The organism is Hymenobacter sp. GOD-10R (assembly GCF_035609205.1).
GTDB lineage: Bacteria > Bacteroidota > Bacteroidia > Cytophagales > Hymenobacteraceae > Hymenobacter.
Window position 1 is genome coordinate 3,143,733 of record NZ_CP141184.1, and the last position, 115,343, is coordinate 3,259,075.

At 57.4% G+C, this 115,343-nt stretch carries 84 protein-coding genes and 1 riboswitch (2 of these 85 cut by a window edge); of the genes, 37 read left to right on the forward strand and 47 right to left on the reverse strand.

What is annotated here, in order from left to right:
- From SD425_RS12600 to SD425_RS12615, 4 genes are all read left to right on the forward strand, one after another.
- Positions 1–1,069, forward strand: the final stretch of a protein-coding gene (locus SD425_RS12600; protein ID WP_324679078.1) for a T9SS type A sorting domain-containing protein. Its footprint begins 1,469 nt before the window's first position; the window shows 1,069 of its 2,538 coding nt (coding positions 1,470–2,538); its start codon lies beyond the left edge, outside the window; the stop codon is at positions 1,067–1,069.
- A gap of 428 nt (positions 1,070–1,497) precedes the next feature.
- Positions 1,498–3,042 carry a sensor histidine kinase gene (locus tag SD425_RS12605; RefSeq protein WP_324679080.1) on the forward strand — a complete coding sequence of 515 codons (1,545 nt, stop codon included), beginning with the start codon at positions 1,498–1,500 and terminating at the stop codon, positions 3,040–3,042.
- 104 nt (positions 3,043–3,146) lie between these two features.
- Positions 3,147–4,697 carry a serine hydrolase gene (locus tag SD425_RS12610; protein WP_324679082.1) on the forward strand — a complete coding sequence of 517 codons (1,551 nt, stop codon included), beginning with the start codon at positions 3,147–3,149 and terminating at the stop codon, positions 4,695–4,697.
- Between the two features lie 23 nt (positions 4,698–4,720).
- Positions 4,721–5,410 carry a LytTR family DNA-binding domain-containing protein gene (locus SD425_RS12615; RefSeq protein ID WP_324679084.1) on the forward strand — a complete coding sequence of 230 codons (690 nt, stop codon included), beginning with the start codon at positions 4,721–4,723 and terminating at the stop codon, positions 5,408–5,410.
- Positions 5,411–5,799: 389 nt separating this feature from the next.
- Here SD425_RS12615 and SD425_RS12620 read toward each other — a convergent pair whose 3' ends face one another.
- The 5 genes from SD425_RS12620 to SD425_RS12640 form a co-directional block, all read right to left on the reverse strand.
- Positions 5,800–6,990, reverse strand: a complete 1,191-nt coding sequence (locus SD425_RS12620) for a glycoside hydrolase family 88 protein (RefSeq protein WP_324679086.1) — start codon at positions 6,988–6,990, stop codon at positions 5,800–5,802.
- Positions 6,991–7,072: 82 nt separating this feature from the next.
- Positions 7,073–8,983: a heparinase II/III domain-containing protein gene (locus SD425_RS12625; protein WP_324679088.1), complete on the reverse strand. Its 1,911-nt coding sequence runs from the start codon at positions 8,981–8,983 to the stop codon at positions 7,073–7,075.
- Between the two features lie 13 nt (positions 8,984–8,996).
- Positions 8,997–10,955, reverse strand: a complete 1,959-nt coding sequence (locus SD425_RS12630) for a heparinase II/III domain-containing protein (protein ID WP_324679090.1) — start codon at positions 10,953–10,955, stop codon at positions 8,997–8,999.
- Positions 10,956–11,032: 77 nt separating this feature from the next.
- The gene (locus SD425_RS12635) at positions 11,033–12,472 is read right to left on the reverse strand and encodes a RagB/SusD family nutrient uptake outer membrane protein (protein ID WP_324679092.1); all 1,440 of its coding nucleotides are present in this window, start codon (positions 12,470–12,472) and stop codon (positions 11,033–11,035) included.
- A gap of 18 nt (positions 12,473–12,490) precedes the next feature.
- Complete coding sequence (locus SD425_RS12640) at positions 12,491–16,000, reverse strand: TonB-dependent receptor (RefSeq protein WP_324679094.1); 3,510 nt, start codon at positions 15,998–16,000, stop codon at positions 12,491–12,493.
- 274 nt (positions 16,001–16,274) lie between these two features.
- Here SD425_RS12640 and SD425_RS12645 point away from each other — a divergent pair, with 274 nt between their 5' ends.
- The 3 genes from SD425_RS12645 to SD425_RS12655 all read left to right on the forward strand — a co-directional run bounded on the left by SD425_RS12645 (position 16,275) and on the right by SD425_RS12655 (position 18,645).
- On the forward strand, positions 16,275–17,294 hold the full coding sequence (locus tag SD425_RS12645) for a FecR family protein (RefSeq protein ID WP_324679096.1): 1,020 nt from the start codon (positions 16,275–16,277) through the stop codon (positions 17,292–17,294).
- Positions 17,295–17,553: 259 nt separating this feature from the next.
- Positions 17,554–18,132: an RNA polymerase sigma factor gene (locus SD425_RS12650; protein ID WP_324679098.1), complete on the forward strand. Its 579-nt coding sequence runs from the start codon at positions 17,554–17,556 to the stop codon at positions 18,130–18,132.
- 312 nt (positions 18,133–18,444) lie between these two features.
- Complete coding sequence (locus SD425_RS12655) at positions 18,445–18,645, forward strand: hypothetical protein (RefSeq protein WP_324679100.1); 201 nt, start codon at positions 18,445–18,447, stop codon at positions 18,643–18,645.
- A 222-nt stretch (positions 18,646–18,867) separates the two neighbouring features.
- Here the strand turns inward: SD425_RS12655 and SD425_RS12660 are convergent, their stop codons facing one another.
- The 7 genes from SD425_RS12660 to SD425_RS12690 form a co-directional block, all read right to left on the reverse strand.
- Positions 18,868–20,637 (reverse strand): T9SS type A sorting domain-containing protein, encoded by a 1,770-nt coding sequence (locus SD425_RS12660; protein ID WP_324679103.1) that lies wholly within the window; start codon positions 20,635–20,637, stop codon positions 18,868–18,870.
- A gap of 827 nt (positions 20,638–21,464) precedes the next feature.
- Positions 21,465–21,782, reverse strand: coding sequence for a hypothetical protein (locus SD425_RS12665; RefSeq protein ID WP_324679105.1), 318 nt, complete (start codon positions 21,780–21,782; stop codon positions 21,465–21,467).
- Between the two features lie 830 nt (positions 21,783–22,612).
- Positions 22,613–23,119, reverse strand: a complete 507-nt coding sequence (locus SD425_RS12670; RefSeq protein WP_324679108.1) for a hypothetical protein — start codon at positions 23,117–23,119, stop codon at positions 22,613–22,615.
- Positions 23,120–23,176: 57 nt separating this feature from the next.
- Entirely contained in the window at positions 23,177–24,043 is an 867-nt protein-coding gene (locus tag SD425_RS12675) for a helix-turn-helix transcriptional regulator (RefSeq protein ID WP_324679110.1), read from the reverse strand.
- Positions 24,044–24,295: 252 nt separating this feature from the next.
- Complete coding sequence (locus tag SD425_RS12680; RefSeq protein ID WP_324679112.1) at positions 24,296–25,669, reverse strand: DUF418 domain-containing protein; 1,374 nt, start codon at positions 25,667–25,669, stop codon at positions 24,296–24,298.
- Between the two features lie 74 nt (positions 25,670–25,743).
- The gene (locus tag SD425_RS12685) at positions 25,744–27,066 is read right to left on the reverse strand and encodes a hypothetical protein (RefSeq protein ID WP_324679114.1); all 1,323 of its coding nucleotides are present in this window, start codon (positions 27,064–27,066) and stop codon (positions 25,744–25,746) included.
- A 755-nt stretch (positions 27,067–27,821) separates the two neighbouring features.
- Positions 27,822–28,181 (reverse strand): hypothetical protein, encoded by a 360-nt coding sequence (locus tag SD425_RS12690; RefSeq protein WP_324679116.1) that lies wholly within the window; start codon positions 28,179–28,181, stop codon positions 27,822–27,824.
- Positions 28,182–28,635: 454 nt separating this feature from the next.
- Between SD425_RS12690 and SD425_RS12695 the strand changes: the two genes are divergently transcribed.
- The 3 genes from SD425_RS12695 (at position 28,636) to SD425_RS12705 (ending at position 31,620) form a co-directional block, all read left to right on the forward strand.
- Positions 28,636–29,145 (forward strand): hypothetical protein, encoded by a 510-nt coding sequence (locus tag SD425_RS12695; RefSeq protein ID WP_324679118.1) that lies wholly within the window; start codon positions 28,636–28,638, stop codon positions 29,143–29,145.
- 192 nt (positions 29,146–29,337) lie between these two features.
- Entirely contained in the window at positions 29,338–31,197 is a 1,860-nt protein-coding gene (locus tag SD425_RS12700; RefSeq protein ID WP_324679120.1) for an ATP-binding protein, read from the forward strand.
- Positions 31,198–31,620 carry a helix-turn-helix transcriptional regulator gene (locus SD425_RS12705; RefSeq protein WP_324679123.1) on the forward strand — a complete coding sequence of 141 codons (423 nt, stop codon included), beginning with the start codon at positions 31,198–31,200 and terminating at the stop codon, positions 31,618–31,620.
- Between the two features lie 580 nt (positions 31,621–32,200).
- Here SD425_RS12705 and SD425_RS12710 read toward each other — a convergent pair.
- Complete coding sequence (locus SD425_RS12710; protein WP_324679125.1) at positions 32,201–39,673, reverse strand: FG-GAP-like repeat-containing protein; 7,473 nt, start codon at positions 39,671–39,673, stop codon at positions 32,201–32,203.
- Between the two features lie 630 nt (positions 39,674–40,303).
- Between SD425_RS12710 and SD425_RS12715 the strand changes: the two genes are divergently transcribed.
- From SD425_RS12715 to SD425_RS12725, 3 genes are all read left to right on the forward strand, one after another.
- A complete protein-coding gene (locus SD425_RS12715) occupies positions 40,304–41,854 on the forward strand; it encodes an IS1182 family transposase (protein WP_324673047.1) in 1,551 nt (516 codons plus the stop codon).
- 377 nt (positions 41,855–42,231) lie between these two features.
- The gene (locus SD425_RS12720) at positions 42,232–44,205 is read left to right on the forward strand and encodes a hypothetical protein (protein WP_324679127.1); all 1,974 of its coding nucleotides are present in this window, start codon (positions 42,232–42,234) and stop codon (positions 44,203–44,205) included.
- A 529-nt stretch (positions 44,206–44,734) separates the two neighbouring features.
- Positions 44,735–46,603 carry a glycoside hydrolase family 97 protein gene (locus SD425_RS12725; RefSeq protein ID WP_324679129.1) on the forward strand — a complete coding sequence of 623 codons (1,869 nt, stop codon included), beginning with the start codon at positions 44,735–44,737 and terminating at the stop codon, positions 46,601–46,603.
- A gap of 249 nt (positions 46,604–46,852) precedes the next feature.
- On the opposite strand, the gene SD425_RS12730 is transcribed toward SD425_RS12725, so the two are convergent.
- A complete protein-coding gene (locus tag SD425_RS12730; RefSeq protein WP_324679131.1) occupies positions 46,853–47,131 on the reverse strand; it encodes a DUF1294 domain-containing protein in 279 nt (92 codons plus the stop codon).
- A gap of 815 nt (positions 47,132–47,946) precedes the next feature.
- A complete protein-coding gene (locus SD425_RS12735) occupies positions 47,947–49,065 on the reverse strand; it encodes an esterase (RefSeq protein ID WP_324679133.1) in 1,119 nt (372 codons plus the stop codon).
- A gap of 926 nt (positions 49,066–49,991) precedes the next feature.
- Between SD425_RS12735 and SD425_RS12740 the strand changes: the two genes are divergently transcribed.
- Positions 49,992–50,711 (forward strand): phage tail protein, encoded by a 720-nt coding sequence (locus SD425_RS12740; protein WP_324679135.1) that lies wholly within the window; start codon positions 49,992–49,994, stop codon positions 50,709–50,711.
- Positions 50,712–50,812: 101 nt separating this feature from the next.
- Positions 50,813–55,954 (forward strand): malectin domain-containing carbohydrate-binding protein, encoded by a 5,142-nt coding sequence (locus tag SD425_RS12745; RefSeq protein ID WP_324679137.1) that lies wholly within the window; start codon positions 50,813–50,815, stop codon positions 55,952–55,954.
- 303 nt (positions 55,955–56,257) lie between these two features.
- Here the strand turns inward: SD425_RS12745 and SD425_RS12750 are convergent, their stop codons facing one another.
- Positions 56,258–57,100, reverse strand: coding sequence for a DUF4349 domain-containing protein (locus SD425_RS12750; protein ID WP_324679139.1), 843 nt, complete (start codon positions 57,098–57,100; stop codon positions 56,258–56,260).
- 225 nt (positions 57,101–57,325) lie between these two features.
- On the opposite strand from SD425_RS12750, the gene SD425_RS12755 reads away from it, so the two are divergent.
- Positions 57,326–57,673: a hypothetical protein gene (locus SD425_RS12755; protein WP_324679141.1), complete on the forward strand. Its 348-nt coding sequence runs from the start codon at positions 57,326–57,328 to the stop codon at positions 57,671–57,673.
- Positions 57,674–57,687: 14 nt separating this feature from the next.
- Here the strand turns inward: SD425_RS12755 and SD425_RS12760 are convergent, their stop codons facing one another.
- A complete protein-coding gene (locus SD425_RS12760) occupies positions 57,688–58,377 on the reverse strand; it encodes a hypothetical protein (RefSeq protein ID WP_324679143.1) in 690 nt (229 codons plus the stop codon).
- 260 nt (positions 58,378–58,637) lie between these two features.
- Here SD425_RS12760 and SD425_RS12765 point away from each other — a divergent pair, with 260 nt between their 5' ends.
- Positions 58,638–59,639 carry an SPFH domain-containing protein gene (locus tag SD425_RS12765; RefSeq protein ID WP_324679145.1) on the forward strand — a complete coding sequence of 334 codons (1,002 nt, stop codon included), beginning with the start codon at positions 58,638–58,640 and terminating at the stop codon, positions 59,637–59,639.
- A gap of 4 nt (positions 59,640–59,643) precedes the next feature.
- Here SD425_RS12765 and SD425_RS12770 read toward each other — a convergent pair whose 3' ends face one another.
- The gene (locus tag SD425_RS12770; RefSeq protein ID WP_324679147.1) at positions 59,644–60,117 is read right to left on the reverse strand and encodes a hypothetical protein; all 474 of its coding nucleotides are present in this window, start codon (positions 60,115–60,117) and stop codon (positions 59,644–59,646) included.
- Between the two features lie 151 nt (positions 60,118–60,268).
- Here SD425_RS12770 and SD425_RS12775 point away from each other — a divergent pair, with 151 nt between their 5' ends.
- A complete protein-coding gene (locus tag SD425_RS12775) occupies positions 60,269–60,838 on the forward strand; it encodes a WG repeat-containing protein (RefSeq protein WP_324679150.1) in 570 nt (189 codons plus the stop codon).
- 24 nt (positions 60,839–60,862) lie between these two features.
- Complete coding sequence (locus SD425_RS12780) at positions 60,863–61,489, forward strand: M949_RS01915 family surface polysaccharide biosynthesis protein (protein ID WP_324679152.1); 627 nt, start codon at positions 60,863–60,865, stop codon at positions 61,487–61,489.
- 21 nt (positions 61,490–61,510) lie between these two features.
- On the opposite strand, the gene SD425_RS12785 is transcribed toward SD425_RS12780, so the two are convergent.
- The 11 genes from SD425_RS12785 to SD425_RS12835 form a co-directional block, all read right to left on the reverse strand.
- Positions 61,511–62,236, reverse strand: coding sequence for a hypothetical protein (locus tag SD425_RS12785; protein WP_324679154.1), 726 nt, complete (start codon positions 62,234–62,236; stop codon positions 61,511–61,513).
- A complete protein-coding gene (locus SD425_RS12790; protein ID WP_324679156.1) occupies positions 62,233–62,370 on the reverse strand; it encodes a hypothetical protein in 138 nt (45 codons plus the stop codon). The genes SD425_RS12785 and SD425_RS12790 overlap by 4 nt, the downstream gene beginning before the upstream one ends.
- 113 nt (positions 62,371–62,483) lie before the next feature.
- Positions 62,484–63,095, reverse strand: coding sequence for a hypothetical protein (locus SD425_RS12795; protein WP_324679158.1), 612 nt, complete (start codon positions 63,093–63,095; stop codon positions 62,484–62,486).
- A gap of 4 nt (positions 63,096–63,099) precedes the next feature.
- Positions 63,100–63,627, reverse strand: a complete 528-nt coding sequence (locus tag SD425_RS12800; RefSeq protein WP_324679160.1) for an SMI1/KNR4 family protein — start codon at positions 63,625–63,627, stop codon at positions 63,100–63,102.
- A 143-nt stretch (positions 63,628–63,770) separates the two neighbouring features.
- The gene (locus SD425_RS12805; RefSeq protein WP_324679162.1) at positions 63,771–64,553 is read right to left on the reverse strand and encodes a hypothetical protein; all 783 of its coding nucleotides are present in this window, start codon (positions 64,551–64,553) and stop codon (positions 63,771–63,773) included.
- A 412-nt stretch (positions 64,554–64,965) separates the two neighbouring features.
- Entirely contained in the window at positions 64,966–65,871 is a 906-nt protein-coding gene (locus SD425_RS12810; RefSeq protein ID WP_324679164.1) for a YwqG family protein, read from the reverse strand.
- A complete protein-coding gene (locus SD425_RS12815; protein WP_324679166.1) occupies positions 65,868–68,357 on the reverse strand; it encodes a DUF4132 domain-containing protein in 2,490 nt (829 codons plus the stop codon). Before SD425_RS12815 ends, SD425_RS12810 begins: the two co-directional genes overlap by 4 nt.
- Positions 68,358–68,455: 98 nt before the next feature.
- Positions 68,456–68,848, reverse strand: a complete 393-nt coding sequence (locus SD425_RS12820; RefSeq protein WP_324679168.1) for a hypothetical protein — start codon at positions 68,846–68,848, stop codon at positions 68,456–68,458.
- Positions 68,849–69,033: 185 nt separating this feature from the next.
- Complete coding sequence (locus SD425_RS12825; RefSeq protein WP_324679171.1) at positions 69,034–72,258, reverse strand: DUF6493 family protein; 3,225 nt, start codon at positions 72,256–72,258, stop codon at positions 69,034–69,036.
- A 102-nt stretch (positions 72,259–72,360) separates the two neighbouring features.
- On the reverse strand, positions 72,361–73,701 hold the full coding sequence (locus SD425_RS12830) for an SWIM zinc finger family protein (protein ID WP_324679173.1): 1,341 nt from the start codon (positions 73,699–73,701) through the stop codon (positions 72,361–72,363).
- A gap of 247 nt (positions 73,702–73,948) precedes the next feature.
- The gene (locus tag SD425_RS12835; protein ID WP_324679175.1) at positions 73,949–74,557 is read right to left on the reverse strand and encodes a hypothetical protein; all 609 of its coding nucleotides are present in this window, start codon (positions 74,555–74,557) and stop codon (positions 73,949–73,951) included.
- 97 nt (positions 74,558–74,654) lie between these two features.
- Between SD425_RS12835 and SD425_RS12840 the strand changes: the two genes are divergently transcribed.
- On the forward strand, positions 74,655–75,863 hold the full coding sequence (locus SD425_RS12840) for a DUF4394 domain-containing protein (protein ID WP_324679177.1): 1,209 nt from the start codon (positions 74,655–74,657) through the stop codon (positions 75,861–75,863).
- Between the two features lie 25 nt (positions 75,864–75,888).
- Here SD425_RS12840 and SD425_RS12845 read toward each other — a convergent pair whose 3' ends face one another.
- From SD425_RS12845 to SD425_RS12865, 5 genes are all read right to left on the reverse strand, one after another.
- Positions 75,889–76,173, reverse strand: a complete 285-nt coding sequence (locus tag SD425_RS12845; RefSeq protein WP_324679179.1) for a hypothetical protein — start codon at positions 76,171–76,173, stop codon at positions 75,889–75,891.
- A gap of 68 nt (positions 76,174–76,241) precedes the next feature.
- Positions 76,242–76,595 (reverse strand): DoxX family protein, encoded by a 354-nt coding sequence (locus SD425_RS12850; RefSeq protein ID WP_324679181.1) that lies wholly within the window; start codon positions 76,593–76,595, stop codon positions 76,242–76,244.
- Positions 76,592–77,113: a hypothetical protein gene (locus SD425_RS12855; protein ID WP_324679183.1), complete on the reverse strand. Its 522-nt coding sequence runs from the start codon at positions 77,111–77,113 to the stop codon at positions 76,592–76,594. The genes SD425_RS12850 and SD425_RS12855 overlap by 4 nt, the downstream gene beginning before the upstream one ends.
- 116 nt (positions 77,114–77,229) lie before the next feature.
- Positions 77,230–77,856, reverse strand: coding sequence for a hypothetical protein (locus tag SD425_RS12860; RefSeq protein WP_324679185.1), 627 nt, complete (start codon positions 77,854–77,856; stop codon positions 77,230–77,232).
- Between the two features lie 5 nt (positions 77,857–77,861).
- On the reverse strand, positions 77,862–78,365 hold the full coding sequence (locus SD425_RS12865) for a sigma-70 family RNA polymerase sigma factor (protein ID WP_324679187.1): 504 nt from the start codon (positions 78,363–78,365) through the stop codon (positions 77,862–77,864).
- A 971-nt stretch (positions 78,366–79,336) separates the two neighbouring features.
- Positions 79,337–79,428: riboswitch (SAM riboswitch) on the forward strand.
- Between the two features lie 921 nt (positions 79,429–80,349).
- Here SD425_RS12865 and SD425_RS12870 point away from each other — a divergent pair.
- The 5 genes from SD425_RS12870 (at position 80,350) to SD425_RS12890 (ending at position 88,110) form a co-directional block, all read left to right on the forward strand.
- Positions 80,350–83,292 (forward strand): TonB-dependent receptor, encoded by a 2,943-nt coding sequence (locus tag SD425_RS12870; protein ID WP_324679189.1) that lies wholly within the window; start codon positions 80,350–80,352, stop codon positions 83,290–83,292.
- Positions 83,293–83,304: 12 nt separating this feature from the next.
- Positions 83,305–84,966, forward strand: a complete 1,662-nt coding sequence (locus SD425_RS12875; protein ID WP_324679191.1) for a RagB/SusD family nutrient uptake outer membrane protein — start codon at positions 83,305–83,307, stop codon at positions 84,964–84,966.
- 75 nt (positions 84,967–85,041) lie between these two features.
- Positions 85,042–86,526: an arylsulfatase gene (locus tag SD425_RS12880; protein ID WP_324679193.1), complete on the forward strand. Its 1,485-nt coding sequence runs from the start codon at positions 85,042–85,044 to the stop codon at positions 86,524–86,526.
- A gap of 320 nt (positions 86,527–86,846) precedes the next feature.
- Positions 86,847–87,545, forward strand: coding sequence for an ankyrin repeat domain-containing protein (locus SD425_RS12885; protein ID WP_324679195.1), 699 nt, complete (start codon positions 86,847–86,849; stop codon positions 87,543–87,545).
- Between the two features lie 163 nt (positions 87,546–87,708).
- Entirely contained in the window at positions 87,709–88,110 is a 402-nt protein-coding gene (locus tag SD425_RS12890; RefSeq protein WP_324679197.1) for a hypothetical protein, read from the forward strand.
- Between the two features lie 90 nt (positions 88,111–88,200).
- On the opposite strand, the gene SD425_RS12895 is transcribed toward SD425_RS12890, so the two are convergent.
- Positions 88,201–88,392, reverse strand: coding sequence for an Arm DNA-binding domain-containing protein (locus SD425_RS12895; RefSeq protein ID WP_324679199.1), 192 nt, complete (start codon positions 88,390–88,392; stop codon positions 88,201–88,203).
- A 317-nt stretch (positions 88,393–88,709) separates the two neighbouring features.
- On the opposite strand from SD425_RS12895, the gene SD425_RS12900 reads away from it, so the two are divergent.
- Together SD425_RS12900 and SD425_RS12905 are read left to right on the forward strand one after the other, a co-directional pair.
- On the forward strand, positions 88,710–89,135 hold the full coding sequence (locus SD425_RS12900) for a hypothetical protein (protein WP_324679201.1): 426 nt from the start codon (positions 88,710–88,712) through the stop codon (positions 89,133–89,135).
- Between the two features lie 513 nt (positions 89,136–89,648).
- Entirely contained in the window at positions 89,649–91,619 is a 1,971-nt protein-coding gene (locus SD425_RS12905; protein WP_324679203.1) for a hypothetical protein, read from the forward strand.
- Positions 91,620–91,651: 32 nt separating this feature from the next.
- On the opposite strand, the gene SD425_RS12910 is transcribed toward SD425_RS12905, so the two are convergent.
- Entirely contained in the window at positions 91,652–92,056 is a 405-nt protein-coding gene (locus SD425_RS12910; RefSeq protein ID WP_324679205.1) for a DUF4260 domain-containing protein, read from the reverse strand.
- 479 nt (positions 92,057–92,535) lie between these two features.
- On the opposite strand from SD425_RS12910, the gene SD425_RS12915 reads away from it, so the two are divergent.
- On the forward strand, positions 92,536–93,330 hold the full coding sequence (locus tag SD425_RS12915) for a DUF1080 domain-containing protein (RefSeq protein ID WP_324679207.1): 795 nt from the start codon (positions 92,536–92,538) through the stop codon (positions 93,328–93,330).
- Between the two features lie 53 nt (positions 93,331–93,383).
- Here SD425_RS12915 and SD425_RS12920 read toward each other — a convergent pair whose 3' ends face one another.
- Positions 93,384–94,373, reverse strand: a complete 990-nt coding sequence (locus SD425_RS12920) for an IS110 family transposase (protein ID WP_324679209.1) — start codon at positions 94,371–94,373, stop codon at positions 93,384–93,386.
- 363 nt (positions 94,374–94,736) lie between these two features.
- On the opposite strand from SD425_RS12920, the gene SD425_RS12925 reads away from it, so the two are divergent.
- The 3 genes from SD425_RS12925 to SD425_RS12935 all read left to right on the forward strand — a co-directional run bounded on the left by SD425_RS12925 (position 94,737) and on the right by SD425_RS12935 (position 97,463).
- Positions 94,737–95,846 carry a glycoside hydrolase family 18 protein gene (locus SD425_RS12925; RefSeq protein ID WP_324679211.1) on the forward strand — a complete coding sequence of 370 codons (1,110 nt, stop codon included), beginning with the start codon at positions 94,737–94,739 and terminating at the stop codon, positions 95,844–95,846.
- Between the two features lie 149 nt (positions 95,847–95,995).
- Entirely contained in the window at positions 95,996–96,211 is a 216-nt protein-coding gene (locus tag SD425_RS12930; RefSeq protein WP_324679213.1) for a DUF2442 domain-containing protein, read from the forward strand.
- 145 nt (positions 96,212–96,356) lie between these two features.
- A complete protein-coding gene (locus SD425_RS12935) occupies positions 96,357–97,463 on the forward strand; it encodes an acyltransferase (RefSeq protein WP_324679215.1) in 1,107 nt (368 codons plus the stop codon).
- Between the two features lie 120 nt (positions 97,464–97,583).
- Here SD425_RS12935 and SD425_RS12940 read toward each other — a convergent pair whose 3' ends face one another.
- The gene (locus SD425_RS12940) at positions 97,584–98,081 is read right to left on the reverse strand and encodes a hypothetical protein (RefSeq protein WP_324679217.1); all 498 of its coding nucleotides are present in this window, start codon (positions 98,079–98,081) and stop codon (positions 97,584–97,586) included.
- A gap of 309 nt (positions 98,082–98,390) precedes the next feature.
- Positions 98,391–99,608, reverse strand: coding sequence for a Bcr/CflA family multidrug efflux MFS transporter (locus SD425_RS12945; RefSeq protein ID WP_324679219.1), 1,218 nt, complete (start codon positions 99,606–99,608; stop codon positions 98,391–98,393).
- Between the two features lie 341 nt (positions 99,609–99,949).
- On the opposite strand from SD425_RS12945, the gene SD425_RS12950 reads away from it, so the two are divergent.
- Both SD425_RS12950 and SD425_RS12955 read left to right on the forward strand, forming a co-directional pair.
- Positions 99,950–101,335 (forward strand): DUF3500 domain-containing protein, encoded by a 1,386-nt coding sequence (locus SD425_RS12950; RefSeq protein ID WP_324679221.1) that lies wholly within the window; start codon positions 99,950–99,952, stop codon positions 101,333–101,335.
- Positions 101,336–101,457: 122 nt separating this feature from the next.
- Positions 101,458–102,681: a HupE/UreJ family protein gene (locus tag SD425_RS12955; RefSeq protein ID WP_324679223.1), complete on the forward strand. Its 1,224-nt coding sequence runs from the start codon at positions 101,458–101,460 to the stop codon at positions 102,679–102,681.
- Positions 102,682–102,711: 30 nt separating this feature from the next.
- On the opposite strand, the gene SD425_RS12960 is transcribed toward SD425_RS12955, so the two are convergent.
- Positions 102,712–103,590, reverse strand: coding sequence for a helix-turn-helix domain-containing protein (locus SD425_RS12960; protein ID WP_324679225.1), 879 nt, complete (start codon positions 103,588–103,590; stop codon positions 102,712–102,714).
- 195 nt (positions 103,591–103,785) lie between these two features.
- Between SD425_RS12960 and SD425_RS12965 the strand changes: the two genes are divergently transcribed.
- Entirely contained in the window at positions 103,786–106,050 is a 2,265-nt protein-coding gene (locus tag SD425_RS12965; RefSeq protein ID WP_324679227.1) for a heavy metal translocating P-type ATPase, read from the forward strand.
- Positions 106,051–106,062: 12 nt separating this feature from the next.
- Positions 106,063–106,440, forward strand: a complete 378-nt coding sequence (locus tag SD425_RS12970; protein WP_324679229.1) for a cupredoxin domain-containing protein — start codon at positions 106,063–106,065, stop codon at positions 106,438–106,440.
- 68 nt (positions 106,441–106,508) lie between these two features.
- Here the strand turns inward: SD425_RS12970 and SD425_RS12975 are convergent, their stop codons facing one another.
- The 4 genes from SD425_RS12975 to SD425_RS12990 all read right to left on the reverse strand — a co-directional run bounded on the left by SD425_RS12975 (position 106,509) and on the right by SD425_RS12990 (position 111,034).
- On the reverse strand, positions 106,509–107,345 hold the full coding sequence (locus tag SD425_RS12975) for a hypothetical protein (protein ID WP_324679231.1): 837 nt from the start codon (positions 107,343–107,345) through the stop codon (positions 106,509–106,511).
- A 284-nt stretch (positions 107,346–107,629) separates the two neighbouring features.
- Positions 107,630–108,265 carry an ABC transporter ATP-binding protein gene (locus SD425_RS12980; RefSeq protein ID WP_324679233.1) on the reverse strand — a complete coding sequence of 212 codons (636 nt, stop codon included), beginning with the start codon at positions 108,263–108,265 and terminating at the stop codon, positions 107,630–107,632.
- Between the two features lie 218 nt (positions 108,266–108,483).
- A complete protein-coding gene (locus SD425_RS12985; RefSeq protein ID WP_324679235.1) occupies positions 108,484–108,930 on the reverse strand; it encodes a hypothetical protein in 447 nt (148 codons plus the stop codon).
- Positions 108,931–109,303: 373 nt separating this feature from the next.
- A complete protein-coding gene (locus tag SD425_RS12990; RefSeq protein ID WP_324679237.1) occupies positions 109,304–111,034 on the reverse strand; it encodes a lysophospholipid acyltransferase family protein in 1,731 nt (576 codons plus the stop codon).
- Positions 111,035–111,142: 108 nt separating this feature from the next.
- Here SD425_RS12990 and SD425_RS12995 point away from each other — a divergent pair, with 108 nt between their 5' ends.
- The gene (locus SD425_RS12995; RefSeq protein WP_324679239.1) at positions 111,143–112,591 is read left to right on the forward strand and encodes an amidohydrolase family protein; all 1,449 of its coding nucleotides are present in this window, start codon (positions 111,143–111,145) and stop codon (positions 112,589–112,591) included.
- Between the two features lie 12 nt (positions 112,592–112,603).
- Here the strand turns inward: SD425_RS12995 and SD425_RS13000 are convergent, their stop codons facing one another.
- Together SD425_RS13000 and SD425_RS13005 are read right to left on the reverse strand one after the other, a co-directional pair.
- Positions 112,604–113,665: a DNA polymerase beta superfamily protein gene (locus SD425_RS13000; protein WP_324679241.1), complete on the reverse strand. Its 1,062-nt coding sequence runs from the start codon at positions 113,663–113,665 to the stop codon at positions 112,604–112,606.
- A 97-nt stretch (positions 113,666–113,762) separates the two neighbouring features.
- A complete protein-coding gene (locus SD425_RS13005; protein ID WP_324679243.1) occupies positions 113,763–114,533 on the reverse strand; it encodes a nucleotidyltransferase domain-containing protein in 771 nt (256 codons plus the stop codon).
- A gap of 104 nt (positions 114,534–114,637) precedes the next feature.
- On the opposite strand from SD425_RS13005, the gene SD425_RS13010 reads away from it, so the two are divergent.
- Positions 114,638–115,219, forward strand: coding sequence for a TMEM175 family protein (locus SD425_RS13010; protein ID WP_324679245.1), 582 nt, complete (start codon positions 114,638–114,640; stop codon positions 115,217–115,219).
- A 94-nt stretch (positions 115,220–115,313) separates the two neighbouring features.
- On the opposite strand, the gene SD425_RS13015 is transcribed toward SD425_RS13010, so the two are convergent.
- Positions 115,314–115,343, reverse strand: the 3' end of a protein-coding gene (locus tag SD425_RS13015; RefSeq protein WP_324679247.1) for a hypothetical protein. Its footprint extends 195 nt past the window's final position; 30 of the gene's 225 nt are visible here — the last part of the coding sequence; its start codon lies off the right edge, out of view; the stop codon is at positions 115,314–115,316.

Below are 115,343 nucleotides of genomic sequence, written 5' to 3' on the forward strand. Positions count from 1 at the left end.
CAGTGCCACTGGCAAATACGGCGCGTATTCCACGGATGCGGGCGCGACGTTTACCCCTTTTGCCACCTTCCCAACGGGGGCTGGCTCGGGCGGCGCCGTGGCCGTGTCGGCTGATGGCAGCCGCATCGTGTGGGAGCCCAGTCCCGCCGGAGGACAGAAAACCGGCGTGTACTACTCCACCGACCGGGGTACTACTTGGACGGCCTCTACTGGCATCACGGCGAGCAGCGTCGGCAGCAGCCTGCGCCCGGTCGCCGATCGGGTTAACCCGCTGAAATTCTACGTATATGACTCCATGAATGGGCGGGTGCTAGTCAGTACCGATGGCGCCGCTACATTCACCCTTGCTGCTACCGGCTTCATCAATACGCCCGATTACATTGTGGGCGACGCATCGATCGGTGCAGTGTTCGGCAAAGAAGGCGAGCTGTGGTTAACGTGCCCCGGCGCGTACCGCAACGACCCCAATGCTGGCTTCTACCACTCAACCAATTCCGGGGCTTCCTTCCAGCGGGTAGCTAGCGCCACGGCCGCCGTGGCCGTTGGCTTTGGTAAGCCTGCTACCACGGCCGGTTATCCTGCCGTTTACATAGTGGGGTCCGTGAACAGGACGTATGGCTTCTACCGCTCCGATGATGCTGGTGCCACCTGGAAGCGCATCAACGACCAGCAGCACCAATACGGCTTCGTGGGCATCATCGCCGGCGACCGGCAGACCTACGGCCGCGTGTATCTTGCCACAGGCGGCCGCGGCATTGTGTATGGCAGCGACCCGAGCGTGACTCTTGCCACTCAAAGCCAGGCAGTAGCTTCGGGCCACCAGATTAACGTGTACCCAAATCCGACTAGCGGTGAGTTTATCCAAGTAGCGCTTAGTAGTTTCAAAACTAACACGATGCTAGCATTGAAGGTGCTGACGCTGACAGGGAAAACCGTTTACAAAGGGTCGGTGGCTGCTCCGGCGGCCACTGGTAGCTTGCGCATTCCGCAGCGCTTGAAGGCCGGCGTGTACCTGTTGCAAGCCGCCGACCAAACGTCTACCATCACGACCCGGTTTGTGGTGCAGTAAGTTGCCGCTGCCTGGTATGTCTTGGCTGAGAATAGGTTAACTGTTTTTAGTAGAAAAAATGGTCAACCTATTCTCAGATCAGACAAACGGTCACTTTTTAAGATGGCACAAACCCTCGTGTGCCTGAATACCTGCAAGCTTATCCCGCTCGTAAATGAAAGTTGTCTTGGGCTAGGTTGTGAAGCAATACCATCTCCGTAACGGTCCCACGGCGGGGCGTTGCTGGTATATGCGCGGCGTGTCGTTGACGCTATCTTTTGCAGCCAACCCTGGTGCGTACCGCTTACCCCAGATGCGATGCCCGGTCATTCGTCCTAAGTAACTACGTGCCATGGGGTGTTCACCCCTTTTTTCGGCTGGCTCACCCCATTTTTGCCCAGGGCGTTACCTGCCTACCTAGCTTTAGCTCTCCCTTCAACGAGCAAGCTATGTCCCCTTCCCGTACCACTACTTGGTTAGAAGCCGGGGTTGCCCTCGCTGCTATCACCCTCTACGTGACCGCCTATTTGCTGCGCGAAGCTGCCGCCACCCACGCGTTGTGGCGGCAGGCTGCGAGCGTGGCACCAGCCGCCGCGCTCGAGCGGAGCATGGCCGTGTACCAGCAACCCACCCACACGCTGCTACCGGTGTTGGCCGGCGCCGGGTTGCTCTTGCTGGCTTGGGTAACCAGCCACTACCTCGCCTTGCCGCGCCTCACCAAGTCAGTGGGGGCTACTGGCACCCTGTACATGATGCTGAGCTTGCTGCTGCTGTTCGGCAGCGTGTGGGTGGCGCACTACTTCAAACTGTATTTGCGTTTGCAGTACAATCAGCTCGGAGCGATTACGGGCTTGAAAGTTTATTCACTCTACCGCTCCAAAACTCTATTCGCGGACTGGGTAGCAGCCGGTATTGGTTTAGGAGTCTACGAGTTGCTTGGCCAGCTTTTGCAGTACGTACGCCAGCGGCTGCCCCTGGCGACAGAAGCCGGGGTGCGCTATGCTTACCGGGGGTTAGTCATCGGCTTGGTGGTACTGGGCTTAACCCTGGCCTGGACGGTGCCGCTGCCGCCCACGCTCTGGGACCCCCAAACGGGGCCTTGGTTGCTGCTGGCTGGGCTAGGTTTACTGGTCATGGTGTTGCAGGCACTCGCGTATCCACTGCTCACGGCGTTGCGGATAGCAGGACTTTCTAGGCGCTGGGTATGGAGAATCGCCTGGTGGGGGAGCCTAGCCCTACTCGGCTCAACCGTGCTGTGGGTCGCCTATAGTTCGCGCTACCCGGTGGCGCTGCGGCCGCTGGCGGGCTTGTGGGGGCTGGTAATGCTGGTCTCGAGCCTAGTGGTGGTCGTACGCCAGGGGATAGCGCAGGAAACGACCTCGTTGCAGGCGCAAGCCTCGCACAGCCTCGCTGAGCTAGCCGGGCTGCGGGCCCAAATTAACCCGCATTTTCTCTTCAATGCGCTTAATAGTCTGTACGCTACTGCTTTGCAGGAAAGCAGCGATAAAACTGCTGAAGGGATCCAGCAGTTGGGCGAGATGATGCGCTTCTTACTCGAAGAAAATAACCGGGACCGTATTCTGCTCCAGCAGGAAGTACACTACCTGCGCCGCTACATCGGGCTCCAGCGGCTCCGACTAGACGAGACCCAGGGCCTCGACATCCGCATCAACCTGCAGGAACCTGAGCAGGAAGTATATCTAGCTCCGATGCTGCTGAGCCCATTCTTGGAAAATGCCTTTAACCATGGCATTAGCTTTCAGGCTCCTTCCTGGATTCATATTACGCTGACGCTGGATGCCACGCACCTGTATTTCAAGGTGCACAACTCGCTGCATCCGCGTGCCCCGCAGGCCGCGGCCGCCCCGACGCCGCAAGTGGGCCTGGAAAACGTGCGCAAGCGCTTAGCGCTCCTCTATCCCGGCCGCCATCAACTGGAAATCCAACAATCCCCGCAAGACTATTTCGTAGCTCTCACCCTGCTACTCTGGTAGCCTAGCTTGCCTGAAAACGAACCGCCTCTCGGACCTAGAAAATTCTGAGGCCTAGGTCGCAGTTGCCTAACCTCTTCATCTCCTCAACGTCAACTCACTGCACCATGCCCAAATACTATCTGCTTATTCTCATTCTGTTCGGTGGGCTGCTGGGCCCGCCGACCCAGGCCCAGCGCCGGGAAGTTCAGCTGGATTCCCTGTTTCAGCAGCTCGCCCGCGCAGGGCGTTTCAACGGGGGCGTGCTAGTGGCCGAGAAGGGGCGCATCCTCTACCAGCGCGCCTTTGGCTACGCCAATTTGCCCACGCGCACTCCGAATACGGTGACCTCTCGTTTTCAAGTGGCGTCCATCGCCAAGATTTTTACGTCCACGGCCGTATTGCAGCTGTGGGAGCAAGGCAAAATCAAGCTCGGCGACCCACTGGTGCATTATCTACCTAGCTTTCCGTACCCCTCCGTCACGCTGCGGCACTTGCTCACGCACACCTCCGGGCTGCCCGACTTGGAGCTGTATGACCCGCTGGTACGCCAGCATCCCGAGCATCTTGTCACCAACTCCGACATTATTCCGGCCCTGCGGGCCTGGCAGCCAGGGCTCTACTTTGCACCTGGCAAGAAGTGGCAGTATTGCAACACCAATTATATCCTGCTAGCGCTGCTCGTCGAAAAGGTGAGTCAGCAGCCGTTTGCGGCCTACCTGCGACGTCACATCTTCCGGCCCGCCCGCATGGCAGACACTTACCTACGTTCCCCCGCTAGCCCCGCCGATGCTCGCCTCGTGACCAACCACCTGCTGCCGACCATGTACAGCACCGTGCCGGAGCCGGTCGAAAACGTTCAGCTCAAGGATAGTGTCCGGCGCTGGCATCTGCGTTTCGAGAGCAGTGGTCTAACCGGGCTTTACGGGCCGGGTCAGGTCGTGAGCACCCTGCCAGACTTGCTCCGCTTCGACCAGGCCTTGTCCGGCGGCAAGCTCCTGCGCCCCCGCACCGTGGCGCTCGCCGCCACCCCGGCCAAGCTCAACGACAGCACCACGGTCATTGGCGGGAATACCGTCGATTTTGGCGGTCCTACCTCGTACGGCCTCGGTTGGGTAGTGCGCCCAGATCCGACAGGGGGCGACATTGTCGGCCACGATGGCTACAACCGGGGCATTGCCACGATGCTCTACCGCAACGTGCAGACGGGGCAGACCGTTATCCTGTACGATAACACTGAAGGCGAGCAGTTCCGCGAGAAGGTGGCGGCCATCATCGACGTGCTCCATCAACAGCCTGTGCGGCCGCTGCCTTACAGGAAATCCGCCGCTCGCTGGTACGGGGCAGCGCTGCTGCAAGAAGGCCCGAGCCCGGCTTTGATTGCGTTGAACACCATGCGGGCCGACACGGCGCACTACTATGTGGTCGAAGAAGAACTAAACAGCCTAGGGTATGCTCTATTGGCAAACGGCTACCTTTCCCAGTCGCTGGAAGCTTTTCGCCTAAATACCGTACTTTTCCCGACCAGCTTCAACGTGTACGATAGCTACGGGGATGCTTTTCGCCAGGCCAACCGCCGAAGCGAAGCCATTCTGATGTACCAGCGGGCGCTGGTGCTGAACCCCAACAGCGAAGGCAGCAAACGTTCGCTGCACCTGCTGCAAGCTCCTGCCCACTAAGTAAGTAGCCCCTTCTTGCCCCGATGCTCACCGCCCTAGCTATCGACGACGAACCGCAGGCCCTGCGCGTGGTGCAGCTGCTAGCCGCCAAGGTCCCCTTCCTGGAGTTGCGGGGCAGCTTCACAAATGCCTTCACGGCCCTCGCTTTCCTGCAAGCCCACCCCGTGGATGTGCTCTTCGTGGACATTCATATGCCCGACCTGACAGGCGTGGAGTTGGTGCAGGGGCTTTCCCGGGCACCCCTCATCATCTTCACCACGGCCTACTCCGACTACGCCGTACAGGGCTTTGAACTTGACGCCGTTGATTACCTGCTCAAGCCCTTTTCCCTGGCGCGGTTCACCAAAGCCTGTGCTCGGGCGCTGGAACGACAAACCGCGCGGGGTAGCGCCAGTAGCCCCAGCATTTTGGTAAAAACCGGCTACGAAGAGGAGCGATTACGGCTCCACGATATCCTGTACCTGGAAGCCGACGGCAACTACCTGACGTATGTGCTACCAACCCGGCGGGTACTCATGCGTCAAACCCCGGCTGACGCGTTGCGGCAGCTACCCGCGCCGTACTTCGTGCGGGTGCACCGCTCCTATATTGTGGCCGTGGAGAAGGTAGAAAAAATAGCGCGCCAAGAAGTGACTGTCGCGGGTACGGCTATCCCGATTGGGGCTTCTTACGAAAGCGCCGTACAGCTCCTGCGTGCCCGCTTCAGTCGATAATGGCGGCTTGTCTTGTATGGAAATAGGTTGGCAGTTTTCTAGCAAAAACTGTTGTTTCAGTGAACAGGATTCCCGAGAAATTGCTCTTGTTTCACATAAACACAGATTTTTGATACTCCTAAGATGAGGTGGGTTGTTCAGAAAAAGGAGGGTAAGACATGATTAATTGTGTATGATAAGAGCACGTCTTACTGATATAGAAGGTGTGACATTTCTCTCTCAAAGAGGGGATACTTCAAATAGTATCTGTGTCAGTGCCGTAATGATGAGCTAGGACGTGTGTAGCCCTTTTGGCAGCGCTTTGATTCAACGGTACTCGGCAACCCGCAACGCCCGTAGGTTTGTGCACATCTCGCAGGGCATATCTGATGTGAGCGGACCGGCTACGGCTACTTTTTGGCCAGCGCCTGATAGCGTAGTAAGCCTTCTAAGAAATAATAATCAGCATATACTAGTGGCACATCCACTTCCGATTTGGCCGGTTTGGAACCCACACTATGTTTGAGCAGGAAGTTGTTGTTTTCGCCCAACTTCGCTTTGTAAGCGGGTGAGGCTAGGCTCACGAGCATAGTTTCGGCGGCTTGGAAATATCGTTTCTGATCGGGCTTGCTGTACTGACTTAATTCGAGCAAGGCCGATGCCGCTACGGCTGCAGCGGAGGCATCGCGCTCCTCCTTGGGGATACCTGGCGCGTTGAAGTCCCAATACGGAATCTTATCAGCAGGTAGGTTGGGGTGATTAAGGTAAAAATCGGCGATATGGCGGGCTTGCGCTAGGTATTTGGGGTCTTTGGTTTCCCGGTACATCACAGTATAGCCATAAAGCCCCCAGGCTTGGCCGCGCGCCCAAGCCGAAGCGTCGGCTGCCCCCTGAGCCGTTTTCTTGGCAGCCACGCTGCCGTCGGGGTTGTAGCAAACTACGTGGAAGGAGCTGAAATCGGGGCGGAAATGGTTTTTGAGCGTGTTATCAGCGTGGGTGATAGCCAAGCGACGGAACGAAGGGTCGCCGGTGATTTTGCTGGCCCAGAACAATAACTCCAGGTTCATCATGTTGTCGATGATGACTGGGTAGTTGTACGTCTGGCCCGTGCCCCAGGCCTTGAATGTATCCCAGGACTTAATCACGCCCACCTTCGGATCAAACCTGGTTGACAGCGACTTGGCGCCTTGTACGAGTACGGCGGGGTAAGCAGAATTCTTGGTGAGCCGATAGCCATTGCCAAAGGGGCAGTACAGCATGAACCCTAGGTCGTGGGTGCGGGTGTTGTATTGCTCCTTGGCTACCGCTTGGGTCCAGCGCTCGGCGGCAGTTTTCCACTCGGGCGCTTTGGTGTGCTCGTAAAGGTACCAGAGCGAGCCCCCAAAAAAGCCGCTGCACCACCACGAAGAAGGCATGTCGCGGGGCGACCCATCGGGGTTGGTGGATTGCGGGAACTTGGTAGTGTCGGGGTGGGAGGCGAGCAGCCGCTGGTACTGCTGCGCGGCAAACGCCAGTTCCTGGTCTACGTTGATGGGTTTCTGCGCTGAGGCTTGCACAGCCAGCAGCAGACATGCAGCGGCCAGAAAGAGGTTTTTAAGCATATAGATGCAGGAGAATAGGTTCGGTGATCGGGCCTAGGCCGCAAAACGTTTCACTAGGATTAGCGTGCTCTGCCGCTGCCGGTTACTTGCCGGATGAGCTAACATCACGCTGCGGCCACTGGGCCAAAGATGTACTTTTTTGCTTAGCCTGCTTCTGGGCTTTTTCCGGAACGAGCAGCACGTTGAGGGCCGTTTTGGCGTTGGCGGGCAATTGCACCTCAAATCCCACCAACGTGGTTCCCGGATTAGGCACGTCATAGGCATGGGGCGGAGTTGTGGGCCACGTTTTCATGGTCACCTGGGCGGGTTCCTGCACCTGAAGAAAGAGCTTCTTGCCATCCTGGGTTAACTCGGCGGTGTTCTTGCCCGTGATTCGTACCGTGGCGGGCGTCACCATGGTCCAACGCACAGTTGTATTGGCCGGTAGCGTTTCTATTTCGTCCCGCACGACTACATAGCTCTTGTCCACGATGGCCACGCCCCTGACAGCTTTTGCTACGGCGCTTTTGTAAACGCCCGTTAGGTCGGTGGTGGCATTCATGAACATGGGCGTGTTGGAAGAGCCCGTGAGCGTGGCCGTACCGTTCACCCGTTGCAGACTGTCGTTGAAAGCTAGCGTGCTGTGGGCTAGATTGTTGTAGCGAAATACCTGCCAGCGCTGCGAATTTTGCTTCATATTCCACAGATCTACGCCTTTAGATTCCAGCGACTCGTACTCTTGCATGCCGAGGTCCATGGCCCAACGCACGCCGGCGGCTTCCATCACGAAGGAGCCGGCGTCCATGTGGGCGTGGCTCAGGCCCGGGCTGCCGCCTTTCAGGCCCACGTAAATGGCCGCCGGATCAGTCCAGGACGTGCGCATTAGCGCCACGGGGTTTTTACCTTGGCCTACCCACATGGTGGCCTTCGGCGGCGTGATGGTGTTCAGGCTCGTGGTGCCGCCCCAAACCATCGTGGCCGGCAGCAGCCGATTTTTGACGTACTCTTCGGCTGTGCCTTTCTCTAGCGTCTGGCGCTCCATCCACAGCAAAGAAGGGTCGCGCAGTGCACCAGCATACCAAAACATGGCAGAGGCAGGCTGCATTTCACTGATGACGCGCGAGTCGGAGTAGTTGAATCCCATGCCCGAAGGACCCGCCATATTTTCCAGGTATCCAGCCGTCTTTAAGAAGCCCGGCTGCGCGCTCAGGCCAAAGTCGCTGCCCAAGGACTTTTGCAATGCACTTATCAACAGCACATTAAATGTGGTGCCGTAGCCCCAGTAATTGTAGCCCTCGGGGTAGGCTCCATCGGGGCGGTAGTCGCCCATCGGCAGCTTAATGGTTTCAATGGCGCGGTTGACAATCTGCCGCGACAATTCCGGGTGGTCTTCGTAGGTGGCTAGCGCTCCGAAGCTGATGCCAGCATTGCAGACCTGATTCCAGTTGTTGGTGTTCCTGAGCCAACTGTTGTTCTGGGCGTCCAGCGAAGGCTCAATACCTTTCTTCAGAATGGCTTCCTTGATGGTAGCGCGCGCCGCTTGCGATAGGTCGTCGTAGAGCCAATCGTACCCAATGGCCATGCCCATGGTCATTTCGGCTACGTCCAGGAAGTGCGAGGAATTCCAGTCGCTGAAGGCGGCCACGGCTAGCAACTCCTGCTCGGCCCGTTTGCGGTATTTCTCCTGGTGGGTCAGGCGCCACGCGTAAGCTAGGTAGAACACCCGGCGCAGGCACTCGCGCGACTTGCCCAGCAGCCGCTTGCCCTCCTTGATGCGTTCTACAGGCGGCAGATTCAGCATAGCATCCGATTCGGTCAGGATAACCTGGTGCAGCTTGGCCCAGGTTTTATCCCCCGCGATGGTGCGCTTAATGCCTTCTTCTTCCCCTTTGAGCAGCAGCAAGCGCGGGTGAGCAGGCAACTTCACGTCGGCGCCCACGGGGGTGGTCTGGGCAGCGGCACTGAAGCTGGTAGCCCAGGAAATAGCCACGATGAGCAACGATTTGATTTTCATGGTAGATGGCGCGCTATTGCTTGGAAACTGTAAAAACCGACCGGCTGCTGGCTAAGGGCTTGGTCTGGGTGAGGAGCACGCGGCGGATCGGGCGGTTATCCCACTTCGCACCTAGGGTCGCGTCTTCGGGAGCAGTGAGCGGCACTACTTCGCTGCTGGCTTGCCACAGAGCGGGGTCGTAGTGTAAGGTTACCTTTTGGTTGTTAGTACTTTGGAAAACAACCTTGCCCGGCTCGGCCGTATTTACCGGGCACACCGTCATAAACACCTGTTGCAAAGAAGTGGGGGCAGCGCTCAGTACATAGTCGTCTTCAATGCGAACTGTTTCATCCTTGCGGTTCAGGGCTACGGTGCGGTGCCAGCGCTGAATGCCAGCCGAAGCGGGGTAGGCCTTGGCAATATCTAGGTCTAAGGTGCTGGCTTGCTTGGTGGCTGTTTCGCGTACGGCCCGCGCCTCGAATTCCCGGCCGTTCAGCTGACCTAGCCCATTGATGATGGGTAAGTTGTGGAACTGCGACGTATTAAACCAAATGTCGTAGCGCTTAGGAGAGAACGTCTTTGCGGTGTAGGTGCCGCGGCCCACGTCGATGATAACCGGCTGACCATCCACGTACACAATGAAGTCGCCTACGTCGTTGTGGTTGTGGCTTTCGGCGTTGTGACCACCGTGAGTGGCCACAAACAGGCCCTTCTGCGACCGGGCGTTCATTACCTGCACATCCGGAAACCACACCGTAGGGGCGCCCGCAAAGGAGCTAACCTTGCTGCTAGGTATCTGCTTAATGGTTAACAGGTCGTCTAATCTGCGCTGCCGGTTAAATTCCTGCCGGTATTGGCCGGTCGGGCTAGGCAGTGCGTCGGTGCCGAAGGTGCTGTAGGCCCAACGGCCAAACTGCATGAGCGTCGGATCTTGGAGGCGCTGCCCGAAGCGGTACAGCATCAAGCCATCGGGGCGCATGGTGGGGTCGGCGTCAGAGAAATCCACGAAGTACTGACCGGCGATGTGCATTTTGTACACGTAGGAAGCCATGTTACGAATCAGCGGCTCGCGGTACACATCGATTTTGCCGGCCGAAGCGCTGTGCAGTATCTCCAGCGCATCAAACACGCTGCCGCCGGCCACAAACCAATAGCTAGGTCCTTCATCGCAGCCGCCATCCTCGCCCAGACCGTTGAGGTACAGATCTAAGCCTTCTAGGGCTGCGCGCGTCATCTGGCTGCGGCGGGCTTCGTCTGGTTCGAGCAGCAGCGTCGCCACCAGCCAGTTCGACATGATCCAAGGATTCCAGTTGTTGACCTTCGTGCCTTTTTTCAGGTACTCGTAGCGGTCAGGCTGTGCCAGCAGCGGCTGGAAAAGGCGCAAGTTGGTTTCGTAGTAAATGCGTGGCCGCACCAACGGCGACACCTTCGCTAGCTGCTCGCCCACGAAGTAGTCGGTAAGAGCTAGGTCCGCTGCGGTTTCGGCGTCGAACAAGTCCACAATTCGGTCTTCCACATTGGGCAGGCCGCTGCCTCCTTTTTGCCCACCTAGGTGGGCAGATACGCCCCAAAAGCTCTCCTCACAGATCGACCACACGCCGTTCGCGATGGCATCGAGAAAGCGGCCTTGTCCTTCGACCGATTCTGCTAACACTAACGTCATGAGTTGGCTGCGCTTGCCAAACGATGCTTGTTCGTAGCGGCTTCGGTTGCCATTGCGCACAAAATCGAGCATGGTAGTGGCCGGAATGGCGGCAAAAGCTAGGCTCTGCGCTGCTTCGCCCGCCTGCACCACGCGGCGGCGCACCGAGTCGGGGAGGGCCTGCTGCCAAGCGGCGGGCGTGCGCGGGTACGGCACCCATTGCCCACGGGGCAGCAGCGCCGCCCGCACTGCCTCCACGGAGTAACGGCGGCTGAGGATATCACGCGGCGTCACCTGTGCATGAGCTAGGGTGGTGCTAACCAGTAAAACGAGCAGCAGTAACTTTTTCAAGTAGCTGATTTGTAGGTTGGTGGTAGGTTGACCTAGCACAAAGCCGCAGCATAGTGCGGCCCCGTAGCTCCTCTTTATCAATAACCAGGGTTTTGGGTCAGCTTGGGGTTGAGCTGAATCTCACGGGTTGGAATTGGAAACAAACGCCGTTCGGGCGCGGGGCTCAAGTTGGCGTTGACTGGGTCGAGGGCCGTGTACTTGGCTTTGAAGGCCTGCATTGTGGACACGTCCTTGCCCCAACGGATGAGGTCGTGCCAGCGATGCCCTTCGAAGCACAGCTCCACGCGGCGTTCTTGCTCGATGGCTAGTTGCGTATCGGCTTGCGAAAGGGCCGGTTTGGCAGCTAGCTTGGCCCGCGTCCGAATGCGGTTTACTTGCACCAGAGCGTCGGCGGTTTTGCCGTTGTTGTTAAGCGCTTCGGCGTACATGAGCAGCACATCGGCGTAGCGCAGCACGGGCCAGTCGTTTTCGCCTTCGTTTTGCTGGGTCACGGGGTAGATGAATTTGCGGGCCCAGTAGTAGGTTTCGGCTCCTACAAAAACGCCCAAGAAGGCATCTCGCCGCACGTCGCCGGGTTCGAAGGCATTGTATAGATCTAGGGTTCCAACGCTCGTGCTGTTGCCCGTGACGAACGTGATGCTCGTGCCCGACGGCTGCGGCACGAAGGTGTGCACGAAGGAGTTACCTTCCCCGAACCCAGAAGCTACGTACTGGACGGCAAACACAATTTCAGCATTGATGTCTTTGCCTAGCCCAAACACGTTGGTGACGTCGGGTAAAATCTGGTAGGTGCCTGCGTTAACCACTTGAGCTAGCTTGGCTTCGGCTTGCGGCCATTTCTTTTGCTGCAAATAGGCTTTGCCTAGCAGGGCTTGGGCGGCGCCTTTCGTAGCCCGCCCAATGTTGGCGCCGGTATACGTAGCCGGCAGCACCGCTTCGGCCTCGAGCAAATCTTTCTCTATCTGAGCGTACACCTCGGCCGCTGGCGTCCGGCCATATTGGTACGACTCCTGTTCGGTGGTGATTTCAGTGAGCACCAAAGGCACGTCGCCAAAGAAGCGCACCAGATTGAAGTACATCAGAGCCCGCAAAAACTTAGCTTCTCCGATGTACTGGTTTTTGGTCGCCTCGCTGGCAAAGGGAATCGGGTCAATGCGCCCTAGCACCGAGTTGGCGTTAGCCACGGTGCGGTAGCTATCGTTCCAAATACCCGAAATAGCCGTAGTAACGGGCGTCCACGTGAGCCTGTCGAAGGGACCTTGAGCTACTTCGCTTTCCCCGAAGGTGCGCGTATTATCCGAGGGCAGCTCGGTATACTGATAGTAGCCGTTATAGATGCCCCGCAAATTGCCGTAGGTGCCCGTGAGCGCCGTGCGAATGTCCCCTTCGGTTTTGTAGAAGCCAGAAACCGGTATGTTGTTGTCGGGCGTGAGGTCGACGAACTTCTTACAGCCGCTGACGACAAGCACCAGCATGAGTAGCAGACCAATAGGCAGAGAGGGAATATATCGTTTCATACAAGGTCAGTCGAAAGGTTAAAACCCAATGTTCACGCCCACCGTGTAGGTGCGGGAGGCCGGATAAGCGCCCTGATCAAGGCCGGGCCGGATCAGCGAGCTGTTCGTGCCGTTGTTGAATGTGCCGGCGTTGATGCTCGTCTCGGGGTTGGTGCCCGGGTAGCTGGTGAACGTGAGCAGGTTTTGCCCCGTCACGTAGAGGCGCACCGATTGCAGTTTAGCCCGCTGCAGCAAGGCCGCTTGAATGGTATAGCCTAGCGTCAGGTTGCGCACGCGCAGGTAGGAGGCGTTGAACATCGTCCTGTCGGTGAGCTGATTGCCGGGCGTAATGCCACCGGCGCCGGGCTGCGGGTACTTGGCCTCGTGTGGGTTCGTTGGGTCGAACATGTTGAAAGCCACGTCGCGGATGGTGTTGAACTGCGCGTTGCCCCAAAACTGCCGCAGGTTGCCCTGAATGACGTCGATGCCCTGCACCCCTTGTAAAATCAGGCTCAGGTCGAAGTTCTTGTATTGTAGATTCTGGGTTAGGCCGTACACGAAGTCGGGCACGCCCTTGCCGAGCTTGGTACGGTCGCTCTCATTAACGACGCCGTCGCCGTTCGTGTCCTGAATTATCCAGTTTCCGATTTTATCGCCTGCTATGTTTTTGGGGTAATTAGCTAGGTCTTCAGCGTTCTTGAATATGCCTAATACCTTGAAGCCATACATATTGCCTAGCGGCTCGCCTACCTTCACCTGGTAGACGTTGTTCCACCCGAAGTTGGCTGGCTCAGCTGGAAAGGCTGTTGGTCCTCCTAGGTCCAGCACTTTTGAGCGGTTGCCCGAAATGTTGCCGTTGATGGTCCACTTCACCGCTCCCACTTTCAAGTTTGCCACAGCTCCAAGCTCCAGGCCGCGGTTTTGTAGTTTTCCGGCGTTGGTCCGGAAGTTATTTGCATAACCTACAATGCCAGGCAAATCCCGTTGCAGCAGCATGCCAGTAGTAATGCGGCTGTAGTAGTCCAGAGTTAGCACAAACTTATCGTCCAAGAAGCCCGTCTCCAGACCTAGGTCCGTCTGTTTGTTCTTTTCCCAGGTAAGGCTAGGGTTGGCAAAGCCGTTTTGCACGTAGCCAAAGGTGCGCACGCCGCCGTAGCTGTAGTTGCGCCCCACAATGTTGTTGAGGTAATTGAAGCTGCCGATGTTGGCGTTGCCCGTCTCGCCGTAGCTAGCCCGCAGCTTAAGCTCGCTGACTTTAGACTTAAGCCCCTGCCAAAAAGGCTCCTCACTGACGCGCCAGGCCAGCGACGCCGACGGAAACGTGGCAAAGCGGTTATTGGGCCCAAAACGCGAAGAGGCGTCGCTACGCAGCGCAGCCGAGGCAATGTACTTTTTCTTGTAATCGTAGGTGACGCGCCCAGCATACGATAAAAAGGCATTCTGGTCATAATCCAGTTCGCCTACCCGGTCCGGAGAGGCTAATGGATTATCTAATAAAGCATTGGCAAAGGTGCCGGCGCGACCGGACGTGGCCGTGGAGCGCGCCTGAAACTTTTGCAGCGAATACAGCCCTAGCACGGTAAAGCTATGATTACCTAGGGTCTTCGCATACGTCGCGGTGTTCTCCCACAGGTAATCTACCGACACAAACTGCGACTCGCGTCCGAATATTGAGGACAGCACGGGGGTGGACAGGTTGGCCTGCGGTGCCACTTCCGTGGCTAGGGTGCCGGGTATATAAGCGTGCTGCTCGTCGACGTTGAGGGTAAGGCCGCCGGACGTTTTCAGCAGCAATCCTTCGAGCGGTTCCCATTCCAGGTAGCTGTTGCCAAACAGACGGTAGTTTTTGAGCTGGTTTTGGTTGAGGTCCAGCACAGCCACGGGGTTGAATAGGTTGGCTTGGTAAAAAGCCGTGCCGTTGGGGTTGCGCTCGGCGCCGTTGTAGCCCTGGCCATAGTCGCCGTTCGGCCGAAAAACCGGAATAGTGGGCGGCATCACGATGGCTACCTGCGTAACGGGCGGCAGCCCACGGGTGCCGTTATTCTCGCTGCCATTCGAGCCGTTGAACTGCCCGGCGGCGGCCTGCCGATCTTGCACAGCGTAAGCCGGAGCTACCGAAACACCAATTTTTAGCTTGGGAACTAGGTTAGCATCAAGGTTAAAACGTACGTTGAAGCGCTCATAGTCAGTGCCCTTCAGAATGCCATCCTGCTGAAAATACCCACCCGAAACCGAAAACCTAGCCCGGTCGGAGCCGCCCGAGGCCGAAAGCTGGTAGTTGCTGATTTTCGCCACGCGGTAGATTTCATCTTGCCAGTCCGTGTCCGAGAGGGTGCTCGGATCAAGGTTGGTGAAGGGCGTAGCCGCTGGCGCAGCAGGATAGGCTCGGGCGGTGGCATGAAACTGCACGTACTTTATATACTCGTCCCGGTTCAACACTTTCAGCTGTTTGCTGATTTGCTGCCAGCCCGTGTAGGCAGAGATGCTGAACACCGTTTTGCCGGCCTTGCCCCGTTTAGTGGTCACAATGACTACCCCGTTAGCCGCCCGCGAGCCGTAAATGGCCGCCGAAGCAGCGTCTTTCAAGATAGAAATCGACTCTATATCAGTAGGGTTGATCAGGTTGAACTGCGACGGATCTTGCAAAGGGTAGCCATCCACCACGTACAGCGGGTCGCTGTTTGTGCCCAGCGAGCCTCCACCCCGAATGCGAATGGAAGGAGGCGCCCCCGGCGTGCCGCCACGGTCTGATTGTACTTCCACGCCGGGCGCCTGTGCGGCCAGCGCCTCGCCTGGTGTGCCAACGGGTTGCAGGGCAATGTTTTCGCCCGAAACTTGAGTGATGGCCGTAGACACCGTCTTGCTCGACTGCTGTCCGTAACCAATCACGACTACTTCATTGAGTTTCTGCGTGTCGTTGCGCAACGTCACGTCAATGGTGGTGCGGGTGCCGACGCTCACCTCTTGCCGCAGCAAGCCAACCGCGCTAAACACCAACGTAGCTCCTTCAGGTACCGTGAGTTGGTAGTGGCCCGTTGCGTCGGTAGCGCCGCCGCGTGAGGTACCCCTCACCACGATGGTCACCCCCGGAATAGGATCACCTTTTTCATCGGTCACACGCCCCGATACTGTTCTATCCGCAGCTGCAAGGGCAAGCCTAAGGCGGGGAAGCGAGGTTATTCCGCCAGCCTCGTTGGCCTCTAGCAACCCTGCATCGGGCGGCAACTTCGACTTACTTTGCTTACTCGTGATGATGAAAAAATCGTCCTTGATTTTCTTATACGCCAGCTGATTTTTGCTGAGTGAATAGGCCAATTCGGCCTCCACGTTGGCAAACTCCCGCGTGCTCACCACGACGACAGCCACGTCTTCCAAGCTAGCATTGTAGGCAATTTTGACGTGGTATTTCTGCTGCCAAGTAGCCACGGCATTTTTCAGAGTGGTGCTCTGCCCCCGAGTTTTCGGGTTGTGCTTAACGGCGGACCTAGGTGCCGCGAGTGTGAGCAAAGAGAGGGGTAGGCAGAGCGTTAAGATTAGTAGTTTTTTCATACCGAATGCGGGAACGGTTCGGCTGAAGTACACCCGGCGAGAGGGAAAGTATTACTGGTACTTAAAAAAGTTTTTGTTGACTCTTGAACGCAGCTACAAACCCGAGTTACCAGGTGAAACAGTAGTTGAAATTCAAAAACTGGAGCTTGCTCTAATCCTTTTCAGGCTGTGAAGTGTACGGCTCATTGGGCTTCAACAAGCCGCTCTATGGACAATTAAGATCAATTGGAATTGCCACGCTATCCGACGCATATTGCCTCTTTATTGCTTTTTAATGAAGACTATCCACATTCTTTACGGCAAGTTTCTGCGGAACGAATGCACTCCGCAGGAAGCGGAAGAAGTGCTTCGTTGGCTTGATACGCCCGAGGGCGCTCAGCATGTGGAAGGGTCCGTACGCCAAGCCTTACAAGTCGATGAACTAAAAGTTTTGCCGCTCGATGAAGGAGAAAGCATCGCCCTTTGGGAAAGTATCCAAAAACAGATAGCAGAAGATAAGCAGGGTTCTGCTTCACAGGCTTCTCAATCTCAAGTTCATCCTGTAGTCGTAAAACGCGTGCAGTACTGGCCGTATTTGGCGGCAGCTGCCGTTGTTTTGCTGCTCGTAGTAACAGGCAACGTGTACTGGTGGAAGCAAGCAAATTCAACAATTCGTGTAGTCAACGACACCACGCATAATAGGACTATTGAGCTGCCGGATGGCTCACACGTTATTTTATACAAAGGTTCTGATCTGACCTACGCTCAGCGGTGGTCACCTGATGCTCCTCGCATCGTGCAATTGCGAGGGGAAGCTTATTTCACGGTGGTGCACACCAGAGAAAGCACACCCTTCTCCGTTGTGGCCTACGACTCATCAACCGTTCAGGTATTAGGAACGCAGTTCGAGTTTTCGGCCCGCGATGGAAACGTGCGCGTTATCTTAGAGCGTGGCAAAGTGAACCTAGCTTTTCCTAAAAGCAGAGCCCTAGCAAAGCAGCGCTTAGTGCCCGGCGACATGGTCTCTTTTGATAAAGCGACAAGCGTTATCAGCAAAGTAAAGATTGATGCTAGCTTATATGCTTTTCGTGCAAAGAATGCGATTGAGCTACATCAAACCTCTCTCCGCGATATTATCAGTGCACTGAGTGAGGTGTATGGCTATTCGATTGTCGTTCAAGACCGCAAGGCATTACAGCAGCGGTTTTCGGGCGCGCTACCTAACGATTCGGTCGAGTCCATACTAACAGGTATCGCCGACCTTACCGGACTGCAATATCGCTTGGTAGGGAAGCATGTTGTATTCTACCCGTGATGAGCGTTCAACTGAGCAGTATAGTTCACTCATACACTTTAGAAATAGGTAGTTACGGACCAATTTTTTTTCTAGTTTACCCCAATAAGGTAATGTTGTACAACGACTACTCATTGTTACGGCTGTCATACCTAGCTTTCCTTACTTATTGCGAATTACTGACAGTTGTGACGTTCACAGAGTTTGTTTCATTGTCAACGCAAACGTTTGCGCTTGGCAGTTCCTTTGGTTATGCTCTCACTCATCAACCTGTGACCTCATGTCTTCTCACTCAGCCCCTCTGTATGATCAAGCATCTGCAAGCGGAAAGCATGCAGTTCAAGCTAGTACTGGCATGACCGCGTGCGAATTTGAAGCTGCCTATGCAAAGTATCATCAACTGATCTTTTCAATTGCTATGCGCTTCTTGAAAGATAAAGAACTGGCTAAGGATGCGGTGCAGGATGTATTTATAAAGCTCTGGGGTGTGAAGGAAAAGGTTGACAGTGAAAAAAATATTCAGGGATTTTTGACAGCTCTGACCAAAAACCATTTGTTGAATTGCTGCCGGAAAAATAAGCTTTATACAAGCAAGCTGGCTGCGAGTGCACGTTTTGGCTTAGGTCTCAATGCGCTTGATACAGCGTATATAGTGCACTGGCAGACCTTGCTTGACCTCCTCGGAAAAATCATCGTGCGTATGCCCCCTCGCAAGCAGCTTATATTTTCCTTAAAAATCTTGCGCGGCTTATCTAACGAAGAGATTGCAAGCGAATTAGGCTTATCAATCAATACAGTAAAGGTCCAGTATTCGGGTGCAAAGGCGATAGTGGAGCATTCCCTCGCCGACGGAACATAACGGCAGATCATGGCATTGAACTTTATTTGGTTGCCAAGTTATTCGCGCTGAGTTCACTGATGGATAAGTCGTGTTGGTGCCGAGATGCTGCTTGGCCTGAATGAAGCACTCATTATGCCGGACGCATGAACATAATCGTCAACCAAGGGTTGGTAACACCCTGAACAACTTGGATTAGGCTTGTTAATCATTCAATTGCGAACTAGGTCATTCCAGCCTACTTCGTAATCACCTGTTGTCCTCGTAGAGCAATAAGCACCTGGTTGGAGTACGTACCCCCGTTTCGTTGAACCTGTTTATTCTGCGCCAGTTATGCGTTTCCTCTCTGCGGCCGCTCGCCCCCGGCCGACCCACTCTTACCACGCCATCTTGTTTGGCGTGAATGAAACCCTGCTGGACCTGCGCCCGCTGAAGCAAGCCGTTGTTAAGGCACATAACTTTGACACTATTGGGGGAGCAGCCCTAGATATGTTGCAGGAGAAATGCCTGAAGCCGGCTGAAAAGCATGATTAAAATCTAGAAACCGACTTGTTATCAAATAGAGCGATACCGAACCATTCAATCAGTGGTGTGAGCCCTCCCTGTCAAAAAGGAAACGCTTTCCAATAGGGAGAGCTCACACGACTAGCAACATGCCTTGAAAGTAGCGAGCCGAGAGTGTTGCCTATGAATTCAGGCGTTTACAAGAAATCTCCTCTTACAGCTTCACGGCAGGGGTTTGACGGCCTCGGCGCGTTATTCAAGGACAATCTTCTGATTGAGCACTCGGTCCCCTTGCAGGCGCAGCAGGTACACGCCCGCCTTCAAATTATCGCGGGAAATCACCAGGCTCGAAACGGCACCAACAGCTTGCTGCCTCACCAAGCGTCCCGTTGCGTCCGTCATTTGGATGGTTTTGATGTGCGCCGTATTCGAACCTAGGTTCACGGTGAACTGGCTTTGCGAGGGATTCGGATACACTTGGATGTTGTTCTCGGCCAGCGAGTTCTTCGTGCTGAGCACCACCGAGCCGAAGTACTTACGCCCAAACTGCACGAAAGCGGGCCAGTCAGGCGCGTCGGTATGGCCCCCTGTGTGGAAGCGGTAGCCAATGTCGCCCGTAATGTAGCCTTTATCAATAATGGGCTTAGGATCTTGCATTACTAAACCAGCACCACCCAGCAGCGTGTACACCGGTGAAGCGCCTACACCCGTCAGGTAGATACCGTATGGATCGGGCCACGTATCCTGGGTGCCACCATTCATGAACACCGGGCGCGGAGCGCAAAGCGCCAGTAGCGAGTGCGCATCCACCGGGCAGTCTTCAATCTTGCGGGGCAAATAGGTACCGGGCGTTTTAGGTCCGTGCCATTTGAAGAACGCACCGGCCATCCAGTGATATTCCTGGTCCCAGCCAGAGTTTTCGACATCTTGCCCCCAGTGGCGCCGGTTCATCTTGGTACCTAGGCTACCGCCGCAGCTGGGAAAAGCAAGCGCTACGCGCGGCTCATAGGCCGTCGCCACAATCGTAGCTTTGCCATAGCGCGAGTGCCCGGTCAGACCAATCTTGGTGGCATCAACTGCTGGGTCCTTCTCAAAGTAATCGATCAGACGGCTCACGCCCCAACTCCAGGCCACCAGTGCGCCCCAGTCGGTAGGCTTGCGCCAGTTACCCTTATTTACCAGCCCAATCAGGTAGCTCGTCAGGCCGGTTCCGTTGTCGGGTTGCAGCTGCCCATTATTATACAGGCAGATGCCCCAGCCAACAGAGCTTACGTAGTTCCAGTACGTGTCAAGAATGGTATTCTGCGCGCCAAAACCAGGGTTAAAAACGATAATAACCGGTACGGGCCCGTTGGCATTGGCCGGCAGGCGAAGGGTGGCGCTGAGCACTGGCTTGTTGCGTACCTGCGGATAGCGGGAAACATCAATGGTTCCTGTGATGGCTTTTTGCATGTAGGGTCGGCTGCTGGTGCCTCCCGTCGTAGTCACGGCGGAGTATGTCACGCTAGGTAGCACACTATCTGACGGCATAACGCCCCACAGCTGCTGTTGTACATCTTTCACTACCTCCGGTCGGCGCTGTGCCCACCATTGCGCGGCTGTGGTAATCCGGCGGCCATTCTTCAGCGTTAGCAGATCCAGGGGGGCGTAGTTGCCCACGCGCCACGCCTCTGGGCCGGGCCACAAGCCTTCGGGCTTATCATCGTAGTTGTTCCAAAGCCCAAAGCCAGAACGGGTGATGGTATTCCCTAGGGAATCGCGCCAGTTGCCCTCTGGATCGGTGGGATTGGAGGGGTAGGCTCGCCGCGGCTTGTTCGGATCTTGCAGCTTGGGCGGTAGCGTCGGGAAGGTGATGCCAAGCTGCCAAACCATTTGGTCCCGGTCCTGCACAGCCGTGACGTTGCTAGGCGGAAAGGAAGGAAAAGGCGTCTGCGCGTGAACGACGGTCGCTAGCAAGACCGCAATAGCAATGGCAATCAGCGTAAAGATTCTACCAAGAAGAGGGGAAAGGTTCGTTTTCATAAGGGTAAATTGAAGTGGGTTGTGTTCAGGTGGCGAAGTAGGGCAACGGTCTCATAGTCAGTGGATCTCAAGGGACAAAGGAAAGTCGTGTGCGAGGGTCTGCTCTCAAGGAGCGTACAAAGGCGCTTTGTAGGAAGGGTGCCGCAAACGTTTTAGATGAAAAATTCAATTTTCATTTCTTTACGCTTAACTCTCCTGTATAATCCCTGCTAGTCGTTCAGGAACCTACAGCAGCTATCTGTTTCTGAAGATAGTCGCCACAAGGAGTGATGCTAGAAGCAAGTTGGCTAACGCCTAAATGAAAGTACCACAATCGTTTCCGGAAACGATTGTGTAAAATGAATTAGCAGCCGATAAGGGTAGGTGCGTTAGTTACTACTTTGCTCAACTGTTACTGCTGCTCCTTGCCTTATTAAGTACTGCAAGTAGAATAATACAACTATGCCCCACTTAGGCGTTAAGTGGGTATTTAGTAAGCAGCCTTGCGCTAAATAGGAACGAGCCAGCGTACCTAGGTAAGTTTCGTTTATCCGTGGGCTTGCACTTAGCTGGTGTCTAGCACGTGAATGGGTGCCAACAGTACTGCTCCGTTAACGCGTTCTTTTCACGAACGATTACTAGTAAACGACTGCTTTGCCAACTGTATTCCTCGACTAGTTTCTGCGCAGCTTGGTACAAGCATTTTGGCTACCGATATGTTGGTTGTATCGTAGAGAAAGGCTTGGAAAAGTGCGTTTATAGCGGGTTTGCCGCTTTGACTTCGGTCAGGAGCTTGGGTACAAAGCCGGCAATAGGTAGTTGCTGCAGAGACTCCAGGACGAGCAAGTTCAGAGAGGTAGTGAGCAGCACCACGACTGCGTGCTGCTGGGCATGGGGAGTTGCCAGTAGGCCAGTTGCCAGTAGGCCGCCAAGAACTCGAAGTCTTGGAGCCCGGGTTCCTTCGCGTCCAAGAACACTAGCCATGGATCTGCCGCGACGGCGGTGACCGGGGGCACTATTTGGTGGAGCAGGTGCAGCCCCGCGGTGAAGTTTTGCACAGCCAGCAGTGGTGGGATAACTGGCGCCAAGCGGCGCAGCAGCCGTTCCGACAGGAAGTTGCTCGTGCGGTCCTCATCCACTAAAAGAACCCCGGCTACGTTATGCATAAAAGGAGGGGTACTAGCTTCCATAGGGCCTATACAAAGGAAAAGATCTGTAACCATTGCGCAAGGACCTGCCCGACGCGGCTGGAACGCGTTGCCCACGGCAAATTCCTTCTGGCGCCGGTATAGTAGTTGTGCCGTCGTGAGCTTCGCTTGTTCGCGCCAATAGGTAAGGAAGCTGCCTTTACTCGGCGGCGGCAATATAGCCGACGTGCTCGCCCTTGCGGGTGTAGACGAGTAAGACCGTGCTCAGTTCCTCGCCGACAAAAGTGTAGGAGCAGAGCCTATTCAACACAAAAAAGACTTATACGACTGCTTACGCTCTCTCCTGCGATCTACCTACGTGTCATTAAGTCATTGTGACGCTTGTACTCGTTTCCTCTTCCGGTTCTTCGCTATACTTGGAACCATGCGATGAGGAGCCATAGGCTAGTGATGGTCACCCATCGCGTAAGTCCCCCAGGAGTGTCTTTTCCCATAGCGCGGGCAAAGAACCAGTCGCCTACTCCATGACTTACGGCAACTAGGCTCAAAAGCCTCCACGCTTCTACTTGATGCCCCGACGTCGAGGCATAGCCCAACTGAAAATCGACGAAAAGAAACAAGGTAAAGAAGAGTCCCGCTGTGAGGAGTAGCAAGACCAGAAAGTTGAAATAGGTAGTCAAGGCTGTTTGGAGCAGAAAGAGCGATAGGGTAATTGAAGTGGCTGTTGCAGAAGTGCTAGTCGGTTACTAGGTAGCACTTCTGCAACAGCCACAGACCGTAGCTTTGCTTTATTATAATCTTTGTACGCCGTACCATAGGCTCCTAACTAGATGCGTGGCCCTTCCGGGCTAGTTCTCCTCGAACCTAGGTGACGCGCTGGGAACAACCTCTGCCTCGAAGAATCGCACGGCCATGTAGCTGACCACGGGAATTTCTATTAGAAACGCCAGCTTGCGCAGCCAGTCGGTGCGCCAGAGCTCAGCTAGCAGCGCGGGCGAATAATTCCCTTGGTCGAGTTGCATTTCCAGCGGTACCTGAAAGCGCAGGGTGGCTATCCATGCCAGCGCGTGGCAGGCCAGGGCTACCCACAAGCACCAGCGGGGCACACGGGCGGGCAGGTACCGCAACAGGCTGAGGGCTGCTAGCGTGGCAGCCACCATAGGCAGCACCAGCACGGGCAAAGCCCGTGGCCCCGCTCCGGCGTGCCATTGAGCAAACTCGGCCGGGCTGAGGTAAGCACCTAGGTCCCGCCAGCCGAGGTATTCAACAATTTCGCTCATCATGGCCGCGCCGAAACAATAGAACGTGAGCAGCAGGTAGAGTAGGAAAACACGGTAAGTAGGTGTCGAGCGCATGATCGTGGGGCATAACGATAGTCGGCAGAGAACCGACGCCCCCAAAAATAGCCGCACTTATTGCCGACCCATAGTAAAAATGGAACCCTCAGCGGTGCCGGCGTAAAAATCAGCGGCCTCCGTCCAGGCTTGCTGATAGGCTAGGGGGGAGCAGCCGGTGAACGTCCGAAACTCCTTGATCAGGTGCGTTTGGTCGTAGTATCCGTACTGGCACACCAAGTCAAGCCAATCGGGCTGGGGCTGCTGCACGAGCTGCTGGTGCACGGCATTGAAACGCACGACGCGGCCTACCTGCTTGGGGCTGCGCCCGACGTGCTCGGCAAATTGACGGGCCAGGAACTGTCGGCTGACACGCAGCTGACCAGCTAGCGCCTCAACGGAAATATTGCCCCGGTGTTGGACCAGAAGCCGCAAGGCGTAGTCGGTGGCGGTGGGCAGGTGCGTAAGCACGGGCAGGCGCCGGGCGACGAAAGCCTCTAGCAGCGCCACTCGGGCTAGGGTAGCGGGCACCTCCGCCAGTTGGGCTAGCAGCTGCTGCACGGCGGGTCCAGCTAGCGTTTCCAAGTCCAGCGGCCCTTGGGTGAGCTCCGGCATGGGGTAGCGTAGCCAGCGGTGCACCACGCCCGGGCGGAAAAATACCCCAGCAATGCAACAGGCCGCGGGCAGCTGCAGGCGCCAAGGCGACACGGGTTGCAGCAAAGCGTAAGCGGCTGGCAGTACCTGCGCCCGCCCAGCCTGCCAAAACAGGTGCGGCCCCTGCGTGTGATATTGGAATACAAAGCCATCCAATGCGTTAGGCGTCAGCGCGTGCTCCATGGGGTATGCCTCGCCAGGAAACGTTTCTACCAGCCAGTAGCGGTCCACATAAGGGCGCAAAGCGGGCGAGGGCACGAATTCCTGGAAAGTCATAGTCGGGGGGCGCATACGCCCCAAGGTGAGAAACCTAGGGCTGCTTCAAAGGTTACCCAAGGTACGTAAACAACAGCAGGGTACCTAGCGCCCAGGCAAGCATGTGGTGACGGGAAGCGCTAGTTTTCAGCGGTTTGCTTCTCCGGCCGCTTTTTGCTGTCAATCACGACCGCCTGCCAGCGCCCGTCACGCTGCACCCACACGGCCAGCATTTCCAGCGTCGAGGTGACGGCGTGACTGGTCTTGTCCTTCTCCGCAAATTTCTTTTCATGGCTTTAAGTAGGTGTAGCCCTTAGTTGTTGATAAATTTTCCAACCGCCGTAGCGGCTGCCGCTGCCAATACGTGAGGCTGCGCCACACCCATTCCAGCGGCCCGATCTGGTAGTAACGCAGCCACAGGGAGCTTCCCAGCAGTTGCACCACCCAGATGGCACCCACCACGTAAAAGAGCTGGTGGTAGGCCAGGCGGCCGAAGTAACCTAGGCCGTATCCAAAGAAGATTAGCGTGCACAGCACCGTTTGCAGAATGTAGTTGGTGAGGGCCAGGCGCCCTACTGCCGCCAGCGAGCGCTGCACGCCGACTAGCACACCTGACCGCACGAGCAGAATCAATCCGCTGGCGTGGCCCAGCAGCAGCAGTAGCCGCTGCACGGGATAAGAATACAGGCTCACATTAACCGGGTGCGCTTCCATATACGCCACCGAGAAAGGGAAACCGTGGTGCCAAGTATAAAGTGCCGCCGGTAGCCCCAGACCGTAGCCTACCACCAAGAGTCCCCAATAGATGCGGACTGACCACTCGCCCGTGAGGAAGCCCCACTTTAGCAGAGCCATCCCCAACAGCATCAAACTCAGGGCATCCCAGATGAACACTAGTACCAGCTGGGTTTGCCCCTGCACCATGTGCGGGCGCAGCCAGGCGGCCACCGTCCAGTAGCTTCCGCGCATGGTGCGCACATAGGCGGCGGTTTGTTGCGGACCGGGGGCCGACTCGCTTTCGGTTTCAAGCCAGGCCTGGCGGGCGGTGTGCTGGGCAGGCGTCAGGGGCCGGTGCTGCTGCTCAGCTTTGACAACGGCTAAGTATTCTAGCCGCTGGGTTCGTAAGTGCTCATAATACAGTGAGAAAGCGGCCATGTTCAGCCCGCTGCACAGCAGAGCGGCTACCAGCAGGTAGGCAGGCTTGAGCTTGCGAAACCAGAACAGTACCAGCCCGCAGATACCATACATGTACAGAATGTCGCCTTCCCAGAGCAGCACATGGGCGTGCAGCAGACCCAAGACAATCAGCCAGCCCATGCGCCGGTAGTAGAGGCCCGTGACTGGCCGGCCGGTGCGTGCTTTTTGCGTGACAAACAGCACCACACCCGCCCCAAAAAGAAGCGAGAATAAGGCCCGCATCTTGCCCTCAAACAGCACGGCCACCACGTGCAGCACCTTATAGTCAAGGCTGTCTGAGCTAGGTAGGGTGTGCAAGGGAGCCGAGATATTGTCGGGTAGGGCAAACAGTGGAATGTTCATGAGCAGAATGCCCAGCAGTGCCACGCCACGCAGCACATCGAGCGTGGGGATGCGCTCGGGAGCCTGCACCGGGGTCGGCGCGGTAAGCGGTAGTTGGTCGGGAGCGTAGGTAGAAGTAGTCATGGAGAGCCTCGAAAGAAGTTAGATTAGAATAGAAATCACCGGCGCTTTTCAAGGGGCAGCCTATGGGTATTCGTTTACTTCGTTAGCCTTTGCAACACGGCTTTTGCGTTGGCATTATGCGGGTTCAGTTCGAGCGACTTCGCGTAGTATCGCCGGGCTAGGGCTGGCTGATTATCTATTAGATAAGCTTCAGCCCAGCTGTCGTAGGCATTCGCTGACGACGGGTAGAATTCGACATTTAGTCCGAAAACAAGGATGGCCTCCTTCACCCGATTCGCATCCAACAAGTCGTAGCCTATCTCATTTAAATCGGTTTCCGAAAACTTGTAGCGCGGGTCACCCTTCTTTTTAAGATCCGCAAATTTCCGGGCGGCTGTAGCTATCCCTTGCCGGTTGATGGTCTGGCGGAACCAGGTAGCGGCTGACAGCTTGCTGGCGGTTAGATTGACCGTTTTCAGCAACGCAGTCACAGAGTCCTGTGGCAAAAACGTTCTGTCACCATTGCCAGCGGCGGCGTTGATGCCGGTTAGCCAACGTGTGCGCAGTACCTGCGGCGAAACCTGAGTAAGGGTGGCTAGCTTCTGCTGCTCAGCTGGATATGCTCCTATCACGTTCAGCAAAGTGGCAATGCCGTAACGGGCCACCAGAAACTTGTTGAAGGAGCAGGAACACGTGTAGAAGGTAGGGGCGTAAAGAGCGCGCTGATTGCCTGATGGGGCTAGCTCCGGGATTTCACCCGGCGAACCGATGTAGGACAGGATGTAGGCTGCTTTGTCGGAGCGCAACAGGCGCAAGCACGCTTTATCGACCTGCTCGATAGTACCTGCCCGGAACAAATCAAACTTAGGAAGCTGGTTAGCCGCCGCTACCTGAAGCGCAATAAACTCGGCCGCGCCTTCATTCAGCCATAGCGGGGACTCATCCTCACTGAGTAGCGACTTGGGCTTCTGTTTTCTAACCGGCGCCAGCAACTCGTGGTTGGCTTCATGCAGCCAAGGTGCCATACCTCGCCGGATTCGCCAGTATGGAATAAACGTTACGGCTTCCCCGCTAGCGTGTGACACAAATAATTCGGGAACGAAATAGAAGGTCACTTGCTGCCGCTGCTGCAATTTTTGCCACGGCATGGGAGCCTTAATGTAGTCTTTGACCGCCTGTATTCCCAGCGCTAGAGTATCGGTAAGGCCCTGCATACGCACACTGCTGAGCGAGTCTTTCGGAAACCACGCGGTCACCCCACCGGCTGTGCGCTGCACCCCGTGCCGGTGTAGGTAGCCCATCCGGGCCGTATCGGCGGGAGCAATAGCGGGGTTGGATTGCAGCGTCCCTTGGGCTTGCGCAACGGCTTTTACCCCGAACAGCAAGGCCAATACGAAAAGCAAGCAGCTGTTTTTCATGATTTAGAGCCGAATACAGGTAACCTTGAATAGCTTTTAGAAGGAGTGCTTCAGGGCTGATAGTGGCTAGGTTACTCAGCCCGTTTCATGCGACGCGTAGGCAGGTGCCCTAGGGCCAGGCTAATAGCTAGATGCGCGGTGGTTTACACCGCGTTCAGGTTGAGCTGACCCGTTAGGCCCAGGCCCAGCGTGTGGAAGGCTACGACAAAGCCTTGCACTTGCAGCGGCACGTCCACGGTGGTCTGGTACTTATGCTCCTGGCTACTAGGTGTAAAAAACTTCCCGCTTGGTAGGTGTGCACCCGCACTAGTCCCAGGCCCGCCGAAACCGTGACCAACGTGGTCTGGCCTGCGAAAACCTTTCCGCCTAAGACGTAATATGAACTCAAGCTGACTTTCTCGCCGCTGCTGAAATCCAGCAAGCCACTGTTGCTGTCGTAGCTGTAGCCGGCTGACGCTAACCACTGCCGCCGGAACTCCACATGTCCAGTTAGAGTACCACCCATTGCATTGCCTAGGCTACTGAGACCTGCGCCTCCATCCAACCAAAAATGACGGTACTTCGCCGGCTTGCTGGACGTTTGCCTTCAGCACGCGCCGCACACGCTGAAGAGTAATAAGGTGCCACTGGCGAAAGCCCAGAATGGTAAGCAGTTTGTTCGCATCATCCCAGTAGTTCAAAAAGAAGTGGGTGACCGAGTGTAGCGCCTTACGCAAACTAAGGCGGAGCCGCACCTGCGACCACAGTTAGCTTCGTTAAAGCGCTTTCTTCCGGGCAGGTTCCGCTGAAGGTGCAGCACTCTCGAGGGTAGCAAGCCGCCGGCTGAGCAGCTCCACCTGGGTTTGCAGAAGACCGAGGCTGAATTCTAAAGCTAGGTTTTCTTGGCTCAGCTGCTCTAGTTGCTGTTGCGGCGAGAGCGGAGCCGCCGCGGCCATAACGTCGCTCGCTCGGGCGGAGGGACTATCGAGGCACTGGTAGTCAAAAGCGGGTGCCATCGGGGTAGCTAGATCAAGGTCGAAGCAGCCAGTGGCACTGGTTGGAACTTGCGCGTGCATTGGCAAGACCGTAGCCAGCAGCAGCGCACTAGTCAGCAAAAGGGTTGATGAGTATTTCATAGCGTTTGCAAGTGGTTGATCGAACTGTTGCAAAGGAAGATTACCCCGGGCCTGAAGGCATTTGAGAACGTTGCAAAGACGTGTTAGCCTTTTGCAGGAGTCTCTGCTGGTGTTGCAAAATCCTCTGCGCATGTTGCAGTAGGAACTTTTGCTGGTGGTAGCAGCCTATTTTCACTCCTTCGGACTCGTAACGCTGCCAGCTTTGCAGCGGGCGCAATCTTAAAATGTCGGCGCCCGCAGTGTTCCGTCTTCGTTACAGTGTTCCACCTTCTGCCAGTTTTTAATCCTATCTGTCCGGCGCGGGTAAATAGCACAGGTAATAGATGATTAAACTCATTATATTGGCTCATTAACAGGGTGTTATCATTGATATTCAACGCACGGTAGGTGTCCGCTGACGAAAAAAAAGCCGGCTATCGAAGCCCGTAGGTGACGTATTCTTCCCGCTATGCTCATGAAAATACGTCGCATTATTTGCTTGCTAGGCGGGCTGCTAAGCTGGGCGCTGACGAGCAGGAGTCAGGACTTGAACGTCGTCCCTCTCCAGGTGACGCAAGTCGAATCCGACACGATGCAGCGCCTAGGCCGAGGAAACAGCTGGCGCTACCAACCCGGCCAGCCACCGGGTTGGGCCAGTCTCACCACCGACGACCATACTTGGCCGCTGGAGAGTGCAGCTTTTTCCTTTGGGGAAGGCCCGCCGGGGTGGCGCGGTACGGGCTGCTTCCGCATCCGCTTTACCCTAGATTCGGCGCTGTTGAACCGCCCATTAGGATTGCGCATCCTACAAGATGGAGGTTCGGAGGTGTACTTGGATGGGCACTGGTTGGGCGGCTACGGAAAGGTAGGGGCGTCGGCGGCTACCACGCAGCATGAGCGGGTCCGCTTCCAGCCCCTCGTGTTTATGTGCACGACGGCGGGCCCTCATTTGCTGGCCATCCGTTACGCTAAATTCGATCCGTGACCACCGCCCTACGGAGGCTTTTCACTACGAGTTGCAACCGCCGAGCGGCTCATTGCCGCAAGCGTAGCGCAGGTACGGCTTGGCGATATCAATTTCATTGCCGTTACGGGTACGGCGGTGCTAGCGCTGCTACACTTTTTTCTTTATCTATTCTATCCACTGCGACGGGCTAATCTGTATTTCAGCCTTTACATGGCCTCGGCTTCGGCTACGAGCCTGCTGGTATACCTGCGGTGGGTGGCGACCGGTATGCAGGCGCATTGGCGGGCTGAACTCGGCTTTACAATCGGCTCGTTGTTGGGTGGCATGCTGCTGCTGACCTTTGTGTATTCGGTCTGTCGAATTACCCTCTCAAGACGCTGGCTGACCGGAGTAGGACTAGCTCAGGCCTGCTTACTAGCCGCATGGTTAATGCGGCCAGATTGGACCCTGACGTCGGTAGCACTCGGCCTGAGCTTGGTGCTATGGCTGGATATGTTCCGGGTGATAGCCCAGGCGATGCGGCAGCACCAACCCGGTATCTGGCTGGTAGCACTCGGCACATTTGGCGCATTGCTGGTACCCTTTATTGCCAACGGCGTATGGAGGAGTGGCCCGTTTGATGTGGCCCAACAGCTTATGCTGCAATCGTGCTTGTTGCTGCTGCCCATTTGCATGTCGGTGTATCTGGCACGTGAGTTTGCCGCCACCCGCCGCGACCTGGAAGCGCAGTTGCGGCAGGTGGCCCAACTCTCGGCCCAGACCCTAGCTCAACAAGCCGAGAAGCATCAACTCATCAGCGCCCAGAATGATCGCCTAGAAGCTACCGTGCAGGAGCGTACGGAAGAAATCAGCCAGCAAAACCACATCTTAGCGGCCCAGCGCGACGAGATAACGGCCCAAGCTGACCGCCTGCGGGCGCTCGACCAAGAGAAGACCCGCTTTTTTACCAACATCACCCACGAGTTTCGCACGCCGCTTACGCTCATGCTAGGGCCAGCTGCCCAGATTGCTGCCGACACCCAGGAGCCCACCACCCGCCAGCAGGCCACGCTGGTGGAGGGCAACGCCCGGCGCCTGTTGCATCTGGTCAACCAGCTGCTCGACCTGAGCCGCCTCGAAGCGGGCCAGCAGGCCTTGCACGCCACTCCCGGCGACTTGGTCGGTTTTGTGCGGGGCTTGGTGGGCTCGTTCGAGTCCCTGGCCCAGCAGCGCGGTATTGCCTATTCGTTTACGGCCGAGCCGGCCGAATTATGGGGGCGTTTCGACGCCGACAAGCTAGAAAAAGTAGTGGTGAACCTGCTCTCGAATGCCTTTAAGTTCACACCTAGCGTCGGCGAAGTTATGGTCCGGCTGCACGCGGCGCCTCCGGTTCCGGGTACACCGACGTGGGTGGAGTTGACGGTGCGCGACACCGGCCGCGGTATTGCGGCGGCCCACTTGCCCCACGTTTTTGACCGATTCTATCAGGCCGACGCTTCCAGTACCCGCGAGTACGAAGGCACCGGCATTGGCTTGGCATTGACCAAGGAGCTAGTCGAGTTGCACGGCGGCACCATCGCCCTTACCAGTGAGCCCGGCTGCGGCACCACCGCCGTTGTGCGCCTTCTGCTGCCGCACGCGGAAGAAACCGTAGCGGCTGTATCCAACGAACCCGCCGGCGCTTATGCTGCGACGGCCATATCGGAATTAACCACCCAGCAGGCTTCTCTTCCGACCGAAGCCGCACTGGAAGCGCCCTTAATTCTGTTGATCGAAGACAATGCCGACATGCGGGCCTACGTCAGCACAGTACTCGAACAGGACTATCAACTGCTCACAGCCAAAGATGGCGAAGAAGGCGTCGTCCTAGCGTGCGAACACCTGCCTGACCTCGTACTCACCGATGCTATGATGCCTCGCCTCGACGGTTACGGCGTATGCCGAGAACTCAAGCACGACGAGCGTACCAGCCATATTCCCATTGTTTTACTCACGGCTAAAGCCGACCTACCCAGCAAGCTCCACGGCCTGGACACCGGCGTCGATGCGTACCTGACCAAACCTTTCCAGCGTGCCGAACTGCTGGCCTAGGTGCGCAACTTGCTGCACGGCCGTCAGCGGCTGCAAGAGGCGTACCGCCACAGCCTTGCAAACCCACCCCCACCCGGCCCGCCTACCATAGAGCAAGTATTTCTAGAGCGGGTGCGGCAAGCCGTGGAAGGAGCACTAGATAACGAAAACTTCGATGTGGAAGCCCTCGCCCGCGAGCTGGCCCTGAGCCGCACCCAGTTGCACCGCAAGCTCAAGGCCCTTATCGGCCAAGCGCCCGGCGACTTCATCCGGTTGGTACGGCTTCAACGCGCCTATGACCTGCTGGTAAGTGGAGCCGTCACCGTGGCCGAAGTGGCTTACCAAGTTGGGTACAGCAATCCGAATAATTTCTCTACCAGCTTCGCACGCCAGTTTGGCTGTGCACCAAGCGAGGTTCGGCGCCGCCACGTAGGAGCCAAGTGATACTATTGCAGCAGCAAATGGATACTACTCAGTACTTAAGCGAATAGAAGTATGCCGCTGAGCAGTAAAGCCAGTAGGTTCCTGCGGTGGCTGCTTCCTGGCGAAAGATCGTGGGTCATAGGCCCAAGATACAGGGCAGGGCCCAAAGAAACCGTCGGATACCGGATGCTGCGGGCCGCTGTGCATGGGTCTATTCTGCTGGCCACCAATAAGGCGTTAAACGTTGCTCGCAAGATGTTAGGGTCGCCACAATTGAGCTATAATGTTCTGTAAAGGCTCCTTTGCAGTGGGTCATCAGTTACCATCAGTAGCCCTCATTAACCGTGATAAGCTTCTACTCAGGTGCTCTAGTGAGCCGGTATAATTAAGCTATGGGCGAAGCCCCCTCTTTTGTTTTCGCCCGGTGCGTAGCCAATTGCTTCTCTTAGAACATGCGAGATGGCTCCCTATTGTCTTTTGTAGTAACTACTAGCTAGCACAGGGATAGGAGTCATATCCCTGTGCCAGCTAGTAGCTTTCTCTACCACTGCCACCCGGCAGTACAATGTAGCGGCTCTTAGCGCCTACTCAACAAAAGCGACTAGTTGATCACTAACCTTTTGGTGATAAGCCCCTGTTTGATGATAATACGTAGGTTATACACGCCCACGGGTAGGGAGTCCACTTGTACTTCCAGTTCTTGTTGGGTTGACAATGGCTGTTGTAGTACCACCTGTCCGAGTGAGTTAAGTATTTGTACCTGGTAATGTTGCTGGGTTAGCTCAATGGGCAGTTGCACGTGTACGCTCGCATGCGCTGGGTTTGGGTAGAGGCTTACCTGCTCACTCAGGCGGGCGGGAGCCGCCGCCAGCACCTTGACCTGCGCCGTTGCTGCTACGCTGCTCAGGCGTACGCTGGCCGAATTGGTGCTGCTATTCGCTGTGAGCAGGTCTAGCGTGCCGTTACCATCCAGATCCGCTAAAGCTAGGCTGAAGGGCCCCGTGCCCACGCTTACTTCCTGTGTGCCCTGAAAATTACCATTGCCTAGATTCAGGCGCACGCTCACCGTGTTGCTGCCGGTGTTGGCCGTAGCCAAGTCTAGGTCGCCGTCGCCGTCTATGTCGCCTACGGCAATACCGTGCGGCTCAGCACCTACAGCCAGTAGCTGCGTGCTGGTGAAGGTGCCGCTGCCATTGTTCAGGCATACGCTGGCCTTGCTGGAGACGCGGTTCGCTACGGCTAGGTCTAGGTCGCCATCGCCGTCTACATCGCCAAATACGATAGACTCGGGGTTGAATTCCACCTGTACTTCGGTGCCGCCCGAGAAGTTACCAAACCCATTGTTCAGGCGCACGCTGGCCGTGCTGGTGTTGGAGTTGGCCGTCACAAAGTCCAGGTCGCCGTCATTGTCCACGTCGCCCACGGCGATGCTCAGCGGGCGCGTGCCCACGCTCACGTCTGGGGCAGCGATGTTAAAGGAACCTAGGCCGTCGTTCAGGCGCACGCTCACGGTGCTGCTGGTAGTGCTACTGCTGGTGGTGTAGTTAGCGGCAAGTAAGTCTAGGTCGCCGTCGCCATCCACGTCGCCCAAAGCTACAGCGTGCGGCGTGTCGCCAACGGGTACCTCGATGCTGCCGGAGAAGCTGCCTGAACCGTTGTTTAGGCGCACGCTCAGCGTACCAGGGAAAATGGTGCGGCTATTGGCCGTAATCAGATCTAGGTCGCCATCGGCGTCCACGTCGCCGAGCACCACTTGCGAGGGGCCACGCCCGACGCTAACTTCCTGCGTGCCGTTGAAGGTGCCGGAGCCGTTGTTCAGGCGTACGCTCACCGTGTTGCTGTTGAGGTTGGCCGTGAGCAGATCCTGGTCGCCGTCGCCATCAATGTCGCCGGCCGCTACGCCATAGGGGTTCGCGCTAACGGTCGGGTTAGAGCCGCCGCTGAAGCCACCGTTGCTGGGCGCAGTAGCCGCCGTAAACTGGAACACATGCGGCTGGGCCAAGGTAGCGCCGCTGCTGCTGCGCACAGTCTGTGTGACAGTGGCAAACGCCGTTTCGCCCGGCTTGAAGCTGATGGCTGGCGCCAGGCGCAGGATATTGCCGCTCACGCTGTTCGACCCAAACTTACGACCGCTCTGCGTGCCAAAGACTCGGATAGACTGCTCCGTTACTGGGTCAGAACTGAGGGGCAGGTTGAAGGTGAAGGTAACGGGCGTGGTGCGCGGGGCTACCACCGCGTTGCGGGCCGGCAAAACACCCGTTACCACAAACTGGGCTTGGTTTAGGCGCACGCTCACGGAGTTGCCATAATAATTAGCAGCGAGTAAATCCAAGTCGCCGTCGCCGTCCACGTCACCCACGGTCAAGCGCTGCGGATAGTTACCCACGCCTACTTCCTGGCTACCCGAGAAGGAGCCGTTGCCATTATTGAGGCGCACGCTCACGCTGGTGTTCGGGGTAGCGGCTAGCAAGTCCAAGTCGCCGTCGCCATCCACGTCGCCCAGGACCACGTCGAGTGGCTTGGCACTCACGGCTATTGGCTGGCCGCTTGAGAAGGTGCCGCTACCGTTGTTGAGCCCTAGGCTTACGCGACTATTCTCGAAATCGGCCGTCACAAAATCCAGGTCACCATCCTTGTCCACGTCGCCCAGTACGATACTACCTAGGGCCGCATCCACGGGTAGCGTCTGCCCAGTGTTGCTGAAGGTGCCGTTGCCCGTGTTAAGGCGCACGCTCACCGTACTTAGATTGTTGGATAAGTTGGCCGTGAGCAGGTCCAGGTCGCCGTCATTGTCCACGTCGCCTACGGTCAAGTTGCCCGGACCGGCGCCTACGGTTACTTCCTGCGTGCCACTGAAGGTGCCCACGCCGTTGTTCAGACGCACACTCACCGTGCTTCTATCCGCATTAGCTGTGAGCAAGTCCAGGTCACCGTCGGCATCCACATCGCCGAGTACTAGGCCGAGGGGGTTCGTGCTGTTAACAACTATTTCGTCGGAGCCGCTGAACACGCCTCTCCCGTTGTTGAAGCGCACGCTCACGGAGCCGTAGTTAGCATTTACGGTGAGCAAATCTAGGTCACCGTCGCTGTCTACGTCACCTAGTACGACGGCAGTGGGGCCAAATCCGACACTTACCTGCTGGCCGCTAGTGTAGGTCCCATTACCATTATTGAGGCGCACGCTCACAGCATTGCCACTCACGGTGGCGAGCAAATCCAGGTCGCCGTCACCGTCCACGTCGCCTGTCGTCACTCCACTGACGTAAGATCCCACTGGGACGTCGGTGCCGCTGCCGAAGGTGCCCGGCGCGGCGCTGGTAGCCGTCGTAAACCGGAATACCTGACCGGTCATCAGGCTAGCGCCGCCACTGCTCTGCACTGCCGTGGTAAGGGTGGCAAACACAGTTTCGCCTGGTTTGAAACTAGCCGTAGGAGCAAAGCTGAGCGTATTGCTGCTCACCGTGGCCGTGCCAGTTTTCTGGCCGCCAGCCTGGGCGCTGAACACCTTGAGCGCACCTAGGGTAGGCTCATTAGGAATAAGATTTTGGTTAAACGTAACGGCCACCGGCGTAGCACGGGGCGCGGCCACCGCATTGCGGGCTGGGGCTGCGGCCGTCACGAGCAATGGAATCGCCGCGGCTTGGTTCAGGCGCACACTCAGAGTGTTGCCGAGAAAGTTGGCTGTCGCCAGGTCCAAGTCGCCGTCGCCGTCGAGGTCGGCTAAAGCTAGGTTGTTGGGGCTGTTGCCCACGGCTACTTGCTGATTGCCGGAGAAGATACCGCTGCCGTTGTTCAGGCGCACGCTGGCCGTATTCGTGAGTTCGTTGGTAGCCAATAGGTCCAGGTCGCCGTCGCCGTCCACGTCGCCCAGCACGGCTTGGCGGGCGCCCCGGCCGATAGCTACGTTTTGGGTGCCGTTAAAGAAGCCATTGCCGTTGTTCAGACGCACGCTGGCGGTGCTGTTGGTGTAGTTGTTGGCGGGGTTGGTGTAGTCGTAATAATTAGCCGTCACCAGATCGAGGTCGCCATCTTTGTCTACGTCGCCGAGCACTACACTCATGGGGTTGAAGCCCACAGCCACTTCCTGCGAGCCGCTGAAAGAACCTAGGCCATTGTTGAAGCGCACACTGGCGGTGGCCCCGTTGGAGCTAGACGTCACAAAGTCTAGGTCGCCATCATTGTCCACGTCGCCTAGGGCAATGTTCAGGGGCCGCGAGCCAACTGAGACACGCCGCGCATTAGCAAAGTTGAACAAAGGGAACATGCCCGTGCCGTTGTTCAACCCCACCGTCACGGTGCTGGGCTCATTGTAGTCCGCAATCAGTAGGTCCTGGTCGCCGTCGCCATCCACGTCGCCTACGGCAATACCGTGAATATTGCCGCTGCCTACCAGAAAGCCCGTATCGAAGTTGCCGCTGCCGTTGTTAAAGCGCACGCTCACATCGGCGCTGCTGCTGTTGGCCGTGAGCAGATCCAAGTCGCCGTCGTTGTCTACGTCAGCCAGCACGGCCTGAGCGGGGCCGCGACCTACGGTAAGCTGCTGGGCATTGGTAAACGTGCCGTTGCCGTTGTTTAGACGCACGGTGGCGGTGGTACCATTGCCAAGGCCAGCAGGACCGCTGGGATTACCTAGGTTTGTGGTTATCAGGTCGAGGTCGCCGTCGCCGTCTACGTCGCCACTGGCTACGTTCACGGGGCCGTTGCCCACGCTGGGGTCGGAACCTCCGTTGAAAGTGCCGGGACTAGGAGCCGTGGCAGTGGTAAACTGAAATACCTGCGGCACCAGTAGATTCTGGGTGGTGCCGCTATTCTGCACGGCTGTTGTAGTAGTCGCAAACACCGTCTCGCCCGCTTTGAAGTCGGCACTAGGATCGAAGGTGAGCGTGTTGCCGCTCACGGTCGCCGTGCCCGGTTTCTTACCCTGGGCTTGCTGGCTGAACACCGTCAGGGCACCTAGGGTCGCGGCGCCGTTGTTTAGCGGCTGGCTGAGCGTAACGGCCACCGACGTGTTCCGTGGTGCGGTCACCGCATTGCGGTTAGGTACCAAGTTCGTAACCGTTAGCAGCGGCCCCACCGTGAACTGGAAGCCATTGCTGACGCCCGTTGCTGTCGCCACGACTACCGGGCCGCTGGTAGCGCCGGCCGGGACGGTCACTGTAATCTGGGTACCTAGGCCATTCACGACAAAGCTCGGCGCCGTTACACCATTGAAGGTAATGCCGGTCGTATTCAAGAAGTTAGTGCCGTTAATCACCACGGTGCTGCCCACCGGGCTGATAGATGGCGCTATGCTGGTAATGCTAGGTCCGGCTAGAATCTGGTTGAGGCGGATGCTCACCGACTGACTGAAGCCGTTAGCAACTGCCAGGTCTAGGTCGCCGTCGCCATCCACGTCGCCTAAGGCTAGGTCGCGGGGGTTCAGACCCACGGCCACGTTCTGGTTACCCGAAAAGACGCCGCTGCCGTTGTTCAGGCGCACCGCTACAAAGCCGTTGCTGATGCTGGCCGTGAGCAGATCCAGGTCGCCGTCGCCATCTACGTCGCTCAGCTTCACCCGATACAGGCCGTCGGTCAGGGATACTTCCTCCGTGCCGGAGAAGTTGCCCAGGCCATTGTTGCGGCGCACGCTCGCGGTGATTCCGTTGGTGTTAGCGGCCACAAAATCCAGGTCGCCGTCGCCATCAATGTCGCCTAGGGCAAGGCTGCCGACTAAGAGGCCACTAGGTACATTCTGGGTGCCGGAGAAGACGCCGCTGCCATTGTTCAGGCGCACCGATACCGTGCCGTCGAGGCTGGTCGTAGCCAGTACATCCAGGTCGCCGTCGTTGTCTACGTCGCCCAGGGCTACGTCGCCCGGCTGCGAGCCAACTGTTACCTCCGAGCCGCTGCTGAAGATGCCGCTGCCATTGTTCAGGAACACGTTGAGCTTGTTGGTAGTACCGCTCGTTTGCGACACTACCATGTCGAGGTCGCCGTCGCCGTCCACGTCGCCGAACGCCAGGGTAAACGCGTTAGTTGGAGTTTGTACTTCCTGAATACCGCTGAAGGCACCGCTGCCATTATTAAAGCGAATGCTCACGGTGTTGGCTCTGCCATTGCCGGTGGCAAAATCCAGGTCGCCGTCGCCGTCCAGGTCGCCCAGCACAATGCTCTCTGTTTCGGGAGGGGCTATTGCACCGGGGCCGTTGCCCACGGGCACCGTGGAACCGGCGCTGTAGGTGCCGGTGCCATTGTTTAGGCGCACGCTCACGTTGTTGCCGTCGGGGTTACCAAACTCGCCGTTGGCCGTGAGCAGGTCCAGGTCGCCGTCGCCGTCCACGTCGCCTAGGGCCACGCCCATGGGGTTGCCGTTTATGGCTAGGTCGGTGCCGCCCGTGAAGGTGCCGGGGGCCGGTGGCGTGGCAGTAGTAAACTGGAAAACCTCCGCCTTAGGCAGGGTGCCATTGCTGCTTTGCACGGCCGTAGTCAGGGTGGCAAACACCGTTTCGCCGGGCTTGAAGTCGGCGGTGGGGTTAGCCGTCAGGGTGTGGCCACTCACGGTTACGGAGCTGGCTTTCAGTCCGCCGGCCTGCTGGCTGAATAGCTTCAGCGCACCTAGAGTCGCTGCGTTGTTGGTCAGCGGTTGGTTGAAGGTTACAGCTACGTTGGTGTTACGCGGGGCCGAGCGGGCATTGCGAGTGGGGGAGAGGGCCGTGACGGCCGGGGTAGTGATGTTCTGATTCAGATATATTTTCGCCCCCGTAGCGCTGGACCCGAGCAGATCTAGGTCGCCGTCACCGTCTATATCGGCAAGCTTGCTGGCCGAGAATGGCAGGGTCCTGATGCCGCTAAACGTACCGTTGCCATCGTTCAGGCGCACGTACATGCCCTGGGCAGTGCTACTTGAAATCAGCAGATCAATATCGCCGTCACCATCTAGGTCGCCGCTAGTCAGCCCGGGAATGTACGTACCCCCGGCATCAAAAACGGAGCTGCGGCTGAAGGTACCCGCGCCATTGTTGAGCAAAACTTCCACTTCACCGTAGCCCGCATTAACCAGATCCAAGTCGCCGTCGGCGTCCACGTCGATCAACCTAGCTAGGTAAGGGAGCAGCAGCAAACTTGTAATGCCCGTGGTACCGAGGTTGAACGTGGCATTGCCGTTGTTGAGCGCGATGCCGGTGGCGCCGTTCCCCCGCTCAATGCCAAAGAGCACATCAATGTCGCCGTCGTTGTCGATGTCGCCGGCCGTGTAGCCAGTGATGCTGCGCACGGTTGAGTCGAAGGTGGTGCTGGTGCTGAAGGTGCCGTTGCCGTCGTTCAGGCGCACGAAGATGCCGTTGCCGAAAGTGAATAACAGGTCTAGGTCGCCGTCGGCATCCATGTCATACAAGCTAGGTGCCGTTGCCACATAGGCTTGGAAGCTGCTACTCTGGCTGAATGTACCCAGGCCGTTGTTCAGGTAGGTAGTCGTGCCGAACACGAAATCCAGATCACTGTCGCTGTCTAAGTCGCCGAGCAAGAGGTTGCTACCCAAATCGTTGACTACAATTTCCTGGTTGCCGCCGAAGGTGCCCGTGCCATTGTTCAGGCGTACAAACACCGAAATAGTATTCTCCGGGCTGTTTAAGCTAATCTTGAGCAGGTCCAGGTCGCCGTCGCCATCTAGGTCGCCGGTCGCTAGGTCGCCGCCGTTGGTCCCAGCCACTACGTCCGGGCCGTTCGCGAAAGTGCCGGTACTAGGGCTGGTAGCGGTGGTGAATTGAAAGACCTGCGGCTTGGCTAAAGTTATACCGCCACTGCTTTGCACGGCACTTGTAACGGTAGCAAACACGGTTTCGCCTGCCTTGAAGTCAGAGCTAGGGTCGAAGGTGAGCGTGTTGCCGCTGACGGTCGCTGTGCCCGCTTTCTTGCCGCCGGCCTGCTGGCTGAATACCTTTAGCGCCTGTTGGGTGGCCGGGCTGGTACTCAGCGATTGATTGAACGTAGCAGCCACGTTGGTTGTGCGTGGGGCCGAGGGCGTATTATGTGTTGGCGACCACGCCGTGAGCATGGGCGCTTGGGCGCGGCCAATGCTGACAGTCCCTAGTAGCATTAGCCCGGCACTTAGCCAACGGGAGACTCGAATAGCCAGCCTTTTGACCGCTACGTGCGATAGAAGAATAGAAGTAACAAGCATAACACGAACAGGAAATAAGGTGGAAAGGAAGTAAATATGCCCTCTATTCACCAGCACACCTCTTCCCTCGCGGAGGCTCTATGAATATAATAATATCTAAAATAAGATCAAATTTTTAATGGATTAGTTATAATATATTGCTAAAATCAATCTTGTTTCCTTATAATGTTCTATAGTGCATTAAAAAGAAGGCATCTCACCTAGGCGATAGCAGTGTCACCGAGACCGCCGCCGCGTAATGCAAGCCGTGCTACTAGGACCGGATGATCCCACTGGGCAATTCTTCGGTCAGGAGGCGGGGTCGGACCGAAACCCTTGGTGACAAGCAAGTGCACGCGTAGTGCGTGCCGGCCGAGATAGAGGTGTTCCCCTAGTTGTTCGACACAACTCTATCATAAGCTTCCCGATCGTACAAGCCAGCCTGTAGGAACGGGAAGGTTACTAAAAGCGCACAGCAAAAAGCTTTAGGCAGAAGTTACATGCTAAGAACGCCCGTGGCTGTTGCAGAAGTGCTAGTCAGCGGGAAGCCATTCGCGTAGAGGGAAGATGCAAGGCAAGAAGCAGTTCACCGATCAGCTCGTCACGCACTTCCGCCTCTCCGAGCGGGTGCCCACGCATAACTTCTACCGGCGACTCGACGCGCTCTTGGACCTGGGCTTCCTCTATGAAGCCACCCAAGGCCTGTATAGCCACACCGGGCAGCCCTCGCTCGACCCGGTCGTGTTCTTCAAGCTAGTGCTCATTGGCTACTTGGAAAACATCACCAGCGACCGCCGCCTGCTCGAGCACTGTGCGATGCGGCTGGACCTGCTCTACTTTCTGGGCTACGAGCTCGACGAAGCCCTGCCCTGGCACTCCACTGTGAGCCGCACCCGCCAACTCTACCCGGCGGCACTTTTTGAGCAACTCTTCGACCGCGTCTTTAGCCTCTGCGTGCAACACGGCTTGGTGGCCGGCGACACGCAGACCGTGGACTCCGCCCTGGTGAAAGCCAATGCCTCCCTCGACAGCCTGTGCGAAAAGCAGCCAGTACAAGCAGTGTGGCCGACCTTAACCATCGTGGGGAGCACCCCGAAAACACCGGCCACGCCACACCCGGCCTCGATTCGTTCCGCGCCAGCCCATCAACTCCGCTATGAGGCGGCGCGCCAAGCCAAGCGACAACAGGAGCCCGGTTCCTTGGGCGCTACCCGTCCCCAAGCGCGCTTGCTGAGCAACAAAACGCACTATAGCCCTACCGATCCGGAAGCCCGCATCTCCATCAAGCCCGGCAAAGCGCGCGCTTTGAACTACCTGTGCAGCCTAGTCGTGGATACCGCCCAGGGGGTCATCAGCCATGTGCAAGCGAACTTAGCGGACAGTCGCGACAGCCTGCACTTACCTCGGATTGTGCAGCACCTGCAGCAACGTCTAACGGCCAATGACTTGCAGTTGCGGGACTTGGTTGCCGATACGGGCTACTCCAATGGCTTTAACTATGCCCTGCTCGAAAATAGTGGTGTTACCCCGTGGATACCCGTGTTTGGCGCCTACAAACCGATCGTGGAGGGCTTTACTTACCACGCCCGCGTCGATGAATATCGGTGCCGAGCAGATAAGCCGCTGCCCTTTCGCAAGTACCGCTCTACCGCTGATGGCAACTGGATGAAACATTATCGAGCCTTCTATCAGGATTGCCAGCACTGTCCCTTCAAGGCGAGTTGCGTCCCCTACGCGGACCATAAGCAACTGAATCGCTCCGCTTTTGACGCGGCCTATCATCGGGCCTGGCATCGGCAGCGCAGCCGCCAAGGGCAGCACATGCGCCGTGTGCGACAACGCACCATCGAACCCGTATTCGGCAACTTGCTGCACCACTATGGCTTGCGCCGCATCAACGTACGCGGGCAAGCCGGCGCGCACAAGTGTATGCTGCTGGCGGCAGTGGCCTATAATCTGAAAAAGCTCCTGCGTCATCAACCTAAGCTGCAGTTGGGAATGGCCCGGGTACTACCCCTGCTACCACCTGCACCACCGTTCATGCTCCGCTGCAGGCAACGCCACCGGCGTAACCGCACGAAAGCGCTGCGAAACCTGGCTGGCTCGAACGGGCGGTGAGTTCTGCAACAGCCACGGTCACTCTTAAACTGCTACCTAGCCCTCCTCTACAAACCGGTGCTAGGACGTGCAACTCGAAAAGAAGGACAAGCTACCCTGTGTAAAACCCCTTATACGAGATGTTGCTCAGAGCTGCTACTGTTGAGCTTCTCCTACGTGTTCCGTGGTCACCAAGTAAGACTCAGCAGTAACAGTTGCCCACCTGTTGAAGGGACTACCTGCTACCAGGGCTTGGCAGCTAGAAGTAAGCCAGTCGCTCCACTTCGCCAAGTCTTTAGTGGTTGGCAGAGAAGGTGCTCTCGCTTTTATACTTCGGTAGTATTTTTGTATAACTATTATTGTATAGCGACTTCTCCCTCTTCCGCTTCTATCCCGCTATGATCTCGTCGACGCGCTTCGTGTGTCTAGTCTGTGTGCTGCTCAGTAGCGTGCGCCTGTTGTGTGCTCAAAGCGTTACACCCTCCTTTGACTTGGTGCAGCCCGTGGCGGCGCCGCTGGGCGCGCTGTACCCGCAGTCCGAGGCAACTGGCGTTGTGAGCGATGCCTGGGGTAACACCTACGTCAGCGGCTATTTCACCGGCTCCGTGCAGTTTGGCCCGTATACGTTGACGGCCCCCAGCAGCACCACCACTTGGCCCAACCGCTTTTTAGCCAAACTCGACAGCCAAGGCAATTACCTGTGGGTGCTGGATGTCGGCAGCAACCTGGCCTCCGCTGCTGGGCGTGCCATGACCGTGGATGCGGCGGGTAATGTGTACTTGCTCGGCTCCTACCTGGGGCCCAGCGTACAATTTGGTCCCTTCCAGTTGCAGGGCGAAGCCGGGGTAGAAAACTTGTACGTGGTCAAGCTTGCTCCCGATGGGACGTTCCAATGGGCACGGCAAGCCGCTGGGGCCTTGCAGGGCACGAGTGTGGTCGCCGATGAAGCCGGCAACCTAGTGATTAGCGGCCGGCTGCTGACGGGCACCGCCACCTTTGGCGCCACCACGCTGCACAACCCCACCGCGTATGTCGCCAATATGTTTGTGGCCAAGCTAACGGCCGCTGGCCAGTGGCAATGGGCCGTGCAGAGCCGCACCGAGGATACGCGCTTTCACTACCAGGCCGGGCCGCAACTCGCGCTCGACCAACAGGGGACGGTGTATTTGACGGGCACCTTCGAGACCTGGGACCTGACGCTGGGCAGCACGACGCTGACCAACAACAGCCTGTTCACCTCGGATGCGTTTGTGGCCAAGCTGGACGGCAGCGGGCACTGGCAATGGGCCCATCGTATTGGCGGCGGCGCCTACGAGCACGGCATGGGCATAGGGGTAAGCGCCACGGAAGATGTGGTGGTCTACGGCGATTTTCACGGCGATATGGATGCCGAGAGTTGGGTGCAACTGCGCAACACCAGTGGCGCGACCGATGTGTTTGTGGCTAAGTTGACGCGCGCGGGGCAGGTACAATGGGCGACCAAGGCTGGGGGGCGGGGCTTCGAGCAAGCCACGGGTCTGGCGCTAGATGCTTGGGGTAATGCTTACGTGAGTGGCTACTCCGACAGTGCCCCCGCTGCCTTTGGCTCTGCTACCATTGCCAACCCCGATGGCGAGTACCAGTACAACGCGTTTGTGGCCAAGCTGGATCCGGCCGGAACGTGGCAGTGGGTGCAGCAGAGCGGTGGCGTGGGCGTGGACCGGGGCTACGACGTGGCCGTCGATCCCAGTGGCATCGTCTGGACCATCGGTTCGTACCGCAGCCCCACCAACCAGTTTAGTGCCTTCGCGCTGCCAGGCGATGGAACAATGATGCGCAGCTATGTGGCCCGCCTGGGCTCCTCTCCGTACGTGGCCTTGGTCGGCTCCGTCGAACCCGCCACGGGTAGCGTGGGCCAACTAGTTACGCTCAAGGGGGCCCGCTTTGTAGGCGTCACGGGGGTATTCTTCAACGGTATACCAGCAAGTACATATACGGTCGTGTCGCCTACGGAACTACACGCCGTTGTTCCCTTCGGCGCTACCACGGGCAGCGTGCGCGTGCAGACGAGCGCGGGCAATAGCGTCACCGCGCCTAGCTTCCAGGTGTCCACGCCGCTGGCTAGTACCCGTGCGCAGGCGGCGCAGGGGCACGTCTGGCCCGTGCCGGTGACAGACGACAGACGTGTGCACATCCGGGTGCCAGCCACCTGGCCAGCGGGCGTGGCCCTGCACCTATGCTTGCGTTCCAGCGTCGGTAGCTTGGTGCGGGTCTACGAAGGGCATGGCCCGGAGACGACAGTCTCCTTGCGGGACGTTCCTGCGGGCGTGTATGTGCTCACCGTAAGCACCCCAGCCCGGCTACCCTTCGTACGGCGGCTCGTGCTACCTTAAGCCTATCGCGTGGCCACTGCTCTCGTGAAGTGCAAGGCTTCCACTTCTAGCCGAGCAGGTCAACCATCAGGTGGCAAAAACGAGCAGCCCATCATGCGTGTTTGAAAGAGCTTAGCAGGGAGAGCTGCTCTTAGCGTAAAGGTTACAGGCTAAGCCCGCTTAGTACGTTATAGATTGCCCTGGTGATGAAGTATTTGTGGTGTAAGAGCTGCATTTAACAGTAGCTCCGTAAGATGCTACTTTTGGGTCTCACTTAGAAACAGCTTAGCGTAATTTACTCCCTCGCGGCTATAAGAAAACCTACCCTTTGGCGAGCTTTACCAGCTAGCATGGGGCTACTACCGCGGCGACGAGCGGGGGGCTAGATCACTTTAACGACTAAGAAGAAAGCAGTTTGCTCGACGTCGACTACTTTCACTACGCACCGCCAAAAAAGGCACCCGCTACGGGCTTCGCACCCAGCCCTAATGCGGCTGGCAGTCAGCAGCCGTTGCCCCTTCTGAGCTTTTTCGCTTCCACCGAGACGTCCATGAAATTCCTTCTATTTCTGCTGCTACTCCTGCCGCTATGGCTTGCTGCTGAACCCAAGCAGTCGGCCCCCACCACCTTGGCAGCTGCACCAGTCAAGACCCTGCCTACCCTGGTATCGCCCAACAAACGCCTCTGCGTGCAATTCAGCTACGACCCGGCCGGCGCGCTCACCTACACGTTTAGTGCGCAGTCGAAAGTGCTGCTGCAAAATTCTAAACTCGGCTTACAGCAGTCCGGCCCTCTTGCTGCCCCCACCGTTTTGCGGCGGACCGTCAATACTGTCTGGAAGCCGGTTTGGGGCAAACGGGCCGTGGTGCTAGACCAGTACAACGAACTGACGCTCGACCTGAAAACCTATAAGATAATGGTCCGCGCTTACGACCAAGGTATTGCCTTTCGTTACGCCTTCCCCGCTGGCCAGACCGTGACGGAACGCACGACGTTTGCTTTTGCCGGTAACTATACCGCGTGGTATTACAACGGCGAAAACCATAACCTAGGGCCCGAAAAGCTAGCGGATTGCAATGGCAAACGCTCGCCCGTTATGACCATCCAAGTAGATAGCGTCACCTACCTAGCGCTGCACGAAGCCGATCTAGGCAACGGCGAGCCGCTGCTGCTGCAAGCCAAGCAGGGCGACGCTCTATTCACCATCGCGTCCCAAGCGACGACGTCCTGGAAGGTCGTAATGTATGGCAATACCCCGGGCGACCTCGTCGACTCGCACCTGCTCGAATTGTTGAACCCGGCGCCCGCCCGGGGGCAGGACTTTTCCTGGGTCAAGCCGGGGGTGGCGCTCTGGGACTGGCGCATCAACGGCGCGCGCACCGACGGCTTTACCTACGACATGTCACTGCCTTCGTGGAAGCGGATGGTGGATTTTGCCGCGGCCAATCAATTTCCTTACCTCGTGCTCGATGCTGATTGGTATGGCCCCGAGTTTGGCAAAGCATCAGACCCCGTGAAGGGCGGTAAGGTGGCGCAGGTGCACGAGCTCATTGCCTATGGCAAAAGCAAAGGGGTCGGCATCTGGCTCTACCTCAACGATGTAGGCGGGCGCCACTATGCCCTAGACCAAACCCTGAAGCGCTACCATGACTGGGGCGCGGTTGGCATCAAGTACGGGTTTATGTCAGGCACGCCCGCCGAGAAAAATCAACGCACGCGCCTGATCACCGAGCTATGCGCACAGAACCGCTTGCTGTGCGATTTTCACGATGGGCCCACGCACCCTTACGGGCAGCTGCGCACCTTTCCCAACGCCGTAACCCGGGAGTACTGCAAAGCCCAGCTAGACGGCCACCAAGTGGTGGAGCCTAGGACGTTCGTGACGTCGGTCTTCGTCAACATGGTGGCGGGCCCGCTGGATATGGGCAACGGTTTTGCCAGCCTCACGCAGGCCGGCCGCGTGGATAATTCCTCGCCTGTGCCTTCAACCCTGGCTGGCGAGGCCGCACGCACGCTCATCGTATTTTCGGGTGCTACCATCCTCCCCGACATCCCGGAGAATTATCAACAACACCCGGAACTGCTGCGCTTTATCGCGGCCCAAAAGATGCCGTGGCTCGCCAGCAAAACGGTGCAAGGCCAGATTGGCGAGTACATCGTCATGGCCCGGCAAGCCCAGGATAAGACCTGGCTAGTAGGCGCAGCCACCAATGAACAAGCCCGGGAGCTAACTATTCCGCTCACGTTTTTAGGACCAGGGCGCTATACAGCCTCTATAGTGCAGGATGGGCCCCAAGCCGACTATCGCACCCAGCACGAAAGCTATACCACCGAAACCAAGCAAGTCAGCGCCATGGATGTCCTTCGGGTGAAGTTAGCTCCTGGAGGAGGCGCGTGCGTGTTGCTCAAGCAGGATTAACGAGAGCTGGAGCAACTAAAAAGGGAGCAGTCGCGGTCATCAAGCCTTTGACCGCTGCCGACCGAAAATTATCTAACAGCTCTTTCCCCGACTGCCCCGCACTTTTTGCTGCTCGTGCTAGGCGCAGGGTAAGGCATTCTGTCGGTTTCTTGCACCATATGGCATGATCGCAGATGTGCTTCGGCTCAGCAAATCCCATTGCTTGACTGGTGCATGGTTCAGTTCCCCGCCCGCAGACGCTTGAGACAGTTAAAATGGCGCCTGAAAAGAGGGCCATGTAAAATAGAGAACGGCCCCTTGCAGCAGTGTCAGCAGCAGGGTAACGCTCCAGAAAGTGGCTTTGCGATTTTTATGGTGCAGCAGCCAAATCGCCGCCCATGCGCCAAGCGCCGCGCCCGGCAGCGTAACAAGGTGGAGCGTTTTTTCGGCAATGCGTCGCTGGTTCTGTTGGGCTTTCCGTTTATCCCAGGCGAAGAGCAGGAAACACAGCAGATTGAAGAAGAACAGGCAACTCAAGAGTAATTTCATGGTGCGGGAGGTGGGCCTTTCTGCTTAGGCTATTCGGCGTTTCGGCCTGGGTAGTCGCGGCACTGGTCTGAACCGCTTATGCGGGCTCAAAAAGGGCCGAGGAGGGCGAGATACTAGTGGGTTGGCAGCTGAAGCGTGCACCAGCAGGGCCGCAAGTTATGGAACTGCGTTCAAGAAAAATGCCGGAAAGACCTAGGATTGTTTTACTGAATAAGAAAGCCTAAAAGCTGCTCTTACTTCACGTTGAAACAGATTTTAGACGCCTCTGAAGTGAGGCCGGCTGTTCAGCAAAAGGAGCCATTCGTGAGCGGTTTTCATATCTTAGGGCGTTGGCCGTGCGCCCCCACACTAATTCGTGAGCTGGTGAACAGCGGCTGGCATGCGACCAAGGTAGGGCCCTTTGCCTTCTTCCACCAGCTGGCTCACAGCTCACAGTGTCTTCCACAGGCGTGTCGGGACCGGTCGAGGCGATACAGGTAGTACAAGTCGATCAACCGGTGCCCAAGTTTCGCAAGGAACGCTCCGCCACTTTGCGCACCTACTCGGCTCGGCCGCTGAAGCTTCAAATTATTTCTCCGCTTCATGTACAACTTGGCGCACTTGAAAACAGGCGGCCGCAAGGGGGGTATGTGGCGGAGCTAACAAGCGTAAACGCTAGCGTGAAAATGAAATGAATCGGCGAGTAAGATCCTGACCGAACTAGCCCGTGGGACGGAACCAGGCCCTGAATGGATTAGCTTAGTGCTGACACTTCCGCTGGAGTCCCGCGCCTAGTGGTCCTTAACCTAGGGAATAGCAATAGAAAAGCATCACTGCTATTGGAAAAGCTTCGGTACTAATTCACTCAGGTACAAGCTCCAGTTGGACCAGGTATGCCCCCCTTCCGTTTCTCGGTATTCGTAGTGCAAGCCCACTTCATCATACTTCTTGCGCAGGTTAACCACGGATGAATACAGAAAATCTTCTTTCCCCGTGCCAATCCAGTACAGTTTAGGCTTGGCCTTCACCAGGGCGTTGAGCTGGTGGTCGTATTCCTCCTGGTTAAAGATATGTAACCGGTTGTTATCCTGTAACCCCATGCTCATCACGCCGATATAGGCAAACAAGTTGGGGTTCGCGTTGGTAATATGCTGGGTTTGTAGCCTGCCCATCGAAAAACCGGCAATGGCCCGATTGTTTTTATCAGTATAGACGCGATACCTTTTTTCGATAAACGGCATCACCTCACTCACCAAGCTTTTTTCAAAGCGTCCGTTGCCCATGTTGTTAACCCCAGCTTGGGGATTGGAGTTGACCGGACCCGCATTGGGGGAGGCTATTTGTCCCGGATAGCCATTGGTCACGACCACAATCATTTCTTTGGCTTTGCCGGCGGCGATTAGATTATCCAACACCGCCCCGACGGGCCCCCGCGCGATCCAGGCATATTCGTCCCCGCCCGCGCCGTGCAATAAGTACAAGACGGGATACTTCTTCGTTGTATTTTCCAGATAACTAGGAGGCGTGTAGACCATCATTCTGCGGTTCATGCCCAGCGTCGGCGAGGGATACCACACGGCGGAAATCGTCCCGTGCGGCACCGCTTTGATCGTATATAAACTGCTTGGACCGCCGATAATAAAGATGCTTTCATAGCGTGTGCCGGCCCGTTCAGCATAGGAGTTGGCGGGATCGAGCAGTTCGACACCTTCCAGATAGAAGTTATAGCGATAAAAATCCGGGGCGAGCCTTGACGTGGTGAAGGACCAGATTGAATCGGTTTTCGTCAGGGCAAGAGGGGCTTCATTGTCTTTCATCCAAGAGCCTTTGAGCTTGACCGACGCCGCTGTAGGAGCTTTCAGACGAAAGGTAACCGTGTTATCGGCATTGATCTGCGGCGAAACAATGGTTTGTTTTGTTGGCTGTGCCCGCGCCAGGACCGCCAGGAGCAACATAACCAACGTGAAGCATGCTTGGCGGAAGGAGGCCTTTCTCATCATCGTTTTTCGCAGGGGTTAAATTACAGGGATGGTCTGGGTTCTTGGAGAAGACCAAGACCGGGGCTCTAGGAAGCAGCAGGAAGATAGGAGCAATTCTTACCGGATGTGTGTAGATAGGCTAAATAGAATAAAAGTCAAACGAGCGTCGGCTATTTAGCTACAGTGACCCCTAGAAAATGGGCTTAACGTGGTCCTGCTTTTCCTGTACAAACGGCCTTACTTGAGAGTAGTCAGAACCTATGCTGATCGAAGGCAAAAGCAGTTTCTTGCTAGAGTTATCTACTGGAACTACCCATTTCAAGCGACGGAACGGGGCTTGATTCCAAACAGGGTACATGATTTAAGTCAATGACGCTTTGGCTAAGTCATGTAGACGCACGGTCCTGCTGTCTCCTGAAACCTTGTTGAAAGCAGGCATTATGCCTCTCGGTATGGCCCTTCCACATACCATTATCGGGCGTTCACTAACCAGCCTGCGTCGTTCACTACTATTTGTTGTTAAGTAAGAACGGCTTGGTATTATTGCTATATTATTTTTACTGATTCTAATAGAAAACTAGATATACCATGTGCTCAATCGTGTAAATAGCTCATGTACTCCGCGCCAGTAATCTCTAGGAGCAATCGGCTTGAATTGCTTTGTGCTATTCTTCTACTATTCAATTAATTACTAGCAAACGCAGCACAAATGAGCGGGTTGAAAGCTATCAAACAGTAGCCCCTCTACTTCTCACCAGCTTCTACGTGCTGCCGCAAGAAACTCCATCATCTTATTGGTTCACCTCCGCCAAGAAGTCCTGACGGAGGTAAAGCAACAAGTTGGCATACAACACTTACTGCATTGACTACCTACCGTTTCTTAACTTTTTAACTCATTGCCCATGCGTCTACTAGCTACTTCCTCTGGCTTTGCCAACTTACCCGCGGCTGCCGCTTCCCACCCGACCAACCAAGAACGCCGCAGTTGGCTTAAGCGTCTCGGCGCGGCGATAGGGCTCGGCATGCTCGGCGGCCCGGCCCTTGCTTCCTCCCACAAGGCTGCGTTCGACACGAATGGGGCTGAGCCGTACCTTGGGGAAATCATGCTCTTCGCCGGTAATTTCCAGGTAAGAGGCTACGCCTTCTGCAACGGACAGCTGCTATCCATCGTGCAGAATCAAGCGCTGTTCTCCATTTTGGGCACCACCTACGGCGGCAACGGCACCACCACCTTTGCCCTGCCCGACTTGCGTGGCCGCTTTCCCATGCATTTTGGGCAGGGGCCTGGGCTGCCCAATTACAACCTAGGGGAGGTGGCGGGTACCCCCTCGGTGACCCTAGGCGCGCAGCAAATGCCCGCGCACAATCACACCCTGAATATTTCGTCCGCCGCAGCGACCAGCAACTCACCGGCGGGCAATGTGCTGGCCGTGCCAAACGGTCTGGCCTCCGGCAGCGAGGAAAACGTGGCCGTTAAGGCGTATGCCGCCGCATCCAATGGCACCGCGAATAACAATTCCATCGGGACAGCAGGGAGCAGTCAGCCCGTTGGCGTGATGAATCCTTATCTGACACTGAATTTTCAGATTGCCGTGCAAGGCCTCTACCCATCCCGCGACTAAGGGGCTATTGACCTAGGTCTTACAACGTGCAGTAGCCAGCCGCCATGGGCAAGCCCTGGTTTGGCTTCTCTTTTTATGCTAACTCCTTGTCTTCTTCCCGTATGAGAAACGATTACTTCAGCAGGCCGTGGTCCACGTTGCTTTCTGCCGCAGCCTTGCTCTGGCTGTGGCTGGGCGCAACGATGCTGAGCCAGGCACAGGTGTACTATGCTGTCAGTGACGGCAACTTCGCCACGACTACAGATCAGTTGCGGCGTATTAACCCCGATGGTACAGGTGACGTGCTGCTCAAAAGCAACTTCATCCAAACGCCCGGTCAGGTGGTGCTGGATGCGGCCAACAACCGCCTGCTCATTGCCGACATTCGCGCCAGCCAACCTACGGCTACGACCAACAGCAAAATCGTGGCTGTAAGCCTCGCCAGTGGCAACGCCGCCACGACCTTCGTGACGCCCGCCTTCATTGCCGGCTCTACCACGACCGCCGTCAGCAGCCTAGTGCTGGACCGCGCCAATAACTACCTGTATTACACGGTTAGCGACGGCAACTTTGCGACGACTACGGACCAGTTACGGCGCATCAACCTGGATGGCACGGGCGACGTGCTGCTCAAGAGTAACTTCATTCAGACACCTGGCCCAATGGTGCTGGACGCGGCCAACAACCGCCTGCTCATCGCTGACATTCGTGCCAGCCAACCTACGGCTACGACCAACAGCAAGATTGTGGCCGTGAGTCTCGCTTCCGGCAATGCGGTGAGCACCTTCCTAACACCGGCCTTCATTGCCGGCTCTACCACCACAGCCGTCAGTAGCCTCGCCATAGACCAGGCGAATAGCTCCTTATACTATACCGTCAATGATGGCAGCTTCGCGACGACTACGGACCAATTACGGCGCATCAACTTGAATGGCACGGGTGACGTGTTGCTCAAGAGTAACTTCATTCAGACACCTGGCCCGATGGTGCTGGACGCGGCTAACAACCGCTTGCTCATCGCCGACATTCGTGCCAGCCAACCTACGGCTACGACCAACAGCAAGATTGTGGCCGTGAGTCTCGCTTCCGGCAATGCGGTGAGCACCTTCCTAACACCGGCCTTCATTGCCGGCTCTACCACCACAGCCGTCAGTGGCTTGGCCGTGCCGGAAGCAGCTGCACCCACGGTAGCAACAGCTACGCCTACGCCTTCTACCATCACAAGTACTGGCGCTACCCTAGGCGGCAACGTAACCGCTGACGGGGGCGCAACCGTGACGGAGCGGGGCGTGGTCTACAGTAGCACCAATGCAACCCCGACTATCGGCAGCGGAACCAAAGTGGTGATTGGCGCAAACCTAGGAAGCTTCTCGCAGGCTGTCACGGGCTTGAGCAGCAGCACTCTGTATTACGTGCGGGCCTATGCGACTAACACGGCCGGCACCAGCTACGGTAGCGTAGTTTCCTTCTCGACCCTAGCTCCGGCGACGGTTGCTTCACTGGTACGAGCAGATGCTTCACCTACCAACGCCGTGAGCGTGCGCTACACGCTCACGTTCAGTCAGCCTGTTACGGGTTTGTCGCCGAGTAACTTCGTCGTAGTAGGTGCGGGGGTTAGCGGCGCTAATGTGCGCACGGTCACGGGTGCGGGCACTACCTACACCATCACGGTGAATACGGGTGCCGGCAACGGCACGATAGAGCTACGGTTAGCAAACACTATCGGCCTGAGCCCGGAGGTTTCGAATGTGCCCTTCAGCGGTCAGACTTACACTATCGACCGCACGCCGCCGGTGGTGAGCGGGGTGGTGAACGGCGGCGTGTATAACAGCGCCCGCACCATCACCTTCGATGAAGGCACGGCTACGCTCAATGGCAATCCGTTCACATCGGGCTCTACGGTGAGCACGGAAGGCACCTACACGCTGGTGGTGACGGATGCGGCCACCAACGCCACGACGGTCAGCTTCACCCTCGACCTGGCCGCACCCACGGGTACCCTAGCTATCAACGGTGGCGCGGCCCGCACGAACTCGACCAGCGTGACCTTAAACCTGACCAGCAGCGGCGCCACGCAGATGCGTTTCTCCAATGACGGCACCACCTTCACCGCCTTCGAGCCTATCGCCAGCACCAAAGCCTGGACCTTGCCCACCGGCGACGGCCCCAAGACTGTGTACTTGCAATTGCAAGATGCAGCGGGCAACATCTCGGCTTCTATCACCGACGACATCCTCCTGGATCAGACGGCGCCCACGGTTACTTCCCTCACGCGCTTTTCGCCTACCACCATCGCCACGAACCTGACGTCGGTCACCTTCCGCGTCATTTTTAGCGAGAGCGTGACGGGCGTAGAGGTCAGTGACTTCACGTTGAACACAGGGGGGGCTACCGGCAACGTCACAGCGGTAAGCGGCACCGGTACGAGCTACGATGTCACCGTCAGCGGTATCGCGGGTAACGGCAGCTTGTTCCCCAACTTGCGCGTGGGCAGCGTGACTGACCTCGCGGGTAATCTGAACACAGCGGGCAGTACATCGGGTGAGTTTTACGTTATTGACAACCTAGCTCCGGAAACGGTCTTCACCGCCACGCCGCCGGCGACGAGCAACAGCGCGACGGCCACCTTCACGTTCTCGGGTACCGATACTAACGGCAGCGGCGTAGTCGGCTTCCAGGCGAGCCTTGACGGCGTAGCTTTCACGTCGGCGAGCAGCCCCGTGACACTAACTGGCTTAGCCGACGGGCCGCATAACTTCCAGGTACGCGCTGTGGATGCGGCTGGAAATGTGGATGCCACCCCGGCTTCCTACAACTGGACCATCGATGCCACCATACCCACGGTATCCATCGGCAGCGTGGCGAACAACCCAACCAGCACTTCGCCCATTCCGGTGGTGGTGATGTTCTCGGAAATCGTCACGGACTTTATTCCGGCCGACGTGAGCGTGAACAATGGGACAGTCACCGACTTCAGCAGCGGCGGCAGCGGCCGCACGTATACCTTTAACGTAACGCCCGCAGCGAGTGGTACGGTGACGGTGAACATCGCGGCGAACGTGGCCCAAGATGCGGCCGGCAACGGCAACACCGCCGCCACGCCCTTCAGTATTCAGTACAACGTGCCCAATCAGGGGCCGACGGACCTTCAGCTTAGCCGCACGTCGGTGGCCGAAAACGCCCCGGTGAACACGCTGGTGGGCACCTTCAGCAGCACCGATCCGAACACCGGCGACACGTTCACCTACGCGTTGGTGAGCGGCGCGGGCGCAACCGATAATGCGGCCTTCACCATCCCGGCCGGCACTAACACCCTGCGCACGGCGGCCGTGTTCGACTACGAAACCAAGAATAGCTACAGCATCCGCGTGCGCACCACCGACGCGGGCGGCCTCAGCTACGAGAAGGCGCTTACGATTCAGGTCACGAATGTGAACGAAGCGCCCGTGGTGGCCAATCAGACCTTCACCATCGGGGAAGGAGCACCCGCTGGCACGGTCGTGGGCACGGTGGTGGCCTCTGACCCCGATGCGGGCCAGACACTGACCTATTCCATTACGGCCGGCAACACGGACGGAGCTTTCCGCTTCAGTGGCAACCAGCTGCAAGTAGCCAACATGGCAGCGTTGAACTACGGCACCACGCCCACCTTCACGCTTACCGTGCAGGTAGCCGACAACAGCCTAGCTTCCACGGCCACCATCACAGTGACGCTCACACCGGCTACGCAGGTGCTCTATCGTCTCAACGCCGGTGGCCCTGCCGTGAACACGAGCCTCGGTTCGTTCGCCGCCGACCAGTACTTCTCGCCCAGCCGCACGGGGGCGAACAGCGGGCCGATTGCCGGCACGACGGACGATGCCTTGTACCAGACCGAGCGGTTTGAGGGCGCCTTCGGCTACAGCCTGCGCGTGCCCAACGGTACGTATCAGGTCGTGCTGCACTTTGCTGAGCTCTACTGGACCCAGCCCGGGCAGCGTATCTTCGACGTGCGCGCCGAAAACCAGTTGGTGCTCGACAACTACGACATCCTCAAGAAGGTCGCCCCGTTCACGGCCACGACTGAGACCTTCTCGGTGGTGGTGACCGACGGGGTACTCAACCTGGACTTGTCGGCCCTGCAGAGCGATGGAGGCCGGGATGCGGCCAAGCTCTCGGCCCTGGAAGTGCTTTCCCGCAGCAGCGGCCCCAATCAACCGCCTGTTCTTGCTAACCAAAGCTTCTCAGTGGTCGAGGGCAGCGCCCCCGGTACGCTGGTGGGCACCGTGGTGGCCTCCGACCCGGATGCCGGGCAACGCCTCACCTACAGCCTGACAGCGGGCAACACGGACGGGGCCTTCACCTTCGTGGGCAATCAGCTGCAAGTGGCCAATGCGGCGGCTGTGCGCTCGGCCACCTCGCCCTTCACCCTCTCGGTGCGCGTCACCGATGACGGGCAGCCCGCGCTGAGTGCCACGGCCACGGTCACGGTGAGCGTGACGCCGGGCATGCAGGTGCTCTATCGCCTGCACGCCGGTGGCCCCGCCGTGAACACCAGCCTCGGCCAGTTCGCGGCTGACCAGTACTTCTCGCCCAGCCGTACGGGGGCCAACTCGGGTCCGATTGCCGGTACCACGGACGATGCCTTGTACCAGACCGAGCGGTTTGAGGGCGCGTTTGGCTACAGCCTGCGCGTACCCAACGGCACCTACCAAGTGGTGCTGCACTTTGCCGAGCTCTACTGGACTCAGCCTGGTCAGCGCCTCTTCGACGTGCGCGCCGAAAACCAGTTGGTGCTCGACAACTATGACATCCTGCGCAAGGTCGCCCCGTTCACGGCCACGACTGAGACCTTCTCCGTGGTCGTGACCGATGGGGTGCTCAACCTAGACTTGTCGGCCCTGGAAAGCGACGGGGGCCGGGATGCGGCCAAGCTCTCGGCCCTGGAGGTACTCTCACCGAGCAGCCGTGCTAGCACGAGCCTAGCCAGTAACGCAGTGCTACCCACCGCCGCCTCGGGTCGCCTCGCCGCGCGGCTAGAAGCAGCGCCGAACCCCGCCGCCGACCAGGTCCGCGTCAGCTTCCAGCTTCCACGCGCGGAAGCCTACACGCTGGCGGTGTATGATCTGACGGGGCGCACGCTGAGCCAGCAGGGTGGCCAGCCCGTAGCCGCGGGCGAACGCCAGCAAGTGCGTCTATCGCTGGGAGCCTACCCGGTGGGCGTGTACCTAATACGCCTGACCACGGCCTCCGGCACCCAGCAGGTGCGCGTGGTCAAGAACTGATCTGCGGTACTCACCTGTAATGGGTTCTTTACCCACGGCCCGGTAAGCGACAAGGCGTCGTTTGCCGGGCCGTGGTGCATCAGAACGGTGGATATCGAGCGCGTCTACGTAGCCAGGACAGCACCTACTGTGCCTCCCGGAACGGCTTGCCTGGTTTTCATGAATAACTAGGCTCCGCTAAATCAATTATTGGTATGCGTTTTTATTGAAGAGCAGTGTTTTCTGGCTAGGTTGCTTAGGAAAGCGACCATGTCTTTAAGTACACATTGCCTCGTGATTTGAAGCATATTTTAGGATGAACACTCACGATAAGCGGCGACGTCGCCACGTGCGCCAGAGAACAAGCCCCACGCCGAGCAGTACCCAGATCGGCCATAGGTAGAGGATGCCCACCACCAAGCTAGCCGTCAGCTCCCAGCCGCCGTACACCGCCTCCAGCAGGCGACTGCCAAACGAAATGACGGGGGCATCGGGCGCGGACAACACCAAGGGCTGGTAGAGCTTGAGCGTGATAGTGGAGAAGGCTACTTCGTCGTTGAGTACCTTGAGCCGGCTTTCGACCGCCTCAATCTCCTCGCGCACTGCCCCGACTTTCGCTTCCACTTCTAGCACGTCGCTTACCTTGTGCGCTTGTTGGAGCAGCGCTAGGTAGCGCTGCTCCAACAAGCGCTTATTGCGCAAACGAGCCGTAACGTCGGCGTGCTCGGCGGTGACGTCTTCCGACGTCAAGCTTTTACGCTCAACCGTACCTAGGGTGCTCAAACGAGACAACAGCGCCATAACTTGGGCCGGCCGCACCCGAATGGTTGTTTCCTGCCGCCATTCGTCGTCGGTGCGGGTTTGAGTGGCGGTTTGGGTCCAGCCCCGATTGGCTTGCACGAGGCTATCGACGCGGCTAATGGCGCGGGGAAGGTCTTTTACTTTCAGGTCAAGCTCCGCGTTGTAGACGAGCTGCCGGTTGAGGCCCGCGTCCGGCAAAGCATTAGGAGTGGTTTCCTCCGGTGGCGGTGGTGCTGAGGGAGGGGGCAGCGGCCCTGCCACTTCCACAGGCGGGCCGACTGTGCTTGGCGAAACAGCTTGCTCCGGCTGGCTGCCGCACCCAACCAAAAAAATCAATGCGGGTAATAGCCAAGGTAGTTTAGGCATAACCATGATGCGCAACGGCTGAACGGGTGCAAGACTAGACCAGGGCTCTGACTCTAAGTAGGAACCTAGCTTTTATACAAAAAGCAACCGGCAGGTAACCCGCCTTACACCATCCTGCCAACGCGTGCGGCGCCGTTTGCCAACAGCTACTTAGATTGCGCAGTGCATACCTCGCTTATGCTCATCAGGAGGCTATTACTTTCAGAATTATTATTCATTGCTTCAATGGAAACTGCCGCCCTCCAACATCTTTTTCACCCGGAACCTGGTCAGTGGGGCTTGCGCGGCGACCCGCATCTGTGGCGGGAGCTTCGGCAGGTGTTCGAGGTGCTACAGTTGCCAGACAGCCCGGCTGCGATAGAGGCTTTGCTGCACCACCTTTACCTGAACCTGGTGGGCGAAGTAGCAGTTGCGGGTCGGCAGCCGTTTGTCGCGCGGTATGCGAGTGGGGGCATGAGCAGCGGGCACGTTGCCGCTGCTTTCTGGCTAGAAAAAGGCTTCCCGCTCTTGCAAAGCCGTTTACAAGAGCTGCTACGCGCGCAGTTAGCCGCAGCCGCTAGCCCCGAAACCTAGCACCAGGATTCTGCCTACCTAGCCTTTCCAACGGACAGCGGGAAAAGCTGAAGCGTAGCGGTCGGCACTTGGTCTAGAAAGAGTTGCTGGGCCTGACGATAAGCCCGTGGGGCCCGTTTCCGGCAAATCAGCCCAAACAACGTATCGGCTCGAAGTGCCACTGCTGAAGCAGTAGGCGCCGGAGCAGGTAGGTGGTAGAGGTGGCGCAGGGCATTCAGGGCATGGTAGCGAATCAGATAATCGGGGTGGGTGAACAAGCGCAGCACAGCCCTGGCAACGGAGGCGCCCACTTGCGGCAGCGTGAAAGACTCGTGCAGTCCTACCAGCACGTTTATCAGCTGCGTGGTATTGGTTGCGGTAGTCAGTACTTCGGCTAGGAGCGTGCAGTTGAGGCCAGCCGGGTTGATTTGGGCAATGGCGGTGAGGGCGTAGTGGGCTTCAAACCCTTGGCGCATAAGGTAGTGCAACAGGGGCAAGGCCTCTTCGCTTCGCAGGTGGCCTAGGCCCAGTAACGCACGTGCGTCGGCGTTGCGGTTGCGCAGGGCAGTTAGCAGCTCCGTTTCGGCTTGGGTGCGCTCGGCGGGCGAGAGAACATCCAGACAGGCCGTATTAGCCTCGTAGCCATCGTGCCAAGCTAGGTAGTGGTCAATGGGTCCAAAATAGGCTCGGCGAAACACCGCCAGCGGTGCGTCTGGGTTCGGCATGGGGCTAGGTGACAAGCGAGTATATGCTTAGGGCAAGTTGCGGAAGCTAGCGCAAGTTAGAGTTTGTACTCTACTTACTTTAGAGCCAGCAGAAGGCACACGTCGAGGCAAGCGAATAGCTAGGGTTGCGGTCAGCAGTGAGGTAGTTGGGCTTCGCTTAATCAGAGCGTCCGCAGTTTTGCAATCGGCCACCAGCAAACTACGTACATAGCTGAGCTGGAAATCTTTCAGCCTAATCATCACCGACACCTAGCCTCGCCATGCCGTTCAGCTTCTTTCGCAGCCAACTAGCCGAAGTGATTCAATGGGACGCGCCGCAGCTGCACCAACTGCTGTGGCAGTTTCCATCTGCGCACGACGAAGTAAAAAATGCCAGCAAACTGCTTGTTGGGCCGGGGCAGGGGGCGCTGCTGGTGTACGAAGGACGCGTGGCGGATGTGTTGAGCACGGAAGGCGTTTACTCCCTCGCAACGGATAATCACCCGTTTGTCACCACGTTGCGCAAGCTGCGCACGGGAGGCGAGAGCGAGCATAAGCTGAAAATCTATTTCTATCGGCGCGCCGAAAACGTAAACCAGCCCTGGGGAACGCCCACCCCGGTGAAGTACCTCGACCCGGTGTACGGCTTTCCGGTGGAGCTAGGTGCCCACGGCAACCTGTCGTTCGCGGTAGCCAATGCCCGACAGTTTTTCACAGAAGTGGTGGGCTTGAGCGATTTATACACTGTGCCGCAGGCTAAGGCGCTGCTGCAAAGTCGCATAACGCAAGAGCTAGCCACGCAGCTTGCGGCCGCGCAGTTTTCTTATCAGCAGCTTGATGCCCAGCTCAGCGCGTTAGCGGCGCGCTTGCGCGAGCCATTGGCGGCCGAATGTAGCCGCTTGGGTTTACTGCTCACCGACTTCCGCCTGACCGGTACCGTGTTCGACGCGGCTACGCAGCAGCGCATAGGTCGCGTGGCTGATGCCACCACCGATGTGCAAGCTGCCAAAGTAGCGGGCATGACGTACGCCGAGCGCGAACAATTACAAGCGCTGCGCGATGCCGCCCGCACCAGCGGCGGAATAGCCGGAGCGGGCTTGCAGCTCGGAGTAGGGGTGGAGCTCGGCAAACACCTAGCTTCTCCGCTACCAGCCGCCTCTACCGCGCCGGCCCCGACCGACCCCGTGCAGCAATTGCAAAAGCTCAAACTATTGCTCGACGAAGGAATCCTGACGCCGGAAGAGTTTGAGGCCAAGAAAAAGATCTGGCTTGACCAGCTGTAAGCGGTTAGTCGCTGCCGGGCTGTAGGGTCTGGATGGTATGGCGAATGATGGGGTCCATGGCAGCTTTGCGGCCGGTAGGATACTGCCACACGAACGTGGTGAGCGTGCCGGCTTTCAACACGGTTTTCTCGTAAAAAACACGGCCCTTCAACGTGCCCGACAGCGCGAAGCCAGTGCTGGTTTTCTGGTCGAGGGTGATGGTGGCGTGCTTTTGCTGCCAGCCTTCGCGCGCCATTCGCCGGTAGGCAGGCAAGCCGCCGTCCAAGGCGTCGTAGGCCGCGTAGGCGCTCAGCTCGGTTTGCCCATCAGCCGAAACGAAGCGACGACCATCGCCGTTGTCGGCCTCGGGTTGGGGCCGCAGGTCGGCGGGGTAGTCGAGGCGAAAGTTAAAGCGGGCGTTGTGGTAGGTTTTGTAGGTGGGTGGCGCGGCTAGGCTAGCCAGTAGCAGTAGGGCAGCAGGAAGCGAGAAGTTGGCCATCGAATAAGGGGAGCGGTAAAAGCAGAGCCAGCAAGAAGTCGCAAATACCGTTCAAACGCAACCGTATACCTTGCGTTATTGCTGCCAACTTCCGCCTGTACAGGTGTGCCAGCCTAGCTACCAACCTTACGAGGCGTAAGTGCGAATACCCGTGAAAGCTCATCCTATGCTGCGCCGCCGTTACCTGCTATTGTTGCTCAGCGCTTTGCTGTTGAGCGCCTGCTATCCTGACGCTGTAAAGAATCCTGTTGCTGATACTCCGTTGCGCCTCGTCGTGCGGCAGTCGGATGATGCTTATGCCTACGTGTCAGCGGCGGGCGACACAGTTATTCCCTTCGGCCGCTACCCAATGTGCGCCACCGACCGATTTGACAAGCTAGCGTTGGTGCTCAAGCCCGGCCTGGGCTGGGTGGGCATCGACCGGCAGGAGCGGGTGCTGTTTCGGGCTTACCTCTTCGACAACGGACCCGACTACCCCGCCGAGGGCGTGATGCGCATCGTGAATGCAGCGGGCCTGATTGGGTACGCCGACACTGCCACCGGGCGCGTGGTGTTGCCGCCACGCTACGAGGCCGCGTATCCGTTTGCCAACGGCCGGGCGCAGGTAGGCAACCGCTGCCAGGTGTTACGCGACGGGGAGCATTCCGTATGGAGTTGCGGCCAGTGGCAGTACATCGACCACCAGGGCCGGGTGCTGCCCGATTCGCCCGCACCCTACTGACCTAGCTTATCAACTAAGTTGCTAATGAATAACTATTTACTGACGAGTAGCTTTTTGTTTGCCGCGCTATCGGCCCATGCGCAACTGCGTGTTAGCCCATTGACCCCGGCCGCCGTGCCGGCTACGCTCAAGCACGCCGGCCGGGTAGTGCAAGCCGTGCGCTACACCGACCGCACCGGCACCTACATCGTGCTAGCCACCCAAACCGGCCCCAAAAGCGCCGCCAGTACGGAAATGGACGACGCCCAGCGCGCCGACCTTTACGCCTACCAATACCCGGCGACGGGCAGCACGCCCACCTGGCAAATGCACGACTTCGTGACCGACTGCCCAGTGGATCTAGAAGCTAGGTTTCGCCCCAAAGGCCTCACTGTAACCGACCTCGACCAAAACGGCACGGCCGAAGTGTGGCTGGTGTATCGCACCGTATGTCGCGGCGACGTGAGCCCGAGCACCCAGAAGATTATCATGTACGAAGGCCCGCGCAAGTATGCGGTGCGTGGTACCAGCCGCATCGTAATTAAGAGTCAGGCCTACGGTGAAGGTGGCAGCTACACCTTTGATGCCGCGCTAAAAGCTTCGCCCGCCGTCTTCCGCCAACACGCCGCCCAACTCTGGAAGCAGCATTTAGTAGAGGATATTTCCGAATAAAGATTGTAGACTACTGCTTCCTCAGTCTAGGTTTGGGGAGTGGCGTAGCACCCGGAAGCTGAAGCGGATGGTGGCCTGATGGGTGGAATCAACCACATCGGCGACGCAGGGCAGGCGCTTCTTTTTCTCGCCCTGGTGAAAGTAGGTATACAGGGTATCGGCGCGGGGTACGTTGGGCCGCAACGGGTAAGCACGCACGTACACCACCGAATCGTTGACGGGGGCAATGGCTACCGTGTGGAAAGGATAATCCATGGAGTAGCTGTTGCGGTCGTACACCGCATTGTTGGTTTTCCAGCGGCGGTACTCCGTCAACATCAGTCGGTTGACGACGGGGAGGGCCATCTTCTGGGGCTCGTCGTTGGCGTAGTTCGTTACCTCTGGCTGCGTGTCGTGGTGGTAGCCGTAGTACCAATGATACCCTGTGCGATTGAGATACGAGTCGTGGAAAGTGTTCTGGAAGGTGAGCGTATCCAAGCCGTTCTGTTGCATGGCTGAAGCTGGCACGAACTGGGCCCGCACCAGCACTAGGCTGCGGTGCGCTTCGGTGTACTGAAACAAGCTGTCTTCGAGGTCCTCGTAAGGGGCCCAGTAGCTTTCGAGCGTGTCTTGCCGGTCGATGGGACGATAGTGAGCGGGCAGCGTTTCCAGTAGCGGTGCCGTAGAGATAGGCGGCTCCTTATAGGGCGTTTCACAGGCGGCCACGAGGGCTAGGCTAGCTACAGCCAGTAGGCGGTACCAATTCATAGCATGGTGGTTAGGGTTAGCTCCACGTACTTGGGCCGGGACGGATCGAGTAGTCGGCCGTCGGCGTCGGGGCGACAGGCGGCGAGGCTGAGCAGGGCTGTCATACCCGTTAGCAGGAAATAGGAGCGATGCATCGTGGATCAGCTAACGAAAAACGGTCGGTGTGATGGGACGCTTGTAAGAGCAGAACGCTGACGCCACTCACATAGAGATAAAAGACAGCCCGAAGACGAGGCGTCAACCTAGGTTACTTTTCCTGGTAAATGTCAAACTTCAGGAACGGTACCCGGCCAAAGTTCTTGGCGGTGCGCATGGTGGTTTTGCCGTGCTTGGGGTCGGTGGCGTCGAAATGCTCGCTGCCGTCGCGATGCAGCAGCCAGGTGCGGGTGGCGGCGTCGTAGCGAAAGGTGATAAAGCGCGTCCAGCGCTGAGTGCTGCCGCCGTAGTGCTCCACAGTGAAGTAGCCATTCTTCACGGCCAGCCCCGAAAATGGGTCGCCCATCATGCCGCCGCAGTCCACGCAGTACACGGCATTGTCGGAGCGGGCAGCTAGGGTGTAGGTGCCGCCCGCGCCACCCATAAACAGCAGCAGCGGGCGCTTAGTGGGGTGGTCGATAACGTCGGAGGTCTTTTGCTCATTGGGTCGGCGCAGCACTAGCGCCCAGTCGGGGGTGGCGTCGCGGTTTAGGTCGCCTTTCTCAGCGGCCAACACGGTGAAGCCTGCGGGCAAGGCGCGACGAACGGCGGCCGGCAACGCTGGCACTGCTTCCAGCGGCTGTTGGGCAAAAGCCGTTAAGGGCAGCAAGAGTACGACTAGCAAGTGTAACCTAGCTGACTGAAGTATAGAAAAGATCGTCATGTAGTTACTCCTCAAATACCGACTCATGTACCAGTCCGCGCACGAAAGCCTCGAAAGTAGGCGCTAGCGTAACAATTTGGTAGTCATTTTCCTGGTCGACGTGCACCACTGCCGGCTCGCCGGTAGGGCCGCAGGCCCGGTAATCGAGCATCACTAAATCGTGGCCGGCCGAGGGGCAGTCGCACACCACCACGCCAATGGCCGGGTATTCCCACTCGTCAATCATGAACTGGCTACCTAGGTCGCCGCAGAGCGAGTAGCTTTTGGTGCGACCGATGCCGCTGATACTGGTAATGGCAATGTGGTCGTCGGCCCAGCCGGTCGCTTCAGTGGTCGGAAAGCAGGTGTTGTGCGGGATGCCACCGTTGCGCTGCTTCATTAGGGCTATGTAAAACGCAGGTAGTTTATAGCCTAGCTCGTCTTCTACGGATCGAATTAGCTCGTCGGAAGGGGGCGCCTCGGTGTGGGCCTCGCGGGCGTAGTCGCTGTCTTCCCAAAAGGTAGCAGGGTCGAAATCAGGTAAATCGGGCATGGGGGAGGATGTAGGGAATCAGTGTAATACGGCCGAGGTGCCAGTTGAGTGAGAAGAACATTCTGTTATGCGCCCGAGGCATGAGCGCACCCTAGGTCTTCAGCTTAGCCCATTAAATTGCGGAATGAGAGTATTAGGGCACCTCACAGCACAAAGTCAGCATCTACCATGCGTATCACGTATGGACCGCGCCGGGGGTAGTGCTTAGGAAACGTACCTAGGTGTTCGGGCTGGCCGCCGTGGGTGGTAAGTGCCTGTTGCACAGCCGTTGTTACCGCAGCGCTGTCGGTGTGGCGCAGGGAGCTGCCGCCCACGCCCTGCCGGCCATTGCCAAAAAACACCATGAGATTGACGTGCTCGCCCAGCTGGCGGTCGAAGTAATACAGCACGTCGAGCTCAAACTGCTGGCTAAGCAAGTCTAGGTCTTGGAAAAAGGCAGATTGATGCGCGAGTGGCAAGTGGCAGTCTAGGCGCAGCAAGGAGGTCTGCGCGTTGTGGTTGCCCGGCGACGAACTTACGGCTTGCAAGATGCCCCCGTAGCGGTACGGCGGCGTATCGGGGGGCTGGGTGAGGCGCAGCAGCGGCGTGTCGGTGGGCAGGGGCGTGGTTGTGGGCGTTACTTGCTCCTGGCGCAGCACGGCTTCCAACTCCCCAGCCACGTGAAAGACGTAATCGGATAGGCTGTAATCGTCCAACGTGAGGCGTAGTACTTGGTCGTGGGCTTGGGCAAATAGCCAAGCCTCAGGGTAGCGGGCAGCCACGGCGCGCACTTGTTCCAGCAAACGCGCAGGGGCCGCCGCATGCACCGTAACCGTTAGCGAGGCCGGGCCGTCGGCGTGGCCCCCCAAGCCCCGGCGAAAGGTGAAATAATCGAAGTGGTAAAGGCCTTCGGGAAAGCCGTAATACCAATACACGCCGAGCAGCATAGGCTAGGTTTTAGTGAAAGTCGCAGTAAAATTCCCACTCCGCCGTGACGACATGATGGTATCATTATCTACCACATCGCCAGCGTCATTGGCCGGGCCCACTTGCGCGGCGACACGGCTTACTGCTTCAATAAAGCATCCGACGAAGAACACGGTTGTAAGCTCAAGATTGCTTTTGCTGCCAATGCCGCTACGGTGCAAAGTATGCCCGGTTTTCGAGAAGACTGCTACTTTGGAGGCAGCATGACCCCGGACGAAACCTACCGGCGTGTCAGCCGCACCATTCCGCAGCAAGGTGATGGATAACGCCGGCGACACCCTGCGCTTCGCCCACTTACCCTCAGACTTGCTGGAGAACAATCGTTAGCTACCGCCATTCGCAGTCTCTGCTACAACGATTCTCTTCTGAGACTTAGAAACATTGGAGCACTTGCCACACTGCCCCAAAATCGCGTTGCGCTAGCGCCTCGCGGGGTATCCAAAAATACAGGCGACCTAGGTCTTCCCACATCATGTTGGCTTCGGCTTCGTGGCTGTCGAGTTGCAACAGCAGTTCCCATTCGGTAGTGGCGGCCTGCTTGAGCTCTTCCACCTGCTCGTCGCTGATACCTAGCTTCTGCTGCGTCTCTTGTAAGCCCTGCGTGCTGCCGTGGTACAGGCCGCGCGTGACGAGGGCACACTGCGCCCGCATGGGGTTTTGGATAACATCGGGGTTGCCCAGCAGGCGACTGGTACCATCTCCGTGGCGGTGCAACAGCCGCCAGTAGCCTTCGTGCTGCTCCTCGCTTAGCTCTTCTTCGGTAATACCAACTTCGTCTTCCCAGGGGTTGGGGAAAGTCATTTCGGCGGCAAACGAAAGGGCCACCTCCGGGAAAGCTGTGTAGTCCTCTAGCGACAAATCGGCGGGGAGCAGACGCGGCGCCAACACCGCGTCCGGACCATGATACTGCACCACCGCTCGGCCCCGATTAGCGGGGTCGTAGCCCCAGGGCTGCTCTTGTGCATCGTAGAAAAACGACAGCCACCCAGCCGACGGCAGCACCGCGGCAGCCGGGTAAATAGCTAGCTCGGCTAGGTTCAATTGAACCAGAAAGCTCAACGACCGGCCCTGCCAAGTAGGCCAGCCAACCGCGGCGGGCAAATCGGGAACACCGCCTAGACGCGAAGCGCCCAGGGGCAACGGTGCGGCGGCCAGAGCAGGCGACACCCGAATGCTCGGGCGGCAGTACGGCGCCAAACGGGGCCAAAAGGTACCTAGGCCTTCGGCCTCGGCAGCCGCTTGCAGGTCGTCTAGGGTTTGTGGGGGGAGGCTCGTCATAGCTGGCGCAGAATAGTTTCGTCGGTAATCTTGTCGTCGTCCATCAGCAGCAGGGCCTTGCTCAGGATGATGGATAGCACGGCGTCGCCTTCGAAGGGCAGGAATACGTCGTGGGCGCCCATGTTCTTGCTAGAGCGGTCGGGCACAATGCACAGGTACTGGTCGTTGGGCTCCATCAGGATGTTGCCCGAACCTAGGTGAATCTTGTAGGTGCGCCGCTTGCCCCGCACCACCAAGAAGTTGCCTTTGATCTCGCTGACGCGGCCAATTTTCAGGCGCGGCACTAGGCGCTCCAGCACCAACTTGCGGCTCTTGGCCACTTCGCCTAGCTCACCGAAGCTGTAGCTTTCCCAGTAGTTGCGGAATTGGGCTAGGCCGCCGTTGTCGCGCCACTGTGGGTCGTTGCCCACCGAGGCCACCCCCACGAACAGGTCCACGTCGCGCATCACCTCCGAAAAGGCCAGCGGCGGTACCTCGGGCAACGGCACCGGCTGGCCGTCGCGGGTAATGCGTACCTGATCGGTGCTGACGTAGTTGTAGATACCGGTGTCGTTCCACTCGCCGTCGGCGTATACCTCGCTCACCCAGTACTCGGCTTGCAGGTTGTGGCTAGGTAGTGCTAGGCTCGCTATTTCGGAATCGTAGCCCTTGTCGTAGGCGCCAAGCAAACTGTAGCGCCAGCCGCGCAACTTCGCTAAACTGTTGAACTGATGCTGCTTGAGAATATGCGCGGCCATACGGTTGGAGTAGGTGCGCGTGCGTTCCTCCGGCGGGGTGAGCAAATACACCTCCCGAAACGCCTGCTTGAGCGGTTGGCGAAGTTGGTGGGCTTCGAGCAATTGGCGCCAGGCTAATACCTCTTCCATCGAAGCTAGCACGGGGTGCCAGAGCTGCGCCTGCGTGTCGGGGCTAGGTAGTGGCACGGGCTGCCCGTGCGCATCACGCCATTGCTCGTCGAGCCAGAGCGCATCGTGGTGGGAGCTGTCGGGCTGGTGCAGGCGCCAGATGAGCGGACGAGCGAGGAGGCTCATCAAGCCGTGTTGGAAGTAGTACTGCTCGAACCACGTCCACGGAATGCGCCGTTCGTCCACGAAGCTGCGGTCGAGCCGGTCGCGTTGGGCAGCGTAGGTTTGCTGGGCTTGCGTCTGGGCCGCTTTCAGCTCTTTCAGTTCGTCGGCGTGCGTGGCTTTGAGGGCAGCGGGGACGCTTTTGAGCGCTTTGCTGGTCTTCTGCCACTGCACGTCGGCCTTACCATCGGTGAGGGTAAGTGTGGCGGTGTACTCACCAAATACCTCTTCCAAGCGGCCGTTTTTCAGCCCGAAGTCGGGCGCGGCCATGTCCTCGATTTCGGCGGGCGTGACACCTAGCTTTTGCGACTCCTCGGCGATGTAGCGCGCAATCAGCTCCTGAGTGTTGGTCTGCCGGATTTTGGAGCGCACCCGCGCCAGCGCCGCCACGCCCGGCAGCCCGTTCTGCGACAAGACCAGCAGGCAGGCGTTACCTAGCCCCGCCGCCAGTGGTCCTTTGCCCGGAATCTTGCGGTAGCACTTGGCGGCTAGTGCGGCTATAGATTGCAGCAGCAGTTCGTTAACCAGTGGCTGTATGGTCCACAGTAAGCCTTTAACGGTATTTAAGCTTGACTCCTGCAGAAACAGGTATTCGGTATGTGTGTACGTGTAATTGGGGTAGTTATAAGTCCGCTCTGTAGCCTCAACCGGTACACTCAACAACACTTGTAGCCACTCCTGAACTCTCGGGCCGAGTTGCTCCACTCCTATAGCGGCTGCCGCAACGTCGAGTGTTTTTTGGTACTTGGCGCTAGGCCGTGTTCCGCTCGCTTTTTGCCAGAGTTGCAACAGCGTCAGCCAAGAGTGGGTGAGAGAGTCGGCTTGATCCAACTTGCCCACAAATTGATTCAGGTGCCGGCCGAAAGGATCAGCTTCGCTAAAAACGACCGTCGGCAGTATTTCAAGTCCCGCACCTTGCTGCAAAATCTCCTGAATCTTAACGCGTGCTTTGGCGACCTCTTTCAGGTCTGTCGTCGCAACATTTGTGTACTCCAAGAGCTGCAATAAGTAGTCTTGCAGCAGCTTCCCCAAGCTTTGCTTTTTCGTAAGCTTAGCCACCTGAATCAAGGTAAGACCAACAGGGTATCCCCAAAAGGCCATTCGTCGGGCCTCATAATCAATGATGTCAAACTCTAATCCGTATAGGCGAAATAAGTGCACGTACTCTTCTTGGCTAAGCTTGGGAGTACCACGCATCAGGTTAGTGAGAAGCTCACCTACGGTATACCGAGTGCTGTAATCTTGTCGTTGCACACATTCGCGCATCATGGTTGCTAGCGCAAGGACAAGGCGTCCTTGGTAACGAGAATCAGCTTTCCGCACGCTTTGGTACGCGGGTAAGTCGCCGACCTTGACCCCGTAAGGTTTGGCTATGACGACTTCTATTAATTGCTGTAGAATAGGTTGAAGATCAACCATTTCAACATCTAAAGCATCGAATAAGCTAATAACAAGTGGGTTCAAACTATGGATTGCTATAAGTGAAGGAATTGTACCAAAGCAGACATTCTCCGGCCTCAACCGCCCACCAGTGGCGTCAGCTTCACGAAGCTGGCCGTAGCACCCGTGCCGAGCCATACTTCCTCATCCAAACTCTCCACCTGCCGGTCGTTCACCAACACAAAAAAACCATTCTGCTCAAAGGCCTCCAGCGCCCGGTACACCTGTTGCTCCGCGTCGATCTGCTTGGCCGAGCGCACCCGGTAGCCGTTCAGCACCCGCTCCGAATCAGTAGGCTGCACTAGCCCGTGGAAGGTGTCGCTCTGGCGCTGGTTGTAAGCAGCTACTTCGTCGTGCACACGATGGGTAATCAACTCGCGTACGGTGAGCATTTCTTGGTTTATTTCCAGCTCTAGCCGGCTAATGATACTGCCGGTGGCGGTTTCGTCGAGGATGGTGAGTAGGGGCATAAGCAACAGTTAAGGTTACGTGAACTGCCAAGCAGTAATCCTATTGGGTACTCAACAAGGTATTGGGTTTGAGAAAAGGAAGCAGAAGCTCGAAACGCCGGAAATACCTCCTAGCCGGCTGTGGTTCGAAGCCGCAGGCGTCCGGCTGGTAGCGTTGCGGACGCCTGCATTCGTCTTGAGCACTACTACTTTAGCAATGCGCCGGCTGCCTTTTTCAAGCTGTCTACGCTCTGCCACTCGCGTAGGCGGGTTTGTACCGCTTCCGGTATCGAACGGCGCACCCGCTTCGAGGTATCAGCGTAGGTATCAAGCAGCTTAGCCGTGTTGCGCAAGGGCGCGACGGGCAGCTGCGGCAGTAGCGCTTCGAGGGCCTGGCACAACGCGTCGTCGGTGCGGAGGCTGATGGCGCGCACCTGAGCCAACCCGTCGGTGAGGCGGGCCAAAGGAGCACGACCCGTTGCTACCAAACGCCCGAGGGCGCGACCTAGGTCGGCGGGCACTAAGCGGCCGGTGTCGGTGGCGCTTAGCAAAACTTCCAGCGCCATGGCACGCACGGTGGGGGCCTGGTGCACCAAGCCAGCGGCCAGCAGCGTCGAGGTACCAACGGCGTGGTGTGGCCCCGTGCCTAGCAGCCCGGCCAAGGAGCGCTGCATGGTGTCGCGGACTTCGGAGCCCGCCTCGTCGGTGCGGCAGCACGTACGCAGCACGTGCCAGTGCAACGGCTCGGGGTTGTTCGGTAACAGCGCCACAGTAGTCGGCACGTAGAAGTGCAACGTCCAGGCATACATATCAATGCGTTCAGAAAGACCAGCGTAAGCGGCGTAGGGGAGCAGGGGAGGAGCCGGTCGGGTGGCGGGCGTAACGGGCACCAGCAGCTCGACGTGCTTATCGGTGACGGTAGGCTTGCCTTTCTCCCAAGTGCGCACATACGTGAGGCCAATTTCGGCTAGCGTCCAGCCTGGCTGCCAGGGCCGAGCTAGGCCCGGAAGCTCGCCCAGCGCTGCCAGCGCGGGTAGCTCGGCGGTGGGGTAGCGGGTGCGAGCGGCCACGGCCCACAGCCAAGGCAGGGCCTCAGTCAGGTCGATGGGGATGATCTGCTCCGTTTCACTCTTGATAGGAATAAGCTTACCTAGCTTTTCCTTGGCTCGCTGCAACAAGCTAACGCCAGCCGTCAGACTCGTGGTAGTAGTAGCTAACCAAGCTGGTAGCTCAGCAGCGTGAGGCGGTGCAGAGGCAGGCACGGGTACCGGCACCGCATCGAGGGGCGTGGTGGTGCGGGTAGAGGAAGTGCCGTAGTGCCTTATCTGCTCCGTTTGTGGCGCGGCTGGTGCACTAGCGCAGGTTTCCGCTGTGGTGATGGGAAGTGGCGCGCCTTCTTCAACAGGAGCTAGCAGCCAGGTTAGCAACTCGCGCAGGTCGGCGTTGTGCAATTCAGGCAGGTGGGCGCGGGCTTGGGCGGCATCGTCGGGGTTCGACCACGCGCAACGGGCTAGGGCCACCACTAAGTCGGCGGCATCGGGGGTTTCGTCGGCGGCTTGGTAGGCTAGCAGCTTCTGCACCAACACGCTAGGGGCTACCCAATGCGGCTCGTGAGTGGCAGTGCTCAGCAAGGGTAGGGGCGTGGCACCGGGGCGCAGACGGGCCTCAGCAGCAGCCAAACGGCGCTGCTCCAAATACAGCAGCGGATCAGGCTTTTGGTACTCATTAGGACACAGATTGACGCGTGCTACCTGCGGCTGCTCGAAGGTATTAATCAGGCCAATTACCAATGCCGTCAGCAAATCGACAGGCCCTTTCCGGCCAGTACCCTGAAAGTTGCGCATAATCGCTTCTGCCTCGGCCGGCGTTTTGTTCGACGTAAGCCAGCTCAGCACCTGCTTGATATAAGGTTGTAGCTGGGTGGCGTGGTCGGGGGGTAAGTGCGGGCGCAGGCGGAGCAACCCATCCACCCAGCGGTCCACGACCACGGGGTTGTCGGCCGCCAATAATGGACCCGTTAGGAACAGCAATTCGTGCCAATCGGCTACGGGCGCTAGCACATTGGCAGAGCTAAGGTCGGGCACGAAGTGCGTGAGTGGCGCGTAGCCGGCATCGGGTGCGGTTTCGACCTCGGTCGTAGCAGGCGCCGTGAGCCAAGGCGCTAGGCGGGTGCCGGCCGCTGGAGTTAGCAGGTCAGCGTAGGCAGTTAAGGTGGCGGTGATTTCTGCTGTTTCGTCTTCGGAAAGTAGCGGTTTTTTAGCACCCAGCACCGTGGCCAGCAAGCGGGCGGCACGGTCCTGCACGCCCGCATCGGCGTGGGACAGGGCGGCAGTGGCTAGGCGAGCTAGGGCAGGAGCAGAAGTTGGTTGCGGCTTCAACAGCTTCTCAAAACCCGCTAGTAGCGTTTTGATACCCGTTTTCAGATCCGGCCGCGTCATGAGGCCGTCGGCGTATTGTAGGAGCGGAGCTAGGTCGAAACCTGGTTCTTCCCACAGCTCTTTTAGCTGCTCGATGGCAAAGTTTACCACCACTGGTAGGGGGTGGGCTAGCAGTTCTACTAGCTCGTTTTGCCGGGCTAGGCGTTCGGCTAGGGTAGGTTTCAATTCCGCAAATACGTCCTTAAACCAGCCTAGCAACGGCCGTTTGAAGTCGCGCCGCAAGGCCAGCAGACTACGCGTGAGCAGCTCGTTGCGGTCAAGATCACCCGCGGCACTTAGCTTAGTCAGCAGGGTTTTCCACCCGATTGAAATGCCATCCGGGTACGGACCGATGTAGGTGCTGTCGTAGTTGACATTGGTTTCGTAGTCGAACAGCAGCCATAAGTCGCGGCCCAGCAGCTCGGGGTCGGCCCGCAAGTCCCTGAGTACGAAATCTTCTACTTCCTGCGGGGTGAATTTGCGCTTGCTCTCTTGGCCGCGGTCGTAACGCGAAAGTCGATTGCCGAGCAGTTGGGCGAAGGTTGGCGCGTCATAGTTAATAAGGCCTTCGCGCTCTAAGGCCCGCAGCTCAGCGTAGTCGGGCGCCTGCCACAGGTTGGTGCGGGTGGCAAGGGCTAGCATGTCGCCCAGCCAATCGGGCCGGAAGTGGCGCAGCACCTGCCAATGTAGGTCGTAGTGCTGGCGGTTATCGAGCTGGTTGCGCAGGCTCCAGGGTAGCTCGAAGCTGCGGGCTAGGCCTTCCTTGCGCGTAAACGTAGCTAGCCCTGACATGGCCAGCATGGCTTGCTGTTCGCTGGTCAGCAGGCGCTCGTAGTGCGTACGCCCCTTTTTGTCTTCTACCGGGCGATATTCCTCGAGGCGCTTTTTGAGATGCTGCGTGAGGCGGCGCAGGGTCATAGCTTCCTTTTTATCGAGGCTTATTAGGAAGGGTACCAGCTCTTTGGCGGTTTGGTGTAGGATAATGTGCTCGAACGTTTCGGCAGCAGTAGACATAGGCAAGCGGGAGTATCGTACTGTGTATAAAAGCTAGGAAAAACGTGTTGGCGTCCGCAGTAACAACTGGCTGACGCCGCAGGTATCGGGCTGGCTAGCGGCCTACCCAAACCGCAGTTGCGCGGCCAAGATGTGCTTACACGGGCCGCGCTGGCCTTGGTGGCTGGAGTACCACTGGCAAGTGCAGCGGGCCGGCTCAGCCCCACCTAGCACCACGGTATGCCACACATCGGTACCGCGTACGCGCACCTCGGTGCGACCTCCGGCGCCCACGCCCACCAACTGCACATCGTCGGCCTCGGCGAGCAGGGCACGAGCGTTTTTTAGGCGCGGGTTCAGGCTGAGGATGCGCTCGGTTTTGAAGGGCAAGCGGCGGTAGAAGTATTCGTTTTCGCGCAGGTCGAAACCAAGCAGACCTAGGGCCGAGAGGTGGGCACACAGCCGCGTTACGGTGGCCGGGCTTAAGTCGTGCGTTAGGCCGAATAGGGTAGGGTTGAAGGTTTCGTTGCTGTGAAAGAGGTTGTTGGCGCCCGCCAGCCACTCGGCAGGCAATTCCTCCGCCAGCGTTTCGAGCTGGGTGCCCTCGCCCGAAAAGCCCCGGTTTACTTCGGCCGACAAGGCCAGCAGAAACTCTTGGCCTCCACCTAGAGTCAGCAGCATGGCACTGGCTTGGCCGTCGGGGGTGGCGTATACGCGCACGGTTTCACCCAGGGGCAATAAGCCTTCGAGTAGGCGCAAGCGGTGCGCGCCGCCTACGCGCACGGCCCCGGCGGCCGCTACCGGCGCGAAGGTGGGTCGCCCGCCGCGCAGCACGAGGTACGTATCGGTGCGGGAAGTGCCGGCGGGGAGTGAATGCAGTAGTTGCGTAGCCTGCACGCGACTCATGGTCAGGCGTTCCTCCATGCGCGAGAGGTAGTCTTGAGCGGCTGTTAGGCCGCGCAACCAGCGCTCCGGCAGCGTCACTTTGCGCTCGGTAACGTGACCGGCCGCGCGCTCCAAGGTCACTTCCTGCTGTCCCACGCTCAGGCGCACCGGCTCGGTGCGGCTAATGCGGCTGAGCGCATTAATCATGGGCTCGTTGAAATCGACGTTGGTGGTACCGCTCTGCACAAACTCGCCGTCGAGCGCCGCCGGACCTAGGTCGAGGCGGGCGTACACGCCGTTGCACGACGAAAAAGCCTCAAAGCGCAATCGTCCCGCGCCCGCCGTCACGATGGGGTCGCGCAGGGCGGCGCTCTGCGGTACGAAGCGCGAGGCCACTACTTTGGCTAATGTGGTTAGCCCACGGGCGGTCAGCCAAGGGTCGCGCAACTGTCCGCGAAAAAAGCAGGCGGCGCCCGCAGTGGGGGTGTTTTCGGCGTAAGCTGCCAAGAGCAGCGCGTCGCCTTCCGGGCGGCGGGTCAGGGCCGAGGACTGGGCGTAGGTGTAAGCAAAGTCAGTCATAGGGGCACGCGGAGAAGAGTGAATACTGGTTGTCACCAGCTACCAGGTACGTTATTTACACACTGCAAGTATGCAACTAAGTTAATGTATTTACTAACTTTTTTAGCTAAAAGTTTTACTAATTTATTTGGCTTGTGATTTTAGCAACAAGCGCCGCGCTACGTCAACGTAGATTTCGGATTAGTACAAAATCACAGCCTTGGGCTGCGACAGGTTTAAAACAGGCTGCGCTACTTAGCAAGAACGGTTAGGCAGTCTTCGCTTGGCGCAACTGCCTCACACCCGCGGCGCCGCGGTAGATAGCGATGCCCAGGAAAATGCGCACCACTATGCCGGCCGTGCCTTGTCCGCTGCCGAGCAGTAGCACACCGTCGATTACTAATAAGGTGAGGGCGGCATAAAAAGCCCACCCAGCTAAGCGGTACTTGCCCAGCCAACCTAGGCCCGCATATAGCAGTGCCTCCACCAGCGTACCCCAGCCAAACCCAAGCTGCTCCAGCAACTCCACTCGCCCCAGCATGGCCCCCAACGACAGCGCCCCATTTAAGCCCGCAACGAGCATAATGGCCGCAAAGGCAGTCGTAACCTGCGTCTGCGGGTCGTTGACGGTGCCACTCAGGGGGCGGTCATCTACCTGGAAGTCGAGGCCTTGCGCGCCAAATTTCTGTTGTAGCCGCACCAGCAGCCGGCGGCCATCGGGCAAATGAAATTCATGACCGGCTTTCAACTCGGCGGGGCTAAGGCGACCTAGCTCTTGACCCTGATAATTAAGTTGGAAATCACGAAAAAATAGACGCCAACTCGCCGTTAGAGCTTCCGTGCGGGCAGAGTCGAGGTAATACGTTTTGGTAGGCATCGAATGAATTAGAGTATACTTATATAGCCTAAATGTACAGATTGCGAGGAAGGCTAAAGCTGCTACCGGGTTGCTTACTTTTCGTACAGCTGAACTTATGGCCAAAACCATTCGCCCCATTCGCTGCCCGCAGTGCGGCAGCCCCGATAAGAGTACGCTTGGCTCCGACCTATTTCGTTGTAACGCCTGCCAAACGGAGTACTACCTCGACTCCGACGATATAACGGTGCACGTGCGCCACCACTACGCCGCGCCGCCAGTAGCACCACCGGCACGGCGCCCACCCTTGTCCTGGGGCCAACGGGTGGGCATCGGGCTGTGTGGGTTGGTGGCCGTGGGGGCCATTACCTGGTTGGTGGTACTGCTCACCCGCTCAGCCCAACCGTTTCAAGCGGCCATTCCGGTGGCCAAGCCGACCTTCTATCTCACCAACTTTGTGTACGCTGATGCGCGTCGGCAGCCCGTGTACGTGACGATCCGCACTGATGCGCCGCGCTGGGGTAGCGACTCGACGACCTGGACGGCCGTCTTTTTCGATGCTCGTACCGGCCGCCTGCGCCGCGAGCAGGAGCTTTTGCCCCTAGGTCGGCACCCCGACGAGCACCTCTTTAGCTGGCATACTTTCCCGAATGGCCACGTGTACGTGCTCCACGACCAGGCTACATTGTACCGGATTGATCCGCGTACCGATCAGCTCACCGACGTTAGCCAACGCTTGCTCGCCAACCAACCCGCCGCCAGCAGCGGCGTGGCGCAGTTTGCCTTCGACACTGACCACGAAGCGTTGCGTGTGCTCACCAATGAGGGCCAAACCCTCTATTATCGACCCACCACCGGCCAGCTTTTTACCAACGGTGAAGCTTTGTACCGCGCGGCCGACCGGCAACAGCCGCCACAATTTTTCTACTTCGAACAAGCTTCAGGCGACTTTCAAGCGGCCTCGCGCAGCCGCCTGATCCGGAGTCGGGCTGCCGGGGAGCTAGGTCGCTTCGATACGGTTGCTGTGGCGCCTGGCCGCCGCTACTTCGATGCCCGCGTGCTCTATCAAGATGCCACGACGCTGCTTGTTCTTACCGCCACAACACCCCGGCGCGAGGGCCCACACCTGCTGCAACGCCTCAGCGTGCCCGATGACCGTATTCTGTGGAGCCACCCTGCCAAGTCCTACGATTTTCAGGAAGTGGTGCGTATTGCCGATGGCTTTGCCCTGCACTACCGCGGCGGCCCCGACTACGCGCACGGTGCCCTGCTGCTAGCCAACGACGGGCACGAAATCCGCGACTTTCAACGTAAGCGCATGGAGTAATCGAAAAGCTAGGTGCCACGCCGGGCTAGTGGGTTTGCTTGACGTACGTTTCCGTTTCGGGGGCACGGTCGTTCCAACCCGCCCAGAACGACTTGAGCACCAGCCGGCGGCCATCGTACGACACCACCTGGTACACGTCGACTTTCGGTGGACAATTGGGCAGGTCGCGCTCGGTGCTGCGCGTGAAGAAGGTGTGCTGGTCGAGCCAGGTGATTTTCAGGGTTTGCGGGGCTTGGCAGGCTATTTCGTTGCGCCACAGCACTGTGCCCTTACCCTGAAACTCGAACCCGGCGCAACCGGAGCCAGCCAATACGAAGGAAGCGGCCCGGCGGTCGACTGTACGTAGCCTTTTCCGCTGGTCCCGTAGCCACTAGCGGGCTACGGCCAGCGTCCCCAAGTGACGGCGAGCGCGCCGACCAGCATCAGCAGCAGAAAAGGAACCGTCCCAAAGTCGCGGCGTTGGGTGTGGACGGCCACTGCCGCGGCCAGCACCACACTCATCCCGGCGGCAGCCAAAGGCGTGAGCACCGGCCATAGGCCGGTGAGCGCTGGTCCGATGATCCCGACTGCTCCAAGTAGCTCCACCACCCCCAGTCCCCGTAGAAAGGCGAGTGAAAAATACGCCGGTGCCAACTGACGCACCTTCGCGGCTGATAGCACTAGCTTCAGCGCGCCAGTCAGCAAAAACAGTCCGGCTAGCAGCCACTGCCAAACCCATAGAGCCGTATTCATGCTCCTGCTGTTGAAGGCTGACGGAACCTGCAGCCAGGGTACTGCCCCGTCCGCTTTCGACCAATCAGGCCGCCGAGTAAGATACCCGCCACGTTCGCCGGTGAGAAAACCAGCGCATCGGGCAAGCCGCCAATGTCGCACGCGCGGTCATCCAAGGGGTATGCCAGCCGGACTGGCTGCCTATTTTTCCTCGGCGCCAACCGCTTGGGCCGGTTCAGCAGTCCGGCCGCCAGGGGGTAGGTTGACGGGTTGGTCTCACACTGGTCGTAGCGCGTTACCTGGTAGCCCTGCTTTGCCAGTGCTCGGTGGGCACCGGTGCCGTCAAAGAGCAGGGTGCTTTCTTGCAGCGGGCTGGCTAGGTGCTTATCAGCCAGCGTCCTCCCAGGGCTGGCCACAGTACCGGACGGGGCTCGTGCGGGCAGGCCCACGACTAGCACCCGCGACCGGAATTGGGTTCGTAAGTGAGGAAGGGGGAGGCCCCACCGGGGCCTGTTGCGAAACAGGGAGAAACATTGCATTGGAGGGCGATTAACGTTGGTTTTACGAACCAGTACCTACTTGCCTTTGAGGTAGGCGCTTGGCGGCAGCGCTCTGCCAGGCAAGTGACCAAGACGTCATTCGGTGAAGCGGTGCGTTATTGGGGCGGCCTGTCGGTATCCAACTCTTTCTGCAAGGCCGCCAGGCGCTGTAGCGGTGCGGCAAACTGATGCTGGTTCTCCCAGCGCAGGGCTAGGTAGAAAATGGCAACGATTAGCCCGACGAGCCAGAGTGCGGGACCCAGTGAGTGGGTAATAGCCGGCACCCAGCCGACCCGGATAAATACGGCCACTACCACCAGCGCCGTTACGGGCGTCGCCACCACATCAAAGCGCTTTTTGAAGCGAAAAAACTGCCCTAGCTGTTCGGACTGCTGGGCTATCTGCGCGGCGAGAGTACCTGGGGCTGCTGGCGGGCCGAGAAGCGGCCGTTGAGCGAAGTCCCGAAATTTGCGCCAGAAAACCGTTGTGAACGGCAGGTATAACGCGATACCCACGCCACATACCAGCAGCGTTCGAGCATCGAACCGATACCGCCAGCCCACATATGCCAGGCCAGTATACACCATGGCCTGCCAGATGGCACCGCCGACTACGTAGCGCCCCACGCGGCGCTGCTCGCGTCGGTGGCGCGTCGTGACCAGTGTGCGTAGGTCGGCGGCGGGTAGGGGAGCCGGCGGAGGGCAGCCCCAGGCGGCTTTTAGGGTTTCCAGTTCGTTGCTCATGCTGATCAGCGGGCCTCGGCGCCCACGCGGGTCTGTTCAAGTTTTTTACGGATGCGGACTAATCGTACACTCACGTGGCTCACGCTCAGACCCGTGACCGCGGCAATCTGCGCGTAGGGCTGCTCCTCTAGGTAGAGCAATACCACAGCCTTGTCCACGGCCGAGAGCTGCTCAATGGTGGAGTAGAGCACGCGCAGCTGTTCGGCTTCAGGGCCCTCTGGCGGCGTGGCCAGCGTGCGCACCCAGTCCTCAAGCGGCTCGGCCACCGGCCGCCGCCGGCGCTGGCGCTCGTAGGTTAGGGCCGTGTTCAGGGCCACGCGGTAGAGCCAGGTCGAAAACTGGGCGGTGCCCCGGAAGTGGGGGTACGCCTTCCAGAGCTGGTAGAGTATTTCCTGCTGTAGATCCTGCCTCTCCTCGGCCTGCCGACCATAGAGGCGGCACACGCGCTGCACCAACCCCAGATGCGGGTTGAGCTGGGTCAGAAAGGCTGTTTCGAGTTCCTGGTGCATGGGGCGGCGTACCGAGCGGGGTGGGCGTCTACTTACTTAGTCGTCGAAGTCCGCGAAAAACTACACGATGCGCCCGATTTATTACCGCGCGGCAACGGACTCCCCCAGCTAGGCTAGCTAGAGTTTTCTAGAGGTTCACCAGGAGGCAGCTTTTCTTAGGATGATCCGGGGTATATATTAGTATCCCTAGATTTCGTGAACAACTAGGCTAGACTCGGGGAGCTAAAAAAGGATGTTCTCGTGAACAAAAGGCTGCTGATGGCTAGGCGGTTCAGCGCAACCGCCCTCTCGCAGGATGTGAGCCATTTCACGGGCCAGGTACAGCACACAGCTGAAGTGGTGTTGCCACAAGGTGGCACCAAGGGTGGCGGTGCGGTCCAAGCAGGAGCCTCACGCTGAGCCATCTCTGCAGCGCCGGGTGTAGCTTGGCATCGAAGAGCATGTGCCCCGCGGCCAGGCAGTAGGTATCGGCCCGAATGCTGCACACCAACACGCGCTCGATACCGAGCGCCTTAGAAATGCTCGGTAACCTGCACCAGAGGCAGGTAGCTCTGTTTGACAAACACGCGGTTCGCTGGGGTCAGCGGCTCGTCCTGAACGGCGTGACGGCTTCGTCGCGCCGTAAGGATGGAGTAATTAGCTGGTCCACCCAGTTTCATACCGTTGAGCCGGCGATGTCCGCAAAATTCCGCGTCTTCCGAGATTGATGCCCAACGCGTGGGCGGCCGCTTGGGTTGAGCGGCTTTCTTGGGCTAGGCACAGGACCTTGGCTAGGAAAGCGGTATCGTGTTATCCATTCATTGGGCGACGTAACACTCTTTTTGATAGTCATCACAGAAGGAAGCTACATTCTTCTGCTATGCGGCTAGCTCAGACCACCGTTGAGGAGCCGGATCAAAGAATAAAATTTGAATTTTAAAAAAATCCGCCACTACATTTACAACACCAATTCTTTCACCTACAAAGGATTGTTTTTATACAGAGGCGCGGAGAGACAGGCTCGACGAAACGCCGGCAACCCCCGGAAACTCCGGAACGGTGCCAAGTCCTGACCATATAAAGACAACAACACCGTGAATTCGTTCAGCAACCTCCCCGCTAGTATCTCCAACCGCCTCGCTGTACAGCATGGGTGTTGTGGCATGATGCGTGGTTCCGTCTGTATGCCGACGGTGAGCCAAGGCTGCTAGGGCGGACACCAGCTTCTTGCTTCCTTTTTTGTAGCTGCTCACTGCGCTGCTAGGCCTGCTGTGGCTTGCTATAGGTTCTAGGCAATTGCTCTGCGGGGTTGCATCACTTTTCCTGCAGTGGGTTGGTGGGCTGTCTTAGTTACCGCTTGGCGCTGTCCCTGCTAACTGAATGAGCTGGTTGCCATAACGAAAATAGCCGAAATCTGCCCTTGATGGTAGTATCCGGCGTCTTTGAGTGCAATATGCCGGCGCTATCAGGAAGACGGATGAGTGGTGCACGGGCGCAGAGGTTGCAATCAACTGCTACTAGACAAAGTGTCCAGCGGGCAGGTAGCGGTTGACTTCGGAGCGCCGGATATCGAGCAGATCGTTGAAAAGCCAAGCCGCCAACGCTCATTACGGCTCGCACAAAGTTTTTTGCTTCTACCCGTGCGCCACCCCTAGTTCACTTATTGAGAAGGACGAGCACCGACTTTCCACGCTTAGGTAGTTCTCTCTACTCCATTCGAAAGCCACTTTCAAACGGATTCCCACGCTGTGCGGCCTAGCCAGACTACTTCTCCCATTATCACATTCCTTACTCTATGAACAAACCAGTACACAAGCTAGGATACGGCAGCCTGCTGCTTACGCTGCTAAGTGGCTTGCCATTACACAGTCAAGCACGAGAGCTGGCAGACGAACCATACGTGCCAACAGAGTCTGAAAACGCTAAAATAGCTCGGGTGGGGAGCAGAGCGGTCCTACATAATCTGAGAGAACGGCATGCAGCGGATATCCTTTCTTTCAATTTCGTGGCGGAGGTAGACCAAACGGTAAAAGGCCGGATAACCGATGAAAAGGGCGAGGCTTTGCAGGGTGTGACCGTGCTTCTGAAAGGAACAACTAATGGTACTGCTACGGGAGCCGATGGCAGCTATTCGCTAACCGTACCGGATGGGGGCGGCACGTTGCTGATTTCCTTTATCGGCTACCAAGCCCAGGAGGTACCGCTCAGCAACAGAGCCACCGTCAACATCACGCTGTTGCCGGACACCAAAGCCCTCGAGGAAGTGGTGGTAGTGGGCTACGGGGTGCAGCGCAAATCCGATCTGACTGGCTCGGTGGCCAGCGCCGACCTAGAGGCATTTCGCGAAGCTCCTAATACCAACATTGCGCAGTCTTTACAAGGCACGGTACCTGGGCTAAATGTAGGCCAAGTGAACTCGGCCGGCGGCAACCCCACCATTCAGGTACGCGGGGCCAATACCATTAATGGCAACGCCAATGTGCTGATTGTATTGGACGGTATTATCTACAATGGTTCGCTGGCCTCCATCAATCCGGATGATGTGGCCTCTATTGATGTGCTGAAGGATGCCAGTTCCACAGCCGTGTACGGTGCGCAAGCGGCCAATGGGGTGCTGCTCGTTACCACCCGCAGGGGTAAAGCTGGGAAGACGCGCATTGCCTACACCGGCTCGTATGCCACGCAGACGCCTAGTGTGAACCTGCGCCCGCAAAACCGCGAGGAGCTACTACAGCGCATCCGCGACCTGAATTACACCCAGGCATATCTCGCGCCCGAATACACAACCCCGAATCCGAATTTCGACCTGACCAAGTTCGTGGATCAAATCCACCTGAACGCGGATGGTACTATTCGCACTGCCGATTTCAACTGGTGGGATGCGGCCACTCAGCGGGGGGCCATCCAGGACCACCAGCTTAGCATTTCGGGGGGAAGCGAGAAAACGACGTACCTCGTTTCCGGAGGCTACACCAAACAGCTCGGCTACATCATCAATGACAAGTTCAGCCGCAAGAGTGTGCGCATCAACTTGGAAACCCAAGCCACCAAGTGGTGGAAGATTGGCGCGCAGACGTTTGGCTCCTTCAACGATTTCAGCGGCGAAGAGCCGACCCTGTCTGATATCGTGCGCATGTCGCCCATGCACGAGCCCTACGACGAAGCCGGCAACCTAATTCCTTTTCCTACCGGAACGGGGCAGGCGAATCCCTTTCTAAGCTCCGACGTGAGCGACTCCGACAAGCGCATGACGCTGTTCGGCAACTTCTACTCCGAACTCAGTGCTCCTTTCCTCGAAGGCCTGACGTACCGGCTCAACTTCGGCAATAACTACCGCACCAACAATCACTATTACGCCAGTCGGTGGGCGGCGGGCCAAACCGGCCAGGCCTATAAGGACCTAGATACGAATTACGACTACACGCTCGACAACATTCTGACCTATCATAAATCGATTGGCAAACATGAGTTGACGGCCACCTTGCTCTACAGCGCCATCGAGCGGCAGTATTCCCGCACGTACGCCAACGCCACGGGCTTTTCCAACCTTACGCTAGGGTATAACAGCCTGGAACAGGGCACCAACCAGTTCACGGCTTCCGATGCGTGGGAGGAGCAGCTCAACGCGCAGATGGCCCGCCTCAACTATAAGTACAACGAGCGGTATTTGCTGACAGCCACCGTGCGCCGTGACGGCTTCTCTGGCTTTGCTGCCAACGAGAAATACGGGATTTTTCCGTCGGCTGCCTTCGGCTGGATCCTCACGGAAGAACCCTTTTTCCGATTCGCGCCCATTAATTTCCTCAAGCTAAGGGCGGGCTACGGCACAAATGGCAACCTGACCAGTCGTTACTCGTCGCTGGCCCGTTTGGAGCCCAGTGCCGCGTACGTGTTCGGTGATGGGGGCACCACCGTGTTCGGGCAGCAGGTCAGCACGTTGGCTAATCCGAACTTAAAATGGGAGTCGACACGGGGCCTGAATGCAGGGCTGGACTTTGTGGTGCTGAAGAACCGGATTTCGGGTAGCCTCGACTACTATAACAACCGCACCAACGACCTACTTTTCGACGTGGCGTTGCCGACTGTCTCAGGCTTTTCGTCTATTCGCACCAATGTAGGCAACCTCAAAAATGCGGGCTTGGAGCTAACGCTTACCACGCAAAATATTGCCGCCAAGAATTTAAAATGGAGCACCACGTTCAATATTTCCGGCAACCGCAACAAAATCATTAGGCTGGTGGGAGCTGATGCCAACGGCGACGGCAAGGAAGACGATTTGGTGAGTAGCAACCTCTTCATTGGCCGCTCCATCGGTACCATCTACGACCTAAAACCCAACGGCTTCTACCAGGTAGGGGATGATATTCCGGCCGGCTATTATCCGGGCACATTCCGCATCGTGGATGCCAACGGAGACGGCAAGATTGACCGGGCCGGTGACCGGGTGTTCTTAGGGCGTAAGGAGCCCGATTATCGCACCAGCCTGCTCAACACGGTGGAGTACAAGGGCTTTACGTTTCGGGTGTTTCTGAACGCGGTGCTGGGTGGCAACAACAGCTATATCGCCGCCAACAACCCCGCCAACAATATCGGGGGGCTGCTGGATGTGCCTTCGAAGCGGCTCAACTACCTGAATGCCCTTGATTTCTGGTCTCCCTCCAATCCTAACGCCCTTTATGCCCGTTCTGCCGTTGCGCCGGCGCTAGCGCCGGGCGTGTACCAGAATCGCAGCTTTGTGCGCTTGCAGGATATTTCCCTGGCGTACCGCTTTAGCGGCACCATCATCGACAAGCTGCACGCCGACAACCTGAGCGTGTTCGTTAGCGCCAAAAACCTTTACACCTGGACCAACTGGGTGGGCTGGGACCCGGAAACCGAACAAGGAATAGACGACTCCGGTCGGCCCGTGCTCAAGGGCTACTCGTTGGGTCTCACCGTCGCATTCTGATCGATTTATACCATGAAAAACCTAGCTAAATTATCTCTGCTCCTGCCGTTTCTGGTTCTGGCTTCCTGCAACAAAGATTTTCTGAACGAGCAGCCTGCCGATTTTCTCAGCGCCCAAAACGGCTACGTAACCTATAAAGACTTCAACGCGGGGGTAAACAACCTCTACAAGCTGGTGCGCGCGGAATTCTATACGTCCAATGAAAATAACCCCATGGACTTCTTGTATGGAACCGATATAGTATTCGATGGCCAACCCAGCATCCGGCGCTTTACGAACCACGCCGCTACGCTGGATCCGTCGGGCGATATTCCGTTGGCGCATTGGCGGGATTTGTACAAAATAATTTCGGAAACGAATACCCTGCTCGCGCGCCTACCCGCCGCCCAAATGAGCGACAATGAAAAGCTTCTTATCGAAGCGCGGGCGAAGTTTTTTCGGGCATTTTCCTATCGCACCCTAGCCTACCTGTACGGGGGTGTGCCGATCGTGCTGGAAGAACTCTCCGCGCCAAAATACAACTTCGTGCGCGCCTCCAAGGCGGCCGTACTCAGCCAGGTCATTGACGACCTGACGTTTGCTACCACTAATCTGCCGGGCATCACGCAGGTGCAGAATGGGGAAATAAGCAAACCTGCTGCGCAACACCTGCTAGCCGAAGTGTACTTGGCAACCGGCGACTACAACAACGCCATTACCACGGCCACGGCCGTCATCAACGACCCTAATGTGCGCCTGATGCGTAACCGGTTTGGCTCGCGCTCGAGCGTGACGCCCGGCGATGTGTACTGGGACCTATTTCAGGTTCGAAATCAAAACCGCAGCTCAGGCAATACGGAAGGCCTGTGGGTGGTCCAGTTTGAAACCGATGTGCCGGGTGGTTCGGCCTTGTCGACTGCCCGAGCCGGCACCGCCCCCTACGAGCGGCACCACGGCCCCAACCTCATCGATTTTCGGTTGGGCAACCTCTTGCCGTTCCGCTGGCCGACCGGGGATTACACGGGCGGCCGGGGCATCGGCTGGGCTGTGTCGACGAAGTACTTCAGTAATACCATCTGGGCCAGTGACTTCACAACCGACCTGCGGAATGCCAATCACAATTTTGTGCGCGTTTACACCTACAACAACCCGGCTGTGCCCAGCCTATTCGGTCAAACGGTGTCAGCCGATGCGCCCCCGGCGGGCATCACTGTGCCGAGCCGCTCGTTCTACGCCTACCAATCGAAGGTAACCACGCCCTTTACGCATCCGGCTAACCTATACGCCAATGCGGCCACGTTCCAACTCAAGGACATTGCCGGCGGGACCTATACGGATCAGTACATGTTCCGGCTGGCGGAAACTTACCTCATTCGCGCGGAAGCCAACCTAGGTAAGGGCGACAAAGCCGCGGCCGCAACCGATATCAACGTAATTCGCAGCCGCGTCAATGCCAGGCCCATAGCCGCCAACGACGTGACCATCGACTACATTCTCGACGAGCGGATGCGTGAGCTTGGCATGGAAGAGAAGCGGCGCCTGACGCTTATGCGCCTAGGCCTGCTGTATGACCGGGTGAAGCGCTTCAACCCGTATTACGGCGACATTCAGGTGAAGCACAACCTGTTTCCAATTCCTTTTGCGGAAATCGAGCGCAACCGCGAAGCCGTATTGGAGCAAAATCCGGGGTATTAATACTTTCATTAGATCATTGAGCCAAGAACCAATAGGCTGCGAATGGTGCAATCAATTAACTGCTTGCTTAACTATATGATACAACGAACAACCAACCGACTACCTAGGAAAGTGACCCACTGGCTCGTGGTGCTGCTAAGCGTGGGGGCCGGCCTCGCGTTCGGCCAGTTGAAACGCCCCGCGAAACGCCCCCCTAACATCATTTTTATTGTGGCCGATGACCTGGGCTACGGGGAGGTTAGTTGCTATGGGCAGCAACGGTACCAGACCCCGAACATCGACCGGCTAGCCAGTGAAGGGCTGAAGTTTACGCAGGGCTACGCAGGAACGGCCGTCTGTTCGCCCTCCCGCTCGTCGTTCTTCACCGGCCAGCACACCGGCCACACGCCTGTGCGCGGCAACCTCGCGGTGCCGCCGGAGGGACAATATCCCCTGCCAGCATCGAGTCGCATCATTCCGCAATTGCTCAAGCAAGCCGGCTATGCTACTGGGTGTTTCGGTAAATGGGGCTTGGGCGGACCAGGGAGCAGTGGCGACCCGGTAAACCAAGGAATTGATGAATTCTTCGGTTACAACAGCCAAACGCTGGCGCACAATTACTACCCCTACTACCTCTGGCACAACCGGGAAAAGATTATGCTCCCGGAAAACCGCGGGAGCCGCTCAGGCACCTACGCCCCAGAACTAATTCAGCAGCACCTGCTGGCCTTTATCGAGCAGCATCAGGCTCAGCCCTTTGCCGTCTTCATGACCACTCCGATTCCGCACGCCGAGCTTGTCGCACCGCCGGCCTATATGCAGCAAACCATCGGCAAATACGGTCCGGAAAAACCTTACATCGGCCCCGATACTAGCCTAGCATCCTTCACCAAGACGGGCGCTTACCTGTCGCAGCCGCACCCACGGGCCGCTGTGGTGGCCATGATGCAGGTGTTAGACGACCAAGTAGGGCAAATCATGCACAAGCTCAAGCAACTTAATTTGGATGATAACACCCTGGTTATCTTCACCTCTGATAATGGCCCTTCTGCCGAGGGGGGTAAAGATTTAGCGTATTTTAACAGCAGCGGGGGGCTGCGAGGAGCAAAACGGGATTTGTACGAAGGCGGTGTTCGGGTGCCCTTCATTGTGCGGTGGCCCGGTCGGGTGAAAGCCGGAACCGTCACCCCGCAGCTCGCCGCTTTCTGGGACCTGTTGCCCACGTTCATGGACGTAGCGGGTCTGAAAACCCCGGCTGGCATCGATGGTGTTTCACTGCTGCCCACCCTTACCGGGCTAGGCAGACAGCAGCAACATCCCTATCTGTACTGGGAATTTTATGAGCAGGGGGGCAGCGTAGCCGCTCGCTGGGGAAAGTGGAAAGCTGTCCGCCTGAACATGGCCACGACGCCCAATGGGCCCATTGAGCTTTATGACTTAACTGCCGACCCCAGTGAAAAGCACGATGTGGCGTCGCAGCACCCGGATGTAATCGACCATTTTGCACAAATCTTCACCAAGGAACATGTGCCGTCGCCGGTGTTTCATTTTCAGCCAAAGAAAGCAGCCGCCGTCGAGTGAATTATACCAAAGCGTAGACTAGCCGTGCATTAGTACAGAGAACTGCTTAGTATTTGCGCTAGAGGTAAGTGCTTAGACAGGTGAAATTAATATATACTTTTATGAACACTTAGAACATTCATCTATACGGCCTAGAAAACGCGGTTGCTCCGGGCTGTTTGTCTTAGGTAAGCTGAACACCGCCGCCTACCTCCTCTAACCGGTAGAGCAGAACGCGTAAATACATACAAGCACCTTTCCTATGACAGCGCCCACGGCCAACGCCTGCCCGTTGTATGTTAAGGCTCACGCCTAGCACTCCACTCCCTGTTCTAGCCTGCATGGCCCGCGCAAGTCAACGCTTTCTGATTCTACTCTGGTCCTGCACGTTCGGCGCAATGGCGCTGGGATCGATGGTCGCTTATGGCGAGCCCCTGTACTGGCTGAGTGGGGTTCTACTGTGGGGCAGTGGGTTCTTCACGTTATTGGTTCAAGCGCCTCACCTCGCTCTCACTCGATCAGCGAGGGTGACGTGGTTACGTTACTTGGTGGGGGTTGGAGCGCTGGGCGTTGCCTTCTGCTACTTCGCCACCTCCCTTGCATTCTTTACCGGGTGGTTTATGGGCCTGTTCAGTGTGTTGCTACTGATTATCCCCCAAAGGCGAACTGGTCGGCTGGCGCTACTTATGACAACTGTCGGCTTGGTTGTACTGCCCTGGGGTGTTTTATGTCACACCAGTCTGCTGCCTTCTATTGCCGCTGGTAACCAGGCACACCTGCGCGTGCTGCTAACGTGCGGCGCGGACGTGAACGAACTTCGCCAGCACGATACTCCTTTGATTGCTGCTGTTCGCCTAGGCCGGGCCGATCTGGTAGAAATGTTGCTGCGTCATGGCGCGGACCCGAATGGACGCAGCAGCGCTTTTATGAATGCAACGCCCGTCTTGTTCGATGCCGCTCGGCTGCCAGCCGAGAAGCACCGCGTGCTACAACTGCTGCTGGAGTATGGTGCCGACTCAAACCTGACGAATGGTAGCTAGGCAATGCAACCATGGCGCGGCCGCGGTGCTCTTCTGTTTAGGTGAGTTTATCTCTTCCTATTTTCCTAAGACCACGATTCATGAAAGTGCTGCCAGAGCTTTGCTAAGGGGTAGACGACCAATCCCACTTTTTGTTCTCATTCATTCTTTTATCTCTGCTTCTATGCGCACCTGTACTTGCCTTCACCACTTAGCCGGCTTCGGCCTGCTACTCTTCTTAGGGTTCAGCGGCTGCACGGCCGAGGATACCGTTTGCCCTGCAACAACGACCGAGTGCAGCGAACTCGTCACGGTGCGTTTCTGTGCAAGCTATGGTGATAGCCCCACGTGCGTGGCCAATCACACGACGCTGCAAGTAGCCAGTAGCTACCCCGGGTTGCCAGCTGGCTACCATGTGTTGCCGGTGGGCGCAGAGTGGCGGGCCTATCAGGCGCGGCAAGTGAACGGACAGGTGCTGCGGGTAGGTTTTAAGCTCGGGCCTGCGCTACCGCCCAATGTGGATGGCCTCAGAACCGCTACTATCACCTGCTTGGAAACAGCGGAGGAGCAATCGTTAGGTAAGTAGTAGATCGGGGGCAAGATGTAGTCAGCTTCACGTGGCCTCGTACAAGAACCCGACTCACCCGTTCCCTCCGTGGGGCAAGCGGGCGCGTGCCTAGAGCAACTTTAAGAATGAACTGGTATCGATACTCGCCTGGCTGGTACCACGGCGCTTACCATTTTTCGGATTCCACTCACTGGGGAGTAAGCAGAACTTGGTGGAGTACTCGCTATGCTGGCCGTGGATGGTGATACGCAGGGAGATCGGCGCGTGGCCGGCTGTTTTGGCTTTGTGCTTTTTTGCCAAAACAGCAGCTCCATCGGAAGTGAATGTGACCTGTTCCCGTGCCGCAGGAATAGGGCGGCCGGGTATTGCAGGGTGAATAGATGATCGATTTTGGAATCATAGAAAGCGTACTAATCCGTAACAGCACGAGAAATCGGCAGTAGGGCTAAGGACATACGAACCCCAGCACCGGTTTTAGCCGGGCTGTGTTTTGGCGTTTTTCACAGTTCTATAGGGATGAGGGGAAGGGCGAGGGTGTGCTGCGAGGGGTAACCGGAAAGGTAACCACGCTTTTTCGACTGCTCCTTACTACGTGGTGGCGGCTTACGAACTTACTCGTGCTCTTCACGCATACAATCAAGCACGAGCTGTCTCCTCAAGCGCCCACGAAACAGGCGCGCCTAGCGCACCGACAATATTTAGGAGCTGTACGCTCCGATCAAGGTCGGGTGCTCTTTTACGTAGTTACTGAATTTTACACCGTTCCGGCCGCGCAAAGCGCGCATGGACATAGCCGTGTCGTCTTACTCGCGGTCCAGCAACGCCCGGCTGGGCAGTATGTGGTCGACCTGCCCGGGGAGCTGCCCTATCAACCGGAACGCAACACACTTTACTTTCGCTATCAAGATACCCAGCAGCGCTGGCTGGTGCATACCCAACGGCTCAGGACGAAGATGCCGCGTACTATATGCGTCGAACCGGCCACCAACTGCTTCTTGCTGGAAATGCAAGTCGCTCCCTCTTACAAGCATCAAGACGAGTAAGTGCTTCATCAACGACACTCCGTAAGCAATACACGGGTCGATAATTCTGGTTTAGAATACTACGATCGAGTTTGTATCATTTCACAAACGCCCTCCCAAGAAATGATACATCAGCTCATAAGTCAGGCTGATTATTATGGTTGAGCTTGTGTCATTCAGCATTAGTGTATGTTGCGCGTCTGATTCAGGCCTGAATTATCCTGCCTCACCTGGGAGCATAGCTGGCCTTGCTTTGGCAAATAATTGGTTAGGTGCTGGTTATCGAGCGCATGCCTCCACTTTAAACGCGCCCTGACATGAACGGCTAACACTATGTAGCTAGCCGTTGCGTGGCTTTCAGTTGGCAATCTTACCTCCCTGCGTTCTATCTTCGGCTGCCCTGCGGTGGGCGTCAAGCTATTCCTAGATACCCTCTTATCACCTACCCTTACGCGTATGATTTGTTTAGGCAGACTACTGGGAGCGGTGCTTTGGTGCCTGCTCCAGTTGAGCTTGGTTCCCGCGAGGGGCCAAGTGAAATGGCCCGCTACGCAACTGCTTCCGTCCTTCCACAAGCCGGCCAAAACGCAGGATCTAATCTATCTGCGCGAAGCGCCTTCCCGGTGGCAAGCCGAAGGTTCATCGCTTAAGCACGGCACGGGACGCAGGGAAGGTGACGGGTGGCTTTGCCAGTCGGGCAGGGACGAGCCTAATCAGCCTATGGTGTATGGGCCCTTGGTGTACGGCCCCTATGCCACCCGTATGCCGGCCGGACCCCAGGTAGCCGAGTTTCGCTTGCAGGTTGACAACAACACGGCCACTAACGATTCGATCGTAGATATCGACGTTCGAAATGTAACCACGGGCCAAACGTTGGCCACGCAGACGCTTACCCGGCGGCAATTCCCCCTCGCCTCCGACTATACCACCTTTACGCTGCCCTTTGTCCTACCGGTGGCCGATCAAGTCCTAGAATTGCGCGTGTTTTGGCGTGGCACTTCCTCCACGAAGGTGGACTGGGTGGGACTACAGCACAATCCATCGGCGGCCGAAATGTATTTGTTTGCCTCGCTGAAAGGTCTCGTCAACCAGAAACAGCCGCGCATCTTCTCCTACGAAGGTGACGCCTTCGCCGAGGGACCCTATACCTGGTTGGAGTCGTTGGGGTTGCTCTGGTCTGAACCCGCCGATAAGTGGGACCTGATCACCAAGTACCGGCACGAGCTAGCGGGCCTGATCGTGTATGATCCCGCGCAGCTGCACACCGTGAACCTGGCCACGTTGCTGGCCAAGGATAGAAAGGCCCTGATTGCCTCGCCCGACCTTGTCTCCCGGCTCACGGCTGCTCCCTATAACTTGCCAGTCTTGCTGGACTTGCGCGGCCAGTTTCGCAGCAAGCTGCAGGTCTATCAGACCATTTACAACACGTATTGGCCGACGCTTGATCATCGATTGCTGATTGGACTGAATCCCGAGGCCCACAAAGCCGCCTTACGGGAGTATGCCACGGCGCTCGGGGCGGCCGTGATCTGGCTCGACCCACAAGTGGCCGGCGAGAGTGAACTGCTCAACCGCTTCTTGGCCGCCATGCCAGCGGGCGCGAACGTGATGGGGTGGTGGCCCGAGGAACAACCCGGCGTGGAGCGGGCCTCCGGCTATGGCCTAGCCACCATCGCCAGCGATTACGCCACCAACCTGACGGTGCATAGCGGGATGCCCCGGAAAATAACCCGGAAGCCTATCCCGCCGAAACCCGCCCTGCAAAACAAGATCTACGTGGCCTTCATCCTAAGTGACGGCGACAACTTACAATACGTCGAGCACCTGATGCGTAAGCTGTGGAACAACCCCGACCGCGGAGCGGTGCCGATGGGCTGGACGCTCTCACCGGCTATGGTGGATGCCATGCCGGGCGCCTTGAACTACTACTGGCAAACCGCGACGGCCAACGACAACCTCGTTTCGGGCCCTTCGGGCTACGGCTACGCGTATCCGAATAGCTTTCCCAATCAGCTTGCCTTGGACCAGTTCGTGGCCAAAACCGAGGAATACAATCGGCGGGCGGGCTTGCGGGTAGTCACGGTTTGGAACACGATCCGTGGGGGCATCAACGAGCAGGTCGGTCGGCGCTTTGCCGAGAAAGCCCCCTCTTTGCTGGGGGTGACCGGCCAAAACACAGGCGGGGGCCTGACCATCTACCAGCAGCGGTTGCCTGGTCTGGCCCTATCCTGCAATTACTGCACAAGCGAACAAGCCATGAAAGACCACATTGCCACGGCCGCGGCGGGGTGGGATGGCCACGGGCCGCGCTTCGTCCTAATCCAGGCGCAGCCCTGGACCAACGTGACCCCCACTACGTTCAAAAACGTGGCCACTTCGCTCAACGCTGATTATGTGGTGGTGCGGTCCGACCATCTTTTTCAACTGATCCGGCAGGCCAACGGCCTCTCATTGAACCCGAGCAGCAAATCCGCGGGGCGCGCCCGGGTAATGCAACCTCGTTGACCGGGCGCGCCCGCCTAAAGCTCTGTGCTCCCTTATGCTTGTGCGGCGCTGCTGGCCAACACGGAATCTACCAGCTCAGTGGCCGTACGATCCCCCACCTGACCCAGGTGAGTGTCGTGGAAACCGGTACCATACTTGAGTCCGTAGCCCAGCACGCGGTCGAAGGCGCTGTGCAACAGTAGCACGGTGCCTGCGAGCAGCAACACGGGCTGACCTAGCCACCAGCCGGCAACACCCACTGCTACGGCGAGGGCTTTGTGGTGAGCGAAGTTGTAGCACAGGGCGCCCACCCGCGGTCCGGCCAGATAGCCCAGCAGGCTCAGGTCCGGCAACAAAAAGGTGGCGGGCAGTACCCACCAGGAGTAGGGCAGGTGCGTGAAGATGAATAGGGCGAGCAGCAGTTGGGCAAGTTCTTCCAGTTTAAGGAGGTTCTTCATGGGGCCGTTGGGAAGCGAGGTGAAACCGAATACCCAAAGGTCCCAGTTCTGGCCGCTCGGGAACGATAACAAAAGCTAAGAAAAACACGGGGGTACTTCCTGCTTGCGGGCTATCGGTGCGGAGTACGCTCAGGTGCCCTTTGTCCGGATTCTCCGTTCCGACCCTAAAAGATACAGGTTAAGAACGCTATAACTACATGCATTAGGACTTGTCAGGGGTCAATTGATAGCTGCGTCCTACTCTTTCCCTTGAACACTTTGCGCTAAAAGCTATTACTTCAACTACTTGCCAACCCGGCCCTCAGTGTGCATTCTACTAGGCTTAGACGAGCCGCACCGCCTGCTAACCCTGCCCAAGTAGCCCCTGCTCTTTTCCACCACCTGCACGTTTACGAACGCTTTTCCCGTGCTGTATCCGTTCGCTGATTTTCTTGGCTAAATTCATACTTTCAGCACTTGTTCTTCCATACCGATTCCTGATGCGTCTCATTCCCGTTGCGATCCTAGTGCTGCTGGCACTAGCTAGTTGTACCACTGGTCAGCATTCGCGCCAGCAGGCAGAATGGCTCCCGCTCTTTAATGGTCAGGATCTGCAGGATTGGATGGTGAAAATCCAGCATCATGAGGTAGGCGAGAATTTCGGCAATACGTTTCGCGTAGCCGATGGCGTTATCCAGGTGCGCTATGATCAGTACGGAGAGTTCAATGATCAATTCGGCCACTTGTACTACAAAGTACCCTTCTCCCAGTATCATCTCAAACTCGAGTACCGCTTTGTCGGCGCGCTGCAGCAAGGCGCTCCGAGCTACACCTTACGCAATAGTGGCGTCATGTTCCACTCGCAAGACCCGCGCTCGATGCCGAAGGAACAGGATTGGCCTATTTCCATTGAGTTTCAATTTCTGGGTGGGCTGGGCGATGGGAAGCCGCGTCCCACCGGCAACATGTGTTCGCCGGGCACGCAGATCGTGTACAACGGGCAACTCGATGAGCGCCACTGCATCGAGTCAACCTCGAAGACCTATGATGGAGATCAGTGGGTCCGCGCAGAGCTCATCGTGCTAGGCGACTCAAGTATTACCCATATCATCAATGGCGATACGGTCATGCGCTACTCGAAGCCGCAGATTGGCGGTGGAGTCGTAAATCGGTACGATCCGGTGATGAAACAGGATGGCAAACTATTAACGAGCGGGTTTATTGCCCTACAAAGCGAAGGACAGCCGGTGGACTTTCGAAAGATCGAACTGAAAGATTTGTCCAAAAAGCGGTAGCGCGACCGCAACGGCCACGGGCAAGCAATTGACAGGATGAACGGTGTTAAAAGTCAAGCATTCAAGGGTAGATTTTTCATAAAATCAGCTTGGTAGGGCACGCCCGATTTGACAATAGCGAAGGCCTGTTTGAGCAGCTTGTTGCAGACGGCAATCAGAGCTAGTTTGCCGTTCTTGCCCTTGGCCACCAGTCGATCATAGAGTGCCTGACAAGCCGCGTTATATCGCTTAGCAGCAAAATTGCACATAAACAGCTTCCCGCGAATCAGGCTGCCACCCATTTTGGTGATACGCACTTTACCCCGCACGCTCGTGCCCGAGCTGTGCTCCCGTGGCGAGAGTCCGGCCATGGCAATGAGTTGCCGGTAATTAGCGAGACGGGTGAAGCCCCCGGCAAACAAGAGCAACATGCTGGCCGTCTTGCGGCCAATTCCCGGAATGGAGTAGAGCAAGGTGATTTCCTTGGAAAAACGTTGTTCCAATAAGCTCAGCAGCTCTGCTTCCACCGCTTGTAGCTGCCCCGTGAGTACTTTTAGGGTCTGTTGGAGTCGCTTCCAGGCTATTGGACTGATCACCGGTTGCTGGGCAAGCGCTTCTAACGCGTTGCTGACCATGATTTTCTGTTTGAGTAGTTGCTCGGTGACTTGCTCGAGTTGTCGGCACTCAACTAGCACTTGCTCATCCAGCTGCCAGGGCTTGGCGGGCTGCTGTTGGCCGAAGCGGAGCAGCCATTGGGCATCTTTGCGGTCACTTTTGCCTTTGCTCAGATGCATCTGGACAAAACGCTTGATGACCAACGGATTCAGCACGACTACTTGACCACCTTGCGTGTGCAAGTAATAGGCACAAGCTAAGTAGTAGGTGCCGGTGGCCTCCATCACGAACAGGCACTGGCGGCCACACGCTTGCACGAGTTGCTGAAAGCCGGCTTTACTGTTGCTCACCTCCAGGTGACGCACCTGCTGTTCAACTTGGTAACAGATGGCCAACGTGGCTTTGCTCACATCAATACCAACGACGGGAATACGTAGTACAGAATCCATGTCTCAAACCAATAAAAGGGTGAATACAAGGGAGAAAAGGACTTCTAGAGAAGCTTTTGCTATCCTGATACAGGCTCTCGGGCCTCATGGAACGGTACAAAGTGCCTCTAGAAAAGAGAGGGGATTGTCATGTAAAACAGGCTCACAATAGCCTCATAAGATTTGAATCTTGCTCCTCTCTTTTCCTTCTCAATGGCCTTCCTTACGATAGGTAGGCGAACATAGGACGTTAGTTTACTCATCCTGTTCAGGCAAACAGTATGTCGCTGAACACTCTGGATGATTTGTTAACTGCTTCCTTGCGCATATAGCTCCTTACCTTCGGGGTAGTTTAAACGTATTGGTTAGCTGGCTACCTTTTCTATGCGAAATGTTTTCTACCAAGCGGTACTGCTGCTGATTACGGCCGGAAGCACCATTGCCCTGTCCATAAATAATCCTCCGGCTGCCTCTAAGCCTAACATGGCTGTCATTGCTTACTACGCTGGCGACGCCAACGGTTTTCAGCAATATCCGACCCAGCAGCTTACGCACATTATTTACAGCTTTTTGCACCTGAACGGTACGGCTTTCACCTTCGATACTCCTAAGGATCAATCTACAGTGGCCGCGCTAGTCGCTCTCAAGGATCAGAATTCGCGGCTGAAAGTTATGCTGTCGTTAGGAGGTTGGGGTGGATGCGAAACCTGCTCGCAGGTATTTGGCACCGCACAAGGGCGTGCGGAGTTTGCGACCTCGGTCAAGCAAGTACTGATTGCTACCCATACGGACGGCATCGACTTAGATTGGGAGTACCCGGCAGTTGCTGGACCACCGGGTCACCGCTTCGCGCCTGAAGACCGCCATAACTTCACGCTCCTGATACAGACATTGCGCGCCACCCTAGGCAACGATTATGAAATCAGCTTTGCCGCAGGGGGCTTCCCCGACTATCTCCAACACGCTGTGGAGTGGGCAGCCGTGATGCCGCTGGTTAATCGCGTTAATCTGATGAGCTACGATCTGGTCAACGGCTATAGCACTATCACAGGCCACCACACGCCTTTGTACGCCACTCCTCAGCAAGGACTCTCGATTGACAGCGGAGTGCATTTTCTGGATTCAGTTGGCGTAGCGCCGAACAAGATCGTGATTGGCGCGGCCTTTTACGCACGAGTATTTAGCGGGGTGCAGCCCCGCAACCAGGGTCTGTATCAGGCAGGAAAGTTCAAACAGACATTTAACTATAAAGAGTTTACCGATAGTCTATCCATGGCACGGGGTTTTGTCACATACTGGGACGACGTAGCGCAGGCCCCGTATGCCTACAGCGCTCGTCGGCAGGAGTTTGCCTCCTTCGACGACAAGAAATCCATTCAGCTGAAAACCCGGTATGCGCGGGCAAAACACCTCGGAGGTATTATGTTCTGGGAGCTGACAGGCGACAACCCCCAGCACGGTTTGCTGGAGAGTCTGTATCGGGCAGCCCGGTAGCATTCGTTTAAAGTTGAGCTGCACCCATGCGGAGCACTTAGCGGATGAAATACGAAGATCCACCCGCTTCTTGGATGGATCCTGCTGGCCGATCACTGCTAGAGTTTGAAATGCACTGCGCATCCGCGCCGTATGCCTAGCTTTGTGGTATGGCTTCTATCAATCGTGTTGAGTTCACCACCACTTCCGTTTACATATTTCTGTCTGGCGGCAGCTTCTGGTCGTGCTTGTTGACGGCTAAGCCGGCGACGTTCCTCTATCATGCCACTTCTGCCCAGCGGGCTAACTGGCAGCTGGCGAACAAGGATACAGCAGTGGAGTGGCCAGACCTAGGGGAGACGCTCACGATGGAGCAAATGAAGTAGCACCGCTAGGGAAGATTTGCAACAAAAGTGGAGGAACCCGCTAGAGAGCGAGCAGCGCCATCACCTATTCTTGAAAGAGCAAGAACTATTCGGTGACGAGTCCAACTCCATTTTTAATTAATCGTTTGTCTAGCCAGTTTTATTAATGAACAATAAAGAACTGGCCCCCAAGCCGCACTACCCCATATTAGACGGCCTTCGCGGAGTTGCAGCCATCATCGTTGTTACTTTTCACCTAACCGAGCCATTAGCCACCGGGCATTTAGATAATCTCGTCAACCACGGGTACCTGGCAGTCGATTTCTTCTTTCTGTTATCTGGTTTCGTGATCGGCTATGCGTACGACGAGCGCTGGCCTAAAATGACCGTTGGTAATTTTTTCAAACGTCGTATTGAGCGTCTGCAACCCATGGTGGTGTTGGGGATGACCCTCGGCGCTATCGGCTTTTATTTCACCGATTCTACGCTCTGGCCGCTCATTCATACGGTTCCGGGCTGGAAGATGCTGCTGGTACTGCTGATCGGTTACACGATCCTGCCTGTGCCTTTGGCGCTTGACATCCGAGGCTGGGAAGAGATGCACCCCTTGAATAGCGTAGGATGGTCCTTATTCTTTGAATACGTTGCCAACATCCTCTATGCTATCTGGATTCGAAAATTTTCCAACACAGCCTTAGGCATCTTCGTTGGTATCGCGGCTCTTGCACTCGCCCACCTGGCCATCACAAATGGCGACGTCAGTGGGGGCTGGACCCTGAATGTGGAACAGGTGCGCATTGGGCTAACCCGTACCATGTACCCTTTCTTTGCCGGGCTGCTACTTTCACGTGTAGCGAAGCCGACGCGTATTAATAATGCCTTTTTGTGGTGCAGCCTCTTAATAGCTGTTGTACTGTACATGCCACGCATTGGCGGCGCGGAGCATGGTTGGCTAAACGGGCTCTACGAAGCGGGTTGCATTATCTTCGTTTTCCCGCTTATCGTGTACCTAGGTGCCAGTGGCGTGCTGCAAACGCAGCGAGAGAACAGGATCTGCAAATTCTTAGGAGACATATCCTATCCGCTGTACCTGGTGCATTACCCGCTGGTCTATTTTTACGTTGCTTGGATCAGCAATCATAAAGGCGCAACGCTTGGGCAAGTGTGGCCCTATGCGTTGCTCATTCTAACCGGAGGAATTGTTTTGGCCTACGCCGCCTTGAAATGGTATGATGAGCCGGTTCGCAAATGGTTGCGAAAAAAGCTTGCGTAGAACCGCAATAGGGGCGATAGTGTCAAAAAAGGCGACAGCTACTAATACTACTACCGTTTAGTGACGCACGGAGAGCGAGGCATGGAAAATACCTCGCCATCCATCACGGCTAAGTACTCACTACAACTTGTGCAACTCCTGCGAGAGAGAGCCAGTTAAAAAAAGGTCGTTAGCTACATAGGGTCCTTTCTGAGTTTGATCAAGCGTCACGCTCATCGTCTTCTTGCCGTCCACCACGATGCTGGCAGTAAGTTGGGAGTTCGTGGGTGGTACATAGCCGCCTGACCCACACCCGAGAAACGAGGTGCGTACGCTAACAGCATTCGTATTTAGTGCATCAATGCTCGCTAATGAGCCGAGCGTATACGTTGTATCAACGCTGCCGCCGACGTAATCCTTCTGGGCAATAAGGGTGGTCGTAACGACTCCATTCAGCCGCTGGGTGGTGTAGATCTGCAAGCTAGCACCAAGTTTAGGCAACAAGTTCTGACCTTCGACATGCACCGCGACGTTGTGCGAGGAGCTCTTAGGAGTGGCATCCTCCTCCTTGCTGCCGCAGCTCAGAAGAGGAAGAATAGATACGTAAAGGGTATACCGGAGTAGGGATAAATTTTTCATGGCTAATATTAGTGCATACTAATACTTTGCCAAGTTCCTTCTCAGTACCTGCGTGTCAATGCGAGTCTCTTCTCCTTCATGACGCCGATAGGCCTGACCAGCGAGCAGGAGTTTGGCCAGAAAAAGAAGCGAAGAAGAGAGTTGCGATTACGATATACTGGTGACTGAAGGCTGTCGAGCATTTTACCAATATCACAGTCAAAGGAAGTAGAGCTGCCTTTGATCAATAGGGTTAGACATGCTAGGTAATTTGCTGGCTACTCCGCCGGCAGACTTCTTAAGAACCCAGTAGTCCACTGCCTACATCAATTACGCCAAGGGCTTTGTGTGTACGCTCCAGGGTTGCTGAACGACCAGCCAGCGATAAAGCAAGTAAGCTGCCGTTCCGCAACCGGCAATAACGGCTGCCATAGGCACAGTAGTACCAGTGGCGAAGACACTAACCGTGATAGCAGCCACCGCTCCGCAGCTATACATGAGGGTGCCTAAGAGGGCAGAGGCACTACCAGCCTGCTGGGCATGCTGTTGCAACGCACCGGCTGTAGCATTGGGTGAAGTGAACCCCACGCTGCTGACGACCACAAATAAGGGTAAGGTGATGCCGTAAATACCTAGCCAGCCCGTGCTAGCTAACACGAGCAAGGTGAACCCGGCTAGCATATTGACGAGCGTCACTCCCCGCAGAATCTGCTGGAAGGTGAAGCGTCGTAGTAAGCGGTTGTTCAGCTGCGAGGCGGCAATTAGGCCACTGGCATTTGCGCCGAACAGCAATCCGTACTGCTGGGCGGAGAGGCCAAATAGCTGCGTGAACACGAAAGATGACCCCGTGATATACGCAAACATAGAGGCCTGCACCATGCCAGCGGTGAGGGAGTAGCCTACAAACGCTCGGTCTTGCAACAGGCGTCCGTAGTTATGAAACGCCCGCCGGACTGCCTCGGGGTTGCGGCGTTCTGCTGGCAGGGTTTCAGGCAGCATGAGCAGAATACTTACCAGCGCTACGGCCGCCAAGCCCGCGAGCACCCAGAAAATCAGGCGCCAGTTGGCATGTGCCACAAAAAAGCTACCGACTGTAGGCGCCAGAATAGGAGCGACCCCCATGATCAACATCATGGTAGAAAACACGCGAGCCGCTTCGTTGCCTTCAAACTTGTCGCGGACGATGGCCCGGGCCAGCACCATGCCCGAGCAGCCCCCCACTGCTTGCAATAGGCGGAGCATAATCAAACTACTCACCGATGTAGCCCCGGCACAGCCAATAGCAGCCCCAGCATAGAGCATCATACCGGCCAGCAAATTCGGTTTGCGCCCCCATTGATCGGCTAGCGGACCATAGAGCAACTGCCCCAGCGCTAACCCGACGTTGTAGGCCGCTAGGGTGTACTGCACTGCCGCGATATTCACCCCGAACTCCCGAGCAATGGCCGGAAACGCGGGCAGATACATATCGATGCTCATCGGGCCAAACGCCGTGAGCAGACCTAGCAGCACAATGAGCCCACGGTGGTCCGAGATAGATTTCGACATGAAAGGAAAAGTAGTTCCGTGGCCCTCGGCCACGGCTGACCTAGCTTGGTTTGCGGCGGCAAAAGTAGCGCTCTCGCGCTGCTGCTAATGGAAACAATTACATGTTTGATGGATACAAATCAAACATAAATAATACAGGTGCGCGTGTTGAAATTGGGCTGTTATCTTGGAAGATGGGCTCTTTTTAGGGCGACTATCGATTAGTTTGGGGAGTTCGTCTAACAGGATCCAGGAACGGCAGAGTTTGCCAAAAAGCAAGAGGCGTGAGGCGTTAGGTTTGTCCTTAGAAAGCTAGCTAGTACTGATATCTAGGCTAGTTCACCTCCCTCACTCATTCTTTTATGCGTATTGCTTCTTGCTTTATCATCACGGCTGTCTTGGCCAGTATGCTGACGTTTACCGGGTGTCAGGACGATGATACAACCTCGACCCCATCGTCGGCAGTGGTGACGGCTCTGTCGTGTAGCTCGGCTACTTTTTCTACCACGGCCGTGAGCGGGGCTGCTTACTCGGGCACGGCTTCGGTGCCTTACACGGGAGGCAACGGCAGTACCTATACCGCCGCTAGTGCAATCAGCTCTACGGGTGTTACGGGGCTGAGCGCCACTTTGCAAGCAGGTATCCTAGCTAGCGGAGAGGGTAGTTTGGCCTTCGTGCTTACCGGAACGCCCTCGGGCACGGGCACGGCTACCTTCCCGCTGAGCTTTGGTGGACAGAGTTGCAGCTTCGCCCTGACCGTTAACTCGACGGGCTCTACGACCGACTGCTCGTCGGCCACCGGCCTAGCTCGCATTGTGTGTCTGGCGGAAACGTTTAAAGCTACCCTGACGGCCACGCAACTGGCGACGGTTCAGCTAGGCTATTCTAAGACGGATGCCGTGAAGTGGTCGAACTTGCCGCAAGCGTTGACCCAAAACAAGCGCGTGGGCATCAACTTTGGCTCGCTCAGCACCACGCAGTTAGCCGCCGCCAAAGCCCTGCTGACTGCTGTGCTGGCGCAAGGCACCACCAACGAGGGCTACGACGAGATGGAAGGTAACCTAGCTGCCGACGATTACCTGGCTGCTAATGGCGGGGGCACTACCTACGGCGCGGGCAACTACTACATGGCGTTCCTGGGCACACCGAGTACCACGGGGCTGTGGGAGCTACAGTTTGGCGGGCACCACTATACGTTTGCCAATACGTACAATGGCGGTAAAATCACGGGCGTAACTCCCTCGTTCCGCGCTGTGGAGCCCATGGCGGCCATTACGGTCAATGGCCGCACCTATCAGCCGGTGGAGCAAGAGCGCCAAGCTTTTGCGGCCATACTGGCTGGCCTGAGTACTACCGAGCAAACCACCGCAAAGCTGTCGTCTACATTTACCGACATCCTGCTAGGTCCTGGCGTTGATGGGCAATTTCCGACGACCAAGCAAGGACTGAAAGTAGGTAACATGAGCACCGCCGAAAAGGCCCTCGTGCTGAATGCTATTAAACTATATACAAGCGACTTGGATAGCGAAACGGCTGCTACAGTGTTGGCTACCTACACCGCAGATCTAGATAACACCTACGTTGCGTACTCTGGCACGCTGACCATGACTCAACAGAACGACTACGTGCGGATTGATGGGCCTCATGTCTGGATTGAATACTCCACGCAGGGAGGTATTGTCGTTCGGGGTACTCCGCACCCGCACTCGGTGTGGCGCGACCGTACCGGCGACTACGGTGGCAACTAACCTAATCTCCTTCTTCCGTGAAGTATCCGCTTTTCTTCAGCAGCCGTCCAAACGGGCGGCTGCTGGTTTTCTGCTTAACCCTGTTGGTTCTGGCGCTGCCTTTCGCCTCTAGGGCCCATCCTATGCCCACATCGATGGTGCTGCTCAACGTGCACGCCCAGCGCATCGATGCCGAGGTACAGATTCCGCTGAATGAATTACAGGCCGCTTTTGGGCACGCCGTCAACGATTCGTCGGCTGGCTTAGTGGCGCGACTCGGACCTAGCTTGCGCGCCTATCTATCCCAACACATCCATTCCCAAAGCCCTAACGGCCGGCCTTGGACCGTGACCGTCGGAGAACTGGCGGTGCACGAAACCCAAAACCCAATCAACGGTAAGTATGGCGAGCTAACGGCGCAGGTGAAATTCGTGCCGCCCACTGGCGAAGAGGTACGGCAATTCGTGTTCAACTATGACGCCGTTCTGCACCAAGTCGTGACGCATAAGATCATGGTAGCGGTGCGCCAGGACTGGGCTCGTGGCCACGTCGCGGATACAGCCACGGCGCAAGTGGGAGTGATTGAGCTCGATATTCGCAACAACCAAATTCACCCGCTGGCAGTCAACCTGGAAGCGGGCAGCATCTGGACGGGTTTTCGGGCGATGGTGCAACTCGGTATTCAGCACATTGCGGAGGGTACCGACCATTTGCTGTTTTTGCTGGTGCTGTTGCTGCCCGCGCCGCTGCTGATCGTTGGGGGACGCTGGAGCAAGTTTGGTGGCGTGCGTTACAGCTTGGGGCGCTTAATGCTGATTGTTACAGCCTTTACCCTAGGTCACTCGCTTACGCTGCTGCTGGGCGCGCTGGGCTGGGTGCGGCTCCCCAGCCAACCGGTTGAAGTGCTCATTGCCCTGTCCATTCTGGTGTCGGCGGCGCATGCGGCACGGCCGCTGTTTGCGGGTCGCGAAGCCTGGGTGGCTGCGGGCTTTGGCTTGGTGCACGGACTGGCGTTTGCTAGCACGTTGGCCAATCTGCACTTGGATACTGGCCCCATGGCGTTGAGTATCCTTGGCTTCAACCTAGGTATTGAGCTGATGCAGCTACTGGTCATTGCCCTCACGATTCCATGGCTACTGCTACTGAGTCGCACGCCAGCTTACCGCACGGTGCGGTTGGTCGGGGCCTCATGGGCGGTCGTGGCGGCGGTGGCCTGGGTGGCTGAGCGCCTCACTGGTCAAGGCAACACGTTGGCAAAAGGCGTGGAGCAGGTAGCCGTCTATGCGCCGTATGGGTTGGTCGTGCTTGCCATCTTAGCATTGCTGCTGACCTGGCGACAACACCAGACTCGCCAGGCGCCTTATTAAGGCAAAAGATAAAGGCAGGTAAGTAGCCGCTCAACTCGCTGGCTGTTTTTCCCGGAATTCGGTGGGCGACATGCCCGTATGCTTCCGGAAGAACTTGGCGAAATAGTTAGGATACTCAAAGTGAAGCAGGTACGCAATTTCGGACACCGAATAGGTGGTGTGCAGCAAGTAGTTGCGGGCTTCATCGAGAATATGCTCCTGCACAAGCTGGCTGGCCGATTTGCCGGCCACCTCCTGGCAAATACGGGTCAGATGCACGGGGGTAATAGCTAGCTCATCGGCTAACTGGGCGATGCTGTGGGTAGTGCCCACCTGCCGGACCCGCTGCTGGAACTTGCGGAAATAGTGCAGTGCGGCCGTGTTGGGCATCGCACCTAGGGCCTCGGTGTGCTGCCAGATGCGGAATAGTACGAGAAACAGGCGTTGCAGGCAGATGTGCAGCATTAGCCGCTTTTCGGGCTGATTGTCAAACATTTCCTTGTCAATGACGGCCAGTAACTCCCGTACTTGGTCGGGCGAGTAAGGCTCTGCAAACCGCGTCAGACACTGCACCGCCCCGAACATAGGGGCTAGGGCTGGCAGGGCGGGAAATAGCTTATCGACCAGCGCGTCGGACAGGGTCAGGATACGGCCGGTAGCATCAGGGCTGTACACAAAGCCGTGCAAGGCAGTCGGCGGAATCAGCAGCACGACCGGGGCCGTGAAGTCGCGCTGCTGCGTGGCATCCTGAAAGGTGACGCGGCCCGTCTCGATGAAAAACACCTGGAATAGCCGGGCGTGCATGTGCGGCTGAATAACCCAATCGAAGCTCCGGCTGCGGGTTTCTAGCAGCTCGGAGAAGAGGTACTCCGCATCGGAGCGGGCATCGGCTTGCCCGTAAAGCCCATCAAATTGAGTGATACGCTGCACAAAGAATGGTTTAGGGAGCTACAGTAAACAGGGCTAAAGTTGGCCTTTATTTTCGGGCAGCGATGAGTCAAATTATACAAGTTATCGGAAAGATTCCGTACCAACTTCGGCGCTTTGCGGTCGTTCCTTTGTTGTATAGCTAGGTCGCATTTTGCAGTTCAAGATGCGGCCTCCTGTGCTACAGCGAATACTAGTATGGAAGCCCCTCTTAAAACCGAAACCCTTGATATCGAAGGAATGACCTGCGCCTCCTGCGCCTCCTTCGTCGAAAAATCACTGAGCCGCACCCCCGGCGTGCAGCGCGCCATCGTCAACTTTGCCACCGAAAAAGCCACCATCGACTACTCGCCCGCGGAAGCTAGCCCGGCGACCCTGAAAGAGGCCGTGGTGAAGGCCGGCTACGGGGTAGTAGAGCGCGCCCCTGATACCAGCGCCGCCGAGCGTAACGCCGAAATTGACCGGCAAAAGGCGGCAGCCTACCAAAAGCTCAAGCGCCGTTTTTGGGTGGCCACGAGCCTTGCCGTTCTGATTATGCCCCTAAGCATGCTCATGCTGTGGCCCGCCCTGATGCAGCACGTGAACATGCAGTGGCTCAATTACTTGTTGTTGGTACTGACCCTGCCCGTGCTTTTCTACAGCGGCCGCGAGTTTTACGCCTCCGCCTGGAACGGCTTCCGGCACCGCGCCGCCAACATGGATACGCTTATTGCCGTGGGCACCGGTGCGGCGTTTTTGTACAGCTTGGCGGCTACCCTAGTCCCCGGCTTTTTCACCAGTCGGGGCCTCATGCCCGAGGTGTATTATGATACCACCGTCACCATTATTGCCCTGATTCTGCTGGGAAAGGTGCTGGAGATGCGCGCCAAAACGCAGACTTCGGCCGCCATTCGGGCGCTCATGGGCTTGCAAGCCAAAACCGCGCGCGTGGTGCGTCCTGGCGGGCTGGAGGTTGACGTGCCCATCGAGCAAGTGCAGCTCGGCGATGTAGTCGTGGTGCGCCCAGGGGAGAAGGTCGCCACCGACGGCATCGTCCAGGAAGGGCACTCCGCCGTCGACGAAGCCATGCTGACGGGCGAAAGCCTGCCCGTGGAGAAAAAAGCCGGCGACCCGGTCTTTGGCGCCACCTTGAACAAAACGGGCTCTTTCCGCTTCAACGTGACGAAAGTGGGCGCCGACACCATGCTCGCGCAGATTGTGAAGCTGGTAGAAGACGCCCAAGGCAGCCGTGCTCCCATTCAGCGCTTAGCCGACAAGGTTAGCGCCATCTTCGTGCCCACGGTGGTGGTCATCGCCATTCTTACGTTTGTGCTATGGTTTGATCTGGCGCCGGTGGAGGCCCGCTTACCGCTGGCACTCGTCAACTTCGTGGCCGTGCTGATCATTGCCTGCCCGTGCGCGCTGGGCCTAGCTACGCCCACGGCCATCATGGTGAGCACGGGCAAGGGCGCCGAACACGGCGTGCTAATTCGCAACGCGGAAGCCCTGGAAAAAGCCTATAAGGTGAATACGGTGCTGCTCGATAAGACTGGGACCATCACCCGCGGTGAGCCAGCCGTGACCGATGTGGTGGCGCCGGGCCAAGATGAGCGCCAGTTGCTACAGTGGCTAGCCGCCGTGGAGCGGCAGTCGGAGCACCCGTTGGCCGAAGCTGTGGTGCGCCACGCCGATGCCCTAGGGCTAGCTCCCGTTGTGGCCACCAGCTTTCGGGCCGTGGAGGGCAAAGGCGCGGCCGCAACAGTGCAAGGGCAGGCCGTGCTCGTCGGAAACCGCCGTCTGCTAGCAGATGAAGGCATTACTCTCGCCCCGGCGCTTACGGCGCACGCTGACCAGCTGCTCGCCCAGGCCAAGACTGTACTGTACGTAGCCGTAGCTGGCAAAGCCGTCGGGCTGATCGGGGTGGCCGATACGGTGCGCGATACCTCTGCGGCCGCCATCAAACAACTGCAAAACCTAGGTATTGAGGTAGTGATGATGACCGGCGACAATCCGCAGACGGCGGCGCAAGTGGCTCAGCAAGTAGGCATCACGCGCTACTTTGCTGAGGTGTTGCCGCAGGATAAAGCCAGTAAGGTGAAGGAGTTGCAAGCCGAAGGCCGTACCGTGGCGATGGTCGGCGATGGAATCAACGACGCCCCGGCGCTGGCCCAGGCAGATGTGGGGCTGGCCATTGGTGCCGGCACCGACGTGGCCATGGAAGCGGCCGGCATCACGCTCATGCGTTCCGACCTAGGGGGCGTGGTCACGGCCATTGCGCTTTCCCGCCAAACCATTCGCACCATCAAGCAGAACCTGTTTTTTGCCTTTATCTATAATACACTGGGCATTCCGGTAGCAGCTGGACTGCTATACCCGCTGTTTGGCGTGCTGCTTTCGCCCATGCTCGCGGCCGGGGCTATGGCCCTGAGCTCCGTATCGGTGCTGACCAACTCATTGCGGTTGCGCGCTTTCTCTCCCCGTTAATACCTGCTAGCTATGGATACGACCGCAGTAATCGTGACGATAACCGGGCTGGCCTTGGCGGCCTTCGTCATTTGGTACTTCTTTTTCTCGGCGCGGCAAACGACCAGCGCGGTGTCTTCCTCGGGCGGGGTGCAGGAAGTCGCCATTACCGTGAAGGGCGGCTACTCGCCCGATGTGATTGAGGTGGAACGCGGCAAACCCGTGCAGCTAAGCTTCTACCGCGCCGAAGAAAACAGCTGCTCAGAAGAGCTGCTATTTCCCGACTTCAACATCCGCCGGGACCTGCCAGCCTTCAAAACCACCCTGGTAGAGCTATTGCCGCAGCAAGTGGGCACGTTTGACTTCACCTGCGGCATGGGCATGCTGCGCGGAAGCCTGGTGGTCAAGTAAACGCCGCACGGCTGGCATACCGACCTAGGTTGCTCTATCCTAGGTTGGTATGTCAGGTCGATGCTTATCTAGTACTTATATTGATAGCGGTATAAGAATACCCAAGCCGCCACGGCATTACCAATAATAAGCAGCTCGGTAAAGCCAAACAGGTTTGTTAAGAGAAAGAAAATAAACAGGCCAAACACCAGCCGTAGGTAATACGTCATCTGTTGACCGAGCCAGTAAAGCAGGGCTCGAAATAATAAGGTGACACTTAGCAGCAACAAGGCCCCCAGTAGCCCCTGACTAGATTTCCCCACTACCAGAAACCAAACTAGCTCCGGCAGTACTAGTAAACTATACAAGGCCACCTGCTGACCATACACCTGCCACCGGCTATACGGAAAGTTGCGAGCGAAACGCAGGTAAAACAGCTCGAACTCACTGGCTTGGTAAATTAGAATCACATGGGCCACGGCCACGCATAAGCTGATTATCCCAAGTAGGCGCATGTCCGAGTGCGAATCTGGAAACACGCTAAAAATCAGTACAATGCTAACTAAGGACGCCAACTTAGTAACGGCATAGGCGACCCATTTCTTGCTGAATACCTCGTATAAGAATAGACTAAAGAGTGGCTTAGGCCAGCTTCTAAGCGCAGCTAGCCTATCTGCTTTGGGCGGTGCGACAACCGTGTTGTTATTGATCAACCGCGTGTAATGCGAGGCATTATATACCGTAAGAGCTAGCAAACAAATGGGTATGAGCAAAGGAATGAGCCAATACCCGAAAGCCATTCCAATGATCATGGCATATACGCCCAAGATGATAATGGGAATGGCTATAACGAGTTGAACAATAGACCAAGTCTGTACTTGCCGCGTCCAACGTAATGCATTGCTGCTGTAAAATAAGAATTGCACATCTACTCTTTTTAACCTTCCGGCAACGTATTGCCGACTCTTCAAAGTATATAGCAAGAAGAGGCTAAAAAGAATTAGTACACCTAGGGGTTCACTAACTGTAGAGATAACTAGTTTTAACGCCGTCTGAATAAGTTGCTCCGGGGTTAGGTGCGTTTGATTCAGGACGTTTGTATAGAAGAAATTAATAAAAATTAGGACGAATAATGATAATAGTAGGCCTGTGTGCTCTCGGTAAAAACCATTGGCCACTACTTTAATTAATGCGCGGGTGAGAGGCTTTTTCACGAGCTATGCCGTATCGTGGTATGCTCCACTACTATTTCCCGCACGTTCGGCAGTATTTCGCCCTCAAATGCTTGGTGTGAGGATAATAAAAACATCGTCCCGTGCTGCTGGTGTTGGCTAGCTATCCAGGAATACAGGATAGGAAGGGACTCGATATCGAGGGTCGTCAGCGGCTCATCTAGCAGAATACAGGCGGGCCGCCCCATAAACGCCAGAACCAGAGAAAGTTTCTTAAGCATACCACTTGAGTACGTGCTGACCGGGTCGTTTACGTAGGAAGTCATATGCATACTTTCCACGTAAGAAATTTCCTGCTGAGGCGGAGCGTTTTTGGCGGATTTAAATAACTGGATGAGTTCGAGTCCAGTTAGAAATTCGGGAAATATAGGTTCTGCTTCCGCAAAATTTACCGCGCTACGATAGGTGACCGACTGCTTTTTAATATTTAGTTGCTTGTTTAAAATAATAGTGCCCTCATAGGGAGTTAAGCCGGCTATTGTTTTCAGCAGCGTACTCTTGCCCGACCCATTAATACCTCGAACCCAGTAAATACCTGGGATACTTGTGAAATCATCTATTTGAAGAATTATGTGATGGTTGTATGATTTTTTGAAATTATTGATTTGTAGCATTTACCGAAAAAGAATAAATGAGCAGCTGATCCGTGCTAACGGAGGAATACACAAGTTATTTTCCGTCACTATTCTGAATACTGTAGAAAAGTAGCCTGATGTGGGTTTGTACTGCGGTTCAGGCCAAGGCGGCAAACTCGGCTTGTGTATACGTCAGCCAGCCCGTTCTACCTAGGGTAAAACGGGCTGGCCAGGGTAGCGCAACTACTGCGAGCTAGCTATAGCTTATCCATTTGCACGGCGGTTGAGCCCATCAAGTATGGATTGTAGCTCACGCCGCCACCAATGCCTTTGGCGTCCAGTGTCACCGACTGGTTCGGCTGGCCGTCAATGAGGAACGTTACGGCTAAGGCGCTTGTGACTGGTGGGCGCAGGGTACTCGTGCGCGTGACGTTCTTGAACGCAATAGTGGCCGTGACGATGTCGGAGTTGCTGAACGTGCCGATGTTGTACGTTTTGTCGGCCGTATCGGCATACTGATCAGTGGTTTGCGGGCCTTCCTGCGCTGTGCTACCTGCCGCAATGAGCTGAGAAGTTACCTGTAGATCAGCGCCTAGACCGGCCAAATCACGCCCCGCCACACGCACCGCCACCACATGCGTCTTGACCGGGGCAGGGTCAGGCTTATCGTTGTCGCCGCAGTTCAGTAAAGGCAGCAAAGACATAGCTAATAGATAGCGAAGCGGAGCAATTAGTTTCATACGGCTAAGATGCGGAGAAACCGTGAATCTTGGACGTGACCGGCATAGACTGGCTGGCCCCGATAGCAAAACGCAAGCTTCACTAAAGCATGACACTGCCAGCACATTAGCGTAACCTAGGCTGCTGAAATTTGTGCTAAAACAGCCTTCTGTTATGAACAACTCAACGCAAACTACCCGCCGGCACTGGCTCATCCGGCTGGCCGCGCTCATCCGCCCACAAGCGGAGACCAAGACGCATACGACGTCTGCGGCCATGCTTTTCATCTAAAACAGCAGGGCTTCTTTAGGCGCCAGACTGGATTATAGTAAACCGGCAAACTGGCGCCCGCGCCACTTAATAGCGGTTGAGCAGGCGCCGGGTGCGCTCGGGCAAGTCGTAGGCATCCAGGATGATGAAGCCGTCCAGTGCGTTGGTGAAAGCCGGATCTAGGTTGAAGCCCACAAAGCGGGCGTTCTGCTGCATGTAATGGCGCAACAACACGGGTACACCCATGCCGCCGGGCTCCAGGCTAGCTACCAACTTGTTGAGGGCTTGCACATCATCGAGGCCGGTTTGCAGGACTGCTGCGGGCTCCTGCTTATCCAGTGGCCGGTAGCGGAACTGCTTGCGGGGCCGCACGTACGCCGCCATTTCGGCGTCGAAACAATGCCGGCGAATAAAGTCGATCATGACGGCCTTCGATAATGGCTGAAAGCGGCTGCTGATGCTCACCGGGCCAATCAGGTACCGGTATTCTGGGTGGGCACTCAGGTACAGGGCAATGCCTTTCCACAACAAGGTCAGGGGTAGGGGCTGCCGCTGGTACTCTGCCCGAACAAAGGAACGACCTAGCTCCAGCGACTGGCGCAACAGCGGGCACAGTGCTCGTTTCATTTTGAACAGCGAGTGCAGGTAAAAGCCTCGCCGGCCGTGCTGCCGCAGGATGCTCCGCCCGTGTCCAAGGCGGTAAGCGCCCACCACGCAGCGCTGCTGACGGTCGTAGAGAAACAAGTGGCGATAGTAGGCGTCGTACGCATCTAGGTCGCACGGCTGCTGGGTGCCTTCGCCCTCGCCGCGAAAGGTGAGCTCGCGCAGCCTACTAATCTCACGCAGCACGTTCGGAATTTCCTTACTCTTGGCTACGTAAACCTCCCAGCGATGGTGCTGAAGCAGGAGCCGACCGGGGCGGAGGGCGGCTAGGTCGGCCTCCACTAAGACAGGAGTGGTTTCGGCAATGACCGGTGGGGCGAGCGGTGGGTGCACGCCGGGATCATTCCGCGGGGTGCCGCCACTGAGGGCGTGCACACGGGCCCGCAGATACGTCAGGCGCTCGGCGGCCGACAGGCCGCATAGCTCGGCCGCGGCTACGGCCGTGCCGATGCGTACCTGCACGCTGGTGCCGCGCTTGTTAAGCAGCTCGGCCGGCAGACGGGCCGTGCGCAGGAAGCTATGCAGCAATCCTAGCCAGCTAAAAGAGGTGCTGTTTTGCCCACTAATCCAGACGGGCACCACGGGCAGGCGCGTTGCGGTGAGCAGGCGCCCGGCGGTAGGGTGCCACACCGACTCGGTTACGCCCTGAAACAGGCCGGGACGGTGGGCGACTTCCCCCGCTGGGAACAGTAGCAGCGGAATATCATTGTGCAGAAAGCGCAGTAAGCGCCGCAGTCCTGGTACGTTGCGGCCAGGCGTTGGTGCATCGGGCTGCACCAGGACGAACTGCGCTCCTAATTGGGGCAGCAAGGGGGCCAAAAGCTCGTTGACCGCCACCCGCAAGTCGGGGCGTGCCTGGCCGAGGACGTGCAGGAGCACCAGGCCGTCGAGCAGACCGCACGGGTGATTGGCCAGGGCCACGAAGGCGCCCGCGGTGGGCAGGCGGCGCAGCTCGGCGGTGTTGTATTGAACGCAGATAGCTAGCTTATCGAGAATAGCCGCCACAAACTCTAGCCCCGTGAGGTGCTGCGCTTGGGCGTAGAGCTGGTGCAACTCCCGCAGGTGAGCAAAGTGCTGTAGCGCAGACCGCAACGGCCCCGCAGAAAGCGCCAAAGAAGAAGGAAGGGATAAATCAAATTCAGCTAGCTGACTCATAAGCATAACCTAGAAAGACACGTAGCCAAACATCCTCATCGAATATTACTTCATGATGATCCGGTTGTTATAAAATAGTGTATCGTTGCGGGCTAAACGTTTTTACACATGCCGCATTACCGTAGTATTCTCGCCGGTGCCCTGGTGCTACTCGGGGCTAGCTTCCACGCGCACACGCCGGGGCAGGCCCAAGCAGCGCCCTACGATCTGGTCATTAGCCACGCCAACTTGGTGGATGTCGTGTCGGGCAGCGTGCGCCCCGATCAGGTCGTGGCCATTCGCGGCGACGTGATTCGAGTGGTGGAGAAGGCCAGTGCGAAAAAGTACGTGGCCAAGCGCTACCTCGACGCCAAGGGCAAGTTTCTGATGCCCGGCCTGTGGGATATGCACGTGCACTTCCGGGGTGGCGACAGTTTGGTGCAGGCCAACCAGAACCTGCTGCCGCTGTACCTAGCGCACGGCATCACGACGGTGCGCGACGCGGGCGGCGACATGACGCCCTCGGTTTTCCGTTGGCGGCGCCAAATGCAGGCGGGCACGCTGGCTGGGCCGCGCATCTTCACGTCCGGCCCCAAAATCGACGGGCCTCAGGCCTACTGGCCGGGTTCGTTGGAGGTAGAAACTCCCGCCCAGATTGCCAAAGCCCTCGATTCATTGCAGTCCATAAAAGTGGATTACGTCAAGATTTACGACAGCAAAATATCGGGTGAGGCGTACCTGAACGTTATTGCCGCCGCCGAAAAGCGCGGGATGAAAACTACGGGTCACATGCCGTATTCCGTGAAGCTAGGTGACGCCGTGGAGCGGGGGCTGGATGCCACCGAACACCTGTACTACGTGTTCAAGGCGTGCTCTGGCAAAGAAGACAGTCTCACCACTCTGGTTAAGAAAAGCCTGACAACGAGCAAGCCCCTGGGGCTGTTTGCCATGCTGCCTGCCGTGGAAGCCACCTACGACCCCGCCGCGGCGAATCGCATCTTCAAGCTGATGGTCGCCCATAAAACGGCCGCGGTGCCCACCCTGTTCATTGGCAAGACGCTGGCCGATCTGCCCGACACCGACCACTCGCGCGACACGATGCTAGCCTATATTGACCCTAAAATCCAGGCTACGTACACGCGCCGCCTCAGCAGCGCCAAGGGACAATCGGCGGAAGCCAATCAGTTTCGCAAGAAGCTAGAAACCCGCTTTATGAGCTTGGTGCCGAAAATGCAAGCCGCCGGCGTAGTCGTGCTGGCGGGCTCCGATAGTGGGGCGTTTAACTCGTTTACGTATCCGGGCGCTTCGCTGGTAGGCGAGGTGGAAATGCTAGTGCAGGCTGGCCTCACGCCGGCCCAAGCACTGCGGGCCGCCACTATCAACGGGGCTAGGTTTATGGGCGTGGAGGGCACGGCGGGCACGATTGGGGTCGGCAAAAATGCTGATCTGGTACTGCTGGAACGAAACCCGCTTACCGACATTCACCACATCCGCACCATCAATACAGTGGTGTCCCGTGGCAAGCCGTATTCGCGCCAGGACTTGGCCGCCATGCTACAAGCTATCAAGCATAAGTAAGCCTAGCTTGCCCTAGCCTCCTTGGGTGTAGAAGTCACGCCGCAACTGAACGAGCAACGCCTCGGCGGCTGCGCGGTCGGGGGCCTCTGGTAAGTTGGAGCTGGCAAACGCCGCCTCAACTTGCCCGACGAGGGCTTCTGCCTTGCTCACTAGTTCGTCGTATTCGAACTCGCCGCGGCGAATCTGGAGCAGAAACTCCCGGTCGGGGCGGCGGACGTGGAGCTGACCGGTAGTGGCGATTTCCAGGGCCGTGTGCAGGAGTCGGAACACGTGCAGCATGTTTTTGGCGTCGTAGTTCTTGCCGTGTTGCACCGTGTTCTGGTAGCGTTCGGCGTTGCGCTTGCCTACCCAATCCCAATACTCGCGGTAGACGCGGCAGTAAGTGCTGTAACCATTGCGGTTAAATGACAGGTAGGCCACGGGTTCTGCGCCCTTGGGCACGGCCGAAAGCTGCACATCCTGCGATGTTTCGGGGTCGCGCACGAGGCCACGGTACCCTAGCTCGCCGGGGTTTAAAGGGTCCACGAACAAAGCGTAGAGGTCGGTTAGGTGAGGCACATTGGCCAGGCCGCACTGGGAAGCTAGGTAGCCCTGGCGTGCCAGCCACTTGGCCACGGGCTGCGCCCCAGCCCCAACGGTCACGTAGCAAAAGTCCAGCACCGATTTGCGGGCCGGGGGCTCCGGATTATTGATCTTCTTATTCAAGCCTTTGGCCTTACGGATTTGTGCTACAGCGTACTCCGCAAAGGTGTGGCGGCAGAGTTTGGAGAGAAACTGCTCGGGCCGGAGCCGCGCAAACAACGGATGGTGGTAGCGCACGCAGTCGGCCGGCGACGCTAGGATTTCCAGGGCTGTGGGGTTGTTCTTGAGCAGCAATTCTACGAAGCGCCGCAACTCATAATACACCTCGTCGTTGGTCGCATTGGCAATCTGCGGCACGTAGTCGAGACCGAAAAACTCTTGTTCCGGCAGCACGAATACGCCCTTCAGGTCTGTATCAGAGTGAGGCAGATCGGTGCCGTAGGCGCGGCTGCCGCTAACGGCTTCGAAGAGAAGGTTGGCTTTATCAAGCATAAGAACGAATGTAGCGCTAAGCGAAGGAAGGAGTCAACGCTTCATTTCGCGTTGAACGGTCTGTAGCGTGAAGCTCCCGCTTGGCGCTACAACGCCCTTACTGCGCAAAGGAAGCTCCCAATAATTGCCGAAAGAGCTCGTCCAGGGCAGGCGTAGGATCCGGTTGCGACTCAACGGGCAGCGTGTTGCGCGCCGCTGAGCTAGCTTCGTACTCCTGGCGCAGAAAGGCAACCAGCTCCTCTGGCCTAGGCACAACAGTCTTTTCGTCAGCCACTGCTTTCTGCGCTAAAAGGACGTCTACCAGGCCGTTCAACTCTGCCGGAAGTAACGTGCGTAGCTCTTTAAACTCCATTGGCGGCACGGTGCGGTGCTCCCGAATCCAGCGCGCCGCCAAGGCCGAGCGCAACGCGTAAAAAAGCTTTTTGAGCCGCACCTGCTCCGGCAGCAACTCATCTTCTACGCCGCGCCGCACCAGACCTAGGTAATGGTGCAGCGCCGCGCGCGGGTTGAAGGTCGTCGGCAGCAAAGGCCGTAGCTGCGCCCGAAAATCGAGGGCCTCGTGGTAAATGATGGGAGATTGTAGCCACTCCAGCAGCGCCGCATTCGAGTTGCGCAGCAGCTTCAGGGCCTTGCGCAACTCCCAGCCACCTAGGTCGAGCTCGTTGTCGACGGGGAAGCTGAGCGTATCGGGCCCCTCGTCGAGAGCTAGGTACCAAGCAGGCTGGTGCACGTAGAGGAAGCGCACGTCGTAGTCGGAATCCGGCGACGGAAAGCCCCACGCCCGGCTGCCCGATTCGCAGGCGTACAGGATGCGGATCGGGTGGGTGGCTTCGAGGTGGGTAAGCGCAGCGTGGATGCGAGTGAGCATAGAAAGAAGGTGGGTCACACAAAGAAAATAGCTTTCGAGAGCAGCTCAGCGCTACTTTCACCTGTATTTTACCTGTCCTACTACTTTCTTCCCCCTCAGAAACCATGACCAAAGGACGCCTGGAAGCCTTCAGCGATGGAGTGCTGGCGATTATTATCACCATTATGGTGCTGGAAATCAAGGTGCCGCACGGCGCCGACTTCACCGCCCTCAAGCCGCTAGTACCCGTGGCGCTCAGCTACATACTGAGCTTTGTCTACGTAGGTATTTACTGGAACAACCACCACATGATGCTCTCGACTATAGACCGAATCAGCGGTGGCATTATGTGGGCCAATTCGCACCTGCTCTTTTGGCTCTCGCTGACTCCTTTCGCCACTGGGTGGATGGGAGAAAACCATTTTGCGCCGGCTACCCTGGCCATGTATGGGTTGGTCTTGCTGATGTGCTCTATTGCCTACTGGATTTTGCAACGTCTTGTTATTCAAGCCAACGGGCCAGACTGCGTGCTGGCGTATGCCGTCGGCCGTGACGTAAAAGGCAAGCTTTCACCGGGGCTCTATAGCCTAGGCATTGCAGCTAGCTTCTGGCACCCGTGGGTGGCAGGCGCTTTCTACGTGGGCGTCGCGCTGATGTGGCTGGCACCCGACCGGCGCATTGAACGGGCAATGATTAAGCGGCACTAGGTACACGAATAGGCCATCTTTCTACACAAGAAAAAACGCCCCCTGCAGATGGCAGGAGGCGTTTTCTGTTAGTACAGCTTGGAGCTGTTGGGATCTAGCGAACAACGGCGGTGTCGCCGGCTTC

Excerpts from the sequence above, each read along its gene's own strand:
- SD425_RS12880 (WP_324679193.1), top strand. The coding sequence starts at position 85,042 with ATGATACAACGAACAACCAACCGACTACCTAGGAAAGTGACCCACTGG.
- SD425_RS12690 (WP_324679116.1), bottom strand. The coding sequence starts at position 28,181 with ATGAAATACTCATCAACCCTTTTGCTGACTAGTGCGCTGCTGCTGGCT.
- SD425_RS12785 (WP_324679154.1), bottom strand. The coding sequence starts at position 62,236 with ATGAATTGGTACCGCCTACTGGCTGTAGCTAGCCTAGCCCTCGTGGCC.
- SD425_RS12765 (WP_324679145.1), top strand. The coding sequence starts at position 58,638 with ATGCCGTTCAGCTTCTTTCGCAGCCAACTAGCCGAAGTGATTCAATGG.
- SD425_RS12790 (WP_324679156.1), bottom strand. The coding sequence starts at position 62,370 with ATGCATCGCTCCTATTTCCTGCTAACGGGTATGACAGCCCTGCTCAGC.
- SD425_RS12780 (WP_324679152.1), top strand. The coding sequence starts at position 60,863 with ATGAATAACTATTTACTGACGAGTAGCTTTTTGTTTGCCGCGCTATCG.
- SD425_RS13010 (WP_324679245.1), top strand. The coding sequence starts at position 114,638 with ATGACCAAAGGACGCCTGGAAGCCTTCAGCGATGGAGTGCTGGCGATT.
- SD425_RS12620 (WP_324679086.1), bottom strand. The coding sequence starts at position 6,990 with ATGCTTAAAAACCTCTTTCTGGCCGCTGCATGTCTGCTGCTGGCTGTG.
- SD425_RS12730 (WP_324679131.1), bottom strand. The coding sequence starts at position 47,131 with ATGAAATTACTCTTGAGTTGCCTGTTCTTCTTCAATCTGCTGTGTTTC.
- SD425_RS12635 (WP_324679092.1), bottom strand. The coding sequence starts at position 12,472 with ATGAAACGATATATTCCCTCTCTGCCTATTGGTCTGCTACTCATGCTG.
- SD425_RS12985 (WP_324679235.1), bottom strand. The coding sequence starts at position 108,930 with ATGTCTTTGCTGCCTTTACTGAACTGCGGCGACAACGATAAGCCTGAC.
- SD425_RS12720 (WP_324679127.1), top strand. The coding sequence starts at position 42,232 with ATGATCTCGTCGACGCGCTTCGTGTGTCTAGTCTGTGTGCTGCTCAGT.
- SD425_RS12990 (WP_324679237.1), bottom strand. The coding sequence starts at position 111,034 with ATGAGTCAGCTAGCTGAATTTGATTTATCCCTTCCTTCTTCTTTGGCG.
- SD425_RS12685 (WP_324679114.1), bottom strand. The coding sequence starts at position 27,066 with ATGAAAAACAGCTGCTTGCTTTTCGTATTGGCCTTGCTGTTCGGGGTA.
- SD425_RS12915 (WP_324679207.1), top strand. The coding sequence starts at position 92,536 with ATGCGTCTCATTCCCGTTGCGATCCTAGTGCTGCTGGCACTAGCTAGT.
- SD425_RS12700 (WP_324679120.1), top strand. The coding sequence starts at position 29,338 with ATGGCCTCGGCTTCGGCTACGAGCCTGCTGGTATACCTGCGGTGGGTG.
- SD425_RS12695 (WP_324679118.1), top strand. The coding sequence starts at position 28,636 with ATGAAAATACGTCGCATTATTTGCTTGCTAGGCGGGCTGCTAAGCTGG.
- SD425_RS12605 (WP_324679080.1), top strand. The coding sequence starts at position 1,498 with ATGTCCCCTTCCCGTACCACTACTTGGTTAGAAGCCGGGGTTGCCCTC.
- SD425_RS12820 (WP_324679168.1), bottom strand. The coding sequence starts at position 68,848 with ATGCCCCTACTCACCATCCTCGACGAAACCGCCACCGGCAGTATCATT.
- SD425_RS12980 (WP_324679233.1), bottom strand. The coding sequence starts at position 108,265 with ATGCTACAAATCAATAATTTCAAAAAATCATACAACCATCACATAATT.
- SD425_RS12735 (WP_324679133.1), bottom strand. The coding sequence starts at position 49,065 with ATGTTGCTCCTGGCGGTCCTGGCGCGGGCACAGCCAACAAAACAAACC.
- SD425_RS12670 (WP_324679108.1), bottom strand. The coding sequence starts at position 23,119 with ATGCGCTCGACACCTACTTACCGTGTTTTCCTACTCTACCTGCTGCTC.
- SD425_RS12665 (WP_324679105.1), bottom strand. The coding sequence starts at position 21,782 with ATGCATAACGTAGCCGGGGTTCTTTTAGTGGATGAGGACCGCACGAGC.
- SD425_RS12855 (WP_324679183.1), bottom strand. The coding sequence starts at position 77,113 with ATGCAATGTTTCTCCCTGTTTCGCAACAGGCCCCGGTGGGGCCTCCCC.
- SD425_RS12930 (WP_324679213.1), top strand. The coding sequence starts at position 95,996 with ATGGCTTCTATCAATCGTGTTGAGTTCACCACCACTTCCGTTTACATA.
- SD425_RS12655 (WP_324679100.1), top strand. The coding sequence starts at position 18,445 with ATGCGTTTCCTCTCTGCGGCCGCTCGCCCCCGGCCGACCCACTCTTAC.
- SD425_RS12875 (WP_324679191.1), top strand. The coding sequence starts at position 83,305 with ATGAAAAACCTAGCTAAATTATCTCTGCTCCTGCCGTTTCTGGTTCTG.
- SD425_RS12935 (WP_324679215.1), top strand. The coding sequence starts at position 96,357 with ATGAACAATAAAGAACTGGCCCCCAAGCCGCACTACCCCATATTAGAC.
- SD425_RS12805 (WP_324679162.1), bottom strand. The coding sequence starts at position 64,553 with ATGCTGCTCGGCGTGTATTGGTATTACGGCTTTCCCGAAGGCCTTTAC.
- SD425_RS12850 (WP_324679181.1), bottom strand. The coding sequence starts at position 76,595 with ATGAATACGGCTCTATGGGTTTGGCAGTGGCTGCTAGCCGGACTGTTT.
- SD425_RS12925 (WP_324679211.1), top strand. The coding sequence starts at position 94,737 with ATGCGAAATGTTTTCTACCAAGCGGTACTGCTGCTGATTACGGCCGGA.
- SD425_RS12945 (WP_324679219.1), bottom strand. The coding sequence starts at position 99,608 with ATGTCGAAATCTATCTCGGACCACCGTGGGCTCATTGTGCTGCTAGGT.
- SD425_RS12610 (WP_324679082.1), top strand. The coding sequence starts at position 3,147 with ATGCCCAAATACTATCTGCTTATTCTCATTCTGTTCGGTGGGCTGCTG.
- SD425_RS12860 (WP_324679185.1), bottom strand. The coding sequence starts at position 77,856 with ATGAGCAACGAACTGGAAACCCTAAAAGCCGCCTGGGGCTGCCCTCCG.
- SD425_RS12890 (WP_324679197.1), top strand. The coding sequence starts at position 87,709 with ATGCGCACCTGTACTTGCCTTCACCACTTAGCCGGCTTCGGCCTGCTA.
- SD425_RS12825 (WP_324679171.1), bottom strand. The coding sequence starts at position 72,258 with ATGTCTACTGCTGCCGAAACGTTCGAGCACATTATCCTACACCAAACC.
- SD425_RS12965 (WP_324679227.1), top strand. The coding sequence starts at position 103,786 with ATGGAAGCCCCTCTTAAAACCGAAACCCTTGATATCGAAGGAATGACC.
- SD425_RS12725 (WP_324679129.1), top strand. The coding sequence starts at position 44,735 with ATGAAATTCCTTCTATTTCTGCTGCTACTCCTGCCGCTATGGCTTGCT.
- SD425_RS12745 (WP_324679137.1), top strand. The coding sequence starts at position 50,813 with ATGAGAAACGATTACTTCAGCAGGCCGTGGTCCACGTTGCTTTCTGCC.
- SD425_RS12810 (WP_324679164.1), bottom strand. The coding sequence starts at position 65,871 with ATGACGAGCCTCCCCCCACAAACCCTAGACGACCTGCAAGCGGCTGCC.
- SD425_RS12660 (WP_324679103.1), bottom strand. The coding sequence starts at position 20,637 with ATGAAAACGAACCTTTCCCCTCTTCTTGGTAGAATCTTTACGCTGATT.
- SD425_RS12835 (WP_324679175.1), bottom strand. The coding sequence starts at position 74,557 with ATGCCTACCAAAACGTATTACCTCGACTCTGCCCGCACGGAAGCTCTA.
- SD425_RS12910 (WP_324679205.1), bottom strand. The coding sequence starts at position 92,056 with ATGAAGAACCTCCTTAAACTGGAAGAACTTGCCCAACTGCTGCTCGCC.
- SD425_RS12755 (WP_324679141.1), top strand. The coding sequence starts at position 57,326 with ATGGAAACTGCCGCCCTCCAACATCTTTTTCACCCGGAACCTGGTCAG.
- SD425_RS12740 (WP_324679135.1), top strand. The coding sequence starts at position 49,992 with ATGCGTCTACTAGCTACTTCCTCTGGCTTTGCCAACTTACCCGCGGCT.
- SD425_RS12795 (WP_324679158.1), bottom strand. The coding sequence starts at position 63,095 with ATGACGATCTTTTCTATACTTCAGTCAGCTAGGTTACACTTGCTAGTC.
- SD425_RS12840 (WP_324679177.1), top strand. The coding sequence starts at position 74,655 with ATGGCCAAAACCATTCGCCCCATTCGCTGCCCGCAGTGCGGCAGCCCC.
- SD425_RS12680 (WP_324679112.1), bottom strand. The coding sequence starts at position 25,669 with ATGACTACTTCTACCTACGCTCCCGACCAACTACCGCTTACCGCGCCG.
- SD425_RS12955 (WP_324679223.1), top strand. The coding sequence starts at position 101,458 with ATGCCCACATCGATGGTGCTGCTCAACGTGCACGCCCAGCGCATCGAT.
- SD425_RS12675 (WP_324679110.1), bottom strand. The coding sequence starts at position 24,043 with ATGCGCCCCCCGACTATGACTTTCCAGGAATTCGTGCCCTCGCCCGCT.
- SD425_RS12760 (WP_324679143.1), bottom strand. The coding sequence starts at position 58,377 with ATGCCGAACCCAGACGCACCGCTGGCGGTGTTTCGCCGAGCCTATTTT.
- SD425_RS12770 (WP_324679147.1), bottom strand. The coding sequence starts at position 60,117 with ATGGCCAACTTCTCGCTTCCTGCTGCCCTACTGCTACTGGCTAGCCTA.
- SD425_RS12650 (WP_324679098.1), top strand. The coding sequence starts at position 17,554 with ATGTCTTCTCACTCAGCCCCTCTGTATGATCAAGCATCTGCAAGCGGA.
- SD425_RS13005 (WP_324679243.1), bottom strand. The coding sequence starts at position 114,533 with ATGCTCACTCGCATCCACGCTGCGCTTACCCACCTCGAAGCCACCCAC.
- SD425_RS12950 (WP_324679221.1), top strand. The coding sequence starts at position 99,950 with ATGCGTATTGCTTCTTGCTTTATCATCACGGCTGTCTTGGCCAGTATG.
- SD425_RS12830 (WP_324679173.1), bottom strand. The coding sequence starts at position 73,701 with ATGACTGACTTTGCTTACACCTACGCCCAGTCCTCGGCCCTGACCCGC.
- SD425_RS13000 (WP_324679241.1), bottom strand. The coding sequence starts at position 113,665 with ATGCTTGATAAAGCCAACCTTCTCTTCGAAGCCGTTAGCGGCAGCCGC.
- SD425_RS12615 (WP_324679084.1), top strand. The coding sequence starts at position 4,721 with ATGCTCACCGCCCTAGCTATCGACGACGAACCGCAGGCCCTGCGCGTG.
- SD425_RS12995 (WP_324679239.1), top strand. The coding sequence starts at position 111,143 with ATGCCGCATTACCGTAGTATTCTCGCCGGTGCCCTGGTGCTACTCGGG.
- SD425_RS12865 (WP_324679187.1), bottom strand. The coding sequence starts at position 78,365 with ATGCACCAGGAACTCGAAACAGCCTTTCTGACCCAGCTCAACCCGCAT.
- SD425_RS12920 (WP_324679209.1), bottom strand. The coding sequence starts at position 94,373 with ATGGATTCTGTACTACGTATTCCCGTCGTTGGTATTGATGTGAGCAAA.
- SD425_RS12885 (WP_324679195.1), top strand. The coding sequence starts at position 86,847 with ATGGCCCGCGCAAGTCAACGCTTTCTGATTCTACTCTGGTCCTGCACG.
- SD425_RS12815 (WP_324679166.1), bottom strand. The coding sequence starts at position 68,357 with ATGGTTGATCTTCAACCTATTCTACAGCAATTAATAGAAGTCGTCATA.
- SD425_RS12800 (WP_324679160.1), bottom strand. The coding sequence starts at position 63,627 with ATGCCCGATTTACCTGATTTCGACCCTGCTACCTTTTGGGAAGACAGC.
- SD425_RS12710 (WP_324679125.1), bottom strand. The coding sequence starts at position 39,673 with ATGCTACTAGGGACTGTCAGCATTGGCCGCGCCCAAGCGCCCATGCTC.
- SD425_RS12640 (WP_324679094.1), bottom strand. The coding sequence starts at position 16,000 with ATGAAAAAACTACTAATCTTAACGCTCTGCCTACCCCTCTCTTTGCTC.
- SD425_RS12750 (WP_324679139.1), bottom strand. The coding sequence starts at position 57,100 with ATGCCTAAACTACCTTGGCTATTACCCGCATTGATTTTTTTGGTTGGG.
- SD425_RS12645 (WP_324679096.1), top strand. The coding sequence starts at position 16,275 with ATGAAGACTATCCACATTCTTTACGGCAAGTTTCTGCGGAACGAATGC.
- SD425_RS12715 (WP_324673047.1), top strand. The coding sequence starts at position 40,304 with ATGCAAGGCAAGAAGCAGTTCACCGATCAGCTCGTCACGCACTTCCGC.
- SD425_RS12970 (WP_324679229.1), top strand. The coding sequence starts at position 106,063 with ATGGATACGACCGCAGTAATCGTGACGATAACCGGGCTGGCCTTGGCG.
- SD425_RS12625 (WP_324679088.1), bottom strand. The coding sequence starts at position 8,983 with ATGAAAATCAAATCGTTGCTCATCGTGGCTATTTCCTGGGCTACCAGC.
- SD425_RS12940 (WP_324679217.1), bottom strand. The coding sequence starts at position 98,081 with ATGAAAAATTTATCCCTACTCCGGTATACCCTTTACGTATCTATTCTT.